Consider the following 114,819-nt stretch of genomic DNA (forward strand, 5'->3'; position numbering starts at 1 on the left):
GGTAAGGCGGATGAGGGGCAGCTGAAAGACGGGTGTGAGAGCGGGAATGCGGGATTTTCTCGCGTGGTTGAGGTTTCCGTCGGAAGGAGCGGGGGGAGGACGGCTTTACACCCCGCGATCACGCTCTGCATGTGCCGTACCACCATGCGGCACGACGTGCTCCCGTTTGTCCAGAGCGGGCGTGGGTGTCCGGCACCGTCGCCGCCCGGCAGGGCAGCGCTGGGCACCCGCAGGAGACGTGATCGCCCCTTCCGAACGGCACACCCCCGTGCCACCGACTCACGACCCAGGACGAGGGGGCGCAGCATGGACGCATTCACCGCAGGACTTCTGCAGCGCATAAGGGCGACCGAGACCGACCTGACGCGGGCTCGCAACGACGGCGACGACTTCCTCGTCGAGGTGGAGCAGGGCGAGCTCGACGACCTGCGCCGCCTCGCCGCCGAACACGGTGTGGAGGTCGGCGCCTAGCGTCTGATCGGCTTCGCGGCACAACAGCTTCGCGGCACGACAGCGGACCCCCGGCGAATCCAGCGCCGGGGGTCCGCTGCGTCCACGGGGAGCCGCGTTCACCTCACGTTCGCCCGGTGCACGTGTGCCCGTACCTGCGCACCTCAGTCGTGCCAGGCGCCGAAGTCCTCCAGGAGCCGCTGGAGGGGCTCGAAGACGCCCGGGGTGCCCGCGACCGTGAGGTCCCGGTTGGGGCGCTCTCCGGGGCGTCCGCCGGTCAGGGCGCCCGCCTCCCGGGCGACGAGGTCGCCCGCTCCGTAGTCCCAGGCGTTCAGGCCGCGCTCGTAGTAGCCGTCGAGGCGTCCGGCGGCCAGGTCGCACAGGTCGACCGCGGCCGACCCCCCGCGCCGGATGTCGCGCAGCAGCGGGATCAGCTTCCCCGCCACCTCGGCCTGGTGGGTGCGGACCTCGCTGACGTAGTTGAAGCCCGTCGACACCAGGGCCTGCTCCAGCGGCGCCGTCGGCCGGCAGGTCAGCCTGCGCTCGCCCGCCCAGGCGCCGGTGGCCCAGGCGCCCCCGCCGCGGACCGCGTGGTAGGTCTCCCCGCGCATCGGCACCGCGACGACCCCGACGACGGTCTCGCCGTCCTCCTCGGCCGCGATGGACACCGACCAGGTCGGCAGTCCGTAGAGGTAGTTGACCGTGCCGTCGAGCGGGTCGATCACCCAGCGGATCCCGCTGGTGCCCTCGGTGGAGGCGCCCTCCTCGCCGAGGAAGCCGTCGTCCGGACGGCGCTCGGAGATCAGGTCGGTGATCAGCTTCTCGGCCGCGATGTCCATCTCGGTCACCACGTCGATGGGGCTGGACTTGGTCCTGGCGACCGCGAGGTCGGCCGGGCGGCCGTCCCGCAGCAGGGTGCCGGCGCTGCGGGCCGCCTCCTGGGCCAGTTCGAGCAGTTCCGCGTGCAGGGGGTCGGTCACGGCGCTCCTCACGCGTAGGGGCTGTCGACGCCCGCGGCGGCGGGCCTGGGGGCACGGGCGGGGCAGCAGCCGACCGGGCAGACGTTGTGGCTCGCCCCGAGGGCGCCGAGGGCGCAGGGGGTGACCTCCTGGCCGCGCTCCACCGTGGCACGCTCCAGGACCAGGTCGCGGATCGCGGCGGCGAACCGCGGATCGGCGCCGACGGTCGCGGAGCGGCGCATCGGCAGGCCCAGTTCCTCGGCCTTCGCCTTGGCCTCGGTGTCGAGGTCGTAGAGGACCTCCATGTGGTCGGAGACGAAGCCGATGGGCGCGATCACCACGGCCGGGGCGCCGGAGTCGTGCCGCTCCTCCAGGTGGTCGCAGATGTCGGGCTCCAGCCACGGGATGTGCGGAGCGCCGGAGCGCGACTGGTAGACGAGCTGCCAGGGGTGGTCGACGCCGGTGCGCTCGCGGACGGCGTCGGCGATCAGCCGGGCGACCTCCAGGTGCTGCGCGACGTACGCGCCGCCCTCGCCGTGGGCCTCGGCCGGACCCGAGGTGTCCGCGGAGGCGGTCGGGATCGAGTGGGTCGAGAAGGCGAGGTGGGCGCCGTCGCGGACCTCCTCGGGGAGCTCGGCGAGGGACTGGATCACCCCGTCGACCATGGGCTCCACGAAGCCGGGGTGGTTGAAGTAGTGCCGCAGCTTGTCGATCCTCGGCAGCTCCAGGCCCTCGGCCTCCAGGGCGGCCAGCGCGTCGGCGAGGTTCTCGCGGTACTGGCGGCAGCCCGAGTACGAGGCGTACGCGCTGGTGGCGAGGACCAGGATGCGGCGGTGGCCGTCGGCGACCATCTCGCGCAGGGTGTCGGTGAGGTAGGGGGCCCAGTTGCGGTTGCCCCAGTAGATCGGCAGGCCCAGGCCGTGGTCGGCGAAGTCCTTGCGGAGGGCGTCCAGCAGGGCGCGGTTCTGGTCGTTGATGGGGCTGACCCCGCCGAACAGGAAGTAGTGCTGTCCGACTTCCTTCAGGCGTTCCTTGGGGATGCCGCGCCCACGCGTCACGTTCTCGAGGAACGGGACCACGTCGTCCGGGCCCTCGGGGCCTCCGAACGAGAGCAGGAGCAGGGCGTCGTAGGGGGTGGCGTCGAGCGCGTCTCGCATGGGTCGATCCTGTCATCCGGTACTGACAGCCGGGAAACGGCGGGGTGACCGGCCGGGTTCCCGGGCCGTTCGGACGGGTGCGTTCAACGGGTGCGTTAGGGTCACCTCACTCGTAAGCTGTATGAGCTGCTTTGACGCCTTACTCCGTGGCCGCCCTCCAGCTGCCCCTCTCCCGACCGGAGACCGCCGTGCCCAGCCCCTATCGCGCCCTGTTCGCCGCCCCCGGCTCCAAGGGTTTCTCCGCCGCGGGCCTCGTCGGCCGGATGCCGCTGTCGATGATGGGCATCGGCGTGGTCACGATGGTCTCCCAGCTCACCGGCCGGTACGGCCTGGCGGGCAGCCTGTCGGCCACCATCGCGCTGGCCGCCGCCGTGATCGGACCGCAGATCTCGCGCCTGGTGGACCAGCACGGCCAGCGGAAGGTGCTGCGCCCCGCGACGCTCGTCGCGCTCACGGCGGCCGCCGGACTGCTGCTCGCCGCCCACTTCGGCTGGCCCGACTGGACACTGTTCGTCTGCGCCGTCGGTATCGGGGCGGTGCCGAGCCTCGGCGCGATGATCCGCGCGCGCTGGGCGGCCCTGTACCGCGACACCCCGCAGCTGCACACCGCCTACTCCTTCGAGTCGGTGGTCGACGAGGTGTGCTTCATCTTCGGGCCGATCATCTCCATCGGTCTGTCGACGGCCTGGTTCCCCGAGGCCGGACCGCTGCTCGCGGCCTGCTTCCTGGCGATCGGCGTCTTCTGGCTGACCGCGCAGCGGGCCACCGAACCGGCGCCGCATCCGCGCACGGGGCAGGGGGGCGGTTCGGCGCTGCGCTCCCCCGGCCTTCAGGTCCTGGTGGCCACCTTCGTGGCGACCGGCACGATCTTCGGGGCGGTGGACGTGGTCACCGTGGCCTTCGCCGACGAGCAGGGCCACAAGGGCGCCGCGAGCGTGGTGCTGGCGCTCTACGCGGCGGGTTCGTGCGTGGCGGGGCTCGTCTTCGGGCTGCTGCGCCTGCCGGGAGCACCGGAACGTCGCTGGCTGCTGGGCATATGCGCCATGGCCGTGAGTATGATCCCCCTCCTACTGGTCGGAAACTTGCCGTTTCTGGCCGTGGCGCTGTTCGTAGCGGGCCTGTCCATCGCTCCCACGATGATTACGACGATGTCCCTGATCGAGCAGCACGTACCACGCGCGCACCTGACCGAGGGCATGACCTGGATCAGCACCGGGCTCGCGGTGGGGGTCGCGCTCGGCTCCTCGGTGGCCGGCTGGGTGATCGACGTGGCCGGTGCGCGGAGCGGGTACGGGGTTCCGGCGGTAGCCGGGGCCGTCGCGGTCGCGGTCGGTTTCCTGGGGTACCGCCGGCTCAGCAGGCCGGCTCCACGTCGGGGAGGCACCGTTGAGCACGGCAGCGAGCGCGAAGAACGGCACGTGGCGTAACTGGGGCGGCAATGTCGTCGCGCGTCCCGCGCGGGAGGTCACACCCGCCTCGGTCGACGAGCTGGCGGCTGCCGTGCGGAAGGCCGCGGAGGACGGTCTGAAGGTGAAGGCGGTCGGCACCGGGCACTCCTTCACGTCGATCGCGGCGACCGACGGTGTGTTGATCCGCCCTCAACTGTTGACCGGCATCCGCAGCATCGACCGGGACGCCATGACCGTCACGGTGGAGGCGGGCACTCCGCTCAAGAGGCTCAACGTGGCTCTCGCGCGCGAGGGGCTGTCGCTCACCAACATGGGCGACATCATGGAGCAGACGGTCTCCGGGGCCACCAGCACCGGGACCCACGGCACGGGTCGCGAGTCGGGCTCGATAGCCGCCCAGATCAAGGGACTTGAGCTGGTCACGGCCGACGGGTCGGTGCTCAGCTGCTCGGAGAAGGAGAACCCCGAGGTCTTCGCGGCCGCGAGGATCGGCCTGGGCGCCCTCGGCATCGTCACCGCGATCACCTTCGCCGTGGAGCCGATCTTCCTGCTCACCGCCCGCGAGGAGCCGATGAGCTTCGACCAGGTCGCCGGCGCCTTCGACGAACTCTGGGCCGAGAACGAGCACTTCGAGTTCTACTGGTTCCCGCACACCGGTTCCACCACCACCAAGCGCAACAACCGCAGCGCGGGCCCCGAGCAGCCGGTGCCGCAGCTGAAGGGCTGGATCGAGGACGAGTTCCTGTCCAACGGGGTCTTCCAGGTGGCGCAGTGGGTGGGCCGCGCGGCGCCGGGCACCATCCCCTCGATCGCCCGGATCTCCAGCAAGGCGCTGTCCGCGCGGACCTACACCGACATCCCGTACAAGGTCTTCACCTCGCCGCGCCGGGTGCGGTTCGTGGAGATGGAGTACGCCGTCCCGCGCGAGGCCGTGATCGAGACGCTGCGGGAACTGAAGGCGATGGTCGAGCGCTCGGCGCTGCGGGTCAGCTTCCCCGTGGAGGTGCGCACCGCGCCGGCCGACGACATCACGCTGTCCACCGCGTCCGGCCGGGACAGCGCGTACATCGCCGTCCACATGGTCAAGGGCACGCCGTACCAGGCGTACTTCACGGCCGCGGAGCGGATCTTCACGGCGCACGAGGGGCGCCCGCACTGGGGCAAGGTGCACACGCGCGACGCCGAGTACTTCGACGGCGTCTATCCGCGCTTCGGCGAGTTCACCGCGCTCCGGGACCGCCTCGACCCGGACCGCCGCTTCCAGAACGACTACCTGCGCCGGGTGTTGGGGACGTAGCCGGGCGTCGGGGCCGTAGCCGGTGTGTGGCCTTAGGGGCCGCACCGGCCGTTCCGTTTCTGGACATTGCGTGAAGTGCGCCGCATAGCGCGTGAAGTGCGCCACGTTCAAGATCGCCGATCCGCTCAACGACGGGCCGGACATCACCTCTTGAACGAAGTTGAGTGGCGTGCCAATCCACGCACGTGGCCCAAATGGAGTACTGTTGCGAGCCCTGGGTTCGATCTCCCGCCAGGGCGTCCGAAGCCATCAAGGGCGGCCGGGAGGGGGCTAGTTGCACAGGGTGACGGAGTTGGTCACTTAGCGTTGCGAATAGGTAACCGTGCCATAACGGCGATCCAGGGCCCGTGCCCGACACGCCGGGCAACTCGGCAAGGTTGTGGCAGGCTGCACCCGGGCAGGCCACACTCGACTAGCGGAAGCAGCGACGCACGTGACGTCGGCAGGCACCACCCGGGAGGTCCCCATGCCCGAACTGCGTGTCGTGGCCGTCTCCAATGACGGCACACGGCTGGTGCTGAAGGCTGCCGACTCAACGGAGTACACGCTTCCGATCGACGAGCGGCTGCGCGCAGCGGTGCGCGGCGACCGTCCACGCCTCGGTCAGATCGAGATCGAGGTCGAAAGCCATCTCCGTCCCCGCGACATCCAGGCGCGTATACGTGCCGGAGCCACCGCGGAAGAGGTAGCCCAGCTCGCAGGCATCCCCGTAGACCGTGTGCGGCGCTTCGAGGGCCCCGTGCTCGCCGAGCGCGCCTTCATGGCCGAACGGGCCCGCAAGACCCCGGTCCGCCGGCCCGGCGAGAACGCCGGACCGCAGCTCGGCGAGGCCGTGCAGGAGCGGCTGTTGCTGCGCGGCGCCGAGAAGGACACCGTCCAGTGGGACTCCTGGCGCCGCGACGACGGCACCTGGGAAGTGCTGCTGGTCTACTGCGTCGCGGGCGAACCGCACTCGGCGAGCTGGACCTACGACCCGCCCCGGCGGCTCGTCCAGGCCGTCGACGACGAGGCCCGCTCGCTGATCGGGGAGTCCGACGACCTCGCGGCGCCGGAGCCCAGCTTCCCGTTCGTGCCGCGGATCGCCCGGCTGCCGCGCGACCGTCCGCTGGACCGCGCCCTGGACCGGCCGAGCCTGCCCCCGGCCGAGCCCGTCGAGGAGACGGTCGCCGAACGGGACTCGCTGACCAGCCTGTTGGAGGCGGTGCCGAGCTTCCGGGGCGACATGGTCGTACCGGAGCGGCCGTCCGAAACGGCGACCGTCGACGAGCCCGACCCGGAGCCCGAGGCGGAGGAGCCCCCGGCTCCAGCGGCCTCGGCCGGCTCCGCCTACGCGGACGTCCTCATGCCGCGTTCGGTGGCCAGCCACCGTGACCGCCTCATCGGCGCGACCGACCGCCAGGCCGAGGCCGACGGCGTCCGTCCGGGCCGTAGAGCGGCGGTCCCGAGCTGGGACGAGATCGTGTTCGGCACCCGGCGCAAGAAGCAGGAGTAGCCGGCGCTAAGGCTGGGAGCAGCCGGTCCTGCGGCTGGGAGCAACCGGTCCTACGGCTGGTTGAGAGCAGCCGGTTCTACGGCCGTGAGGGCCCGCCTCGGGTGGAGGCGGGCCCTTTCGCTGTCCGCGTGCTCGGGACGTTCCGTGGGCCTACTGGGGGTCCGGGCCCACCGCGACCGGGCGCTCCGGGTCCGAGGACCACTCCGACCACGAACCGACGTACAGGGCGGCCGGGATGCCGGCGACCGCCAGGGCCAGCACCTCGTGGGCGCCGGAGACGCCGGAGCCGCAGTAGACGCCGACCTCGGTGTCGTCGCCGGCGCCGAGGGACTTGAAGCGGGCGTGCAGCTCCTCAGCGGGCAGGAAGCGGCCGTCGGAACCGACGTTGTCCGTGGTGGGCGCCGAGCGGGCGCCCGGGATGTGGCCGCCGACCCGGTCGATCGGTTCCACGTCCCCGCGGTACCGCTCCCCCGCGCGCGCGTCCAGCAGCACTCCCCTGCGGGCGAGAGTCGCGGCCTCGTCGGCGTCCAGGAGGCCTGTCGCGGCCGGCACCGGCTCGAAGTCGCCCTCGGCGAGCGCGGGGCCCGGCACGGAGGACTGGAGCGGGCCCTCCCAGGACGTCAACCCGCCGTCGAGCACTCGCACGTCCGGGTGACCCGTCCAACGCAGCAGCCACCATGCGCGGGCGGCCGCCCAGCCCTGTCCGCCGTCGTACACGACCACCGGCCGGTCCGCGAAGACACCCGCGCGGCGCATCGCGGCCCCGAACACGGCGAGGTCCGGCAGCGGGTGCCGCCCACCGCCACCGGCCGGTCCTGCCAGCTCCCGGTCCAGGTCGACGTAGACGGCGCCCGGGATGTGGCCGGCCGCGTACGCGGCACGGCCGTCGAACGGCGGCTCCCCGGCCGCCTTGGCCACGCTCAACTGCCAGCGGACGTCGAGCAGGACGGGCGGCTTCGGGCCCGCCAGATCGCTCGCGAGTTCGGATGCGGAGATGATGGCGTTCATGGCCCCCATCCTCGCGCACGGGGTGGCCGCGCCGTCCATGTCCGGCTACTCTGCTCCGCCGAGCAGGCCCGATCACCAGGCGTACGGGAACGGGCACATGCTGTACAGCCGATCGCCATCCGTCGGCCATCGCGCGCCATGGGACGGGCAACCGCCCGCCGGGCACGCCCGGGCACGGGAGTGCCGTGCGGCGGCGCGCCCGGAACGCGCGGCACCGCGGGTGGTGCGAGCATCGGCACGGAGGTCCGGACCGCGGACACGACACGGCCACCGCGAGGGGCCGAGGAGAGAGTGACGATGACCGAGGCAAGGGAGCCGGCCGCCAGGCCCGCTCGGTACACGCCCGGTACCCCCTGCTGGGTGAGTCTGATGGTGCACGGGATGGCCGCCACCCAGGAGTTCTACGGCTCCCTGTTCGGCTGGGAGTTCGTGCCCGGGCCGCAGCAGCTCGGGCCCTACGTCCGGGCCCAGCTCGGCGGCCAGGAGGTCGCCGGGATCGGCCAGCTGCCGCCCGACCGGCATCTTCCGGTCGCCTGGACGCCGTACCTCGCCTCGGAGGACGTGGACCTGACGGCCGAGACGGTACGGCTGTGCGGCGGCACGGTCGGGGTGGGACCGCTGGACGCCGGGGACGCGGGGCGGCTGGTGATCGGCTCGGATCCCTCCGGTGCCGTTTTCGGCGTGTGGCAGGCGGCCGCGCTCCTCGGCACGTCCGTCGCGGGGGTCCCGGGCACGCCGGCCTGGCACGAACTGCTGACCGTCGAGACGGAGGGCGTCGCCAAGTTCTACGAGACGGTGTTCGGCTTCGAGGAGGAGCCGGTGGTCTCCGCCGACCTCGACTACGTCACCCTCCACGCCGGCGGCCGCCCGGTCGCCGGCCTCCACGGCGTCGGCCACGACCTCCCCCGCGACCGGGGCCCGCACTGGATGACGTACTTCGAGGTGGCCTCCGCCGACGCGGCGACCCGGCTCCTGGTGGACCTCGGCGGCCATGTGCTGCGCCCGCCCCACGACAGTCCGCACGGACGCGTGGCCACAGTGGCGGATCCGGAGGGGGCGCGGTTCTCGCTGATCGAGAACCCTCGCTGAGGACTCGTCGAGAACCGGCGGCTGAGGGCTCATCGGGAACCGGCGCCGAGAGAAACGAGAACCCGCGCGAGCCCTCGGTCAACGGCACGCCCCGCCTCGATGGCCTCGGTCAACGGCACGCCCCGCGACGATGCCCTCGGTCAGACGTGCGCCCCGGTCTGCTCGACCGGCAGCACGTCCGGGGACAGGGCGGCCGCCCGGGCCGTACCCGAGGTCATGCGGCGGCGGTGGTGGCGGCGGCACAGGACCTCGTAGCCGATGTCGTCGGACTGGTTGACGTCACCGACGACCACCTGGGCGCCCTCGACGACCATCTCCCCGCCCACCGTACGGGCGTTGTGCGTGGCCCGGGCGCCGCACCAGCACAGGGCCTCGACCTGGAGGACCTCGACCCGGTCGGCCAGTTCGACCAGGCGCTGGGAGCCGGGGAACAGCTTGGAGCGGAAGTCGGTGGTGATGCCGAAGGCGTACACGTCGAGGTCCAGGTCGTCGACCACGCGGGCGAGTTGGTCGATCTGCTCCGGCGCGAGGAACTGCGCCTCGTCCGCGATCACGTAGTCCGCGCGGCCGCCGCGCGAGAGGTGGTCGACGAGGTAGGCGTACAGGTCCTGGCCGTCCTCGACCTCCACCGCGTCGGTGACCAGGCCGAGCCGGGAGGAGAGCTTGCCCTCGCCGGCCCGGTCGTCCCGGGTGAAGATCATGCCCGTCAGGCCGCGCGCCGAGCGGTTGTGCTCGATCTGGAGAGCCAGCGTGGACTTCCCGCAGTCCATCGTTCCGGAGAAGAACACCAGCTCGGGCATGGCGAGTCGAGCACCTTTCGGTTTCTGCGGCGGACAGGGCCGGATCGGCTTCAGGAGCGTACTTCGAGCAGGGGGACCAGTTGCTCGGCGGGGGTCATGGAACCGTGGTTGCCGACCATCGCCGACTCCTTCGGCTCCCGCTCGGAAGCGATGAGCAGGACGTCGTCGCGGGCGGCGGCCACCACGTCGCCGATCCGGTCGTACACCCGCTCGTCGATACGGTCCGGCGGCCCGAACCAGCCCGCCGCGACGGCCTCGTCCCGCGAAGCGACCCAGAACTGCTCGCCGAGGACCTCGCGCCAACAGGTCAGCACGTCGCCCGCGGCGCCCGGCACGGCGTACACATGGCGGGCCCGGCCCTCGCCGCCCAGCAGGGCGACCCCGGCGCGCAGTTCCCAGTCCTCGTCGAAGTCGATGCGGTGCTGCTCGTCGAAGGGGATGTCGAGCATGCCGTGGTCGGCGGTGACGTACAGCGCGCTGTTCGCGGGCAGTTGCTCGGCGAGACGCTGGACCAGGCGGTCGACGTACATCAACTGGCCGCGCCAGGTGTCGGAGTCGACGCCGAAGCGGTGGCCCGCGCCGTCCACCTCGGCGTAGTACGTGTACACCAACGAGCGGTCGCCGGCGGCCAGTTGCTCGGCCGCGAGGTCCACCCGGTCCTCGCCGGCCAGCCGCCCGTGGAAGGTCCCGCCGCTGAGCGCGACCTTGGTGAGCGGGGTGTTCTGGAAGGTGGGCGAGGTGACCTGGGCCGCGTGCACCCCCGCCTGGTGGGCGAGTTGGAAGACCGTGGGGTACGGCTGCCAGGCGGCCGGCTTGGTCCACGGCTGCCAGCGCAGCTGGTTCATCAGCTCGCCCGTGGCCGGGTTGCGCACGGTGTAGCCGGGCAGGCCGTGTTCGCCCGGCGGCCGGCCGGTGCCGACGGAGGCGAGGGAGGTCGCGGTGGTCGCCGGGTAGCCGGTGGTCAGGGGGCGGCCGGTGCCGCCGCGCGAGGTGCCGAGCAGCGAGGTCATGAAGGGCGCCTCGTCCGGGTGTGCCTTCAGCTGCTCCCAGCCCAGGCCGTCGATCAGGAACACGCAGTTCCGGTCGGCGGGGGTGAGCTCGGTGATCGCGGCGGTCATGTCCGGTACGGCCATGCCGGCGGCGAGGGTCGGCAGCAGGTCGGCGAGGGAGCCGGTGCCGTACTCGGGGACGGGCGCGGTGTCGAGGGCGAGGGGTTCGGGGTGGTCCCAGGCGGCCGGCTGTGCCATCAGCGGGTGACGTCCGCGGTCGCCTCGGAGATGGCCTGCGCGAAGGCGAGGGCCTGGCGCACGGTGTCCGGGCCGTCCCCCGCCTCACTGACGCGCAGGCTGAGGTCGTCGGCCGTGGAGCTGCCGGTGTAGCCGTGGTCCGCCTCGCAGTTGGGGTCGCCGCAGGCGGCGGGCTCCAGGTCGATACGGGAGACGGCACCCCAGCCGATGGTCAGCACGACCTCGCGGGGCAGGGTGCCCGGCTGGTACTGCTCGGGGTTGGCGACGACCCGGCTCACCACGACCGACGAGATCCGGCCGAGCTTCACGGACTCCGTGGAGGTGGTGGCGTACGGCGTCGGGGAGGTGCTGTCCGCGGCCTGCTCGTCGGTGTGGCTGACGATGAAGCGGTTGCCGGTGAGGACGAGCACGGTCACGTGCCGCCGCACCTCGTTCTGGTCGAACGTCGTCTCCTGGTGGACCAGGTACGACCGGATCGGCTCGCCGCCGACGGCGGCCTCCACCGCCTCGGCCACGAGGGCCGGGTAGTAGCCGCTGCGCTCGATCGCCGCTCGCAGCCCCTGGGTCGTCGTACTGGTCTTGGCCATGACGTCCATCCTACGGGGGCGCACTGACTGCGAGGCACCGCTCGCCGCAGCTCAGTACGTGGGGAGTGTCCGCGGGCCGAGGTCGTCGCGGGCGGGCGGCGGCGCGAGCCGTACGGAGGCGCCGAGGACGCTCAGACCGCGCGGGGCGACGACGACCGGTTCCAGGGTGACCGCCACGACCTCGGGATGGTCGTCGACCAGCCGGGACACCCGCAGCAACAGCTCTTCCAGGGCGGGTGTGTCGACGGGCGTGGAGCCGCGCCAGCCGAAGAGGAGCGGCGCCGTCCGGATCGATCGGACGAGGCTCGCCGCCTCCCGGTCGGTGACCGGGATCAGCCGGTGCGCGGTGTCGCCGAGCAACTGCGAGGCGGCCCCGGCGAGCCCGAAGGACAGCACGGCACCGGCGGCGGGGTCGATGACGGCCCGGATGACGGTGTCCACCCCGCGCGGGGCCATCCCCTGCACCACGGGCCGCAGTTCGTCGGGCGTGCCGAACAGCTCGGTCAGCTCGGTGTACGCCCGTCGCAGCTGCTCCTCGTCCGCGAGGTCGAGGCGTACGCCGCCGAGGTCGGCGCGGTGGCGCAGGTGCGGGGCGGTGGCCTTGAGGGCGACCGGGTAGCCGAGGGTGCGGGCGGCCTCCGCGGCGGCGTCGGAGGTGGGGGCGGGCAGCGCGCGGTGGACCTCTATGCCGTACGTGCCGAGCAGCTCGCAGGTCTCGTCGCCGCCGAGGCTGAGGCCCTGCCCGCGCGTGAGCAGGCCGTCGATGAGGGCGGCGGCGCCCTTCTCGTCGACGTTGTCGTACTCGGGCACCTTGCCGGGTTCGGCGGCGTCCCGGCGCCACTGGGCGTACTCCACCACGTCGGACAGGGCCCGCACCGCGCGCTCGGCCGCGGGGTAGGCGGGGATGAGGCGCTCGGAGGTCTCGGGGGCGGGCGGCTCGGCGGGGGCCGGGGTGGCGCGCAGCCGGTCCAGGGCGCGGAAGGGGTGGTCGGCGCGGATCACCGGCGGGACGGCGGCGGCCTGGGGTGCGGTGCTGGTCGCTGCGGACAGCGCCTCCGCGAGGCCGCCGAGTTCGACGTGGACCACGAGGACCGGCTTGCCGGGGACCTGCTCCGCCGCGGACCTGAGGGCCTCGGCGAGCGCGGCGTCGCCCGCCGATCCCCCGCCGACCGCCGGGATGGCCGTGACGATCACCGCGTCACTGGAGTCGTCGGCCAACGCGCGCGCGAGGGCCACGTGGAAGTCCTCCGGCGTGGCCGCGGTGGTCAGGTCCAGCGGGGGCGTCGGCTTCAGGCCCTCGGCCACGCACGCGTCGTAGGTGAGCAGGCCGAGCGATTCGGAGTTGCCGAGGATCGCTACCTTGGGCCCGGTGGGCAGCGGCTGGCGGGCCAGCAGCAGGCCGGTGTCGACGAGTTCGGTGATGGTGTCCACGCGGATCACGCCGGCCTGCCGCAGCAGCGCGGACACCGTGGTGTGCGGCAGGCGCGTGGCGCGCACGGCGTGGCCCTGCGGGGCGGATCCGGCCCCCTGCACGACGACCAGGGGCTTGGCCGCCGCCGTACGCCGGGCGAGGCGGGTGAACTTGCGGGGGTTGCCGATGGACTCCAGGTACATGAGGACGACGTCGGTGTCCGGGTCGTCGTACCAGTACTGGAGGACGTCGTTGCCGGAGACGTCCGCGCGGTTGCCGGAGGAGACGAAGGTGGAGACGCCGGTGACGCCGGTGACCCCGCCGCCGCGGCGGTGCAGCCGGGAGAGCAGGGCGATGCCGATGGCGCCCGACTGGGCGAACAGGCCGATCCGGCCGGGGCGGGGGGTCTCGGGGGCCAGGGACGCGTTGAGCCGGACGTCCGGGTGGGTGTTGATGATGCCGAAGGCGTTCGGGCCGATGATCCGCATGCCGTACGCGCGTGCGTGCCGGACCAGTTCGCGCTGGCGCTCGCGGCCTTCGGGGCCGCTCTCGGCGTACCCGGCGGACAGCACGACGAGTCCCTGCACGCCGTGCGCCCCGCACTCGGCGACCACGTCGGGGACGTGGTCGGCCGGTACGGCGACGACCGCGAGGTCGACGGGGCCGTCGATGTCGCTCACCGAGCGGTGCGCGGGGATCCCGTCGAGGTCCTTCTGCTCCTCGGGGAAGGCCTTGTTCACGGCGTACAGGCGGCCCTCGAAGCCGTAGTCCCGGATGTTGGCGAGGACGCTGCGGCCCACACCGCCGGGAGTGCGGCCGACGCCGACGACGGCGACGGAGCCGGGGGCGAGCAGCCGCTGCACGGACCGCGCCTCGGCGCGCTGCTCGCGCGCGTACTGCACGGCGAGGGAGCGGTCGGTGGGCTCCAGGTCGAACTCCAGGCGGACGACGCCGTCCTCGAAGCTGCGCTTCTGGGTGTACCCGGCGTCGGTGAACACCTTGATCATCTTGACGTTGGCCGGCAGCACCTCGGCGGCGAAGCGCCGGATGCCGCGCTCGCGTGCGACGGCCCCGATGTGTTCCAGGAGGGCGGAGGCGACACCGCGCCCCTGGTGGGCGTCCTGGACGAGGAAGGCGACCTCGGCCTCGTCGGCGGGGGCGGAGGCGGGCATGCCGTCCTCGCCGATGCGGTCGTAGCGTACGGTGGCGATGAACTCGCCGCCGATGGTGACGGCGAGTCCCACCCGGTCCACGAAGTCGTGGTGCGTGAAGCGGTGGACGTCCTTGGCGGACAGGCGTGGGTAGGGCGCGAAGAAGCGGTAGTACTTCGACTCGTCCGAGACCTGCTCGTAGAAGCTGACCAGGCGATCGGCGTCGTCGACGGTGATGGGCCTGATGCGCGCGGTGCCGCCGTCGCGCAGCACTACGTCGGCCTCCCAGTGGGCGGGGTACTCGTGCCGGTCCGACGCGCTCTGCATGGGCCCCAGAGTACGGCTCGCGTACGACAACGGCGCGAGGCAGTCTGTGGAGAACGAGCGAGCGCACGAGGACTCGCCAGGACGGACGTCGGACCGAGGCCGCGGTCCGACTGCTCACCCCGGGAGGGACATCGGGTCCCCTCCGGAGACGCTTCACGTGTGGGAAACTGGTCTAGACAACCCTGAACACCGAAGGGCAGCATCACATGGCTGAGCGCCGCGTCAACGTCGGCTGGGCCGAGGGCCTCCACGCCCGACCCGCTTCCATCTTCGTCCGGGCCGCCACGGCCGCAGGTATCCCGGTGACGATCGCCAAGGCCGACGGCAACCCCGTCAACGCGGCCTCCATGCTGGCCGTCCTCGGCCTCGGCGCCCAGGGCGGCGAGGAGGTCGTCCTCGCCTCCGACGCCGAGGGCGCGGACGCGGCCCTCGACCGGCTCGCGAAGCTGGTCGCCGAGGGACTCGAGGAGCTTCCCGAGACCGTCTGAGCTTCGGGACACAGCGCGGTAAAACAAGTCGAAGGGCTCGTCCGGATTATCGGGCGGGCCCTTCGCATTTCCCTTTCGCGGGCAGCAGAAATACTGCCCCACGAATTCCCTCCTCTTTGTATACGGCGCCTGTGTTAATGCCGCAGGCCTGTCACGTTTACAGGATGTTGCGAGGTCCTCACACGGTCCGGGCGATCCGCTCCCGAGGTGAGCCGCAGCCGGTGCGCCGCACCCGAGCGCTCGGTGTGCAGCGCCGTGATCGCCCGCGCGCGTTCGCCGTCCCCGCGCGCCACCGCGTCCACGATCGCGCCGTGCTCCGCCCACGACTCCACCGGGTCGGCCGGCGCGTCCACGACGTACATCCAGGCGATCTTGTGACGGAGCTGGGTCAGCACCGAGGTCATCGCCGGGCTGCCGGCGGCCTGGGCGAGCGTCTCGTGGAACCAGCCCCCCAGGGAGCGCAGATCCTCGCTGTTGCCCCGCCTGGCACGCTCCTGACCCAGCCGGACCAGGCCGCGCAGCACCTTCAGATGGGCCTCGGTGCGCCGCTGGGCGGCCCGGGCGGCGCCGAGCGGTTCGAGGAGCAGGCGCATCTCCAGGAGGTCCGCGCCCTCCTGCTCGGTCGGTTCGGCGACGCACGCGCCCGCGTGCCGCCGCGTCACCACGAAGCCCTCGGCCTCCAGGGTGCGCAGGGCCTCCCGGACCGGGACACGGGAGACGCCGTAGCGGCGGGCAAGCAGTTCCTCGGTGAGCCGGCTGCCGCGCTCGTGGACACCGGCGACGATGTCGTCCCGGATCGCCGTGCATACCGAGTGCGCCGGAATACGCATGTCCGACCTCCGTCTTAATCCCCGCGAAACGTCGCCGATTGACGTGTGTTCAGTGACTCTATTGCAATCAGCGGGAATTTCCGACGGCGGACCGGAATCCGGGGATATTTTTTGGACAAGGGGGCTCCGGAAACGACGAAACCCCGGCTCGGGCAGCCGGGGCTTCGCGGAGATCGCGCGAAGGTCTCGCGCGGAAGCGGTGTCAGACGTTGACGCCGTGCGAACGCAGGTAGGCGACGGGGTCGATGTCCGAGCCGTAGTCGGGGGTGGTGCGCGCCTCGAAGTGCAGGTGCGGTCCGGTGGTGTTGCCGGTCGCGCCGGACAGGCCGATCTGCTGCCCGGGGGTGACCGACTGGCCGACCGAGACGCCGATGGACGACAGGTGGCCGTACTGGGTGTACGTGCCGTCGGCCATCCTGATCACGATGTTGTTGCCGTACGCCCCGCCCCAGCCTGCCTCCACGACGGTACCGCGGCCGACCGCGTGCACGGAGGTGCCGCTGGCGGCGTGGAAGTCGACACCGGTGTGGCTGCCGGACGACCAGATGGAGCCGCCGCTCTTGTAGCCGGTCGAGATGTAGGAGCCGGAGATCGGGGCGACGAAGGCGTTGAGACGCTTGCGCTCGGCCTCGCGGGCGGCGCGCTCCTTGGCCTCGCGTATCTCCTTGGCCCTGGCCTCGGCCTTGCGCTTGGCCTCGGCGGCCGCCTTCTTCTGTGCGGCGGCCTGCTCCTGGGCCACGGCCTGCGCGTCGATCTGCGCGGCGAGCGACTGGCCGGTGCTGACGACGGGCATGAGACCGCTCTGCTCCACGGCGGTGACGGAGTTGTCGGCGGCGAGCGCCGGAGCGGCGACGGCGCCGATGACGCCGGTGGTGGCGAGGGCGGCGACGCCCGCGGCTCGGGCGGTGGTGCGCTTCATGCGGCTGGGACGACGGTGCTTCCCGGTGGCGCAGGTGAACGCCATGTGGTGGCTGATCCTTTCCTTCCTTCTCGCCTACCGGGTTAGCTGACGGGTTCGGAGCAGGAAGGTCTCCTACGAGCCCCGCGCGATGCACGGACGCCCGATTCACCCCAGGGACTTGGTGTGGGTCCCCGGCTCCCCTGGCTCGCGCCGTACGGGGACTCGGCGATGGCTGTCCGGTGCCGCGGGCGCGGCGCACTGCCTGACGAACAGCCCGGATGACGCTAAGCGGGGCGGCTTTCAAGGCCCAAACGGATCACGGTGTTTGTAGCGCATCCCACAGGGCAGACAGGCAACCTCCCACCCAATTCGGACATCTGAGTGAGTTGGATGTCCGAGCGACCTGGGTGTCGAAGGGGCCCTGGTGGCACATGCGTCACCAGGGCCCCTGTGGGTCGCGTCCGTGCGGGTCGCGTCCGCGTGGGTCGCGTCCGCTACTCGGCTGTCACGACCTTGACCTCGCCGATGCCGAGGGCCTCCACGGGCTCCTTGATGGCGGCCGCGTCGCCGACCAGGACCGTCACCAGCCGGTCCACCGGGAAGGCGTTCACGACGGCCGCGGTGGCCTCCACGGTGCCGGTCGCGGCGAGCTGCTGGTACAGCGTCGCCTGGTAGTCGTCCGGCAGGTGCTGCTCGACCTGGTCGGCCAGCGTGCTCGCTACGGCCGCCGCGGTCTCGTACTTGAGCGGCGCCACCCCGACGAGGTTCTGCACGGCGACATCGCGCTCGGCGTCGGTGAGACCGCCCTCGGCGAGCGTGCGCAGTACCTTCCACAGGTCGTCCAGGGCGGGACCGGTGTTCGGGGTGTCCACGGAGCCGCTGATGGCGAGCATCGCGGCCCCCGAGCCGTCCGGGGCGGACCTGAGGACCTGCCCGAACGCGCGCACGCCGTAGGTGTAGCCCTTCTCCTCGCGCAGGACCCGGTCCAGTCGCGAGGTGAGGGTGCCGCCGAGGCAGTACGTGCCGAGCACCTGCGCGGGCCACACGCGTGCGTGCCGGTCGGAACCGGTACGGCCGATCAGGAGCTGCGTCTGGACGGCTCCGGGGCGGTCCACGATGACGACCCGGCCGGTGTCGTCGGCGGTCACCGGCGGCACGGGGCGCGGCTGGGCCGCGGAGCCGGTCCAGGAGCCGAGGGTGTCGGCGAGCAGCGCGTCCAGGTCGATGCCGGTGAGGTCGCCGACGACCACGGCGGTCGCGGTGGCGGGGCGTACGTGCTTCTCGTAGAAGGCGCGTACGGCGGCGGAGTCGATGTTCTCGACGGTCTCCGCGGTGCCCTGGCGCGGACGCGACATGCGCGAGTCCGCCGGGAACAGCTCCCGGGAGAGCTCCTTGGCGGCGCGGCGGGACGGGTTGGCCAGCTCGTGCGGGATCTCGTCCAGGCGGTTGGTGACGAGCCGTTCGACCTCGCTGTCCGCGAACGCGGGCGCCCTGAGGGCGTCGGCCAGCAGACCGAGCGCCTTGGCGAGACGGGAGGCGGGCACCTCGAGGCTGAGACGGACGCCGGGGTGGTCGGCGTGCGCGTCCAGGGTGGCGCCGCAGCGCTCCAGCTCGGCGGCGAAGTCCTCGGCGGAGTGCTTGTCGGTGCCCTCGGAGAACGCGCGCGCCATGATCGTGGCGACGCCGTCCAGGCCGGCCGGCTCGGCGTCCAGGGGCGCGTCCAGAAGCACCTCGACGGCGACGACCTGCTGGCCGGGGCGGTGGCAGCGCAGCAGCGTGAGGCCGTTGTCGAGCGTTCCGCGCTCAGGGGCGGGGAAGGCCCAGACCTTGGGCTCGCCCGCCTGCGGCTGCGGGTGGAATTCCATCGCGGCGAGCTCGGTCACTTGGCCGCCTCCTCGTTGTCGTCGGTGGCTTCTACGGTCGCCGCGGCCTGCGGGTCCTCGGAGGCGTCCTCGGCACTGTCGGCGATCTCGGCGGGAGCGGTGGGCTCGTAGACCAGCACCGCACGGTTGTCGGGACGCAGCTTGGCCTTGGCGACGGCCTGGACCTCCTCGGCGCTCACGTCCAGGACGCGCTGCACGGCGGTCAGGGCGAGCTGGGGGTCACCGAACAGGACGGCGTAGCGGCACAGTTCGTCGGCGCGGCCCGCGACGGTGCCGAGCCGGTCCAGCCACTCGCGCTCCAACTGGGCCTGGGCGCGCTCCATCTCCTCGGCGGTGGGCCCCTCCGCGGCGAACCGGGCGAGCTCCTCGTCGATGGCGGCCTCGATGACCGGCACCTCGACGTCCCCGGAGGTCTTCACGTCCAGCCAGCCCAGGGAGGGCGCTCCGGCCAGGCGCAGCAGGCCGAAGCCGGCCGCGACGGCCGTACGGTCGCGCCGTACGAGCCGGTTGTAGAGGCGGGACGACTCGCCGCCGCCGAGGACGGTCAGGGCGAGGTCGGCCGCGTCCGCCTCGCGGGTGCCGTCGTGGGGCAGCCGGTAGGCGGCCATCAACGCGCGCGCGGGAACCTCCTCCTCGACGACCTCGCGCAACTGCTCGCCGATGATCTCGGGGAGCGAGCCGTCGCGGGGCGCGGGCTTGCCGTCGTGCGAGGGGATGGAGCCGAAGTACTTCTCGATCCAGGCGAGCGTCTGCTCCGGGTCGATGTCGCCGACGACCGACAGGACGGCGTTGTTGGGCGCGTAGTAGGTGCGGAAGAACGCGCGGGCGTCCTCCAGGGTGGCCGCGTCCAGGTCGGCCATCGAACCGATCGGGGTGTGGTGGTAAGGGTGGCCCTCGGGGTACGCGAGCGCGGTGAGCTTCTCGAACGCGGTGCCGTAGGGGACGTTGTCGTAGCGCTGCCTGCGCTCGTTCTTGACGACGTCGCGCTGGTTCTCCATCGACTCGTCGTCGAGGGCGGCCAACAGGGAGCCCATGCGGTCGGCCTCCAGCCAGAGGGCGAGCTCCAGCTGGTGGGTGGGCATGGTCTCGAAGTAGTTGGTGCGCTCGAAGCTGGTGGTGCCGTTGAGCGAGCCGCCCGCGCCCTGGACCAGCTCGAAGTGCCCGTTGCCGTGCACCTGCTTCGAGCCCTGGAACATCAGGTGCTCGAAGAGGTGAGCCAGGCCGGTACGGCCCTTGACCTCGTGGCGCGAACCGACGTCGTACCAGAGGCACACCGCCGCGACCGGGGTCAGGTGGTCCTCGGAGAGCACCACGCGAAGGCCGTTGGCCAGGCGGTGCTCGGTCGCTGTCAGGCCCCCGGTGCCTGCCTGGTCTGTGGCCGTGTGACCCATGGGCATGTACGTCCCTTCGATCGCGGTCGCGGTCGTGGAAACCGCGGTGTGCAGAGCTGTTTTCCTGCCGGTCCTGCCACTTTATGCAAGCGTGCGGACCCTGGGTGAAGTTCCCGGGGCGCGTACGCCCACAGCGGATCGCGTAGCCTGCGGGCAACCGTGAGCGGGGCACTGCGCGAGCGCCGGGCCGGGTGGTTCGGTGGTCGCCGGGCGGACGGCCTGTGGTCGCCGGGCCTGGTGGCCTGGTGGTCGCCTGCCGGGCGGCTCAGCCGGGTCCTGGCCCGGACTGTCAGTGCCGCGGTCCACAATGGTCCGCGTCAGATCCTGTTCACGCTTCAGCAAGAGTGAGCCAAAGGGCCGATGTGAGCGACCCGTAGGCGAGCGACCAGAAAAGAGGAGCCGGCAGCGATGGCCCGCCGCAGCACGAAGACCCCGCCGCCCGACGACTCGTACGAGGAGCGGATCCTCGACATCGACGTCGTGGACGAGATGAAGGGCTCGTACCTCGAGTACGCGTACTCGGTCATCTACTCCCGCGCGCTCCCCGACGCCCGCGACGGCCTCAAGCCGGTGCACCGGCGCATCGTCTACCAGATGAACGAGATGGGCCTGCGCCCCGACCGCGGCTACGTGAAGTGCGCGCGCGTGGTCGGCGAGGTCATGGGCAAGCTGCACCCGCACGGAGACACGTCGATCTACGACGCCCTCGTGCGCATGGCACAGCCCTTCTCGATGAGCGTCCCGCTGGTCGACGGCCACGGGAACTTCGGCTCGCTGGGCAACGACGACCCGCCGGCCGCCATGCGGTACACCGAGTGCCGCGCCGCCGAGGCCGCGAGCCTGATGACGGAGTCCATCGACGAGGACACCGTCGACTTCGCGCCCAACTACGACGGCCAGGAGCAGGAGCCGGGCGCGCTGCCCGCCGCCTTCCCGAACCTGCTGGTGAACGGCGCCTCCGGCATCGCGGTCGGCATGGCCACCAACATGGCGCCGCACAACCTCACCGAGGTCATCGCGGCCGCCCGCCACCTGATCCGCTACCCCAACGCGGATCTGGACGCCCTGATGAAGCACATCCCGGGCCCCGACCTGCCCACCGGCGGCCGGATCGTCGGCCTCTCGGGCATCCGGGACGCGTACGAGACGGGCCGCGGCACCTTCAAGATCCGCGCCACGGTCGCCGTCGAGACGGTCACGGCCCGCCGCAAGGGCCTCGTCGTCACCGAGTTGCCCTTCTCGGTCGGCCCGGAGAAGGTGATCGCCAAGATCAAGGACCTGGTCGGTGCGAAGAAGCTCCAGGGCATCGCCGACGTCAAGGACCTCACCGACCGCGCCCACGGCCTGCGCCTGGTCATCGAGATCAAGAACGGCTTCGTGCCGGAGGCGGTCCTGGAGCAGCTCTACAAGCTGACGCCGATGGAGGAGTCCTTCGGCGTCAACAACGTGGCGCTGGTGGACGGGCAGCCCCTCACGCTCGGCCTCAAGGAGCTCCTGGAGGTCTACCTCGACCACCGCTTCGAAGTGGTGCGCCGCCGCAGCGAGTTCCGGCGCACCAAGCGCCGCGACCGGCTGCACCTGGTCGAGGGCCTGCTCACCGCCCTGGTCGACATCGACGAGGTCATCCGGATCATCCGCTCCAGCGACAACTCCGCGCAGGCGAAGGAGCGCCTGATGGAGCGCTTCTCGCTGAGCGAGATCCAGACGCAGTACATCCTGGACACGCCCCTGCGGCGGCTGACCCGGTTCGACCGCATCGAGCTGGAGTCCGAGAAGGACCGGCTCAACGCGGAGATCGCGGAGCTGACCCGGATCCTGGAGTCGGACTCCGAGCTGCGCAAGCTGGTCTCCGCCGAGCTGGCCGCGGTCGCCAAGAAGTACGGCACCGAGCGGCGCACGGTCCTGCTGGAGGCCGGGGCCACGGCGCCGGTGGCGGCCGTACCGCTCCAGGTGGCGGACGACCCGTGCCGGGTGCTGCTGTCCTCGACGGGGCTGCTGGCCCGTACGGCGAACGGTGAGCCGTTCCCGGAGGAGGCCGGCGGAAAGCGCGCCAAGCACGACGTGATCGTCTCGGCGGTGCCGGCCACCGCGCGGGGCGAGATCGGCGCGGTGACGTCGTCCGGCCGTCTGCTCCGCCTGAATGTGATCGACCTGCCGCAGCTGCCGGAGGCGGCCTCGAACCTCTCGGGCGGTGCCCCGCTGGCCGAGTTCCTCTCCCTGGAGGACGGCGAGACGCTGATCTGCCTCACCACGCTGGACGAGTCCTCACCCGGTCTGGCGCTCGGCACCGAACAGGGTGTCGTCAAGCGCGTGGTCCCCGACTATCCGTCCAACAAGGACGAGTTGGAGGTCATCACGCTCAAGGAGGGCGACCGGATCGTCGGCGCGGTCGAACTGCGCACGGGCGAGGAGGACCTGGTCTTCATCACCGACGACGCACAACTCCTGCGCTACCAGGCCTCGCAGGTGCGCCCGCAGGGGCGTCCGGCGGGCGGTATGGCGGGCATCAAGCTCACCGAGGGCGCAAAGGTGATCTCCTTCACCGCGGTGGACCCGGCCGCCGACGCGGTCGTGTTCACGGTGGCGGGCTCGCGCGGCACGCTCGACGACTCGGTCCAGACGACGGCCAAGGTGACCCCGTTCGACCAGTACCCGCGCAAGGGCCGCGCCACGGGCGGTGTGCGCTGCCAGCGGTTCCTGAAGGGCGAGGACTGCCTGTCCCTGGCCTGGGCGGGCCCCGTCCCGGCCCGCGCCGCACAGAAGAACGGCACCCCGGCGGACCTGCCGGAGATCGACCCGCGCCGCGACGGATCGGGTGTGTCGCTGCCGAAGACGGTTTCGGTGGTGGCGGGGCCGGTGTAGGACTTGGGGAGTCTGGGTCTGGGAGGCCGGTCTGGGTCTGGCGGTCCGATCCAGGGTCTGGCAGGCCCGTCTAGGCCCGTAGAGCTGATCCGGCCGGTCTAGGCCGGTTCCTCGGGATCCTCTTCCGTTCCCTGGACAAAGCGCAGGACGCCCCACATGCCGGCCTCGTCGGCGGCGTGCGGGGCGTCTGTCATGTCCGCCCGGCACGCCTCCACTTCCTTGCCGAGGGCCTGGGTGTCGATGCCCGAGCCGATGAGGACGAGCTGGGTGAGGCGTTCGTCCCCGGCTCCCCAGGGCTCGGGATAGAACCGCAGGAAGCTGCCGACGGCGTGCACGGCGTACCGGTTGCGGACGTCGTAGGGCCCGAAGTCGGCGTACCCCTTGATCCGGTACAGCCCGTCCGGCCGGCTGTCGAGGAAGGCCATGAGCCGACGGGGGTCCATGGGGACGTCGGAACGGAACGACAGGCTGTCGTAGCCGGAGTGCAGGTGGTTGTCGTGACCGTGATCGCCATCGTCCCCGTGGTGATCGAGGTCGTCGAGGTCGTCGAAGGAGAGCTGTCCGATGCGCTCCTCGCTGGGACGGCAGTCGAAGAGGAACTCGGGGTCGATACGGCCGTAGGTGGCGGGGACGACGGCAGCGTGCTCGACAAGGGTGCGCACGGTGGCCAGGACCCGCTCGGCGTCCTGGGGCTCCGCCCGGTCCAGCTTGTTGACCACCACCAGGTCGGCGAGAGCGAGGTGACGGTCGAGCTCGGGGTGCTTGGCGCGGGTGTCCTGGAACTCCGCGGCGTCGACGACCTCGACGAGACCGCCGTAGACGATGCCGGGCTCCTCGCTGGCGAGGACCATGCGGACGAGTTCCTGCGGCTCGGCGAGCCCGCTGGCCTCGATGACGATGACGTCGATGCCGGCGTCGGGGTGGGCGAGCTTGGCGAGGTATCCGTCGAGCTCACTGACGTCGACGGCACAGCACAGGCAGCCGTTCCCGAGGGAGACGGTGGAGTCGCCGAGCGCGCCGGCGACGGCCATGGCGTCGATCTCGATGGCGCCGAAGTCGTTGACGACGGCGCCGATTCGGCTGCCGCCGCTGCGGTGGAGGAGATGATTGAGGAGGGTGGTCTTGCCGGAACCGAGGAATCCGGCGAGGACGACGACCGGGATCTGCCGGGGGCTCCCGCTCGGCTGACTCAACGTACGACCTCTTTCGCGCTGCTGCGTGCACCGGATCGCGGTCCCGGCGCACTGACGAGCTCTGAATGCCGGACCAGGATACGAGCCGGAACAAACCCGCCGAAGTGAACGATTGTTAGCAGCACTTGCGGGGCAGACGTTGGGGAAGGCGCCGGTTCGTGCGACCCTCACTTCCCTCCGTGCGCCTCCTCTCCGCCTCCCCCGCCGATCAGAGCCGCTCGGCACCCTGGGAGACGGCAAGCGCCGCCCACCGCTCGCCGGTCCCCATCAGTCGACCCGCACCCCGACGACCGGCGGACGGCCGCCTGAACCGGGGGTTGACATGGCCACACAGAAGGCTTGGACGCGAGGACTTGGCACAGCGGCCGCAATCGGTGTCGGCGCGTTGGCGGGCATGGCCGTCTCGCTCGCCGCACAGCACCATGCGATGCGGTCCCTCCACACCCGCCTGGACGAGCTGGAATCGGCCGCCCGGTCCCACCAGCACGACGATCTGGCGAGCCAGCAGCGCCAGCACTGGGAGCTGCTCAGCAAAGCCCTGGACGATCCCGAACTGGCCGAGGTCCTGGACCTCTACGAAGCGTCCGTCTCCCCCAAGCAGCGACGCCAGTACCTGTTCGCCAACGCCTTGTACACAAACCTCCTCTTCTACTACCGCATCGGTAACCTCACCAAAGAGGAGTTCTTCAAGCACGTTCGCGGCATCTTCCAGAACCCGATCGTCAGGGACTACTGGTATGCCACACGGCAGCAGCGCGCCAGTCTCGCGGACACCGACGAGGCGGAACTGGGGCAGTTGGTCGACGATCTGTTGCGACAGCTGGAAGAAGCAGACACGGAGGAGTGGTGGGTCGTCGGCGACCCACCGAGCGCGTAGCAGAACGCGAACGCCTCCACCCAGGTAAATCACACCCTCGGGCCATAACGAAGGGGTCAAGTATCCCGTTGTCCCAGGCGCCGCTGAGGTTGACTCAGCCGCCGGGGTCGAGTCACACGCCATCGCGTACGGCAGCCCCGCTCCGCCATCGCTCACGTCGCCAGATGACGCGTGCACCCCACAGGGCCGCTTCGCCTCGTAACCGTCGTGCGCGTGCTCGTCGTTCGTGAGACCAGAGGGAAACCAACAGTGAGTCAGATCATTCGCCGCCTCGGAGCATCGCCACGCGAAAGAGGCAGCACGTCCGGTGCGACATGCCCGGACATTTTCGAGTTGGCCGACGGGAACTTCGCCGTGATCGGGACGGATGCGACCGGCTCCCTGGACTCCCAGCTTCCCGCGGACGCGGCACGGGCCGACTACGAGCGCATCGTGGTCATCACGCGCGAGACCCTGGTACGAGCCAAGGCCGATATTCCGGACGCCTAGGCGAAGTAATGACTCTCATCGAAGAGATGGCTGCACTCATCAGCTCGTCCGCCGCCTCGCCGGCGCTGCTCGCGAAGAACCCCCAGCACCTCGACGTCTGAGACTGCCAACCCCCGACAGTAGGGCTCATCGGCAGAACCGGCAGCTCACACGGCCCGTTGGCCGCCAAGGTCCGGCACCGCCCTGGTGCCGGACCTTCCGTGCTCAGGCCACGTGAGGCACCGCCACCGGCGCCTCCACCCCCACATACCGAGCCACCGGCCGAATGATCTTCGAGTCCGCCGCCTGTTCCAGGATGTTCGCGCTCCACCCCACCACCCGCCCCGCGGCAAAGGTGGGCGTGAACATCTCGCGCGGCAGTCCGCACAGCTCCATGACCACGCCCGCGTAGAACTCGACGTTGGTGTGCAGTTCCCTCCCCGGCTTCAACTCGGCCAGGATCGTCTCCACCCGACGTTCCACCTCGACGGCGAAGTCCACGCGCGGGCCGCCGAACCGCTGCGCGACCTCCCGGAGCATCCGGGACCGAGGGTCCTCCGTCCGGTAGATCGCGTGACCGAAGCCCATGATGCGGTCGCCGGCCAGTACACGTTCCCGGATCCAGGGGTCGATCCGGTCCGGCGTGCCGATCGCGTCCAGCGTGTCCAGTGCCCTGCTCGGCGCACCCCCGTGCAGCGGTCCGGACAGCGCACCCACCGCCCCGACGAGGCACGCCGCCACGTCCGCACCCGTCGACGCCACCACCCGCGCCGTGAAGGTTGATGCATTGAATCCGTGATCAATGGTTGAGATCAAGTACTGCTCGATCGCCCGAGCCCGCGCCTGCTCCGGCTCCGAACCCGTCAACATGTAGAGGTAGTTCGCCGCGTACGAGAGGTCCTCACGCGGCTCCACGGGGTCCAGCCCCGCACCCAGCCGGTACAGCGCCGTGAGCAGCGTGGGTACGGCCGCGGCCGCCACCAGCGTGTCCTGTCGCCGCCCCTCGGGGTCGATGTCGTAGACAGGACGGAACCCCTTCGCCGCCCCGAGCAGCGACAGCGCGCTCCGCATCCCCGCGAGCGGCCCCGACACCCCGCTCGCCGCCGCGACCGCGGGCAGCGCCGCCCGCACCTCGTCCGGCAACCGCCGCAACGCCGCCGTCTCGGCACGGAAGGCCGCACCCCGTACCGCGTCCGGCAGTTCACCGTGGACGAGGAGATGCCACACGTCCTCGAAGCTGCGGGTCTGCGCGAGCTCGACGGCCGAGTACTGGCGGTAGTGATAGAAGCCTTCCCGCCCCCGCACATCCCCGACCTCGGTGTCTGTGACGACGACGCCGGCGAGCCCTCTCGGCACGTCGATGAGAGTGGTTGCAGACCTGTTGACCGACATGATTCCTCCCTGGACTTGATTCGACTGTCCATGGTTGACTCACTAGCTGTCAATATTGATTGAATCAATATGAGATCAATGCACACCATCAACCACCTCGGCTGCGGATACGGTGACCTCTTATGCGCGATCAAGACGCCCACCCCGGCCCCGCCGAACACCGGCTCAGCACCAAGGAAGCCGCCGAACTGCTCGGCGTGAAACCCGAGACCGTGTACGCGTACGTCAGCCGCGGTCAGCTCAGCAGCCGACGCGTCCCCGGCGGCCGGGGCAGCACCTTCGACGCCAAGGAGGTGGAGACCCTCGCCCGACGCAACCGCCGGGAGAGCGGCGGGAGTCCGGGCAGTGGCGGCGAACTGTCGGTGCGGACCCGCATCACGTTCATCGACCGGGACCGCTACTACTTCCGTGGCGTCGATGCCACGGAACTGGCCGCACGCCACTCCTACGAAGAGATCGCGGAGTGGCTCTGGACCGGACAGCTGCACCCCGGCGTCACCTTCACGGCACCCGACTCCTCCGTGCAGGCGGCTCGGCGTGCGGTGGACGCGCTGCCCGAACACACCAGCCCCACCGACCGGTTGCGCGTCGCGGCGATCGCCGCGGCCGCCGCCGACCCGTTGCGTTTCGACCTGTCCGAAGAGTCCGTGCTCGGCACCGCCCGCACCCTCATCCCCACGCTCGTCGCCGGCCTGCCACCCGTCGCGCGCGACCGGCGCCGCGACGACGGCCCCCTGGCCCACCGGCTCTGGACCCGCCTGAGCGGCCGCAAGCCCGACGAGGCGTCCCTTCGCGCCCTGGACACCGCTCTCGGCCTGCTCGTCGACCACGACCTCGCCGCCTCGACCCTCGCGGTACGGGTCGCCGCGTCGGCCCGTGCGCACGCGTACGCGGCCGTCTCCGCCGGGCTCGGCGTCCTGGAAGGCCCCCTGCACGGCGCGGCCAGCGGGCTGGCCCACAAGTTGCTGCTCGACGTGCTCGATCGGGGCGACGCGGCCCCCGTGATCGCGGAGGAGCTGCGGGCCGGCCGGCGCGTCCCCGGCCTCGGTCACCGGCTCTACGCGGGCGAGGACCCACGCGCGCGGGCCCTGTTCGCGCTTCTGGAGGAGATCCCGCGCGCGGAGCCCGCCCTCCTCGCGGCCCGCGACATCGTCGCCACCACGACCCGGCACGCCCCTCTGCACGCCAACGTGGACCTCGCCCTCGCCGTGCTGACCGCCTCCTCCGGCATGCCCTCCACGGCTGGCGAGACGGTCTTCGCCGCCGCCCGGACGGCGGGCTGGATCGCCCACGCCCTGGAGGAGTACGGCGAGCGCCCGCTGCGCATGCGCCCGAGCGGCCTCTATGTGGGCCCCAAGCCACCCCAGCCGCTGCCCCAGCCGATGCCCGAGCAGTGACTCCGCAGGAGGCACGGCCGCACCCGTCGGCTCCCCGGCTCCGGCCGGACCGAAAGTCGCCGTGCGCCAAGTCAGGTTAGGCTCACCTCTGTGAGTACCTGTACAACGGTCTCGCACGACCTCGACGAGCCCGTTTCCGGAACCGCGGCCACCGCGCGGACCTGGCTGCTCCTGGAGCAGCCCGGCCCCTGGGGCGCCAAGGCTCTCACCTCGAGCCACCTGGACCCCGCGCTCGGCCGCGCCCTGGAGGCAGCGGCGAAGGACACGGGCGTACGCGTCGCCCTGATCCGCCGCCCAGGGCGGCACGCCGACAGCGGCACCCCCACCGTCCGGCAGGTGTACGCGGCCCACACCGCGCCCGGCAAGGTGTGGCTCCGCAGTGCGACGACCCGTGACCCGCGGGACCTGCTCGACCTGGATCTCGCAGCGCTCGGCAGGGGCGACCACACCTCCTTCGACGCCGCCCTCCACGGGCGGGCCCACACCGGCGATCCGCTCGCACTCGTCTGCACCAACGGCAAGCGGGACCGCTGCTGCGCCCTCCTAGGCCGCCCGCTCGCCGCGGAACTGGCCGCCTCGGCAGTGGAGGGCGCCTGGGAGGTCACCCATCTGGGTGGTCACCGTTTCTCGCCGACGGTGCTCGTCCTGCCGTACGGCTACGCCTACGGCCGTGCCGAGGCCCACACCGTCAAGCAGGTCCTCCACAGCGTCCAGGAGGGCCGGATCGTGGTCGAGGGGTGCCGCGGGAGCTCCGCCTGGGAGCGGCCGGGCCAGGCGGCCGAGCTGGCCGTGCGCAGGGCCGTGGGCGAATACGCGGCGGAGGCGCTGACAGTCGTACGGACCGGCGGCGCGGCTCCGCACTGGGAGGTGACCGTCGCGCACGTCGACGGCCGCCACTGGCGGGTCCTCGTGGCCCAGACGGCCTCACTGCCGCCCCGCCCGGAGAGCTGCGGAGCGTCCGTGCTCGGCTCGCCCGCGCGGATGGACGTGGTGACGGTCCGGGAGTTGGCCACCTCGACAGTCCTGGCGAGCTGACCGCCCCAACAACCCCGTCCACACATTGATCAAGAGATCCATGCCACACCTCCGGCGATGGATCCGGCGCCCCCACGTACCTTCATGGGTATGAGCCGCACTGCCCCTGCCCGACGCCTGCGCCTGGGCCTGCCCCGCCGCGTGTTCTCTCAGGTGCTCCTGATGCAGCTGGCGATCGCCGCGGGAGTCGCGGTGCTCGCGACCGGACTCTTCCTGGCCCCGCTGAGCAACCAGCTGGACGACCAGGCGATGCGCCGGGCGCTCGCCATCGCCCAGACCACCGCCGCCGAGCCGCAGATCGCCGAGCAGGTCAAGGACACGCCCCCGCTGCCCAGTGGCCCCGTGCAGAGGGAGGCGGAGCGGATCCGCCGGGCGACGGGGGCCGAGTACGTCGTCGTGATGGACTGGCGGGGCGTGCGCTGGTCGCATCCGACCCGCAGCGAGGTCGGCAGGACCGTCTCCACCGACCCCGGCCAGGCTCTGGCCGGCAAGGAGATCATGCAGATCGACAGCGGCACCCTGGGCCGCACCGCCCGCGGCAAGGTCCCGCTGTACGACACTCACGGCAAAATCGTCGGGGCGGTCTCGGTCGGTATCGCCTACGACAGCGTGCGCGCCCGGCTGATCCACGCGATCCCCGGGCTCTTCGCCTACGCCGGCGGGGCCCTCGCCGTCGGTGCGCTCGCGGCCTGGCTCATCTCACGCCGCGTCCAGCGCCAGACCCGCGATCTGGCCTTCTCCGACATCTCCGGTCTCCTCGCCGAGCGCGAGGCCATGCTGCACGGCATCAGGGAGGGTGTCGTCGCCCTCGACCGCGCCGGGCGCATCCGCCTGCTCAACGACGAGGCACGGCGGCTGCTGGGCATCGGCGACGAGGCCGTCGGCCGCTCCCCCGACGAGGCGCTCGGGGACGGCCGTACGGCCGACGTCCTGGCCGGACGCGTCACCGGCACCGATCTGGTCACCGTCCGCGGCCAGCGGGTGCTGGTCGCCAACCGCATGCCCACCGACGACGGCGGCGCGGTGGCCACTCTGCGCGATCGCACCGAACTGGAGCAGCTGGGCCGGGAACTCGACTCGACCCACGGCCTGATCGACGCGCTACGGGCGCAGGACCACGAGCACGCGAACCGGATGCACACCCTCCTGGGGCTGCTCGAGCTGGAGATGTACGAGGACGCGGTGGAGTTCGTGGGAGAGGTCGTCGGCGACCACCGGGCCACCGCGGAACAGGTCACCGAGAAGATCGAGGACCCGCGGCTCGCCGCCCTGCTGGTGGGCAAGGCCACCGTCGCGGCCGAACGCGGAGTAGCCCTCTGGGTCTCCGACCGGACCCGGCTGCCGGACCGGCTCGTCGATCCGAGCGGACTGGTCACCATCGTCGGCAACCTCGTGGACAACGCCCTGGACGCCGCCGCCGGAGCACCGCACGCGCGCGTGGAGGTCGAACTGCGCACAGAGGGCCGTACGGCCGTCCTCAGAGTGCGGGACACCGGCCCCGGGATCCCGGTGGAGCAGCGGGAGCTGGTCTTCACCGAGGGGTGGTCGACCAAGGAGCCCCCGGCTCACCGGGGACGTGGCCTCGGGCTCTCCCTGGTGCGCAAGCTCGCCGAACGCCAGGGCGGCAGCGCGACCGTCGGGGACGCCGGCGGCGGGGGCGCCGAGTTCACCGTCGTACTGCCCGACGCACTGGCCGAGCCGCAACCCGCTCTCACCGCACCGACGTCCCAGCAGGCCGCCGAGGAGGAGTCGTGATGATCGAGGTCCTGGTCGTGGACGACGACACCCGCGTGGCGCGCGTCAACGCCGCGTACGTCGAGAAGGTGCCCGGCTTCCATGTGGCCGGTGAGGCGCACAACGCGGCGGAGGCGCTACGGCAGCTGGAGGCGCTGCCGCACGTCGACCTGGTCCTCATGGACCATTATCTGCCCGACGAGACCGGCCTGGCGGTGGTCCAGGAGATGCGGCGGCGCGGCCACCAGACCGACGTGATCATGGTGACGGCTGCGCGGGACGTGACGACTGTGCAGGCGGCGATGCGGCACGGCGCGCTCCAGTACCTGGTCAAGCCCTTCGCCTTCGCCGGCCTCAGAGCCAGGCTGGAGGCGTACGCCGAGCTGCGCCGCACCCTGGACGGAGGTGGCGAGGCGGAACAGGCCGAGGTCGACCGCATCTTCGGCGCCCTGTCCTCGTCGGCGGAGCCCGACCTGCCCAAGGGACACTCCCCCACCACGGCGGAACTCGTCCGCAGGTCCCTGATGAACGCCGAAGGGCCCCTGTCGGCTCAGGAGATCGCCGACCGGACCGGGGTGAGCCGTCAGACCGCCCAGCGTTATCTGAAGCTCCTGGAGCGCACGGGACGGGCCAGGCTGACCCTCAAGTACGGCGACGCGGGCCGCCCGGAACACCGTTACGTGTGGGCGACCCGCGCGTGAGCAGGTCTCTCGTGCACAGCGCCGCGCTCAGCCCGCGTTCTGTGCGGCCTTCTCGACGAACTCCGTCGTGTACGTCTTGTCGAGGTCGACGTCGGCGTTCTGGATGGCCGGGTTGAACGCCTTGAGGACCTTCTCGACGGTCTCGGGACCGTTCTTGGGCATCACACCGTCCTTGGTGAACATGGGCAGCGTGTTCTTGATGGCCACCGCGTAGAGCAGCTTGTTGCCCTGGGAGTAGTCGGCGGGCATCTTGTCGGCGATCTGGGTCGCGCTGTGGGTGGACATCCACTTGAGCGTCTTGACGAATGCATTGGCCAACTTCTGCACGGTGTCCTTGTGACCGTTGACCCATTCAGTCTGCATGTACAGGCTTGACGAGGGATACGGTCCGCCGAGCGCCTCGTCGGAACCCTGGGGCGTGCGCATGTCCAGAAGGACCTTGCCGGCCTTCTTGTCGAGAATCGTCGCGACGGTCGGGTCGGTCGTCATACCGCCGTCGATCGAGCCCTGTTGCAGTGCCGAGATGAAGGTCGGCCCCGCTCCGACGGCGACCGGGGTGAAGTCGCTGACCTTCACGCCGTTCTTGACCGCGAGGTACTTGGTGAGGAAGTCGGTCGAGGAGCCGAGGCCCGTGACGCCGAGCTTCTTGCCCTTGAAGTCCTTGGGCGAGGTGATGTCACCGGCCGCATTGTTGGAGACGATCTCCACCTCGCCGGGCGCGTGCGAGAACTGCACGACCGACTCCACGTCCTTGCCCTTCACCTGAAGGTCCAGCGTGTGGTCGTAGAAGCCGACGGCACCCTGGACCTGGCCGGAGACCAGCGCGGTCTCGGCCTGGACTCCGGCGGGCTCGCTCAGCAGCTCCACGTCGAGCCCCTCGGAGTCGAAGTACCCGAGCCGCTGGGTGAGCATCGCGGGCAGGTAGATGACCTTGTCCAGGCCGCCGACCATGATCTTGACCTTGGTTCCCTTGCCGTCGCCCTTGCTGCCGGAGCCGGTCGAGGCGGTGCTCGAGGCGTCGTTGGCGCAGGCGGTGAGGGAGGAGAGGGCGAGCAGGCCGGCTCCGGCCAGGGAGGCGTATCGGGCGGACTTGCGCATGGGGTTCACGTCCTTGTGAGAGAAAGGGGCGCCGCGTTGGTTGCTCACGGGCGAGGAGATGCGGGAGCGGTCGGCGACAGGCGAGCAGGGGACCGAAGTGGCAGTCGGCTCCAAGAGAGGGCTTGCCGCAGCATTCGTCAGCTGTCGGACCCCGACGGCTTCCAGCGGAAGATGCGGCGCTCGGCGAAGGTGAGCAGCCCTTCGGCGAGGAGTGCGACCACGGCGAGGATGACCATCGCGGCGTACACACCGGCCGCGTTGAAGGTGCCCTGGGACTGAGCGACGAGCAGGCCGATGCCCTTGGTCGCACCGATGTACTCGCCGACGATGGCCCCGATGAGGGCGAAGCCGAAGCTGACGTGCAGGCTGGTGAAGATCCAGGAGGTGGCGGACGGGATGACGACCTGAAGCGTCACCCTGCGATCGCTCGCGCCGAGGATGCGGGCGTTGGCGACCAGGTTGCGGTCGACCTCGCGGGCGCCCTGGAAGGCGTTGAAGAAGACCGGGAAGAAGACCAGGACGACGGCAGAGGCCACCTTGGAGGCCGGTCCGAGACCGAACCAGATCACGAAGATGGGTGCAAGGACAATCCTGGGTATCGAGTTGAGCACCTTGATGTATGGACCAAGTACGTCGGCGAGCAAGGTGATCCGCCCCAGCGCAATACCGAAGACCACACCGGCGACCACACCGAAGACCCAGCCCAGCAGCGCCTCGTGCAGCGTGTACCAGATCTGTTCGCCCAGCGATCCGAGTGCCGTCCCGTGCGTGATCCAGGTCCAGATCTGGTCCCAGATCTTCGAGGGCATGGAGAAGTTGAAGGGATCGATGACCTCGGTCCGGGCGAGCACTTCCCACAGGCCGAGGACGGCCACCAGGAGCAGTACCCGGGACACGGTGACGACGATCCTGCGCCTGCGGGCGGCACGCGCGCGTGAGTGCGCACGGTCGGGCGGGGTCTTGGCCGTGTCCACGACCGGTGTGCTGAGGACCTCAGGCGACATGAGCGGCACCCCTCTCCCGGGTGATGCGGACCTCTTCGCCGAGGGACTCCCAGATCTCGCGGTAGATCTCGATGAACCGCGGCTCCAGGCGCACCGACTCGACCTTGCGCGGCCGCGGCAGGTCGATGTCGAACACCTGCTTGACGGTGGCCGGCCCGGCCGTCATCACGACGACCTTGTCGGCCAGCGCGATGGACTCCTCCAGATCGTGGGTGACGAAGACGACGGAGGCGCCCGTGCCCTCCCACAGTTCGAGGAGTTCGTCGGACATCAGGGCCCGGGTCTGCACGTCGAGCGCCGAGAACGGCTCGTCCATGAGCAGGATCTCGGGGTCGTTGACGAAGGTGGCGGCGAGCGCGACACGCTTGCGCTGGCCACCGGAGAGCTGGTGGGGGTAGCGGTCCTCGAAGGCCGCGAGCCCGACCCGGGCCAGCCACTCCCGGGCCTTCTGCTTCGCCTCGGCCTTGGGCACGCCGCGGAACCGCGGACCCGCCATCACGTTCGAGAGCACCGTGCGCCAGGGGAAGGTGGCGTCCTGCTGGAAGACGAAACCGACCTTGTCCCCGACTCCGCGGACCGGTTCCCCGACCACCAGAACCTCGCCCTCGGAGGGCTCCTCCAACCCGCTGACCAGCGTCAACGTGGTCGATTTGCCGCAGCCCGTGGGGCCGACGACCGCCACGAACTCCCCACGCCCCACCGTGAGATCGAGTCCCCTGACCGCCGTGTGCAGACCCCCCGACGGGGTCCGGAATGTCTTGCTCGCGCCCCGCAGCTCGATGGCGGGGCTGATGTCTGCGCTCATGGCCGGGGACGGTAGATGCGGCCCACACCACGGCATCAGTCTTCTGGGCGCATGCCGTTCTTTTGCTTGCAACAGCCTGTTGTGCTCATTTTGCGCGCGCTACAACAGCGGAGCCGAAACACGGGCGTTACGCCCGCCAGGCCTTGAGGGAAAGAGGCCCGATGATTGACGTCCTGGTCGTGGACGACGACTTCCGTGTCGCCGAGATCAATGCCAAGTACGTGGGGAAGGTTCCCGGCTTCCGGGTGGCCGCCCGCGCGCACAGCGCCGCCCAGGCGCTGTCCAACGTGCAGCGCGGGACCATCGACCTGGTCCTGCTCGACCACTACCTGCCCGACCAGACCGGCCTCGAACTCGTCCACCGCATGCGGGAACAGGGCCACGGCACCGACGTCATCATGATCACCGCGGCCGGTGACGTGACGACCATCCAGGCGGCCATGCGCCTGGGCGCCCTCCACTACCTGGTCAAACCGTTCACCTTCGCGGCCCTGCGCACCCGTCTGGACTCCTACGCCGCCCTGCGTCGCACCGTCGACCGCGTCGGGGGCCGCGGCATCGCAGGCCAGGAACAGGTCGACCGGATCTTCAGCGCGCTGCGCATGACGTCGGCCCCGGCCTCCCCCGGCCTGCCCAGCGGCCACTCGGAACCCACGACGGACCTCATCTGCCGCGTCCTCCACCACGCCGACCATCCCCTGTCCGCCCACGAGGTCGCCGCCGAAACCGGACTGAGCCGCTCCACCGCCCAGCGCTATCTCCGCCACCTCGAACAGGCCGGCCGCCTCCGCCTGTCGCTCAGATACGGCGACACCGGGCGCCCGGAGCACCGGTACGCGTGGGTAGCGCCCTAGCCGTCCTTGCCGCCGTGAAGGAGCGGGGAGAGCGCCTGCGCACGGGATGGTGCCGTACGCCTGGAGGAACCCGGCGCGGGATGTCGTACGACGTAGACGCATGCCGTACGACGACTCCGGCACCGCCCGCTCACCGTCGCCGTCGCTACACGGCTCCCGCCCCCGTCAGTGACCGCACCTCGGTCTCCGCGTGTCTGGCCTCGTCGGCGACCTCCGCCGAGGTGATCGTGCCGAGCCAGCCCGCGACGAAGCCCAGGGGGATGGAGATCAGGCCGGGGTTCTGGAGCGGGAAGTACTGGAAGTCGAGACCGGGGAAGAGCGATTCGGGGCTGCCGGACACCACGGGCGACAGCAGCACCAGGGCCAGGGCCGGGACCAGCCCGCCGTAGACGGACCAGACGGCGCCCCGGGTGGTGAACCCTCGCCAGAACAGCGAATAGAGCAGGACCGGCAGGTTTGCGGAGGCGGCGACGGCAAAGGCGAGGCCGACCAGGAAGGCCACGTTGAGGTCCCTCGCGAACAGACCGAGGGCGATCGCTACCACCCCGATCCCCACGGCGGCGGTCCTGGCCACGGCCACCTCGCTGCGCGGCTTGGCACGTCCACGCCGTAGCGAGGCGTAAAGGTCATGGGCGACGGAGGCCGAGGAGGCGAGCGTGATGCCGGCGACCACGGCAAGGATCGTGGCGAAGGCGACGGCGGCGACGATCGCGAACAGAACCGTTCCGCCCGTGGAGTCGGCACCACCGCCCAAGTCCAGGGCCAGCAACGGGACGGCGGTGTTCCCCGCGGCGTTCGAACCCCTTACGGCTCCGGGTCCGACGATCGCCGCGGCCCCGAAGCCGAGGACGATCGTCATCAGGTAGAAACCGCCGATGAGCCCGATCGACCAGACCACCGAACGCCGTGCCGCGCGTGCGGTGGGCACGGTGTAGAAGCGGGACAGGATGTGCGGCAGCCCCGCTGTGCCGAGCACGAGCGCGAGTCCCAGGCTGATGAAGTCGAAGCGCGCGGTCCAGTCCCCGCCGTACTTCAGGCCCGGCGCCAGGAACGACCGGCCGTGGCCACTGCGTTCCGCCGCCGTGAGCAGCAACTGATCGAAATCGCCGTGGAACCGCACCAGCACCAGCACGGTCAGCGCCACGGTCCCGCCGAGCAGCAGCACCGCCTTGACGATCTGGATCCAGGTGGTGGCCCGCATCCCTCCCAGGGACACATAGATCACCATGAGCGCGCCGACTCCGATGACGGTCCAGGACTGTGCCGCCTCACTGGTGCCGCCGAGCAGCAGCGCGACGAGACTGCCCGCGCCTACCATCTGCGCGACCAGGTACAGCACGGACACAGTGACCGAAGAGGTGCCCGCCGCGATCCGCACCGGTCGCTCGCTCATCCGCGCCGCGACCACGTCGGCGAGGGTGAACCGCCCGCAGTTGCGCACCAGTTCGGCGACCAGGAACAGCACCACCAGCCAGGCCACGAGGAAGCCGACCGAGTAGAGCATCCCGTCGTACCCGAAGAGCGCGATGAGACCGGAGATCCCGAGGAAGGACGCCGCCGACATGTAGTCACCCGCGATGGCAAAACCATTCTCCATCGGCGAGAACAGTCGGCCCCCCGCGTAGAACTCCTCCGCCGAGCCGTGCCGGTGCCGGCTCACCCATGTCGTGATCCCCAGTGTGACCGCGACGAACGCGCTGAACAGCAGCAGCGCCAGAGTCTGGTGGTTCCCCGTCACGATGCAGCACCGCCCCGAGCCGTACGCGTCAGTTCCTGGGTGTCCCAGCGCAGTTCGAGCGCGGCCCGGTCCCGGCGCAGCCGCGCATGCCGGGCGTAGGCCCAGGTCAGCAGGAACGTGGTCAGGAACTGTCCGAGTCCTGCGAGCATGGCCACATTCACCGCGCCCGCCACGGGTCGCGCCATCAGCCCGGGCGCGCTCGTCGCCGTCACGACGTAGGCCACGTACCAGACGAAGAACCCGATGCCCGCCGGGACCACGAATCTCCGGTACCGGCTGCGCACCTCCTGGAAGGCCGCGCTGCGCTGCACTTCGAGGTAGACATCGGCCGCGGCCGCCGCCCTGTCCGCGCGCTCCGCGCGTGCCGCGTCAACCGGGGCCACGGGAGTGCCGTCACCGCTCGTCTCGCCCCAGCCGGAGGCGAGCGCGTCGTACCAGGGATCGTCGTACCGCACCCCGGTCGCCTCGACGTGGGCCTGATCGTGCCCGTCGTGGGTCTCGGCCGTACTCTCGGCGTCACCCCCGCTTCCGCGGGGACGAGCGTTGCTTGACTGCATGCTCAAGGATGGACAGAACGGGACGACCCCCGACTCTCCTTCCCCGCGCACTTCACCCCATCAGGTGACTCCTCCCGTCGGTGGCCGCACAAGTCCCTTCGCATAGGCGTAACGCACCGCCTGTGCACGGTCCTTGAGTCCCGCCTTGGCGAACAGGTTGTTGATGTGGGTCTTCACCGTGGCGGTGGAGACGTGCAGTGCGCGGGCGATCTCCTGGTTGCTGAGCCCTTCGGCGATCAGCGCCAGCACCTCGACCTCCCGGGCGGTGAGCCCGTCGGGCGGTTCCACGGAGCTGGCCGTCGGTTGAGGCGGCTCGGGTTGCGACAGCCGCTCAAGGAGCCGTCGCTGGATGCTCGGCGAGAGTCCCGCGTCCCCGGAGAGCACGCTGTGCACGGCCCGTACGATCTCGTCGCCTCCCGCGTCCTTGGTGAGATAGCCCCGGGCTCCCGCCTTGAGCGCGGGGAACAGCGAGTCGTCGTCCGCGAACGTCGTCAGCACCACGACCTGTGTGCCGGGGTGCTCGGCCCGGATCCGCCGGGTCGCCTCCACCCCGTCGCAGCGGGGCATGCGCAGGTCCATCAGCACCACGTCCGGGGCGAGTTCCGCGACCAGCTGCACCGCCTGCTCGCCGTCCCCCGCGGCACCAACAACCTCGATCCCGGGCAGCAGGCCGAGCAACATCACGATGCCTTCGCGGACCACGGTCTGGTCGTCCGCCACGACCACCCGCGCGGGCTTCGTCTGCGCCCCCTCCGTCATACCGGCACCCTCAACGTCACCATGAACCCCTCGTCGTCCGGCCCCGCGTCCAGCGAACCGCCCAGCAGTTCGGCGCGCTCCCGCATCCCCAGCAGACCGTACCCGCCTCCGGTGGTGGTGAGTTCACCCGGCGAACCACCGGAGTCCCGGACCACCAGCGTCACCTGGTGCTCGCCGTACTCGAGCCGCATCCGGACCTTGGCTCCCGGCGCGTGCTTGCGGACGTTGGTCAGGGCCTCCTGGGCGACCCTGCGCACCGCTTGCGACGCCTCGGCCGGCAAGGGCCTGCGCTCACCCGAAATGGTGGCTTCGGCCCCGTCGTCCGTGCCCACGAGCTGACTCAGGAAGTCCTCCAGCGGGGTCATGTCCCCGCGCAGGGCCGACAGTGCCTGCCGCGTCTCGGCGAGACCGTCGCGCGCCATGCCCCGGGCCGCGACCACTCGTTCGAGGATCTGGTCCCGGTCGGCCCCACCCTCTATCAGCAGCCGTGCCGCCTCCAGATGCACCAGTTGAGCCGAGAGGCTGTGTGCCAGCACGTCGTGGATCTCCCGGGCGATGCGGGCCCGCTCCCCGAGTGCCGCGGACTCCGCCTCGGCCGCTCGGGCCGCCCGCTCCTGGGTGAGCAGCCGCTGGGCGCTGCCGCGTGCCTCGGCGTCCAGCCGCAGGACGTAGCCGGCCAGGGCGAGTCCCGCGGTGGTGGCCAGGGTGGTCAGCCATGCGTCGTCGTTGACCGCGGCGTACAGGGCGAGGGCGACCACGGTCACCGGCAGGGCGGCCGCGATGGGCAGCCGCTCCAGCGCGGTGATGGCGCAGCCGCACCACAGGACCAGGGCGATCACTCCGAAGTCGGCGGCCTGGGCCACGACCGCGATCACCATAAGGAGGCTGTAGAGCGCCAGGGAGGGCCAGAGCCGGTGCGCCAGGGTGGTGCGGAAGAGTGCCCAGCCGGCGACCGCGGCCGAAAGGATCGCAGCCACCGCCACGAGCACACCCCAGCCACGGACATGGGTGCCGTTGAAGGCCCCCCACAGCAGCATGGCGAGCACCAGCGCCCGTGTGACCCAGCCGAGCACCCGCCGGGGGCGCGTGGCCGCCTCACGGGTGAGCGCCTCCCGGGAGGGCCAGCGGGTCCAGCTGTTCTCCGTCACCCGCGCACCTTCCCCGTGGACTCGAACATGCGCTCACCGTACGCCGGTGCCGGGGCGACGGCCGGGCGCAGCGACTGCGCACGCCAGACCAGGATCGCGGAGCGCACCAGGAGGGTGGCGGCCAGAGCGAGCAGCAGCGCGGAGGAGTCCTGGTGGACACCTATCGCCGCACCGAGCGCGAAGAGGCCGACGCGCAGCCCGATGCCGACGCACCAGACGGCTCCGCTCGCTTTGGTGCTCCTGCTCCACACCGTCCCGTCCGGCTCGGTCCAGATGCGGCTGGTCCACGCCCATCCGGCTCCGATGGCGAGGCCGGTGAGCAGCTCGGCGACGAGCAGGGTGAGCGATGCCGTGTGATGCCGGGGGTCCACCAGCCCCGCCTCCCGGAGCGCCACGACGGCCAGGATCACGGGGAGCAGCCACCAGCGCCGCCCGGTGTCGATCCGGCTTGCGCGGAACTGCCGGGCGATCACCACGATCACCGCGACCACGATCAGCAACGCATCGACGAGCCCGGACATCACAGCCTCCGTGAGCGAGGAAGGGACCGCCGGCAGCGGATGCCGCCGACACCTTCGAAGCTACGGAAATCCGCAGGTCGGGAGATCGGAGCGGGGGTGGATCACGGGTGGATTCCGCGGGGGCCGCGCCCTCCACCCTCGGGTGGAGACGCCCTGGTCGACGGCGGCTGGACCTGCGCGTGACGTGAGAAATGACCGCCGAGTCGAAGGCCGTTCCGCCGGCCGTAGGAACCGCCGCGTGGACGCTGCCCCGGAAGCCCCGCCAGGCAACGCAGTCGACGAACCTACTTCATCCGTCACCGCAGCCCAGTCGGCAGGCATCGACCGCCGGCCACCACCGACAGAGTCGGACGCCGGGCCCTGATCCCGTTGCACCCGCGGCCATCACCCGTCCCCAAGGTGAAGAGGCCGCGCCGACCACCCACCCCGACCACACCCGCGCAAGCCACCCGACCCGGCCACACCCGCGCAAGCCACCCGACCCGGCCACAAAAACCGAAGCCACGATGCGCGTGACCGCCAAACCAGCCCGAAGCCCGGACGAGACCCGAAGCCCGGACGAGGCCGATCGCAGCCCCGCCCGAGCCCAGCGCAGCGACTACGCGTCGATGCGCGACCGGTCCAGTGTCGCGGCCGACCCGGAGATGAACTCCTTCCGGGGCGCCACGTCATTGCCCATCAGCAGATCGAAGACCTGCTCGGCGGCCTCGAGATCGGCGAGGTTGATCCGGCGCAGAGTCCGGTGCCGGGGGTCCATCGTCGTCTCGGCCAACTGGTCGGCGTCCATCTCGCCGAGGCCCTTGTACCGCTGGATGGCGTCCTTGTAGCGGACCCCCTTGCTCTGGAACTCCAGCAGCTTCTCGCGCAGCTCGCGGTCCGAGTACGTGTAGACGTACTTGTCCTGCCCCTTCTTCGGCTGGACGAGCTCGATCCGGTGCAGCGGCGGCACCGCCGCGAACACCCGGCCCGCCTCCACCATGGGCCGCATGTAGCGCTGGAACAGCGTCAGCAGCAGGCAGCGGATGTGCGATCCGTCGACGTCGGCGTCGGTCATCATGATGATCTTGCCGTAGCGGGCGGCGTCGATGTCGAACGTCCGGCCCGAGCCCGCCCCTATGACCTGGATGATGGCGCCGCACTCGACGTTCTTGAGCATGTCGGTGACGGACGACTTCTGCACGTTGAGGATCTTGCCGCGGATCGGCAGCAGCGCCTGGAACTCGGAGTTCCGGGCGAGCTTCGCGGTACCGAGCGCGGAGTCTCCCTCGACGATGAACAGCTCACTGCGGTCGACGTCGTCGCTGCGGCAGTCGGCGAGCTTGGCCGGCAGCGTGGAGGACTCCAGGGCCGTCTTCCGGCGCTGGGCGTCCTTGTGCTGGCGGGCCGCGATGCGCGTGCGCGCCGCGGCGACGGCCTTCTCCATCACGACCCGGGCCTGGGCCGCGGCGTCCCGCTTCGTGGACGTCAGGAAGGCCTTGAGCTCCCTGGAGATGACGGTGTTCACGATGCGGCGGGCCGCCGAGGTGCCGAGGACCTCCTTGGTCTGGCCCTCGAACTGGGGCTCGGCCAGGCGGACGGTGACGACCGCGGTGAGGCCCTCGAGAGCGTCGTCCTTGACGATGTCGTCCTCGGCGACGCGCAGCAGCTTCTTGGCACGCAGCACTTCGTTCATCGTGCTGGTGACGGCCGTCTCGAAGCCGGCCACGTGGGTGCCGCCCTTGGGGGTGGCGATGATGTTCACGAACGACTTCAAGGTCGTGTCGTATCCCGTGCCCCAGCGCATCGCGACATCGACGTCGAGCTCACGGGTGACCTGGGTCGGGGTCATCTGGCCGTGTTCGTCCAGGACCGGGACGGTCTCCCTGAAGGTGCCCTGGCCGGAGAAGCGGAGGACGTCGTTGACCGGCTTGTCGGTGGCCAGGTACTCGCAGAACTCGCTGATGCCGCCGTCGAAGCGGAAGGACTCCTCGCCCTTGCTGCCGCCCTCGCCGAGACCGAACTCGTCGCGGACGACGATGGTCAGGCCGGGCACCAGGAACGCCGTCTGGCGGGCGCGCTGGTGGAGGTTCTCCAGGGAGAGCTTGGCGTCCTTGAGGAAGATCTGGCGGTCGGCCCAGTACCGCACACGCGTGCCGGTCCGGGTCTTGGGGATCTTCTTGGTCTTGCGCAGGCCGCTCGTGGCGTCGAACTTGGCGTCGGGCCCGGTCGCCGCGAAGGCACCCGGCACGCCGCGTCGGAAGCTGATCGCGTGGGTGTGACCGCCGCGGTCGACCTCGACGTCCAGTCGCGCGGACAGGGCGTTGACCACGGAGGCGCCCACACCGTGCAGACCGCCGGAGGCCGCGTACGAGCCGCCTCCGAACTTGCCGCCGGCGTGCAGCTTGGTCATGACGACCTCGACACCGGACAGGCCGGTCTTGGGCTCGACGTCGACCGGGATGCCCCGGCCGTTGTCCCGGACCTCCACGGAGGCGTCGTCGTGGAGGATCACCTCGATGTGGTCGCAGTACCCGCCCAGGGCCTCATCGACGGAGTTGTCGATGATCTCCCACAGGCAGTGCATGAGACCACGGCTGTCGGTCGAGCCGATGTACATACCCGGGCGCTTGCGTACGGCCTCGAGCCCCTCGAGGACGAGCAGGTGCCGCGCGGTGTAGTTGGAACCGTCCCGGTCTGCTCCTGCCAGCAGAGCTGTGGACGGCACGGACGTCTCGGCGGTCACGCGGTTCGCTCCTCGCTGAATTTCAGGTGGGGCCCTTCTGGGTAAGGGCGCGGCATCGGTAGCCGCCATGAGGGTACCGAGGCCTGGTAGAGCCGTTGTAACGCCACCCTCGTGCGGAAGACAGACTAATCCAGAGTCGCATACCTGTTCGATCCCTCGATGGGGTGAAGTACATATCACGTTCCCTCGGGGGCATGAACCATTTAGGCTCCGGGCACGTCCTCATGAACAACCGGCAACCCAGCCGGCGGGACCGACCTTGACCGACCAGCGCGAAACCGTAAGACACACAGACACGCAATACGGCACATTCGCCGCCAAACCGGCAGCAGCCAGCCGTCCGGAAAATTTCTCTCTGGGAGAAGCCCCGAGCGGGAACGTTTTGGGGCTGGTTGGATGTTGACCCTGGTACGACAGCTCGTCGAGCTAGAGAAGAGGCGACGTGACTACTGTTCTGACCCCCGCGAGCCCGTTGACGGCCGCAGACCGCTGCGACCGCTGCGGCGCCCAGGCGTACGTACGCGTCGTCCTGATCAGCGGCGGAGAACTGCTCTTCTGCGCCCACCACGGTCGCAAGTTCGAGCCGGAACTCAAGAAGATCGCCGCTGAGATACAGGACGAGACGGAGCGGCTCACGGCCGTTCCCGCTACCGCCTCCGAAGAAGAGCGCTGACACTCGCGTCCACGACGAGCCGGCGCCGACACAGGTCGGCATAAGGGCGGCTGCCCCTGCACCCAGGGGCAGCCGCCCTTGCTCATGGCTCGTACGAGACCGCTCAGCGCCTCTGAGGCGCTCCTGCACCGGTCCGCGGTGCCGAGACGGCCCCTGGGGGCCCCTGCTGGTCCAGAGTCCGCATGACGTCGGACACGCGCGTGTAGACGCCGGGCCAGCCCGCGCGCCCGCAGCCGTTCCCCCAGGACACGAGTCCGACCAGCTTCCCCTGTGCGACCAGCGGACCCCCGCTGTCCCCCTGGCAGGAGTCGCGGCCGCCACGCTCCTCCCCGGCGCACAGCATGCTGTCGGCGAGGTAGGTGCCCTCGGCCGTACCCGGATAGGCCTCACGGCATCGCGTGTCCGACATCACATGCACCTGTGCGGCCCGCAGGCTTCGGGCGTAGTCACCCCCGCCCGTGATGTCGCCCCAGCCGTACACCGTGGCGGGCGTACCGGCCGCATATGCGCGATCACCGGCGGCCGCCATGCCGATCACAGCGCTCTGCGGGACGGGCTGGGCGAGCGTGATGACCGCGAAGTCCCCCGCGTTGGTCTGCGGGTCATAACCGGGATTCACCCAGACCTGGCGTACGGCGATCTCCGCTCCCTGGTCCGAGAGCAGGTCCGTACGCCCCGCGATGACCCGGAGGTCGCGCACCCGCTCCGGTGGCGCCCCCAGCACGTTCTCGCCCATGCAGTGGGCCGCGGTGAGCACCGTGGTCGGGTCGACGGCGACACCGCCGCAGAACTGCCCGGCGCGCGTACCCCCGAACCGGTCACGGCTGGACAGGGCCACCGTCCAGGGTGCCGTGGACACATCGACCGGGAATCCCCCGACGACAATGCTGTCGGCCGCCGCAGGGGCGGCCGCCACCAGCGGTATGGCCGCGGCCACGGCCGCCAGAACCAGCGGCCCGGTCAGCGTCCGGGCAATGGGACGACGCATGCATGCTCCTCACTCCGTGTGGTGATCGGAAACCCAGAGTCATGCAGGGCGCCTGTGCGCGCAGCACGAAGGCCCGGCCCCTGGGCAGGGACCGGGCCTTCGGTGTCGTACGACTACGACCTAGTCGAGGTAGTCGCGCAGCACCTGCGAACGCGACGGGTGTCGCAGCTTCGACATGGTCTTCGACTCGATCTGGCGGATGCGCTCGCGCGTGACGCCGTACACCTTGCCGATCTCGTCGAGGGTCTTCGGCTGACCGTCGGTGAGACCGAAGCGCATCGAGACGACGCCCGCCTCGCGCTCGGACAGGGTGTCGAGCACGGAGTGCAACTGCTCCTGAAGGAGCGTGAAGCTGACCGCGTCGGCCGGGACGACGGCCTCGGAGTCCTCGATGAGGTCACCGAACTCGCTGTCGCCGTCCTCGCCCAGCGGGGTGTGCAGGGAGATGGGCTCGCGGCCGTACTTCTGGACCTCGATGACCTTCTCCGGGGTCATGTCGAGTTCCTTGGCCAGCTCCTCCGGGGTGGGCTCGCGGCCCAGGTCCTGGAGCATCTGGCGCTGCACGCGCGCGAGCTTGTTGATGACCTCGACCATGTGCACCGGGATACGGATGGTGCGGGCCTGGTCGGCCATCGCGCGGGTGATCGCCTGACGGATCCACCAGGTGGCGTACGTGGAGAACTTGTAGCCCTTGGTGTAGTCGAACTTCTCGACCGCGCGGATCAGACCGAGGTTGCCCTCCTGGATGAGGTCCAGGAAGAGCATGCCGCGGCCGGTGTAGCGCTTGGCCAGGGAGACCACCAGACGGAGGTTGGCCTCCAGGAGGTGGTTCTTGGCGCGGCGGCCGTCCTCGGCGATGATCTCCAGCTCGCGCTTGAGCTTGGGAGCGAGCTTGTCGGCGTTGGCCAGCTTGTCCTCGGCGAACAGACCGGCCTCGATGCGCTTGGCGAGCTCGACCTCCTGCTCGGCGTTGAGCAGGGGGACCTTGCCGATCTGCTTGAGGTAGTCCTTGACGGGGTCGGCGGTGGCGCCGGCGACGGCGACCTGCTGGGCCGGAGCGTCGTCCTCGTCGTCGTCGGAGAGGACGAAGCCCTTGTTCTCGGCCCCCTCCTCTTCCTCTTCGCCGGGCTTGATCTCCTCGAGGACCTCTTCCTCGATGGCCTCGGCGTCGTCCTTCTTGGCGGTCGTCTTCTTGGCCGCCGCGGTCTTCTTGGTGGCGACGGTCTTCTTCACGGCCGCCTTCTTGGTGGCGACCGCCTTCTTCACGGCGGGCTTCGTGGGCTCCTCGCCCTCGACAGCGGGCTCGGCGGCGGGAGCCGCAGGGGTGGCGGTGGCGGTGGCCTTCTTCGTGGTCACCGTCTTCGCCGCGACCGTCTTGGTGGCGGTGCGCTTGGCCGGACTCTTCGCTGCGACGCTCTTTCGGGTGCGCTTGGGCTCCGCGGCACTGACCATCAGCGTCACACCCTCTTCCTCGAGGATCTGGTTGAGGCTGCGCAGTACGTTCTTCCACTGAGTGGCCGGAATCTGGTCAGCTTCGAAGGCCCGACGCACGTCGTCGCCGGCGATCTGCCCCTCAGCCTTTCCCCGCTCAATGAGAGCCATGACAGAGACGGACTCGGCGATCTCCGGCGGGAGCGTACGGGATGTGCTGGCCGACACGAACAACCTCTCGGAACGTTGGAAAACGGCTTCCGGCCCCGTCCATGACGGACTGGAGCCGACCACCGACCTGGGAAGGGCCGACGGCGCGGGCGGGGGCCGGGGAAGATGCACAGCGCCTTGAACGGCGTCCGTATTCCCTCCGCGGCTGTCACCTCTTAGGTCATCGCGCTGTTTCCACGAGCGTTACGCCCAATCTGCGTGGCCCGAGTCACACCCCGTAAGTAACCAAAAACGGTCAGACACGGGCAGACATGGTCAGCCGGTGGCTCCGGTCGGCGATGCCCGGAAATGCTCTCACCCCTGCGCGCCGTCGGACCCCGCAGGGTCCCTGTAGACCCTGCGGGGTCCGACGGCGGCGGTTCGACGGCCGAACGATGCTGCGGGAAGGGGAAGGCATCCCCGGCCGCGCCGCCCGCTACGCGCGGTCAGTGCTCGCGCGGGGCGGGCACCACGCGCTCCACCTCGGGGTGGACGGTCAGAAGTTGCCGCATGGCCGCTTCCGCTGCCATGCCGTCGCCGGTGGCGAGCGCGTCGACGATCCGGCCGTGGTGCGCCAACGACGACTCGTTCGGCCGGTCGCATCCGGTGACCGGGCCGCCGGAGACCTGGAGGGCGGCCGAGACGATCCCGGAGAGGTGCTCCAGCATGCGGTTGCCCGCGACCTGGATGAGCAGGGAGTGGAACTCGGCGTCGGCGCGGGAGAAGGTGAGCGCGTCGCCCTGGTTCATGGCGTGTCCCATGATCTCGACCATGTCGCCGAGGCGCTGCTGGACGTCGTCACGGCCGTGTCCGGCGGCCAGGCGCGCGGCGAGCGGCTCGATCGTCCAGCGCAGCTCGCTCAGCTCGCGGCGCTGATCGTCGCGCTGCGGTCCGAAGGCCCGCCATTCGATGATGTCCGGGTCCAGGAGGTTCCAGTCGCTGACGGGACGCACGCGCGTGCCGACGTTCGGGCGGGCACTGACCAGGCCCTTGGCCTCGAGGACGCGGAGCGACTCACGGACGACAGTGCGGGAGACCTCGAAGCGCTGTCCGATCTCCTCGGGGACGAGCGGGCGGTCGGCGCCCAGATCACCGGAGACGATCATCTGTCCGAGCTGCTGGACGAGTTGGCCGTGCAGTCCGCGCCCGCGGCTGCCGGCGGCTCGTCGGCCCACGCGGCCCAGCTCCGGGTCCGAGCCGTCCCACATGGAGGCTCCGACCCGGCCGACAGCCGGGGCCTCGGCGTAGGGGTAGCGGTCGAGTTCGCCCGGGCCGGCCAGACCGGAGTCGGCGGAGCGGGCGGCGGTCATCATGGTGTGCGCAAGGGTACTCACGGATCCTTTGTCGGCGTCGCCTCCAACTCCCTTGAGGTCTTTGGTGAAAAGCACACGAAAGGGTGATCGCTCACCCCGTCGCAATTGACGCCTTATCGGAAAGAAATGCGCTTTCACCGGGGAGTTGTGCGCACGTCGGGACCGGAACGGCACGGACGGTCGTCATCGAACCCTGCCGCGCAGGCTCGTGAGCAGATATGCACACAGCAGAGCGGTCAGCGACAACGTCAGTGCGCCACCCACAGGTTGAACGATCACGCGTACCGCTCCGGCCAGATAGCGCCCTCCACCAAAGGGCCACTGGACCAGGAAGACCTCACGCAGCCGCGCGGGCAGTCCGGCCGCGGTTCGCACGGACGCCCCCTCCAGGACCCTCTGTACGAGGGGTACGCCGAGGACGGGCACCGATACCACCGCGGCGAGCCCGGCCGTGGTCGACCGGAAGATGCCGGCGGCCAGGACGCCTGCCCAGGCGCACCCGATCACGAGTCCGATCCAACTCGCGCTCAACACCAACCAGTCGCCGGGAACTTCCGTGAGCTCCCGTCCGTAGACGAGGTACAGCACTTCGGCGTCGCAGCCCACCGCGAGAAGAGCCAGCAGCAGTGCGGTGACCGCGGCGACGACGAGTTTCGCGGTGAGCAGCCCCAGTCGGCGGGGTACGGTGCCGCGGTCCGCGGCCAGGGCGGGGTGGCGGAACTCGTCGCCGAAGGCGAGCGCGCCGAGCAGTCCCGCTCCGAGAGCCGCAGGGGGCAGCGGCAGTTCTCTGGGCCATGCGGCCAGCAGGCGGGCTTGCGGGGTGTGACCGACCCGCGCCAGGAGTACGGCGGTGAGGGCGGACGTCACGAGTACGGCCGCGGCGGTGAGGAAGCCGGTGCCGATCCCTGTCGCGCGCCGGATTTCGTAGCGGAGAGGGCGCAGGGGGCCGGCGGCGGTCCTGACGGAGATGGGGGGCGGGAGGGGGGAGGGGAGGGCGGGGGACGCCGAGGCTTTGCCGGGAGCCGAGCCGCTGTGCACGCTCTCTTCCGGCGAGTCGCTGCGGGCCTCCTGACCGGTGTGCCGCAGGCGTTCGCTGTCAGCCTCCAGGCTGCTGCCGTGCCGCGACCGGCCACCGTGCGCGTCCTCGCCGGCCTCAGCGCCTCCCCCGGCCTCGGTCTCCGGGGCGCCCACACCCGAGTCCGGGCTTCCTGGACGGCGGCGCCCTCCAGGGGTCTCCTCCCCTGGCAAGAACCCCGCGCCCGGACCCATGTCCCCGGTCTCATCCGCGAGTTGGTGCACGAGAATGCCGTGACGGAACGCGATCTCGCCGACTTCGGCACACGTACCGCCGTACACGGACAGCCGGTTGCCGCCCTCCCGGACGACCTCGACGGAACGGTGCGCCGCCCGCGCCTCCTTGGCCAGCAGGGCAGCGAGGCGGACGGCGTGAGGACTCCGTACGGCGACACGGGGGCGCAGCCTGGTGCGCGCGAACTCCGGGGCCTCCTGGTCGGCGGCGAGTCTGCCCTGTTCGAGCGTGACGACCCGATCCGCCACGCGCGCGGCCTCCTTGGGCTCGGCCGTGGTGAACAGGACCGTGCCGCCTCGGACGGCGTGCGCTCGCAGCATGCCGTGCAGCCAGCGACTCTCCCCGCTGGAGAGACCTTCGGCCGGCTCGTCCAGTACGAGGCTGTGCGGGTTGGGCAGCAGGGCACAGGCCAGACCCAGGCGGCGGTCCATGCCGCGCGACAGCGTGCCGAGACGCTCGTCGCGCAGACTGACCAGCCCCACCGCTTCGAGCACCTCGTCGGCGCGCCTGACCGGCACACCGGCCGCCGCGCACAGCATCCGCAGATGCCCGCGGACCGTGCGCGCGGGATGGCCTGGCACATCGCCCAGGAGCACGCCGACCTCGCGCGAGGGATGTGCGATGCGGTGCAGCGGACGCCCTCTGAACTGGGTGATGCCACGGCCCTGTTGGAGTTCGAGCATGAGTCTGAGCGCCGAGGTCTTGCCCGCGCCCGTCGCTCCGAGAAGCGCGGTGACGCGGCCCGGACGGGCTTCGAAGGACACGTCGTCGACCGCGAGCGGGAGGTCCTTGCGGGAGGTGCTGGTCAGTCCGAAGGCCTGGATCACCCGTAGCAAGATAGCGCGTTATGTCCGGTTTTCGATGGCGTCACACTTCGGGGCGCAGCATCGGGGGGTTGAGCAGAGTGGCGCCGCCGGCGCGGAAGAGCTGAGCGGGGCGCCCGCCTTGCCGCGTGGTCGTACCACCGGTGGGGACCAGGAAGCCCGGCGTACCCGTCACCTTGCGGTGGAAGTTGCGCGGGTCGAGTGCAACGCCCCACACCGCCTCGTAGACGCGACGCAGCTCACCGACGGTGAACTCGGGCGGGCAGAACGCGGTGGCCAGCGACGAGTACTCGATCTTCGAGCGGGCTCGCTCCACACCGTCCGACAGAATCTGCGCGTGGTCGAAGGCCAGCGGCGCGACCGGTTCCCCGTCGCGACCGTAACCGCCCTGCTGCAACAGCTCCTCGACAGGCGCCCAGCGTGCGTTGCTGGCATCGCCACCTGCCCGGGGAGCGGGCAGATCAGGGGCCAGAGCCAAATGGGCGACGCTCACCACGCGCATCCGAGGATCACGCTTGGGGTCACCGTAGGTCGCCAGCTGTTCCAGGTGCGCGCCGTTGTCCTGGACGGGGACAGCCGGGTCGTGTGCGCGCAGTCCGGTCTCCTCGGCCAGTTCCCGGGCTGCTGCCTGCGCCAGATCCTCGTCGGCCCGTACGAAGCCGCCTGGCAGTGCCCAGCGCCCCTGGAACGGCGGCTCGCCCCTGCGCACCGCGAGCGCGCACAGGGCGTGGCGACGCACGGTCAGTACGACCAGATCCACGGTGACGGCGAAGGGCGGAAAGGCTGACGGGTCGTAGGGCATGCGGCGATCATAGTCGTCTGCCTGACGATAAACACTCCCTTCGCCTGTCGCGGCAACGGTTGATCCACTGCTCCCCAGGGCAGATTCCACCTCTTGTTCGCGGCTACTGCCCGAGGCGATGTCGTACGAGGTCACGACCCCAGTTGTAGTCCTTCGGCAGCCTCCTCGACCATGGCGAGCCCGAGTCTGCTGACCCGTACCGAGAACGGGGCGCCCGCGATCCTCAGCCCGGTCAGTCCGATCTCGCCGAGAGGCACGCTGCGCATGGGACGCAGGGTGACGGTTCCCGCCGGGGCGTCCGGGCGGACTCCCGCCAGGGCACTCAGCAACAGCACTCCCGCAGCCGCTGCGGTCGCGGCGGGACGACAGGCCGCCGGATGAGGCAGCGGAGCGCTCCCCTCCGAGCGCTGTTCTCCGGCGAACATCTCTGGGAGCCGGTGGCCGAAGGTCTCGGAGGCCGCGAGCAGACCTCGCAGGAGGGAGCCGGCCTCCTTCTCGTACCCGGCGGCGGCCAGCCCCGCGACAGCGACAGCCGTCTCGTGGACGCGAACGGCCCCCGTGCGATGACCGAAGGGGTTGTATCCCGCTTCCCTGGCACCCAGGCCACGCAGCCCCCATCCCGAATCCATGGCCGGGCCACCGAGCAGCCGGGCGAGTTGCTCGGTGTGCACACTGTCGAGGAGTCCGGGCGCCAGTTCGCCGCCGCCGAGCAAACCGGTGTCCAGGAGATGGACGGCCGTGGCTCCGAGGTACGGCAGGAGGCGGCCGTCCGGAGCACGTGCCGCCGCCGGGCGGCCGCCACCACGGTCCTCGATCCAGAATTCCCGCCGGAAGGCCGTTCGCAGGTCGCGAGCCCATTGCCGCAGCGCCGTCGCACCGGGTCTATCGAAAGCGTCGAGCAGATCCGCACCGAGGACGGCCGCGCGATGCGCGTGGGCCTGCGTCTCACAGCGGGCCGGACCACCTGGTTGCGGGTCATGGAGATAGGTCCCCTCCCCCACGGTCGCTCGCATCCAGCCCAGGCAGCGCTCGGCCGTCGGGAGCAGGTCTTCCGTCTCCTGTCGCGAGAGCCCCCACCGGAAGGCCTCCGCGAGCAGCACGGGGAAGAGCAGGGTGGCTTCGGTGCCGGTACAGCCGGGCGGCAAATGTGCCCCCGCGTCCCGGCGTGGTCCTGGGATCATTCCGGACAGTGCCTCGAGGGTTCCCGTCTTTCCTCGTCGCTGGGTGCGGGCGAGGGTTCGGAGTGTCCCGGCGGCGAGCCCGGTACCGAGCGGCAGGGCCATGCGGGCCGCGGCGAGTGCGTCGGCCGGGGCCAGTCCGCAGCGCCAGGGGACTCCGGCCGCGAGATGGGTGTCGGTGGGGTGTGCCGGGTCGCGCAGCAGCAAGGACCGGAGATCGTCGATGCTCGTGTGCAGGAGAGGCTGGAGCGCTGGGTGGTCTCCCGTCGCGCGGGCGGAAGCGAGGGGACTGGTCGACGCACGCCCGGCGGCCCGGACGGGAGCTGCGCCGTCGAGACGTACGCGCAGCTCCAGACCAGCCGTGCCACCGGGCGGCAGCTCGAACTCCCAGCGCAGCAGGCCTGCCGACGCCAGCGCGTCACTCGGGGGCGGGTCTGCTGTCACCGAGGCCCCACCGGAGGCGCCGGACCAGCGCAGACCGGAGTCGTGAACGCTCGCGGACAGTTCAGGTCCCGCTCGGCCCGACGCGATGGCGCCCAGGTCCGCCAGATCCGAGCCGAGTGCCACCTCCACGGGCAGCCGCAGGGGGCGGGGGGCGGCGCTGCGCAGCGTGATGCGTTCCGTCCCGTCGGCGTGGCGGCTTCGTTCGACGACGACGTCGGGGTCCGGGCTCGGGCCAGGGGAGACCCGGACGACGGCGACGAAGCGTGCACGATCGGCCGCGGTCGCCCGTGCCTGGACAGGGAGCGGTTCGCGGCCGGCGACCCGGACCTGGCACCGGGAGAGCACCCGCCGGCCCGCGCGGTAGAAGCCCTCCAGCCCCTGGCCGGTCAACTGCCCCTGGGCTGTGGAGATGGCGAGGCCCGGGAGTGCCACACAGATGATGGTCGAGTGCGCAGGGGGGAGGTCGGCCGGTCCTCCGCGGCCCGAGGAGCCGCCCTGAGGCAGCGGTGGCCCGGACGGTACCGGTCCCGGAAACCGGGCGGAGCGGCTCCCGGCCGAAGCCGTAGTCCGACTCGGCTCCACCGGCGTCGACGGACGTCGCGCGGGCCCTGCCGGGGGAGACGACTCGCGCTCCCACGACGCCGAAGGCGTACTCCCCCATCGATCGGACGCCCGGTGCTCTGCGGTCACCGATGTGTGGTGTGTGCCGGTCGGGAACCGCGGCTCGGGTGTGCCGGTCGGGAACTGCGGCTCGGGTGTGCCAGTCGGGAACTGCGGCTCGGGTGTGCCGGTGTCGGTGACCACCCGCTGCGGCGGTCCGACGCTCCCGGTCCAAGCCGCCTTCGGCGCACCACGGGCCGACGGAGCGTCGTCGGTGGAGGGCGGAGTCGGCTGATGCAAGGGTCGCTTCCTCTGCGCTCTGCGCGGCACGGATGGGTGCGGCGCCCGGTGCGGGGCTTCTGCCAGCTGCGGGGCTACTGAAGGACAAGTGCTGGGCGACGGCACAGCCCGGTCGGGCTTTCCGCCACTCAGGTGAACGGGGCTGAGCTGTTCCGAGTCACGCCCGAGACCGGGGAAGCCGACCGAATGGCGGCGAGCCGGAGGTGCCGTCCGGCGACACAAACGGGCCAGCCCACGCGCGACACGTTCCCAGCGGTCGCTCACCCCTCCCCCTCGGCGGCACCGTCAGTGGCACCACGTCCAGGCCGAGTGCCCTCGGGTGGGCATGTGGCGTCTTTCCCCGTGGCACGTCGGCGCACGGCACCGGGACGTGTACGGCCGACCTCGCGGGACGGTGGGCGCGAGTCCTCCACGCCGGACGGTCGCCCCTCACCTTGCCCAGGGTGCGTCAGGGCATCGCCGCGAGTGCCACTACGAGTCCGCTTGCGTCGACGGGCGGCCGTGGGAGGCATGGACGCCGGGACGGGCTCGAACAGGCGCGAGGGAAGACTCCCCTCGGAACCGAGAGCCCGACTGCCGTCGGAGTCAGCCGTGTTTGGCAGCCCCGAATCCTCGACCGTCTGTTCCTCATCGGACGGGCAGACCTCCGACCGGGCCCCCGTCTCACGCGCCTGGCGTTCCGCGCGCAGGCACCGACGGATCGACTCCGGGTCCAGTCCCTCGTTGCAGGCCTGGTGCAGAAGCCGGGCGAAGAGGTAGCTCGGATCCGCTCCGAGGGCCATGGCCAGTGCCTCCCTGGCCTCGATCTCGTCGCCCGCGGACCACGCGACCCACCCGGCGAGCGTGAGCGGCGCCGCGGCGTGTTCGCCGTACGGCCCCACGCACCGACGGGCCAGTGCCCGCCACAGCCGGAGGGCAGGCCCCGTCTCCTCGGCCTCCATCCACTCGGCTGCCCGGTCCCGGGTCGTGCGGTCCTGAAGACCGAGGATGAGTTCCGCCGCCTCCTCGTGCCCCAGCAGTTCGTCGTCCCGCAGGTCCGCCTGGAGGGTGCCGGACACGGGTGGCGCTTCGGCGAAACGAGTCATGACGCGCCTTGCCAGCCGCACTGTCTCCTCCGCCACTTCCCTGCGGCTCGGCAGGTCGAGCATCCTGGGGATCAAGGCCATACCGGCGGTGTCCAGGGCGACCTCCTGCTCCAGGGCGGCAGCGGTCTCCCAGGGCTGCAACCTGCCGCGCAACTCACGCAGAGTGCCTCGCACCTGCAGACCGGCGTACGTCGCCGCGGCCGCGAGCACGGAGGTGCCGGGCAGACCCATCGGAAGTCCCTCCACGGGGCAGCATTCCTCGCTCGGACAGCAGTACGACCAGTAGCGTCCGCCGGAGATGCACAGGGCCTCGATCACGGGCACATCGAGCCGGCCGCATTCCGTGCGCAGCAGGGTGGCGAGCGGTGCCAGCCGCTCCGTGATCTCCTTTCCCGTCTCACCGGCTCCGGGTTCCTGGCAGAGGTAGGCGACCATCTGCTCGGGCCGGGCACCCCTGCGCTCGCTGCCGGTGATCAGCCCATGGGCCAACTGCCGGGCCACGGCCGCCCAGTCGTCCTTGTTGGCCGGAATGCCGAGCCGGGCTCGCCCACCGAACCGGCCACGGCCGTCCCGGTCGTGCAGGGCGACCAGCACGATGCTGTCCTCGGGCCGGTAGCCGAGGAGGTACGGCAGGGCATCGGCCAGTTCGCCCGGCGTCCGCAGAGTGACCTGGTGCTCGGCCCCGTGCGCGTCGAATCCGACCCGCTCACCGATGCCCAAGCCGTCCCCGACCCGCTCACCGATACCCAAGCTGTCCCCGCCCCGCTCACCGATACCCAAGCCGTCCCCGCCCCGCTCACCGATACCCAAGCCGCCCCCGACCGGTTCGCCGATGCCCGAACCGTCCCCGAACCGCTCACCGGTGCCCGTGCGGTCCCCGTCCGGCCCACCGCCCTCGCGGCCGCCGCCATCGTGCCCCCTGCTGTTCCGGCCGCTACCGTCGCGGCCACCTCCTCCCCGCTCATCCCCATCGCGCCCATCGCCGTCCCACCCGCTACCGCTTCGTCCGCGCCCGTCCCGTCCGTCGTTATTGCCGCTTGCAGCCGATCCGGTCGTTTCGCTGTGATTCGTCATGCGCAGACGATCTCGCGGATCGCGATCCTCCGCTTGCCCCTGTGGATAACTCCGATCAGGACCACGACAACCACCCGACTCGCCGTCCACAGATCGGCAGCGCACAGGCGTCCCCGCAGGTCCTTCGTCCACAGGCCGCCCGCCGCGGCGCCCGACTGTCCGAGCCGTCCTGTTGTATGGGAGGCATGACGCACACGAGCAAGGACGAACTGCGCGAGGCCGCTGACGGTATCCTCGCCCGGCTCGTCGGGGACAGCACCGGATCGGCGCGGTTGCGCGAGGACCAGTGGCGGGCCATCGAGGCACTCGTCGCCGACAAGCGCCGCGCCCTGGTCGTGCAGCGGACAGGGTGGGGCAAGTCCGCGGTCTACTTCGTGGCGACGGCCCTGCTGCGGGAGCGCGGCGCCGGACCTACCGTGATCGTCTCCCCGCTCCTGGCTCTCATGCGCAACCAGGTCGACGCGGCCGCACGAGCCGGCATCCGGGCCCGGACCATCAACTCCTCCAACTCGGAGGAGTGGGAGACCATTCGCGCGGAGGTCGCCGCGGGCACCGTGGACGTGCTGCTGGTGAGCCCCGAGCGGCTCAACAACCCGGACTTCCGCGACAACGTCCTGCCCGAACTGTCCGCCGCCACCGGCCTTCTGGTCGTCGACGAGGCGCACTGCATCTCCGACTGGGGACACGACTTCCGCCCCGACTACCGCAGACTGCGGACCATGCTCACGGAGCTGCCGTCCGGCGTGCCGGTGCTCGCCACCACCGCCACCGCCAACGCCCGTGTCACCGCGGACGTGGCCGAGCAACTCGGTACGGGCAATGGCTCGGACGCGCTGGTGCTGCGGGGCCCCCTCGACCGCGAGAGCCTCAGCCTGTCCGTGCTCCAACTCCCCGACGCGGCTCACCGGCTGGCCTGGCTGGCCGACCACCTGGGCGATCTGCCGGGCTCCGGAATCATCTACACGCTCACGGTGGCCGCCGCCGAGGAGATCACCGCCTTCCTGCGTGAGTGCGGGCACACCGTCGCCTCGTACACGGGAAAGACGGAGAACGCCGAACGCCAGCAGGCCGAGGAAGCTCTGCTCGCGAACAAGGTCAAGGCGCTGGTCGCCACGTCCGCACTCGGCATGGGCTTCGACAAGCCGGACCTCGGCTTCGTCGTCCACGTCGGTTCGCCTTCGTCGCCCATCGCCTACTACCAGCAGGTGGGACGCGCCGGACGTGGTGTCGAGCACGCCGAGGTGCTGCTCCTGCCCGGCCGTGAGGACGAGGCGATCTGGTCCTATTTCGCCTCGGTCGCGTTCCCGCCCGAGGAAGCCGTACGGCGCACCCTCGACGCCCTGGCCGGAGCGGACCGGCCGTTGTCGCTGCCCGCGCTCGAACCGCTGGTCGAACTGAACCGGACCCGCCTGGAGATCATGCTCAAGGTGCTCGACGTGGACGGCGCCGTCCACCGGGTCAAGGGCGGCTGGATCGCCACCGGAACGCCCTGGTCGTACGACAGCGAGCGCTACGCGTGGGTCGCCAAGCAGCGTGCCGCCGAACAGCAGGCCATGCGCGACTACGCCACCACCGCGGGCTGCCGTATGGAGTTCCTACGACGGCAGCTGGACGACGAGGAAGCGGCTCCCTGTGGCCGCTGCGACAACTGCGCAGGGCCCCGTTTCACCGCCGACATCTCTCCGGCCGCACTGGACACGGCAGGCGGTTCGCTCGCGCGGGCCGGGGTCGTGGTGGAGCCGCGCCGGATGTGGCCCACCGGCCTGCCTGCCATCGGCGTCGACCTCAAGGGCCGTATTCCGCCCGGGGAACAGGCCTCCCCGGGCCGGGCCCTCGGACGGTTGTCGGACATCGGCTGGGGCAACCGGCTGCGTCCGCTGCTCGCGCCCCAGACCCCGGACGCCCCCGTTCCCGACGACGTGGCCCACGCCGTCGTGACCGTGCTGGCCGACTGGGCCAAGGGGCCCGACGGCTGGGCCTCCGGCTCCGCGGACTCCCCCGCCCGCCCCGTAGGTGTGGTCACGCTGCCCTCGCGCACCCGGCCTCAGCTGGTCCAGTCGCTCGGGAGCCGGATCTCCGCGGTCGGCCGGATCCCGTTCCTGGGCTCCCTGGGCTACACGGACCACTCCGACGAGCTCTCGCTGCCGCGCTCCAACAGCGCTCAGCGCCTTCGTGCCCTGCACGGTGCGCTCATCGTGCCTCCGGCCCTGCGGGAGGCACTTGAGGCCGCCGGCGGTCCCGTGCTGCTCGTCGACGACATGACCGAGACCGGTTGGACCCTCGCCGTCGCCGCCCGGCTGCTGTTGCGGTCGGGTGCCCAGGGGGTGTTGCCGCTGGTGCTGGCGGTACGTGGCTGAGAGGCGTGGGAGTCGGCGAAGGTCTCTGCGCGCTTGCCGGTCGAGGCCTCGAAGAGCCGGGGCCGACGACTCCGAGCGTCGCCCGGCAAAACACGGGGTAGGGATATATGCCACCAACCATCCGATTCGGGTCGGTGGGCCCAATTGCTCGTTGCCGCAACCAAGTTCGACAGGAAGAATTGAAGTCCGCTCCCCGCACGGCTCGTCCGTGGACCGGTAGGGCTCTGCTGCGGTGCGCGCTCCCCCAATCCGACCCCGCCCCCGCATGGGCGCGTAGCCGAAGGGAGGACCGTGACCTTCGGATTCGCTCCGTCCTCCGCGGCGTCCACGTCGTCAACCGACCTGTCCGCCGCATCCGCCAACCCTCTGGCCCGTCTGCTCGAACCCGCCGAGTGGGCCGAGGCCGGTATCCCGCTGCTGCGCAGTCCGCGCGAGGTGGTCAGCGGGCTGCATTCCCGGCACCAGCCCAAGCCGGCGACCGCGATCGTGGCGGTTCTCGATCCGGACGAACGGCTGCTGGCGAGCGCCTCGTTCACGCGCCGCCCGGCACCGGCCGACGGCTGGATGTTCAGGAACACGCTGCTCTCGCAGCTGCGCCGGGTGATCCCGCACGACCTGCGGCGCCGCACCCCTGTGCGCACCGCCGTGCTGCTCTACTGCCGTGAGGGCGACGCGCGTTGGACGGAGGAGGACGGCGCCTGGATGTGGGGACTGCGTGACGCCTGCACCCTGCACGGACTGCGCTGTGGTGCGTACATCACTCTGACGCGGGACGGCTGGCAGGTCCTCGGTGAGGGACGCGGCGGCCGGCGCCCGAACGCGGCCTCCGCGCCGGAGCCCTTCGCCACGTCCGAGTCGCCGCCCCTGCTGCCACGCACCGGCGGCGCCGCCTCGGAGGTGCTGCGGCGCGCCGCAGCCCGCTGAGGACCACTGCTCCAGGAGGGGTGCGCCCCGCCCGACACGGTTTTCCGGCCGTACGTCACCGACGTACGGCCGGGGCGGGTTCACCACTGGTTCCCTACGCCCCGGTCACCGCCGCTGCTGCCACATCCCGGCGGACGCTCCCCTTAGACCCGCACTCCCCCGCCGGCATTCCGCACGGACGCGAGCATGCCAAATGCGCCGCCGTGCAGGTGCCGCACAAGCGGCACCATCGGTGACCTCAGGCGCCCCGAGTCTCCGGGAACGGGCTCAGACGCCTGCGCCCAGTACCGAGTTGATCTGCTGCGGGTCACCGCAGACGATCAGCAGGGCGCCGGCACGCGCATGAGCCAGAGGCAGGGCCTCGGCAGCAGCGGTGGCAGAGCCGCCGTTCACGGCGACGACGACCACGGGACGCGACGCGGCACGCGAGACCGCGGAGGCGTCCGCGTAGAACACGTCGTCGCCGGCGTCGTGCTGCGCCCAGTAGGCGGCTTCACCGAAGGACAGTTCGTGGGCGGCCCACGGATGCTGTTCACCGGTGGTGATCACCAGCACTTCACCGGGGGCACGGCCCGATTCCAGCAGCAGATCGACGGCCTCCTCGGCAGCGTCGAGCGCACCCGTGGCCGAGGCCGGGATGAGCTGTATCTGGGGAGTCCTCGAAGCCGGGGCCGGCGCCGAGACGGAGGGGGCAGCGGGGCCCGGGAGACCGGGCTTGGCCACGGCCACGTCGTGCGGCGTCCGCTGCACCGGCGGCGTCGGCCGCAGAGGGCCGGGACGACCGGGACGCGGCGGAGCCACGGGACGGGGGCCGGGTACGGGACGGGGGGTCGGCGCGGTGCGGCCGCTGGCCGCCGTGGCGCGGGGACCCTGGGCACTCTCGTGAATCTGAGGCTCCTCGGGAATGAGAGGCATGGGCTGATGTTTATCAAACGTCGGTGCGGCTCGCGTCAGCGGGTGGCACATCCGTGCGAGCGAAATCGTCAGAAATCGAAGCCGAGCTGGCCCTCGATCCCAGGAGTGCTTCCACTCGCCCAGCTGCGGGCCTTCTTGAGGTGCTGCCACTGAGGCAGCGCATCAAGATACGCCCACGACAACCGGTGGTACGGGGTGGGGCCCCGGACCTCCAGTGCGGCCTTGTGCACGGGTGACGGATACCCGGCGTTGGCCGCGAAGTCGAAGTCTGCATGGTCGATACCCAGTTCGGCCATCATTTTGTCGCGCTGGACCTTGGCGATCACCGAGGCCGCCGCGACCGCCACACAGGACTGGTCGCCCTTGATGACGGTCCGGACCTTCCAGGGCGTGCCGAGGTAGTCGTGCTTCCCGTCGAGAATCACCGCGTCCGGCCGCACCGGAAGGGCTTCCAGAGCGCGTACGGCGGCGATCCGCAGGGCGGCCGTCATCCCCAGGTCGTCGATCTCCTCGTGACTCGCGTGACCCAGGGCGTACGACGTCACCCAGGTCCGCAGTTCCTCGGCGAGTTCGGTCCGGCGCTTGACGCTGAGCAGCTTGGAATCGGTGAGGCCCTGGGGCGGTCGGCGCAGTCCGGTGACGGCGGCGCAGACGGTGACAGGGCCGGCCCAGGCGCCTCGCCCGACCTCGTCGACACCGGCAATGATCTTCGCTCCGGTCGTGGCGCGGAGGGAGCGCTCGACGGTGTGAGTAGGCGGTTCGTACGGCATGGCGCCCTTAGCCTACGCCGCCCGGATCACCCTGCGACACCCCGGTTTCCCTGACGGCCGGCGAGAAACTCGCGAGCACCGGTCAGGAACCCGTCGGCCGCAGAAGGGGCAGGACCAACTGGTCGATCATCTCTTCCATCTCCAGGTCATCCCATTCGCTTCCGCGCATCTTGGAGCGGTACATCATCATGGCCGGAATCGCATCGAAGACGTAGTCGTTCGCGGCGTCAGGGCGCACCTCTCCTCGCTCAATTCCGCGAGTGACAATCTGGTGCAGCAGCTTGACGCTCGGCTCCACCACCCCGTTGAAGATGACCGCATGGAAGCGCTCCGCCTGCACCTGGTCGCACTCGTGAATGACCGCGCGCAGCGCGAAGCCGGGGCGGGAGAACATCGCCTCGCGTGCCTGGCGGCAGAGTTCGAGCAGGTCCTCGCGCACGCCACCGAGGTCGGGCACCTCCTCGAAACGCGGCAGCCCGGCCCTGAGGGCGTCCGCGACGAGATCCTCCTTGGACGGCCAGCGACGATAGACCGCGGCCTTGCCCGTCTGGGCCACGGCCGCGACACCTTCCATCGTGAGGCCGTTCCAGCCGACCGTGCTGAGCTGCTCCAGGGCGGCGTCGAGGATCGCCCGTTCCAGCACGGGGCCGCGCCGACGGGGTGAGGCCGTCTGAGCGGGGGCGGCCGTCCAGCGCGAGGTAACCATCTGAGTGTCTCCAGCGAACAGGGAAGCGGGAATTCCGGGGAGGGCGGGTGGGTCGCGCGGCGACATAGGGGGATACGCCACGCACCGACAAACTTAAGTGAACGCTTGCGTTCACTACTGGGGACTCACTACCGTAAGCGCGACAGTGAACGCCACCGTTCACTAAAGCGCTTGTGGGGGACTCATCGTGACAACCTCTCAGTTGATCAACAGTCAGAAGCCAGGCGCGGCCCGCCGGGAAGGGCGTCCCGGCATCGCGCTCGCCGTCATCGCGGCCTGCCAACTCATGGTGGTGCTCGACGCGACGATTGTGAACATCGCCCTGCCGCACATTCAAGACGCGCTCAAGTTCAGCACCACCGACCTCACCTGGGTCGTCAGCGCCTACACCCTCACCTTCGGCGGTCTGCTCCTTCTGGGCGGCCGGGCAGGTGACATCCTCGGGCGCCGCCGGGTCTTCCTGACCGGCATCCTGTTGTTCACCTTCGCCTCGCTGCTCGGCGGACTCGCCCAGGAACCCTGGCAGCTGCTGGCCGCACGCGTCCTGCAGGGCATGGGAGGCGCCATCGCGTCGCCCACCTCGCTGGCGCTGATCACCACCACCTTCCCCGAAGGGCCCGAGCGGAACCGGGCGTTCGGCGTCTTCGCCGCGGTCTCCGCGGGCGGCGGCGCGATAGGTCTGCTGGCGGGAGGCATGCTCACGGAGTGGCTCGACTGGCGGTGGGTGCTCTTCGTCAACGTGCCCATCGGCGTGCTGATCGCGGTCCTGACCCCGCTCTACATCAGCGAGTCCGAACGGCACACCGGCCGCTTCGACATCGCGGGCGCTCTGACCTCCACGGGAGGCATGGCCCTGCTGGTCTACGGCTTCATCCGCGCCGCCGACGAGGGCTGGCGGGACAGCCTGACCATCGGGTCCTTCGGCGTCGCCGTGGTTCTTCTTTTGGCCTTCGCGTACATCGAGTCGCGAGCCAAGGAACCCATCACGCCGCTGCGGATGTTCGCCGACCGCAACCGCGCGGGCACCTACGTGATCATGCTGAGCCTGGCCGCGGCGATGTTCGGCATGTTCTTCTACATCGTGCTCTTCGTCCAGAACGTACTGGACTACACCCCGATCGAGGCCGGTCTCGCCTTCCTGCCGGTGACCGTCGTGATCGCGCTGGGCGCGGGTCTGTCGCAGCGGTTCCTGCCGGTGTTCGGCCCCAAGCCGTTCATGCTCACGGGGTCGGCGCTGGCCGTGGCCGGACTCGCCTGGCAGGCGCTCATCAGCTCCGACAGCTCCTACGCGGGCGGGGTACTGGGTCCGATGCTGGTCTTCGGCTTCGGCATGGGGCTGAACTTCGTGACGCTGACGATCACAGCGGTCTCCGGTGTCGCCCAGCACGAGGCCGGCGCGGCTTCCGGACTCCTCAACGCCATGCAACAGGTGGGTGGTTCGCTCGGCCTGTCCATCCTGACGACGGTGTTCGGATCGGCCAGCAAGGACGAGGCGGAGAAGCAGCTGCCGAACTTCATGGCTGACGGTTCCGCGGAGCAGAAGGCGGAGTTCGCCAAGACGCACCAACTGCCCGCCCCGTGGGGGCACGAGGTGCTCGCCCAGGGCATCTCCACGGGCTTCGTCGCGGCAGCCGCGATGGCCGTACTCGCCCTGGTCAGCGCCTGGTTGGTGATCAAGGTCCGCAAGAGCGACCTGGAGGCGCTCGCCGGCACGGCGGGTCCGGGCCTCGGCTGATCGCGCCGGGCTCACGCCCAGAACCGGATGGCCGGGCAAGGACCCTTGGGTCCACGACAGCCCGGCCGTCCGCGCACGCGGCACCCACGACAGCACAGGGGGCACCCACCACAACGCGGCGAGCGCCGCCCCCGACAACGGCAGCCATACCGGCAACCACCACCCCACCGAAACCACCCCCCGCGCCTGGTCTCCCTCGCGCCAACCGGCCTACCCGTCGCACAGCAACTGCCACGACAACGAGCGGATGGTCACGCAGAGTTCCCGACGCACACGGAGAGTTTCCGAACTCGGTGAACATCAGAGCGCGGCGCCCCTAAGATCGCGGTGCCCCCCCAGAGCGCGGCACCTCCAAGATCGCGGCGAGCTTCAGAGCACGGCGCCACCAAGATCGCGGCGAGCCTCAGAGCACGGCGGTTCACCAGACGAAGACGGGCGCCCCAAGGCCTCTCAACCCGCGCCCACCCGCATCGCCCCTCAGCCCTCCACCCGCATCCACTCCGGAAAGTCCTCGGTCCGCGCCACCCACTCGGCGGGCGGTGCCCCGGCCTTCCCGCCGGCGATCACCCCGCCCACGATGGCGCAGGTCGTGTCCACGTCGCCGCCGACCTGTGCGGTCGTCCAGAACGCCGATTCATAGTCGCCGAGAGACCTGGCGGCCGACCAGAGCGCGAACGGCACGGTGTCATGGGCCGTCGTACGGCGCCCGCACCCCAGCACCGCGGCGACGGTCGAGGCGTCGCCGTAGTCGAGCATGTCCCGGGCCCTGCGCAGGCCCGCGCCGACGGCACTCCTGGGGACGAGAGCGATGACCCCGTCGAGGAGTGCACCAGGGCTCGGCGGCCCCTTGGGGTCCGCCGCCAGGGCGGCTGCCGCGGCGACGGCCATGGCGCCGGCCACGGCCTCCCGGTGCTGGTGTGTGGGATACGCCGAGATTTCGGCCTGGTGGGTCGCCTGTTCCGGGTCGTCCGCGTAGTAGGCACCGAGGGGCGCGATGCGCATCGCGGCACCGTTGCCCCAGGAGCCCTGCCCGTTGAAGAGGGCCGCGGCCAGCTCACGCCAGTCGCCGCCCTCGCGGACCAGCCGCAGCAGACGGTTGACGGCGGGGCCGTAACCGCGGTCGAAGTCGTGGTGATGGGCGAAGGAGTGGGCCAGTGCGTCCTGGTCGATGCGGTGGTGGGCGCTCAGGACGGCCACCACGGAGCAGGCCATCTCGGTGTCGTCCGTCCACTGCCAGTGGCCGGACGGCAGCTCACGGTTCTGGAGGAGCGGGTAGTTCACAGGCACGAAGAACTGCGAGCCCAGCGCGTCTCCCACGGCCAGACCACGCAGACTGGCCAGGGCGCGCTCGAGGCGCCCGTCGGTTGAGGAGTCAGCGGTCATCGGTCCGCCACTCTAGTCGGTGATCCCGTACGGTTCCGGATCCCGCCAACGATCGAATGGTCTGTCCATCAGGTACTTGCCGTCGTCCCCGAGGACGAGCATCCGCATCTCCGCGTTCCCCGGGTTCGACAGCGACTCGAATTCCGCGACCGTCCAGTGGAACCAGCGCATGCAGAACAGCCGCATGGCCAGGCCGTGCGTCACGATCAGGACGTTGGGCGGGTGGTCGGGCGCCTCGAAGCTGCGGAACAGGCTCTCCAGGAAGCCGCCGACCCGGTCGTACACGTCGGCCCCGGACTCTCCCTGGGCGAACCGGTAGAAGAAGTGCCCGTAGGCATCCCGATAGGCCTTCTGAAGGCGTACGTCGTCGCGGTCCTGCCAGTTCCCCCAGTCCTGCTCCCGCAGCCGGGGCTCCTCACGCACCCGTATGAGCTCGGGGTCCAGATGGAAGGCGCGCAGCGTCTCGTGGGTACGGCGGTAGGGGGAGACGTACACACTGACGCGTTCCCGGCCGAAGACCTCGCGCAGCCGTTTCCCCGTCTCCTCTGCCTGCCGCCAGCCCTGCTCCGTGAGGGCCAGGGCGTGGTCGGGCTCGCGTTCATACACGGTGTCATCAACATTGCCCGTTGACTCCCCGTGCCGGACAAGGACGATGCGCCGTGGTCGTGCCATGCCAAAACCCTAGATCGAGTCGGCCCGTATCGAGGACTCGTACGGGCTCCATACGGCGTAGGTCACATGGTTTCCGCACCAGGAGTCACTTATGAACCCACACGTACCGAGTTCGGATCTCAAACTATCCAGGCCGGCTCGAGGTCCACGATGTCACCCGTGAGGGCGGCGACGTCGGCCTCGGTCTGGGCACGCAGAGCGAGGCGCTCCACCCTTTCGGTGCGGTATTTGCCGTGTTCGGCGGCCGACCGCCACATGGAGAGCACCAGGAACTCGTGCCCCGGAGCCTCGCCGAACAGTCCCCGGATCATGCCGGGCGAGCCGGCCATCGCCGGGTTCCAGACCTTCTCCTGCATTAGGGTGAAATGCTCCGCGCGCTCCTCGTGGACGCGGCAGTGGGCGAACCGCACCAGGTCGGCGTCGGTGAAGCGGGGCTCGAAGCCCGTCTTCACGTCGAAGCGGTAGTCGAACAGCTTGACCTGGATGTCCTTGAACGTGCCTGACTGGGCCGCCGCGAGCCGGTCGTGGGAACGCGCCATGAAGGAGTCGTAGAAGGAACGGCTCTCCCAGAAGGAGAAGATGTGCGCCACACCCTGCCGCCCCCGGCTCCAGCCTCCGCCCTGTCCCCGAAACCCCGGCTCTCCCAGAAGCCCCGCCCACTTTCGCTGCCCCCGCTCGAAGCCGCGGCGGTCCACCACGGTGCAGCGAATCCACTTGACCAGCACCGCGCCATCGTAAGGCCACCGAGCGTGGCGTCGGTCACGCTCGGCGGGAGAGCGCACCCCCAACTGTCGGACCCTCGTGGCAGGATGGACAACAGGTCTTGCCTGACCGGCAGTTCGGACCGTGGACGCAGGGGGAAGGGGACGTCTGGTGAGCGCTGTCAACAAGGGGATCCGCAAGGTCGAGGTCGCGCTCAAGTGGGATCCGAGTCCGGCCGGGCAGCCGGACACCGATCTGGACATCGTTGCCGCGACGTACGTGGCGGACGCCCCGTACGGAGATCCCGCCTATGTGGTCCACTTCGACAGCCGCTCCCCCGACGGCACCATCTACCTCAACCGGGACAGCAAGGACGGCAAGGGCTTCGGCTGGGACGAGGTCATGACGCTGGAGCTCGACCGGCTCGACGCGCGGTACACGCGTGTGGTGGTCGGCGCCGTCATCCAGCAGCGCTCCGTGCACCGCACCTTCGTCGGCGTGGCGAATCCCGCCCTGCGCATAAGGGAGGGCTACACAGTCCTCGCCGAGGACGACTTCGGCAGCGTCCTCGGCGCGACGGCCGCGACCATCGCCGAGTTCGTCCGCCAGGAAACCGGTTCCTGGGACTTCCACCCGGGGATCAGCGGCTTCGAGGACGACCCCGCCACCTTCACCCGGACGATGGGTCGCCGGTGACCCGTCTGCGGGCCACGGTTCGCAGGGGACGCGTCAGCCGGAGACCCACCCGGGGACCGTCGGCAGCACCGTCTCGGCCACGCGGAGCAGGGCGAAGTCGTCGGGGACGACGTCGTCCTGGCGCCATATGGTGACCTCGTAGAAGCCACCGCCGTCCTCGGCGTTCTTGGCGACCACCAGACTGCGGGCGATGCCGCCGGGACCGCTGTCGACCTTGCCACCGCCGAAGTTGAACTGCAGGGCGATGGTCCGGTCCGAGTAGAGGACCGCCGGGTGCCCGCCTATCACCGTGTTCTGCGCCGATTTCCCCAGGAAGCCCGTCATCTCGGCCACCGGAGTGTCGTCCTCGGACGTGGAGAGCTTGACGGAGTACGTGGCGAGCTGGATCTCCGCCTCGGGCGTGACGGTCTTGGTGCCGTCGGCCCAGTTGCTCGAGGTCTCCTTGCCGCTGGCGTTCATGGCGTACTCGTCCGGGGTGCCGAGCAGCATGGGCAGGTCCGCGCGGTTCAGAGCCGTGCACAGCTGCATCCCGGAGACGGGCTTCGAGGGCCGGGTGCCGTCCGATGCGTCACACGCGGCTGGTTCGGGTTCACTGGCCTTCTGCTGAAAGGTCCCTGACAACAGAAGAAAGGCGAGGCCCCCGACCGTCACCAGGGCCAACAAGGCCTGGCCCCACTCGTTCATGCCCTTCTCGGGTCTCTCGACGCTCTGCGCGGCATCGGTGATCTGCTGCTCGCTCATGTCCCCCGTGTCCCCACCCTGATCTTCGCGCCGGTCGTGCGCGGAGGGAGCCTAGCGCGTGATCGACTCGTGGAGAAACGGAAAAGAACGAGGGCGGTGCGGCCGGTTTCCCGACCGCACCGCCCTACGCGGCTAGTTCGACGTCAGCTGCAACCGCTGGTCGAGCCACAGCCCTCGCAGATGTAGCAGGAACCGGCCCGCTGCATCTTCGTACCGCAGGAGAAGCAGAGCGGGGCGTCGGCCTGGATGCCCAGCTGCATCTCCACCAGCTCGGCGCTGGTGTGGGCCTGCTTCGGGGCGGGCTTGGCCGCCTCGACCTCGGCCTTCGGCGTGGCGACCGCCTTCAGCTCCTGGGTGCGGGGAGCCGACTGGGCCAGTCCCTCGACGTCGACCTCGTCCTCGGTCGGCTCGTAGGAGCCGGTCTCCAGGTGGCGCTGACGCTCCTCGGCGGAGTGGATGCCGAGCGCGGAGCGCGTCTCGAAGGGCAGGAAGTCCAGCGCCAGGCGGCGGAAGATGTAGTCGACGATCGACTGCGCCATCCGCACGTCCGGGTCGTCCGTCATACCGGCCGGCTCGAAGCGCATGTTGGTGAACTTCGAGACGTACGTCTCCAGCGGCACGCCGTACTGGAGGCCGACGGAGACCGCGATGGAGAAGGCGTCCATCATGCCCGCGAGGGTCGAGCCCTGCTTCGACATCTTCAGGAAGACCTCGCCGAGACCGTCGTCCGGGTAGGAGTTGGCGGTCATGTAGCCCTCGGCGCCGCCGACCGTGAAGGACGTGGTGATGCCGGGACGGCCCTTCGGGAGGCGCTTGCGGACCGGGCGGTACTCGATGACCTTCTCGACCGTCTCGCGGATGGTCGCCTCGGCCTTCTCGGTGACCTCGGCCTTCTCCTTGGTCTTCGCGGAGAGGGGCTGGCCGACCTTGCAGTTGTCGCGGTAGATGGCGAGCGCCTTGACGCCCATCTTCCAGGCCTCGAAGTAGATCTCCTCGACCTCCTCGACGGTCGCCGACTCCGGCATGTTGACCGTCTTGGACAGGGCGCCGGAGATCCACGGCTGGATCGCGGCCATCATGCGGACGTGGCCCATCGCGGAGATGGAGCGCTCGCCCATGGCGCAGTCGAAGACCTCGTAGTGCTCGTGCTTGAGGCCGGGAGCGTCGACGACATTGCCGTTCTCGGCGATGTGGGCGACGATCGCCTCGATCTGCTCCTCCTGGTAGCCCAGGCGGCGCAGGGCCTGCGGGACCGTGCCGTTGACGATCTGCATCGAGCCGCCGCCGACCAGCTTCTTGAACTTGACCAGCGCGAGGTCGGGCTCAAGACCGGTGGTGTCGCAGGACATCGCGAGACCGATGGTGCCGGTGGGGGCGATGACGGACGCCTGGGAGTTACGGAAACCGTTCTTCTCACCGAGACGCAGCACGTCCTGCCAGGCCTCCGTGGCGGCGGCCCAGATCGGCGTGTCCAGGTCGTCCATGCGGACGGCCTTGGTGTTCTCGTCGGCGTGCTGCTTCATGACCCGCAGGTGCGGCTGCGCGTTGCGGGCGTAGCCGTCGTACGGGCCGACGACCGCGGCGAGTTCGGCGGAGCGCCGGTACGAGGTGCCGGTCATCAGGGAGGTGATGGAGCCGGCGAGGGCACGGCCGCCGTCGGAGTCGTAGGCGTGGCCGGTCGCCATCAGCAGGGCGCCGAGGTTGGCGTAGCCGATGCCGAGCTGGCGGAACGCGCGCGTGTTCTCGCCGATCTTCTGGGTCGGGAAGTCGGCGAAGCAGATGGAGATGTCCATCGCCGTGATGACGAGCTCGACGACCTTCGCGAAGCGCTCGACGTCGAAGGACTGGTGGCCCTTGCCGTCGTCCTTCAGGAACTTCATGAGGTTCAGCGAAGCGAGGTTGCAGGACGTGTTGTCCAGGTGCATGTACTCGCTGCACGGGTTCGAGCCGTTGATACGGCCGGACTCCGGGCACGTGTGCCAGTGGTTGATGGTGTCGTCGTACTGGATGCCCGGGTCGGCACAGGCCCACGCGGCCTCGGCCATCTTGCGGAACAGCGCCTTGGCGTCGACCTCTTCGATGACCTCACCGGTCATGCGGGACGTCAGACCGAACTTGCCGCCCGTCTCGACCGCCTTCATGAAGGTGTCGTTCACGCGGACCGAGTTGTTGGCGTTCTGGTACTGGACCGACGTGATGTCGTCGCCGCCCAGGTCCATGTCGAAGCCCGCGTCGCGCAGGGCGCGGATCTTCTCCTCTTCCTTCACCTTGGTCTCGATGAAGTCCTCGATGTCGGGGTGGTCGACGTCGAGGATGACCATCTTGGCGGCGCGGCGCGTGGCGCCACCCGACTTGATCGTTCCTGCGGAGGCGTCGGCACCGCGCATGAAGGAGACAGGACCCGAGGCGTTGCCGCCGGAGGACAGCAGCTCCTTGGAGGAGCGGATGCGGGAGAGGTTCAGGCCGGCACCGGAACCGCCCTTGAAGATCATGCCCTCTTCCTTGTACCAGTCGAGGATCGACTCCATGGAGTCGTCGACGGCCAGGATGAAGCAGGCGGAGACCTGCTGCGGCTGGGGCGTACCGACGTTGAACCACACAGGGCTGTTGAAGCTGAAGATCTGGTGCAGGAGGGCGTACGCCAGCTCGTGCTCGAAGATCTCCGCATCGGCGGGCGAGGCGAAGTACTTGTAGTCCTCACCGGCCTTCCGGTACGTCTTCACGATGCGGTCGATCAGCTGCTTGAGGCCGGTCTCGCGCTGCGGGGTGCCGACGGCACCGCGGAAGTACTTGCTGGTGACGATGTTGACCGCATTCACCGACCAGAAGTCGGGGAACTCGACGCCGCGCTGCTCGAAGTTGACCGAGCCGTCGCGCCAGTTGGTCATGACGACGTCACGGCGCTCCCAGGCCACCTCGTCGTACGGGTGCACGCCGGGGGTGGTGTGGATGCGCTCGATGCGCAGGCCCTTGTTCGCAGCCGCCTTGGTGCCCTTGGCGCGGGAACTCCGTGCCGGACCGCTCGCCGTCTCTGTCATGCCGCCTCCCTGTACGGGCTAAAACGCCCTGAAGTGCCACGATGTTCCCGTGACACGGTGTTTTGTCTGGTGCTGCGGGCACCCACCTACCGCCCGCAACAGGTCTCGTTTGCCGCCGTCCGGCCGGCCCGGGGGTCCTGGCCCGGTCCGGCCCGCCGATCAGTCGGCGGCGCGGGCGGGCTCGGGGACCTGAGCGGTCCCGCCGGGCCCGCGATCGTCTTCCTGGCTCCCCACGACGGCCTCATTGCCGCCCTCAGCCTCTCCGCGGTCCTCGTCGTCCGCGGCGGGGGGTCCCGTGTCTTCCCTCAGTTCCGCGATCGCGGCCTCGAAGTCCTCGAGCGAGTCGAATGCCCGGTAGACGGAGGCGAAACGCAGATACGCGACGAGATCGAGCTCCTGCAACGGGCCGAGTATGGCCAGCCCCACGTCGTGGGTGGTCAGCTCGGCGCTTCCGGTGGCCCGCACCGCCTCCTCGACCCGTTGGCCGAGCTGAGCGAGCGCGTCCTCGGTGACAGGCCGTCCCTGGCATGCCTTGCGCACACCGTTGATGACCTTGGTACGGCTGAAAGGCTCGGTGACTCCGGACCGCTTGACCACCATCAGCGAGCACGTCTCCACGGTCGTGAAACGACGGGAGCAGTCCGGACACTGGCGGCGTCTGCGGATCGACGTGCCGTCGTCGGTCGTACGACTGTCGACGACGCGGCTGTCGGGGTGCCTGCAGAAGGGGCAGTGCATGAACTCCCAACCCTCCTCACAGCAGACTCAATAGCCTCGCTGGGCCCCATGAGCCCCTCGAAGCAGCCCCAAGCATAGGCGATGACAGCGGGCACGGAGACCCGGGGGACCACAACTTCTGGGCTGCTGTAGCAATCCAAGCACTACATGTAGGGATTGGCGCGACATACACGCCGTACGCGCGTGTCGCACGTGTATAGGCATGTGCCGTACGACCGCCCCGGCCCGCGCCGAACACGACGCACAGCCGTATCGCTGCGCAGCATGCGGAGATACCGTGGGCGCCACAAGGAGGGGACGTGGGATTCCCGCAGAGATGGAAGCCGGTGCCCGGCTGACGGGCCACCTGGTGGCAGACTGGGCCAGCGGACCGCGAGGTCGCCACCGGCGGTGAAGAGTACAGCAATGGCCCCTTCAGTTCGGCGGTCGGCGCGTTAGCCATACACCCAGACACTTGATCGCGGCAGGCGATCCGCGATTTTTCACTCGAACGTGTGTTTGGCGCAACCTTTCGAAAGCAACTACCGTTGTCCAGCAGGGAGACCATCGAGAGGGGCCGACGTGACCACGACCGCAGACAGTGCCACCATCACTGCCCAGGACCGTTCCCAGGGCCGACTCGAGCCGGTGCATGCGATGAACGAAGCCGTGAATCCAGAGGGACACAAGCGCTCCCTGCCGGGCCGGCCTCCAGGCATCAGGGCCGACAGCTCGGGACTCACGGACCGGCAGCGCCGAGTGATCGAGGTCATCAGGGACTCGGTCCAGCGGCGCGGCTACCCGCCGTCCATGCGGGAGATCGGCCAGGCGGTGGGCCTGTCGAGCACCTCGTCCGTCGCGCATCAGCTGATGGCGCTGGAGCGCAAGGGCTTCCTGCGCCGCGACCCGCACCGTCCGCGTGCGTACGAGGTGCGCGGCTCCGACCAGGGCGCCTCGGCGCAGCCGACGGACACCGCGGGCAAGCCCGCCGCGTCGTACGTCCCGCTGGTGGGCCGGATCGCCGCCGGTGGCCCGATCCTCGCCGAGGAATCGGTCGAGGACGTGTTCCCCCTGCCGCGTCAGCTCGTCGGTGACGGTGAGCTGTTCGTCCTCAAGGTCGTCGGTGACTCGATGATCGAGGCCGCGATCTGCGACGGCGACTGGGTCACCGTCCGCCGCCAACCCGTCGCCGAGAACGGTGACATCGTCGCCGCGATGCTCGACGGCGAGGCCACCGTCAAGCGCTTCAAGCGCGAGGACGGCCATGTCTGGCTCCTCCCCCACAACGCCGCGTACGAGCCGATCCCCGGCGACGACGCGACGATCCTCGGCAAGGTGGTGGCCGTACTGCGGCGCGTCTGAGCACCGCGGCAGGCCTCGCCGACACGACCGGGCCCCGGAACCTCTGCGCCGGTTCCGGGGCCCTGCGCTGTCCGGGCCCCGGCCCCTGCGTCGGGGGGATGGATGCCCCCCACGCTCACTCCGCTTCCGCCTGGGCTTTCCCTGCCTCGGCCGCGAGTTCCGCCGCCTCGGTCACCTTCGCGGCGGCGTCGATCGCCGCGAGTGACCTCCGGACCTGGTTACGGTCCGTCGTGTACCAGAAGTCAGGCAGTGACGCCTTCAGATAGCTGCCGTACCGCGCGGTGGCCAGCCTCTGATCCAGTACGGCCACGACGCCACGGTCCCCCGATGCCCGGACGAGACGACCCGCGCCCTGCGCCATGAGAAGTGCCGCGTGCGTGGCGGCGACGGCCATGAAGCCGTTGCCCCCCGCCTCCTCGACGGCCTTCTGCCGGGCGCTCATCAGGGGGTCGTCGGGACGCGGGAAGGGGATCTTGTCCATGACGACGAGCTGACAGCTGGGGCCGGGTACGTCGACGCCCTGCCACAGCGACAGGGTGCCGAAGAGGCAGGTCTTCGGGTCTGCCGCGAAGTTCTTGATCAGTTCACCGAGGGTCTCCTCGCCCTGGAGGAGGATCGGGAACTCCGGGATACGGGAGCGCAGTTCCTCGGCAGCCAGCTGGGCCGCCCTCATGGACGAGAACAGGCCCAGGGTGCGGCCGCCGGCCGCCTGGATGAGCTCGGTCAGCTCGTCGAGCATGTCCACGCGGTCGCCGTCGCGCGCGGGGCGCGAGAGGTGCTTGGCCACGTACAGGATGCCCTGCCTGGGGTAGTCGAAGGGCGAACCCACGTCCACGCCCTTCCACTTCGGCAGGTCATCGCCCTCGGTCCCCTCCGGGGCGAGCCCTAGGGACGCTCCCACGCCGTTGAAGTCGCCGCCCAGTTTCAGGGTCGCCGAGGTCAGGACCACGGAGCGGTCCGCGAACAGTTTCTCCCTCAAGAGGCCCGAAACCGACATGGGCGCTACGCGCAGGGAAGCACCGAAGCGGTCGTGGCGCTCGTACCAGACGACGTCCCACTCCGAGCCGTTCGTGATCCGCTCCGCCACGTCGTGAACCGACTCCACGGAGGCGAGCGCCTGCTTGCGGACCGCGTCCTCGTCCTGGACCGACTTGTCGCGGGTCGCGCCGATCGCGGAGATGACCGTACGCGCGGCGTCCCGCAGGGCCATGAGGGCGTAGCCCAGGTCCTCCGGAATCTCCTCCAGGCGGCCGGGCAGGGCGAGCTCCATCAGCCGCTCGAAGCCCTCGGCGGCGGTCTGGAGCTGGTCGGCCGCCTTTTCGTTGACCAGCTTCGCGGCGCGACGCACCGCTCGGTTCACCTGGCCGGGGGTGAGCTCGCCGGTGGCGACACCGGTGACCCGTGAGACCAGCTCATGAGCCTCGTCGACGATCAGCACCTCGTGCTGCGGGAGGACCGGGGCGCCTTCGATGGCGTCGATCGCGAGCAGCGCGTGGTTGGTGACGACGACCTCGGCGAGTTTGGCGCGCTCACGGGCCATCTCGGCGAAGCACTCCGCTCCATAGGCGCACTTCGTGGCGCCCAGGCACTCCCGGGAGGACACGGAGATCTGCGCCCAGGCCCGGTCCGAGACACCGGGAGTGAGGTCGTCACGGTCCCCGGTCTCGGTGTCCTGGGACCAGTCCCGCAGCCGCAGGAGGTCCTGTCCCAGCTTGCTGGTGGGCGCGGCAGCCTCGAACTGGTCGAAGAGGCCCTCCTCCTCGTCCTGCGGAACTCCTTCGTGTAGCCGGTGCAGACACAGGTAGTTCGACCGGCCCTTGAGCATCGCGAACTCGGGGCGGCGGCGCAGCAGCGGATGCAGCGCGTCGACCGTGCGCGGCAGGTCACGCTCGACGAGCTGTCTCTGGAGGGCCAGGGTGGCCGTCGCGACGACGACCCGCTCCCCGTGCGCCAGCGCGGGCACGAGATAGCCCAGCGACTTTCCGGTGCCGGTGCCGGCCTGCACCAGCAGATGGGAGCTGTCGTCGATCGCATCCCTGACGGATTCGGCCATGGTCACCTGGCCGGGGCGCTCCGTGCCGCCGACGGCAGTGACGGCAGCATGCAGGAGTTCGGGGAGTGAGGGCTTCGTCATAGCGCGACCACCCTACGACCCGGCACTGACATTGGGGTGATCAAGGCGAGGACGAGGGCCGGGAACAGGGCGGGATCAGGACCGGGAGCAGCTCGGAGCAGTCGAGAGCCGGTGTCGAATCGGCTCGACTCGGTTCGCATCGGACCGGGTCTGGCACGAATGGGTCGGGATCCGTCCGTCGAGGGCCGAAAGTGGCCGGAGACCTCTCCGATTGACGCGGCCCGCGGCTCACGACTGGCGCGGTCTGTGACGGGCGAGGCCCGCACAAAAAATTTCGGGGCGAGTGGGAACCGGCCCGCCGCGAGCGGTGTACCAAAAGTGATTGCGCGATGACGCGCGGCTACAGCAGATCGCGCAGGGACCGCTCCCTGACCATGAGGGCCGCCCGCTTGGCGGGCAGCTCGATCTCGGCGGAGAAACGGAAGCCTGCGCTCAGGAAGGCGGTGACGGACGGAATGTTGCGAAGGTCGGGTTCCGCGATGACGCGGGCGCAGGCGGGCCGCTTGTCGAGCACGAGATCGGCCAGGGAGCGGAGGAGTGTGCTGCCAAGACCGCGCCCGCGATGGGGGACTTCTCCGATGAGGAGATGGATACCGGTGTCATGTGGTCTGGCCGGATAGTGGCGGGCTACCGGATCGAGGTCCGCACGGTAGATCTCCCAGTAGCTCATCGGCGTGCCCTCCAGCACTCCGAGGCAGGGCACGCTGCGTCCGTCGCCGGTCAGCTGGGACCGCAGATGCTCCTCCGTCACGCTCTGGGGCCCGGCCAGCTCCCAGAACGCGGTCACGGCGGGGTCGTTCATCCAGCGGCTGACGAGAGGGAGGTCCCGTTCGACCTGCACCGGCACCAGGTGGAACACGCCTGCCGGGGTGGTTACCGGGCCCCAGTCGGCGATGTTGCCGAGCAGGTCCGCAGAGGTAGTGGTGAGTGCGGTGTTCGGCGGTGTGGTGTACGGCGGTGCAGTGTTCTGCGCTGTGGTGCCGTCGTCCCGGCCCGGTTCTCGGTGTCCGTCTCCGTCGGTTCCCTCCGGAGCGAGAAGCGCGAGGAGTTCCTCGGGCAGACGCAGTTCCAGCGTGTCCTCGCTGTCGGTGCCCTGGTGGGGGCCAGGTGTGGCGGCGCCGGTCTCAGCATCGGGATCGGCCTCGGTATCGGCGTTGGCAGCGTCGGCGTCGGCGTCGGCGTCGGCCGAGGGGACGGAAACAGATTTGGTGTGGGCACGGGTGGCTGACACTGCGGGCCTCTCAGGAGGTGGGGTGGGTCATGTTCCTCAGGAGTGAAGGGGGTTGGCGATGGTGACGTAGACGGACTGGGTGTCGACCGGACCGACGAGCTCGTCGAGGCCGTGCACTCGGGTCAGCAGGTTTGCCTTGCAGCGCAGGACGGGTGAGTCGAGCAGGCGGCTGGGCAGGGTGCTGCGCATTCGGTCGGGTCCGGAGGCCACGTCGTCCAGGAAGCGGCGGAAGGCGGCGAGCAACAGCCGTTCGTCGGCCAGGTGCTGGGAGCCGAACGCACCGATGAGCCCGAGGACGTTGTTGATCGCCAGGTAGTAGGCGAAGCGCTCATCGGTGACTTCGTCGGAGACAAAGGTGTCGCTGCGTTGCCCGATGCCCGGCAACCGGGCATCGAGTTCCGCCCGACGGGACTCGCGGAAGTAGTAGCCCTGGTTGTCGCGGTATCGGCCGCCGGCGGGCCAGCCATCGGCATCGAGCAGCACCAGGGTGTTCTGCTGGTGCGCCTCCAGTGCGATACCCGCCTCGCCGTCGAACCACAGCACCGGGCGAACGACCTGCTCGAGATAGCGCAGGAACCACTCGGCGGCAACGGCTCCCTGGGGCCGGCCGGTCCGGAAGGCGAGGCGGGTGACGAGCTCGGCCAGCCGGGATCGCCAGGTCGTTCGGCCTGTGTCGGGGTCGGCGCAGGGACGGGGTGAGACCAGTCCGGCGACGCAGGAGACGTCGTGCGACGGGGTGAACGGGTTGTGACGGAGCACCACGTCAAGGCCGGGGACGGGAGTGCCGTCGGGTGCGTCGACAGCCAGCCAGGCGGGGTCGCGCACGATGTCGAACGCGGGGTGGGCCGCCTGCCACTCCCTCGACAGGCCGGCACGCAGAAGTCGGTGCACCTCGACACCGCGGTGGAGTTCCTTGCGGAGGTTCTCACGGCGGGAGTTGGTGATGCACAGGCCGAGCGAGAGCTTGAGCATGGCGGGAGCGCCGGAGCGATGGACCGTACGTACGGAGGAGGTGGGATGCCAAGGGGAGCCGTGATCACCGAGGTCCCGGAGCATTCCTGATGCGAAGAGCGGGGCGGCTTCGGGGCGGAGCCGGACCTCGCGGAGCTGCCAGGGGTGCATCGGCAGAGCGGTGTGGCCGTCGGGCAGGGGCAGGTCGGGTCCGGCCAAGCGCTGGGTGAGGTGGGCCGCGGGGACGGGACGGCCGCGTTCGGTCCAGGCCGAGTCGGTGGCGAGGAGAGAGGGGTCGACAGCGAGCCAGCGCAGCGGGAAGGAGCCACGCAGTTCGGGTGAGTAGGAGGCGGCTTCGGCTTCGGAGAGGCCCTCGCGGCTCTTCGGGGCCGGGTGAAGTGGGTGGCCGAGGACGAGTGCCTGTTCGGCGGCGAGGAAGAGGTCGGGTCCGTCGTCGGGGTGCTTGCGGCGCTCACGAACGAAGACGGCCGTGCGGCGAACGGAGTCGGCGACGCGGGCGGGGAGTTCGGCACCTGCGGGAGCGGTCAGTTCGGCACCTGCGGGAGCGGTCAGTTCAGCACTTGCGAGAGCAGTGAGTTCGGCACCAGCGAGAGCAGTGAGTTCGGGGCCCACGGATGCCGGGTCCGTCGGCATCGACTCGCGGGAGAGCAGTGCTGCGAGGGTGACCGCGTCCACCGGCGGGGCCTGCACGGGGGCGCCGTCGAGGCAGGGACGGCCGAAGCGGTGCCAGCCCGTCGGGGACCAGTACTGAACGGGGACGAGGAGGGAGGTGCCGCTTGCAGGAAGGGGGATGTGGAGGATTCCGGTGCCAGGTGCGGGCGCCGGGAGGTCGTTCTCTCGGACCCAGCAGCGCAGCAGGTTCTCCACGGCTGCGGCCTCGGCTGCGGTATGCGCGTCGGGGTGGTCCAGGAAGTCCGGGGTGGTGTCCAACACGGCGTCGGGCAGGCGTTCCTGTCGTGGTGGGCCGGCTTGGGCGGGGGTGCGGTGGGGCCGAGGTGAGCTTGGGAGAGGAGGGGCCGTGGGGGGCTGCGTAGACGTGCGGTTGTGAGGAGTGGGGGTGGGGGTGGTGTTCACGTTCGCTGTTCCTCGGGCTGCCTGGGGATCGTTCTGGGACTGCGGGGTGCGTTCTCTGTCCTGGAGTACGGAGGGGCTGGTGGAGCGGAGGGGCTGGTGGTGGTGGATGTTCAGTCGGCTTGTGCGGCTGGTGACCGGGAGGAACTCGGGCCGCATTGCGGCTCTGGCGGGTGCTTTGACCGCTGCGTTGCCGATGCCGTGGGGGCTGCCGCATAAGCGGCCCGGCAATCTCCCTCGGCGCTGGGATGGCGGCGGCCACGGGCTCGGGACAGTCGGTGTCCCACCCGACCAGGCGCCACTGCGGACCTGCGGCGCCCTCGGCTCTCCGTACCGCCTCCCTCACTCCGAAGACGACCCGGGACAACGCATTGACACAGGCACAGGCAGAGGCCCAAGGCCAGCCACAGCAACGAAACCCACTCCGCTCCTCGGCAACTCCCCCACTCACCCCACCCCTCTATCCCCCGCTCCGTCGGCGCCGCTGTTGCTGCATCCCGCTCCCGGGGACGTGATCGCGGGCCACCGCTGCCACGGCATCGGCGAGGCGGTCGAGGACGGCGGTTGCCTGTTCGTCGGTGATCGTCAGGGGTGGGAGCAGGCGGACAACGCTCGAGTGACGGCCGCCGAGTTCGACGATCAGGCCACGTCGGAGGCACTCCCGCTGGACGGCGGCGGCGAGTGCAGGAGAGGCGGGGCGAGGAAGACGAGGGCGAAGGGAACCCACCCCGCCGGCACCCGAAGCACCACTCACCGGCGATCCGGCCCCGCCACCAGCCCGGCTACCGCCAACACCCCCGCCTTCACCGCACTCATCAACTCCGCCGCCCCCAACGCCCCCACCCCGCCCCGGGTCCGCACCAACCCCCCACCCCTCCGAATCCACCATCTCCACCGGCTCCACCGGCTCCACCGGCTCCACCGGCTCCACCATCTCCACGCCGATCATCAGCCCCCGCCCCCGCACATCACCGATCACTGGGAACTCCTCGGCCAGGAGGCGCAGTTGGTCCAGCATGCGCGTCCCGAGGGCGGCCGCTCGTTCGGTGAGGGCGTTTTCGCGGACGTAGGCCATCGTGGCCGTGCCCGCGGCCATGGCGAGTTGGTTGCCGCGGAAGGTGCCGGCGTGGGCGCCGGGTTCCCAGACGTCGAGGTCGTCCCGGTAGACGACGACCGCGAGGGGCAGACTGCCGCCGATGGCCTTGGAGAGCACCATGACGTCCGGGGTGATGCCGCTGTGCTCCACCGCCCAGAAGGCGCCGGTGCGTCCGACGCCCGTCTGGACCTCGTCGGCGATCAGCGGGATCGAGCGGTCGGCCGTGATCTGCCGCATGCGCCGCATCCAGTCGTCCGGAGCGGGGAGGACCCCGCCCTCGCCCTGGACGGGTTCGAGGATCATCCCGGCGGGCAGCGGAACCCCGGACTTGGGGTCGTCGAGGACGGACTCGGTCCAGCGGGCGGCGAGTTCGGCGCCCTGGGGACCGCCTACGCCGAAGGGGCAGCGGTAGTCCTGCGGGTAGGGCAGCCGGGCGACCCGCACCTCGGAGGCATGGCCGGAGGCTTCGAGGGCGCCGGAGGTCATGCCGTGGTAGGCGCCGGCGAAGGCGAGAAGTTCGCTGCGGCCGGTCGCGGCACGTACGAGCTTGAAGGCGGCCTCGACCGCGTCGGTGCCGGCCGGTCCGCAGAACTGCACGCGCGCGTGGCCGGCGAGACCGGGCGGCAGGGTGCGGAACAGCTCGGTGATGAAGGCGTCCTTGACGGGGGTGGCGAGGTCGAGGGCGTGGAGGGGCGCGCCCGAGTCGAGGACCTTGCGGATCGCTTCGAGGACGACGGGGTGGTTGTGGCCAAGGGCCAAGGTACCGGCGCCCGAGAGGCAGTCGAGGTAACGGCGGCCGTCGGCACCCTCGATGGTCAGACCGCGGGCGCGGACGGGCACGATCGGGAGGGCGCGGGCATAGGTGCGGGCCGCCGATTCGCGGGCCGACTGGCGCCGCAGGATCCCCTCGTGCGCGGCCCGGGCCGCCGACGCGTCCTGGACGACAGTCCGCCCCGCCGTGGCCTTCCCCGATGCGGCCTCGGTCACGGCGGTCTCGGTCACGGCGGTCTCGGTCACGGCCATGGTTCTCCCGTCGTCGCGCTGTGCTGGGGCAAGCGGTTCCCTCGCGGACTCGCCCGCCCCGACATACGGAACCCCGTGAGCCTTTGCTCGACATCTCGGCACATCGATGACCCGATGGCTGGAAAGCCTCCGGGAATCGGGGCGCGGGAACCCGGCTGTCCGCAGGCAGGGTCGTGGGCAAGAGCCCCCACCGCTACCAACCCCGGACCGCTCACCGGGTTACGGGCGGTCCGAAGATCTTTGGAGTGACGTAACTGTTGCGATTCCGTCGGAAGTCACCCACAGCGGGCGCATAGTGTGTGGTGCCGTTCCAAGACGTGGTGCCGGAGGGCGAACTCGCGGGACGTTCGCGGGAAGTTGCCGGCCCTGGCATCCGGTTCATGCGTACGCATCCGGTTCGCCCGTACCAGGGGGAGGCAGAGCATGCGATCAGATCCGCTGTCGTTCACCGCTCGCGGCGAAGGCGGGAGGGGCGCGCGCCGCAGAACCTCCTCCGTGCTGACCGCCGTGGCTCTCGTCTCGGTGCTGGCCCTGACCGCGACCGCCTGCGACTCCAAGGGCGCCGACGTGGACGCGCGGGCTTCGGCGTCGGCATCGTCCGGCGAGGGCGACGGCAAGATCACGATCCCCGACGACATCAAGGACCGGCTCAAGGAGCACGGAATCGATGTCGACCAGTGGAAGAACGGGGCCTGGAAGGACTGGGACAGGGACGACTGGCTGCGCGAGGCCCAGGACTACATCAACCCGATCATCGAGGGCCTGTGGAATCCGGACCGGATGCGCCGGGCCGAGGATCCCGACCGGGGTGTCCAGGAGAGCGACCTCTCGGGTGACCAGGGGGTCACCGACCCGGAGCCGGCGCCGGTGGACGCGAAGGCCGTATCGCCTACGTATCACGACAAGGTCCCTGAGGCGGGCAAGGTGTTCTTCGACTCCCCCGAGGGCACGATGGTGTGCTCGGCGACGGTCGTGGCGGATCCGGCCGCTCCGGGCAGGTCCAACCTGGTCTGGACGGCGGGGCATTGTGTGCACGCGGGCCGGAACGGCGGTTGGTACCGCAACATCGCGTTCGCGCCGTCGTACAACGACCAGGCCCTGGCGGGTGAGGAGTTGACGAGTGCGAGCGAGGACGAGCTGGCTCCGTACGGCGTCTGGTGGGCCGACTGGGCGGGAACCTCGGAGCAGTGGATCGCGCAGGGCGGGCCGACCGGCGGGGCCGGGGCGCCGTACGACTTCGCCGTGATCCATGTGACGCCGGAAGACGGAGGGAACGGCAAGTCGCTGGAGGAGACGGTCGGTTCGGCTCTGCCGGTGGACTTCGCCGCTCCGGCGGTGCCGCGGGTGCGGACCATCACGGCCAGCGGGTATCCGGCAGCGGCGCCGTTCGACGGGGAGTCGCTGTACCAGTGTCAGGACAGGCCCGGGCGGCTGTCGCTGAACGCCTCGGATCCGACCATGTACCGCATCGGCTGCACCATGACCGGTGGTTCGTCCGGTGGCGGCTGGGTCGCGGCCGGGGCGGACGGTCGGCCGGCGCTGGTGTCCAACACCTCCATAGGCCCGGTGAGCGCGGGCTGGCTGGCCGGACCCCGGCTGGGTCAGGTGGCCGAGGGGGTGTACGACTCGGTCAGCCGGAAGCGCTCGGGACAGTGATCGCGCCCGGCCCCCACCTCCCCCAACCCGTGTTCGGAACCCCGGAAAAGCCTGAGGCCCGCCCCTCGGGAAAGGGACGGGCCTCCAGCCCACTCACAGCAACCAACCGGGCAACCGGCTACGCGTCTCCTCAGGCCACAACCGGCGTCGGTACGTACGGCGCCAGATCCGCGGCCAGCTCTTCGTGCACCCGCACCTTGAGCAGGGTGCCCTCCGCGGTGTGCTCCTCGGAGATCACCTCGCCCTCGTCATGGGCGCGGGCCACCAGCTTGCCGTGGGTGTACGGCACGAGTGCCTCGATCTCGACGGACGGGCGCGGCAGCTCGTTGTCGATCAGGGCGAGCAGCTCGGCGATGCCCTGGCCGGTGCGGGCCGAGACCGCGATGGCGCGCTTCTCGATCCGCATCAGCCGCTGGAGCGTCAGCGGGTCGGCCGCGTCCGCCTTGTTGATCACGACGACCTCGGGCACGTCGATGGCGCCGACGTCCCGGATCACCTCGCGTACGGCGGCCAGCTGCTCCTCAGGGTTCGGGTGCGAACCGTCCACCACGTGCAGGATCAGGTCGGACTCGCCGACCTCCTCCATGGTGGAGCGGAACGCCTCGACCAGGTGGTGCGGCAGGTGCCGTACAAAACCGACGGTGTCGGCCAGCGTGTACAGGCGGCCGCTCGGGGTCTCCGCGCGGCGGACGGTGGGGTCCAGGGTCGCGAACAGGGCGTTCTCGACCAGGACACCGGCGCCCGTCAGGCGGTTGAGCAGGGACGACTTGCCGGCGTTGGTGTAGCCCGCGATGGCGACGGACGGCACCTTGTGGCGCTTGCGTTCCTGGCGCTTGATCTCGCGGCCGGTCTTCATGTCCGCGATCTCCCGGCGCATTTTCGCCATCTTCTCGCGGATCCGGCGCCGGTCCGTCTCGATCTTGGTCTCACCGGGACCACGGGTGGCGAGACCGCCGCCCTTGCCGCCGCCCATCTGACGGGACAGCGACTGACCCCAGCCGCGCAGTCGCGGCAGCATGTACTGCATCTGCGCGAGCGCGACCTGCGCCTTGCCCTCTCGGGACTTGGCGTGCTGGGCGAAGATGTCGAGGATCAGGGCCGTACGGTCGATGACCTTGACCTTGACGACGTCTTCGAGGGCGATGAGCTGGCCGGGGCTGAGCTCACCGTCGCAGATGACGGTGTCGGCGCCGGATTCGACGACGATGTCCCGCAGCTCCATGGCCTTGCCGGAACCGATGAAGGTGGCCGCGTCGGGCTTGTCGCGGCGCTGGATCACGCCGTCGAGCACGAGGGCGCCGGCGGTCTCCGCGAGGGCGGCGAGCTCCGCGAGGGAGTTGTCGGCGTCCTGCGCGGTCCCCGTGGTCCAGACGCCGACGAGGACGACCCGCTCCAGACGGAGCTGGCGGTACTCGACCTCGGTGACGTCCTCGAGTTCGGTGGAGAGGCCGGCGACGCGACGCAGGGCCGCGCGCTCGGAGCGGTCGAACTGGTCGCCGTCCCGCTCTCCGTCGATCTCGTGGCTCCAGGCGACGTCCTCTTCCATCAGGGCATCGGCCCGAAGACCTTCGGCGTAGGTGTGCGCGAGGCGCTGCGTGTCCTGGGAAGGGGATGAAGAGGAGGTCATTGGGTCCTTACGTCGTTGGGGAGTCCGATACGGCGGCCAGGGGTCCGTGGTGGTCACGACACCACCGCCGGTCATGTTGGTCAACGCACGAGTACCCCGGGAGATTCCCGTGTCCCGTGCCGCGCCGACCTGAAGATGGTCGCACGGCACGGGACGTCTCGTCACCGGCTTATTTCACCGGCACGGCGGCGGGGGCCACGGCCTTCCAGTCCGGGTGTCCGGGCATCGCCGGGGTCTTCTCGGCGTAGAGCCAGTCGTGGAGGAAGCCGCCGAGGTCGCGTCCGGAGACCGCGGAGGCGAGACGGACGAAGTCCGCGGTCGTGGCCGTGCCGTCCCGGTGCTGCTGCACCCAGGCCCGTTCCAGGGTCTCGAAGGCCTTGGGGCCGATCTCCTGGCGCAGGGCGTAGAGGACGAGCGCAGCGCCGTCGTAGACGTTCGGACGGAAGATGCTGATCTTCTGGCCGGGCTTGGGCGGCTTGGGGGCGGCCGGCGGTCCGCCGGCGGCGCGCCAGCGGTCGGAGGCGCCGTACGCGGCCTTCATACGGGCGTCCAGGGTCCGCCCCTCCTTCGCCTCCGCGTAGAGGGCCTCGTACCAGGTGGCGTGGCCTTCGTTGAGCCACAGGTCGGACCAGGTGCGGGGGCTGACGCTGTCGCCGAACCACTGGTGGGAGAGCTCATGCACCATGATCGACTCGACGTACCACTTGGGGTAGGCGGGTTCGGTGAACAGGTCCTTCTCGAAGAGGGACAGAGTTTGAGTTTCCAACTCGAAGCCGGTGTCGGCGGCGGCCATGAGGATGCCGTACGTCTCGAAGGGGTACGGCCCGACCCTGTCCTCCATCCACGCGATCTGCGCGGGGGTCTTCTTGAGCCAGGGTTCCAGGGCGGCGCGGTCCTGGGTGGGCACCACGTCCCGTACGGGCAGTCCGTGCGGCCCGCTGCGACGCAGCACGGTGGAACGGCCGATGGACACCTGTGCGAGCTCGGTGGCCATGGGGTGCTGGGTGCGGTAGGTCCAGGTGGTCGTCCGGCCGGCCCGGTCCACGTCGGTCGGCAGACCGTTGGCGACGGCCGTCCAGCCGTCCGGCGCCGTGACCCGGATGGTGAACATGGCCTTGTCGGAGGGGTGGTCGTTGCAGGGGAAGACCAGGTGGGCGACATCGGCCTGGTTGGCCATGGCGAGCCCGTCCGTGGTCCGCACCCAGCCGCCGTCGCGGTCGTCCGCGGAGACGGGGTCGCTCGTGTGCCGGACGGTGATCCGCATCCAGCTGCCCCTGGGCAGCGACCTGTCCGGAGTGACCACGAGGTCTTCACCGGCGCTGCTGAACGCGGCGGGCCGACCGTCGACCTCCACGGCCTGGACGTCGCCGTGCGCGAAGTCGAGGTTGATGCGGTCGAGCTCCGTCGTCGTCCAGGCGTCGATGGTCGTGACGGCCGCGAGCGGCTTGCTGTTGTCTCCGGCATAGGTGAAGGAGAGGTCGTACGACGCGACGTCGTAGCCGGGATTGCCCAGGTACGGGAAGAGGCGGTCCCCGACACCGAGCGGCTCGGCCGGGGCGCTCGCGGCGAGCAGACAGACGGAAACGGCGGAGGCGAGCAGTGCGACCGCCTTGCGGCGCCGGAATCCCTTGCGCGGGGGGCTTCCTGTGCTCTGGGAGCTTGCCGTGCCCTGAGGGCTTCCCGTACGGCGGCGGAGGGCGTCGGAGTCCGGCGGGGCGGCGGGCGCGGACTGTACGGGGGCGGGGCGGGTGTGGCTGCGGGGGGTGAGCGGCATGCACCACCGCTACCAGCGCGCGCGTGCGCCACGGCGGCGACGCGCGACCACCCCACTCGAACGAGTTCTTCCGGTCTCGCCGAGGCGACGGGACGGCCGAGCCGATGACGAGGAACTCCGGCTTGAGCATCCGCTCCGGGCGAAGAACTCCAGCCGGAGCATCCGCTCCGGACGAGGACCCCCAGCCGGAGCGTCCGCCCCGCAGGGCCCGGCATCCGCCCCGCAGACCCCCGGCATCCTCCCCGCAGACCCCCGGCATCCTCCCCGTCAGGCCCCCGGCGTCTGCGCCCGGCTCACGTCGTAGACGCCCGCCACGTTCCGCATGGCCCGCATCAGGGAGGGCAGCAGGGCCGCGTCCGGCAACTGGACGGTGTAGGTGTGGCGCACGCGCTGCTGGCTCGGGGGTTCGACGGTCGCGGAGACGATCTCGGCGCCCTCGCCGGCCATGGCCTCGGTGAGGTCGGCCAGGAGGTGCGGGCGGCCGAACGATTCGGCGAACAGGGTGACCCGGCACTCGGCGCTGTCACCCCAGCTCACGCCGACCTCCTTGCGCCCCATGCCCTGCATGCGCGCCACCGCGGCGCACTCGACGCGGTGCACGGTGACCACTCCGCCGCGCACGGCGAAGCCGATGATCTCGTCGGGCGGCACGGGTGTGCAGCACCCGGCCAGCCGTACGGTCGCCCCCGGCTGGTCGACGAGGGCGTTGGCGGTGCCGGGCCGGGCCGGGGTCTGCTGGTCGGGAGCGGACGCGGACGCAGGCTCGGCGAGAGCCGCACGCGCGGGGGCAGCTTTGTCATCGGCGGCCGGAAGGGCGGAGCCCCCCGGCGCGGAGCCCGCCACCACGGCCGACGCCTGGCTGGCACCCCGATCGACCACACCGACCGGCTCGGTGGCCCCGGCCTTGGCTACGCCCCCTCCGACACCTTCCGGCGCGGCCGCACCCGGCACGAAGGATCCGCTCTCTCCCCCTGTGCCCCGCTCCGCCGACTCCTGCGTGGGATGCGTCGCGATCCACCGCTGGATCGCGATCCGGGCCGCGGGCGTGTGCGCGTGCTCCAGCCACTCCTTGGAGGGCTCGGCGGCCGGGTCCTGCCCCATGAGGAGCTGGACGGTGTCGCCGTCCTTCAGAACGGTGCTCAGGGTCGCCAGCCGGCCGTTGACACGAGCGCCCAGGCAGGCGTGCGCGTCCTCGCCGTACTGCGCGTAGGCGGCGTCCACACAGGTCGCGCCCTCGGGCAGCCCCAGGGTGCCGCCGTCGGGCCGGAAGACGGTGATCTCGCGGTCCTGGGCGAGGTCCTCACGGAGGGTGGACCAGAAGGTGTCGGCGTCGGGCGCGGCCGCCTGCCAGTCGAGCAGCCGGGAGAGCCAGCCGGGGCGGGTCGGGTCCACCCGCTCCTCGTCGACGGCACCGGGCTCCTCCGGGGAACCCACGTACGGATTGCCCAGCGCGACCACACCGGCCTCGGCGACCTTGTGCATCTGGTGCGTGCGGATGAGGACTTCGACGACCTGGCCGTCGCCGCGGGCCACGGCGGTGTGCAGCGACTGGTACAGGTTGAACTTCGGTACGGCGATGAAGTCCTTGAACTCCGAGACGACCGGCGTCATACAGGTGTGCAGTTCGCCGAGGACGCCGTAGCAGTCCGCGTCCTCGCCGACCAGGACGAGCAGGCGCCCGAAGTCCGCGCCGCGCAGGCGGCGGCCGCGCTTTCGGGCCGTCCGGTGCACGGAGACGAAGTGCCGCGGCCGGATGACGACTTCGGCCTGGATGCCGGCCTCGCGCAGCACCCCGCGCACCTCTTCGGCGATCTCGGCGAGCGGGTCGTCCTCGCGCGAGGCGTTGTCGACGATCAGCTCCCGCGTGTGCTCGTACTCCTCGGGGTGGAGGATCGCGAAGACCAGGTCCTCCAGCTCGGTCTTGAGGGCCTGGACGCCGAGGCGTTCGGCGAGCGGGATGAGGACGTCCCGGGTGACCTTGGCGATGCGGGCCTGCTTCTCGGGGCGCATCACGCCGAGGGTGCGCATGTTGTGCAGCCGGTCGGCGAGTTTGATCGACATCACGCGGACGTCGTTGCCGGTGGCGACCAGCATCTTGCGGAAGGTCTCGGGCTCGGCGGCGGCGCCGTAGTCGACCTTCTCCAGCTTGGTGACGCCGTCGACGAGGAAGCGGACCTCGGCGCCGAACTCCTCGCCGACCTGATCGAGCGTCACCTCGGTGTCCTCGACGGTGTCGTGGAGCAGGGAGGCGGTCAAGGTGGTGGTCTCGGCGCCGAGTTCGGCCAGGATGAGGGTGACGGCGAGCGGGTGCGTGATGTACGGCTCACCGCTCTTGCGCATCTGGCCGCGATGCGAGGACTCGGCCAGGACCCAGGCACGGCGCAGGGGTTCGAGGTCGGCGTCGGGGTGGTGGGCGCGGTGGGCCTCGGCGACATGGCCGATGGCGGCGGGCAGCCGGTCACGGGCGGCGGGGCCGAGCAGGGCGGCGCGTCCCAGGCGGCGCAGGTCGATCCGCGCCCGCCAGCGGGCGGCCGCACCTGTCACCGGACCTGGGGTCGCGGGGTTCGTGGCCTCCGCACTCATGGGCACCTCCGGCTGTGGACCGGCGGACGGGGTGCCCCATGGCGGACACGGCTCAGGGGATGGCATTCCCCCGTCCGGGCCGGTGCTTGATGCTACCGAGCCCATCACGCCCGGCTGACCGCCTCTCGGCGAGCGTGAAACGGATCACCCATTCGAGCGACGATGTGCAGGTTTACGATTTCGCGCCGCCTGAATGGCGGGTGCCCGTGCTTTTCCATCGCACACGGCACCGAAGGCTTCGGTTCCACGCCTCCGGCGCTCCGCGTACCGTCGTTCATATGGTCAACGAACCACGTTTTCCAGCCAGTCGCCGTCGATCTCGCCCTCGGCGACGATCACCGCGGGGCCGGTCATCTCGATCTGGCCGTCCGCCCGCTCGGTGATCACGAGGGTGCCTCCGGGCACGTCCACGGTGTAGGTCACCGGGGTGCCGGTGATCGCCGGGTCGGTGCCGTCCCTGCGCGCGGTGGCGACGGCGACGGCACAGGCGCCGGTGCCGCAGGAGCGGGTCTCGCCGGAGCCGCGCTCGTGCACGCGCATCGCGACGTGCCGGGGGCCGCGGTCGACGACGAACTCGACATTGACCCCGTCCGGGTAGGCGGCGGCCGGGCTGAAGGGCGGCGGCGAGTACAGATCGCCGGCGTGCGCCAGGTCGTCCACGAAGGCGACGGCGTGCGGGTTGCCCATGTTCACGTTGCGCGCGGGCCAGCTGTGCTCGCCGACGCTCACCGTGACGTCTCCTTCAGGGAGCCGCGCCCTGCCCATGCCGACGGTGACGTCGCCGGCCTTGTCGATGTGCACGGTCTTCACCCCGCCGCGGGTCGCCACGGCGAGGTCGCCCTCGGTGACGTGTCCGGCGTGCTGGAGGTAGCGGGCGAAGACGCGTACGCCGTTGCCGCACATCTCGGCGATCGAGCCGTCCCCGTTGCGGTAGTCCATGAACCACTCGGCCTCGGCCGCCAGGTGCGCCGCCTCGGGGTGCGCCGCGGACCGCACGACGTGGAGGAGGCCGTCGCCGCCGATACCGGCCCGGCGGTCGCAGAGGGCGGCCACGGTCTCGCGGGGCAGGTCGAGGTCGTTCTCGGGGTCCGGGATGATCACGAAGTCGTTCTCGGTGCCGTGACCCTTGAGGAAGGGGATCCGCGTGCTCATGTCTCGATCGTACGGCGCGCGCCGGTGCGGGCCGCTCGCGCCCGCGCGGTGGGGCCGTACATCGGCACGGGTGCGCGCCCTGAACGCGCCCCCTGAAGGCGAGAAGCCCTCAGCGCAGCCTTGCCACGCGCCAGACCGCCAACACGATCACCACAGCCACCAGCAGGGCGTAGGCCGCCACCACCCGCCAGTCCGCCCGGCGGTCCTCGCCCCGCCTCGGCAGCCCGGGCCACGTGTAACCAACGCGCCGCGCCGCCGTCATTCCCCAGCCCGCGGCGCACGAGCAGATCAGCAGGCCCAGCATCGCGATCACCGCTCCGCTGTCGCCGAAATCGAAGGCCAGCGGGAAGGCGAACATGAGGGAGCCGACCGCGGCCAGCGCGACGATGGGGGCGAGCTGCCAGATCCGCAGGCGGCGCTGCGGGCGCAGCTCGACCTCGACCTCTTCCCCGGCCGCGAACATCTCCTCGGGCTCGGGGCCGTCGTCGGTCACACCGTCCGGCACCTCGTCGAGCGCCTCGGGGCTCGGACGGGTCCCGTCCTGCTCCGGTTCACCGTTCTCGACGGTGAGGGGCTCGGTGCCTTGTGCGGTGTCGCGAGGGCCGGCCTCCATCGCCACGCGCCCTCCCAACTCGGACTCCACTTGGTCGATCGAAGCTCGATGATGGCACGGCGCCGGAGGCTCGGATGACGGCCGGAGCGTCCCGATGCCAGGACGTGATCAGGCTGTGACCGGTCGTTCGACCAACGCCAGTGCGAGCTGCGGAAGTTCTGTGAGATGCGCCGCAGCCCCACTCAACCAATGCACCCGTGGGTCGCGCCTGAACCACGAATCCTGGCGGCGCGCGAAGCGTTTCGTGGCCCGTACGGTCTCGGCCCGCGCGTCCTCCATGGTGCACTCCCCCGCGAGCGCCGCCAGCACCTGCTGGTACCCGAGCGCGCGCGAGGCCGTGCGCCCCTCGCGCAACCCGCGCGCCTCGAGCTCCCGCACCTCGTCCACGAGTCCCGCGTCCCACATCCGGTCGACCCGGCGCGCGATGCGCTCGTCGAGCTCGGGCCGGGCCACGTCGACACCGATCTGGAGGGTGTCGTAGACGGAGTCATGGCCGGGGAGGTTCGCGGTGAAGGGCTTCCCGGTGATCTCGATCACCTCGAGGGCCCGGACGATACGGCGGCCGTTGCTGGGCAGGATCGCCTGCGCGGCGCCGGGGTCGGCGGCGGCGAGGCGGGCATGCAGCGCGCCGGAGCCGCGCAGGACGAGCTCGTCCTCCAGTCGGGCCCTGACGTCGGGGTCGGTGCCGGGGAACTCCAGGTTGTCGACGGCACCGCGGACGTACAGGCCGGAGCCGCCGACCAGGACGGGCCAGCGACCCTCGGCCAGCAGGGCGTCGATCCTGGCGCGGGCCAGCCGCTGGTACTCGGCGACGGAGGCGGTGACCGTGACGTCCCAGATGTCCAGGAGGTGGTGCGGGACGCCGTCGCGCTCCTCGGGCGTCAGCTTGGCGGTGCCGATGTCCATCCCTCGGTAGAGCTGCATGGAGTCGGCGTTGACGACCTCGCCGCCCAGGCGCTGGGCGAGGAAGACGCCCAGATCGGACTTTCCGGCCGCGGTGGGTCCGACGACGGCGATGACGCGGGGGGCGGGGGGTGCGCTGCTCACGGCACCAGTCTCGCAAACCTCCGAACCCCACCTCGAACGAGTTACGTGACGGCACCGGCCCGACGTCGTTGCCAGTTGCGTGGTTTCCGCCGCCCTGTTCCCGGAGGCGGCGATTCCGGGTGGCGCAGACGGGCGCACCGGACGACGCGGGTTTTCCCCCGCACGAGTAACGTATGGAGTGGATATGGGCGTTTTCGCACGACTTCTCCGGAGGTCGAAGGCTACGGAGGAGGCGTCAACCGCCGAGACGCAGGCCGACACCCGTACGGCCGAGTCCGCGGCGGATGCGGCGGACGCGGCGGATGCGGCGGATGCGACGAAGGCAACGCACGCGACGGACGAGGCGGACGAGGCGGAAGAGGCGTCGGCGGCGAAGGAGCGGACCGGCACCAAGGCTGACGAAGGGGCCGAGGAACGGGCCGCTGAGAAGGCCGAGGTCGGTGAAGCGTCCGGAGCCGTGGGCACTCAGGCGGACGCGGAGGCCGCCGGGGAGGCCGCCGCCGAGGACGTCGAGATCCCGAAGCAGCAGTCCGCCGAGGATGCGGCCGACCGTGAGGCCGGCGAGGGCGCCCGCACGTAACTGCCCCGCGTGGGAAGGCGAACGATGGGTCTCATGGACAGTTTCAGGGCCAAGCTCAGCCCGGCCAAGGACAAGGTCTCCGGCCTCGCGCACCAGCACGGGGACAAGATCCAGCACGGCCTCGACAAGGCGGCGAAGGTCGTGGACGAGAAGACCAAGGGCAAGTACAGCGGCAGGATCCAGAGGGGCACGAGCAAGGCCAAGGACGCCATGGACCGACTCGCCGCGCACAAGGACGGCACGAAGGGACAGGGCGGACCGGGCGGACCGGGCGGCGACACCACGCCTCCGGCCTCACCGCCGCCCACTTCCTGAAGGGCGGGCACGGCACACTGGCGGACGGCCGGGGCGGACGCACCCGGCCGTCCGCCGTTGTCCAGGCGCTCCCGGACTCCCCATGGCCCTTCGGCCCTTCCGGAGTCCCTACGGCCCTTCCGCGCTTCCGGAGTTCCTACGGCCCCTCGGCGCTCCCGGGGTCCCTACGGCCCTCGGCGCTCCCGGACTACCTACGGCCCTCGGCGCTCCCGGGCTCCCTACAGCCCTCGGCCCTACCAGCCCCCTGGCCCTTCTACGCCCCCGTCACGACCACGCCGCGACCACGTACCCCACGCCGTACGGCGCGTCCTCGTACAGCAGCGAGCCGCCCAGGCCGGCCCCCTCGGCCGCGCCCGCCAGGACCTGCCAGGGCGCGCGGCCGGAGGCCTTCAGCTCGTATGCCAGCTCGGCGTCCAGCGCGCGCAGGGCAGCCACGTCGGCCGCGCCCAGTGCCCGCGCGACCTCCGCGTCGAAGGGGGCCGCGCGCTCGTCGAGGTAACCGGGTGCCTTGAGCGTGCGACAGGCGCTGGCGTCGCCCATCACCAGCAGCGCCACCCGCTCGGCCCGGCCGGCGATTCCCCTCCCGGTCTGGATACACCGCTCGGGCTCCAGAGGTTCCCCGACCCCGAGTCCCTCGATCGGGGCGTCCGACCAGCCGGTGCGCTCCAGCAGCCAGGCGGCGACCGCCAGGGAGGTCGGCAGCGGACGCGGCTCCTCGTCGTCGCCATGGTCGGCACCCGGTCCTGCATCGACGCCTACCGCCCCGTCGCCACCCGGTCGTACGCCGACGCCTACTCCCCCGGCGGCACCCGGACCTACGCCGACACCCCCTGCTCCGCCGGCACCCAGTCGTACATCGACGTCCACACCGAAGCCCCGGAACGAGCCGCGCGAGCCCTCCGCGTGCACCCCGCGGCCGCTCTGCTCCGCGGGTCCGACGACCACGAGGAGGTCGGGCCGAGCGGCGGCGAGCACGCCCAGTGCGTCCGCGCACGCGGCCCGCGCGGTGTCCAGCTCGGGCGCGGCGCCCGCGGCGACCTCGGGCACGAGGAGCGGCGGGCAGGGGCAGACAGCGGCGGCGACAAGCATGATCCGCAGCCTACTTCCAGCCCCACGGCCAGGACTCGGGATGGGTGCTCCACGCCAGTTCGGCGAGCCGGTACACCAGGCGGTGCGTGCTGATCGCGCCTTCGACGTTCACGTAGTAGGCGTCCCCGTCACCGATCCGGTAGACCTGTCGGCGCTTCTGGCGCAGGCCGGCGCTCGGACGGTGGGTGCAGGCGAGCTCGTACAGACGGGCCCGGGCCTCGTCCTGGGTGCCCTCGAAGTGCGCCACCTCGTCGACGTCGTTCTGCGTCCCGACAGCGCGGTCGACGACCACCACCCAGCGCCCCATGCCCCGCCCCTCCCCTGAACCCGCTGAATCCGTGCCGTCGCTCAGTGCGCCGCGCAACCCCCGGTGGCCACCGGCAGCGGCGCCGGTACCCCGATCTGCGGCAGCCCCAGCATCACGCCCGCCGGCTTCGCGGCCTCCTGGGCGTTGCGCTTCTCCCAGGCGTCACCCGCGCGCGTGCGGCGCACGTCGAGGACGGCGCCCTCGGCGAGGAGGTGGTGGGGAGCGGCGTAGGTGATCTCGACCGTGACGACGTCGCCGGGGCGGACCTCCTGGTCGGGCTTGGTGAAGTGGACCAGGCGGTTGTCGGGGGCGCGGCCGGAGAGGCGGTGGGTGGCGCCGTCCTTGCGGCCCTCGCCCTCGGCGACCATCAGCTCCAGGGTGCGGCCGACCTGCTTCTTGTTCTCGTCCCAGGAGATCTCCTCCTGGAGGGCGACGAGACGCTCGTAGCGCGACTGCACGACCTCCTTGGGGATCTGCCCGTCCATGGTGGCCGCGGGGGTTCCGGGGCGCTTGGAGTACTGGAAGGTGAAGGCGTTCGTGAAGCGAGCCTCGCGGACCACGTGCATGGTCTGCTCGAAGTCCTCCTCGGTCTCGCCGGGGAAGCCCACGATGATGTCGGTCGAGATCGCGGCGTCCGGCATGGCGGCGCGGACCTTCTCGATGATCCCCAGGTAGCGGTCCTGGCGGTAGGAGCGGCGCATCGCCTTGAGGACGGTGTCCGAGCCGGACTGGAGCGGCATGTGGAGCTGGGGCATGACGTTCGGGGTCTCCGCCATGGCCGCGATCACGTCGTCCGTGAAGTCGCGGGGGTGCGGGGAGGTGAAGCGGACGCGCTCCAGGCCCTCGATGGTGCCGCAGGCCCGGAGCAGCTTGCTGAAGGCCTCACGGTCGCCGATGTCGGAGCCGTACGCGTTGACGTTCTGCCCGAGCAGCGTGATCTCGGAGACGCCCTCGCCGACCAGGGCCTCGATCTCGGCGAGGATGTCGCCGGTACGGCGGTCCTTCTCCTTGCCGCGCAGGGCCGGGACGATGCAGAAGGTGCAGGTGTTGTTGCAGCCGACGGAGATCGACACCCAGGCCGCGTAGGCGCTCTCGCGCCGGGTCGGCAGGGTCGACGGGAACGCCTCCAGCGACTCGGCGATCTCGACCTGCGCCTCCTCCTGCACGCGCGCGCGTTCCAGCAGGACGGGGAGCTTGCCGATGTTGTGCGTGCCGAAGACGACGTCCACCCAGGGCGCCTTCTTGACGATGGTGTCGCGGTCCTTCTGGGCGAGGCAGCCGCCGACGGCGATCTGCATGCCGGGCCGCGATGCCTTCCTGGGCGCGAGCCGGCCGAGGTTGCCGTAGAGCCGGTTGTCGGCGTTCTCCCGCACCGCGCAGGTGTTGAAGACGACGACGTCCGCGTCCCCGTCGGAGCCCTCGGGCGCGGGCACGTACCCGGCCTCCTCGAGCAGTCCGGACAATCGCTCGGAGTCGTGGACGTTCATCTGGCACCCGTAGGTGCGCACTTCGTACGTTTTCGGAGATGAAACGTCCACTGCCGGGCTCCGGTCGCTGCTGCTGGTCATGGGTCAAGGGTAGGCGCTCGGGGAGGACGCGCGGCCCGGCCGTCCCCGGACGGCTCGGCGAGCGCGGTGTCCGGGCCCGCCCCTACGGCGATCAGGCCGGCATGCCCCGCTCGGCCAGGCCGCTCTCGTAGGCGATGATGACCAGCTGCGCGCGGTCCCGGGCGTGCAGCTTGGCCAGGAGGCTGCCCACGTGGGTCTTCACTGTGGGCATGCTGATGACCAGGCGTTCGGAGATCTCCTGGTTGGACAGTCCGTTGGCGATCAGCACGAGGACTTCCTGTTCCCGGTTGGTCAGCCCGATGAGCCGGGGAGCCGGGCGTGCCGTCCCGCTGCGGCGGGAGAAGTCGGAGATGAGGCGCCGGGTGACGGTCGGAGCCAGGACGCCCTCGCCGGTGGCGATGACCCGGATGCCGTTGACCAGGTCGGACGGCGAGGCGTCCTTGAGCATGAAGCCGCTGGCGCCCGCCTGGAGCGCCGGATAGACGTACTCGTCCATGTCGAACATGGTCAGGGCCAGCACCCGGACACCGGAGAGCTTCTCGTCGGCGCAGATCTCCCGGGTGGCCGCGATCCCGTCCATGACGGGCATACGGAGGTCCATGAGGACGACGTCCGGCGCGAGCGCGCGGGTGAGGCGTACGGCGGTGGCGCCGTCCCCCGCCTCGCCGACGACCTCCATGCCGGGCGTGGAGTCGACCAGGACCCGGAAGCTGCCGCGCAGCAGCGCCTGGTCGTCCGCGATCAGGACCCGGACCGCCTCGGCCATTGCGTGATCCTCGATCCTCGTCCGCATGCGGGGTTTGACGGTATGCGCCACTTCAGCGGGGTCGCCTCGCCACTTTAGCGGGGTTGCCTCGCCATTTATGTGGAGTCGCCCAGCCAACTCGACTGCTCCGTATACCGTTTCACGCCACGTCGAGCGCCAGCTCCCCGGTGCCGTCGTCCATGACCTCGACCGCCGTCCCGTACGGCTGGGACAGCTGGGCGACGTCCGTGAGGGTCTTCTCGGCCTCGGCCCGGTCGGCCAGCCGGGGGCGGCCACGGCGGTGGACCGGCCGGCCGAAGCCGAGGTCGACCGGGTGCAGCCGGGCCGCGGTCAGGGTGCCGTCCTCGAAGGTGAGGACCGGGACGAGCGACTGCCAGTAGCGGCGGTGCGGGGCGAACAGCCGGGTGCCGTGTCCGCTGAGCCGGTCGTAGTAGCGGCCGGGGGTGAGCGGCCGTTCCGCGGTCACCTTGGCGTAGTCCTCGGCGGAGACGCGGTCGGTCAGTTCGATCTGGCTGACGATGTTGCCCAGGCTGTAGAAGATCGGCTTGTTCCGGTACAGCTCCACTCCGCGCAGGAAGTGCGGCCCGTGTCCGACCACGGCGTCGGCGCCCTCGTCGATCATCCGGTGGGCGAACACGCGCAGGAACTCGCCCGGTGTCTCGGGCGTCGGGCCGGGCTCGTGGGAGTGCACGCTCACCACGACGAGGTCCGCGCGCAGCCGGGCCTCGCCGACCCAGCGGGCGATCTCGTCCAGGTCGCGCGGATCGCACTCGGTCGTGAAGCCCGGCGCGTCCGCCGTACGGAAGCGGGTGCCGAACAGGGCGAGCCGGTCGGGGCCGAGCAGGGCCGGGTCGACTCCGAGGAGGGCGCGGGCCTCGGCCCGCCGGGCCCGAAGGCCCGTCTCGGCGTCGATCGTGCGCAGCACGTCCATCTGGTCCGCCGTGACCTGCATGGTCGCGGTGTGCCGCAGCGGGTTGAGACCGGGGCGGCCGGGCAGCTCAGGTGACGGGTCGGCCGCTTCCTGCCCGGGCAGGAAGGTCGCGGTGCAGGAGAGCAGTGCCAGGCTGCCGCCCGGCCGGTCGGCGTAGACGGGGCGGCGGGCGCCCGTGAGGTCGGCGCCGATGCCGGCGTACGGGATCCCCCGCGCCCGCAGCAGGTCCACGGTGCCGAGCACGCCCTCCGTTCCCAGGTCCATGGCGTGGTTGTTGGCGCAGCCCAGTACGGAGAATCCGGCCGCCGTGACCTCGTCGAGCACCGCGGAGTCCGCGATCAGGCAGCCCCCGCCGGCCGCGTTGTGGACGGGATGTCCGCGTCCGTCGCTGGGGACGACCTCCAGATTGGTGACGGCGAAGTCGGTGCCGTGCAGCAGATCGCGGAGCCGTTCGGCGGCCGGGTCGGAGGTGATCAGTCCTCCTCGCGTCACCATGCAGTCGCCGGACAGGGCCACCGTCAGCCGGGTCATCGTCGAGCCTCCGTGACCTCACGGGTGAGCGCGGCGCCGGGATCGGGGCCGGTGACGTCGACGCGGCGGCCGTCGACCGTCACGGTCGGTGTCAGCGCCACCTTGCGGGAGGCGGCCACGTCGGACACGTACTGCACCCAGGGCCGGAACCGGGCGTCCTCGACACAGCGCGCGAAGGAGTCCCGGGTGATGCCGGCCTCCTTGCCCGCGGCGATCAGCTGGGCCTCGCTGAGGCCGGGGCCCTGTTCGGCGGGCTGCTTCGCGAACAGGACGGTGGAGTACTGCTCGAACCTGCCCGCGTCGGCCGCGCAGGCCGCTGCGGAGGCGGCGCGCGTCGAGTAGCCCGCGGGCGCGCTGCGGTCGTCGAGGAAGGCGACCGGGTGGTAGACGACACTCACCCCGCCGCGCGAACGCAGGCTCCCGAGTGCCGAGTTCAGGGCCCGTTCGGTACGGCGGCACTCGGGGCAGAGGTAGTCGAGGTAGACGTCGACCCGGACGGCACCGGTGGAGGCAGCCACCCCCGACTTGTCGGCGGCGACCCCGGCCGGCACGCGGCTCGGCGCCTTGTCCGGGGCGGTGTTGGTGGCCCGGACAAGGCCCGCGCCGACCAGGGCGGCGGCCGCGACCACCACCACGGCCACCAGTGAAACCACCGTTGTGCGCCGCCGCCGCTGTCGCCGGTGCACCATCTCGCGGACCATGGCGTCCGTCGTCCCTGTGTCCGTCTTCCCTGCGTCCGTCGTCCCTGTGTCCGTCGTCCCTGTGTCCGTCATGCTTCTCGCTCCTTCGGGTCCAGGACCCAGCTGTCCAGCGCGTACGGGGTGCGCGGGTGGCGGATCAGGAGGGCGGCCGCGCCGAGCAGCACCAGGTCGCGCGCGATGTCGATCGCGTAGCCCCGCTCGGCGCCGTCGCTGAGCGTGCCCCCGCCGCCGAAGCACCCGCAGTCGATGGACATGCCCCGCGCCCACACCGAGGCGATGGCCGCCACGTAGACGACCAGCAGGACGGCCGTGCCCACCGCCGCGACCCTGGTCGCCAGCCCGGCCGCGAGCAGGAGGGCGATCGCCAGCTCGACGAAGGGCAGGACGCCGCCGATGAGTTGCGCCTGGTCGTCGGGGACGATCCGGTAGAGGGCGACCGTGCGGCCGGCCTCCGTGAGGTCCCCCACCTTCACCAGGGCGGCGTAGGCGAGGACCGCTGCCAGCGTCAGCCGCGCCGTCAGCCGCACCAGGCCCGCCCGGGTCCGGGCCGCCGGCGGGGCGAGGGCCGTCTTCGCCGCATCGGCCGTGATCACAGCCGTGCGCTGTCCTTCCCGGCTCATGACGTACGGCTGAATCGGTAGCCCGCGAAGCCGAGCGCGAGCGCGGTGAGGGCGGCCATCATGCCCAGTTCGGCGACCACGGGCGGGTGCCAGCCGCCGAGCATCAGCCGGGTCTGCTCCGAGGTGAGCACGTCCGGGCCGGGCAGGGTCCGGCGGACCGCGTCGACGCCGTACGTCAGGGGGTTGAGCTTGACGACGGTGTCCAGCCAGCCCGGCAGGCCGTTGGGCGGGAACATCGCGCCGGAGAAGAACATCAGCGGCATCAGGCTCAGGTTGACCGCGACCTGGAAGGTGTCCACCTGCCGGATGGTGACGGCGGCGAGCAGTCCGAGCGAGGTGAACATGAGGGAGACCAGCAGGAGTTCGAGCAGCACGGCCAGCAGCATGGGGGTGTAGCGGATGTTCGCGATGCCGCCGACGGACAGCACCATCAGGCCGTAGACCGCACCCGTGGTGGCTCCGCCGAGGGCGAGGCCGAAGACGATGGCGGCGCGCGGGAACGGAGCGACGAGCATCTGGCGCAGCACGCCCAGCCGACGGTCCCACACCAGGGAGATGCCCACGGCGATCGCCGGGGCCTGCACGGACATGACCAGCGTGCCGGGGAACAGATAGGCCCGGTAGTCGTTCAGCTGGGCCTTTCCGAGGCTGGACGAGGCCGCGTCGAGACCGGTGCCGAGGACGACGAGGAACAGTAGGGGCGTCACGAGGCCCATGGCCAGTCGTACGGGATTGTGCCGCAGGCGGATCATCTCGCGCCGCCACAGCAGCAGGACGGGGCGGGCGGGGTGGCGGGACCGCTCGGCCGGCGGTGTCGGGGCCGTGCTGTCGCCGAGTGCGGCCGGTGCGGTGTCGGTCCGGGTCATCGCAGTCCTTCCCCGAGGTCGCCCAGGGTGCGCGGGCCGGCCGCGGCCTCCCGGATGGCGAGACCGGTGTGGTGCAGGAAGACGTCGTCGAGCGTGGGCGGGTCGATGCTCACCTCGCGCACTGTCACGCCGAGTTCGGTGCACAGGCGGGGTACGAGGGCGGATGCGCGCTCGACCCGGAACAGCAGGCCGTCCGGGGTGGGCTCCGCCAGGAGTCCGAACCGCTCGCGCAGGGCTTCGGCGGCGCGCTTGTCGTCCTCGGTGCGCAGGGCGACGAGGTCGGCCCCGATGACGGACTTGAGGTCCGCGGGGGTGCCCTCGGTGACGACCTTGCCCCGGTCGACGATCGCGATCCGGTCGCAGTGCTCGGCCTCGTCCAGCTGGTGGGTGGTGACGAAGACCGTGATGCCCCGCTCCCGTCGCAGCCGCTCGAGATGGTCCCAGACCGCGGCACGGGTCTGGGCGTCCAGACCGGTCGTCGGCTCGTCGAGGAACAGCACGAGGGGCTCGGCGAGCAGGCCGCGGGCGATCTCCAGTCGACGGCGCAGGCCGGTGGAGAACTGCCGTACCGGCACTCTGCGGCGCTCGGACAGGTCCATCAGGTCGAGCAGCGAGTCGATGGCCCGGCTCCCGGCGCGGCGGGACAGTCCGCACAGGTCGGCCTGGAACCGGAGGTTCTCGGCGGCGGAGAGGTCCAGGTCGAGGGTCGACTCCTGGAACACGATGCCGATCCGGCGGCGGACCTCGGCGGGCGCGCCGGCGACGTCGAAGCCCGCGACCTCGGCGCGGCCCGCGGTGGGACGCAGCAGGGTGATCAGCATGTTGATGGTGGTCGTCTTGCCCGCGCCGTTCGGTCCGAGGAAGCCGTACACACTGCCCGTGGGCACGGTCAGGTCGAGGCCGTTCACGGCCGCGGTGGTGCCGTAGTACGCGTAGAGGCCCTCGGCTCGGATCGCCGTCATCAGCGGCTCCCGTCGATGCGGCCCGGGCTCCTGCCGTACGCGCCGGGATTCTCGCCGGGCCCGCCGGGGTTCTCGCCGGACGCGCCGGGGCTGTCGCCGGAGGGACGGGGGTGCTCGCTCGGGCGGCGCACGGCCAGGACCGTGCGGAACGCGCTGAGTTCGCCCGGCTCGTCCACCGGCCGTCCGTCGACCTCCACCCAGGCGTGGGCGCCGAAGGGCTGCGTCCTGAACCCGGTGCACCAGTCGGCCCACCGGCCGCGCGTGCGGCACAGCAGGGCGGTGGCCACGGAGCGCTGGAGGCAGCCGAGTCCCGCGCAGCGCGTGCTGACCGAGACGACCGCCCGGCGGGCCCGCGCCACCTCGGCGTATCCGGCGGGGCGGGACCCCTTGCTGAGCACGCCCAGCACGCGGTGCAGGCGGGCCGGGGGCAGCTGGACGAGCAGGCGGGCCGCACCGGCCGCGCAGCGGGGGGCGAACTGCCGGTGCCACGGCAGTCGCGGGGCCTGTTCGGCCACGGCGGGAGTGGTCATGAGGCCACCTCCACGAGACGGGCCGCGCTGAGCGCGTCGATGAGGGCCTGGACGTCCTGCCGGGCCTGGGCGTCGCTGACCGGGGCCGCGGCGCACAGGCCGGCGGCGGCCGCGTCGGGCGCGTCCCCGTCGAGGAGTCGGCGCAGGACTCCGGCGCCGGAGTGGTTGAGCTGGAAGTAGCGGCCGCGCCGCCCGTCGAGCAGCACGGCGCCCGTGTCGACGGCGGTGAGGGTGACGTCGCGGGCGAGGGTCAGCTTCATCCGAGTTCTCCCGAGTGCGGGTCCTGGGTGGCGGGCAGGGGGTGTGTCCCGGGACGCGTCCGGGGATGCGTCCTGAGCCAGCTCTCGCAGCCCACCGTGGTGTCGATCGGCATGAGGTGATGGGACATCGGGCCCGGATTCAGCACCGCGGCACGGAAGGCCACCGGGTCGATGAGCCCGAGCCGGGCGAGCCGCGAGTCCTCGCAGAGCTCCAGGATCCGGGCCCGGTTGCGGGCCAGGCCCCGGAACGCCTCCGCGCTGAACTCGCCCTTGTCGCGGCGGTCCAGGACGTCGGCGGGGACGAGGCCCCGTACGGCCGTGGTGAGCAGTGGCTTGAACCTGCCGCCGAGCAGTCGCTGGTCGATGCGGGTGGCCAGGGCCGCCTCCACCACCCGGTCGTCGAGGAAGGGCGCGTCCCAGGTGATGCCGGTGCCCGCGAGTGCGGTGTTGACCTGGCGGACGGTGGTTCCCTCGAAGACCAGCGAGGCGAGCGCCTGGTGCCGGGCCCGGTCGGCGTCCAACGGCCCCGGTCCCTGCGTGGCGGCCTCGACCAGCAGGTCACGGACCGCGGCCACGGCGTCCGGAGTGGCCCAGGAGGGCAGGCGGGGCGCGAACACCCAGCCGAAGTCGGGCTCGTCGACGGGCGGGGGCGGGGTGTCGATCCGGGCGGCGACTGCGCCGAGGTTCTGGGTGAACGTCGACCGGTCCAGCAGCGCCCGCAGCGTCGACCGCCACGGCCAGCGGTTGGCGAGCCGGTAGCGGTTGACCAGCCGCAGCCCGTCGACCGGCGTGGCGCGGGCCAGGGACCAGGCGCAGGCCGGCATCCGGCCGAACAGCTCGTCGCCGCCGAAGCCGGTCAGGTGCAGCGTGGCGCCCTCCGCCGTGGCCCGCTTGGCCAGGTCCTGGATGTGGGCGAGTCCGGAGGCCCAGGTCGAGGGTCCTTCCGGGGCCGCTCCCACGAGGTCGGCGGTGTACCCGACGTCGAACAGGTTCTCGGCTCGGTCGGCGGAGAGCATGTGGTGCCGGGCCGCCGGGAGGGACTCCGCGGCCCTGCGGGCCCATACGGTGTCCGCGTTGGCGCTGTCGATCGGCATCACGTGGTACGTGACCAGGTCGGCGCCCGCCGCGTGGGCGAGGAAGCACAGTGAGGTGGAGTCCAGGCCGCCGGACAGGTCGGCGCTGAGGGTGCCGCCGGTCGTGACCCGGGCGGTGATCGCGTCGTCCAGTGCCGAGCGGACGGCGGCCGCTCCCTCGGCGAGGCCGAGGGTCGGCTCCGGCAGTTCCCACCAGCGGATCTGCCGGGCCCGGCCGTCCCTGTCCAGTTCCAGCCAGTGACCTGTGGTCAGGGGCGTGATGCCGCGCCGCACGGGGCGCTGGGCGAGGGGCCAGGGCGGGCCGCCGGGGGCCAGCAGACGGGCGGCGAGGACTCTCTCGTCGAGGTCGGCGCCGGTCAGCCGGAGCAGCGGCTCCAGTCCGCTCGCGGCGATGGTCACGCCGTCGAGGACGGCTGTGAAGATCTGTCGTGTACCGACCACCGAACCCTGCACACGGGTCTTGCCGTCCAGGGAGACCGCCAGGTGGAAGACGCCCGGCAGCCGGGACGCGATCGCGTCGGCGTCGTGCAGCGAGCGCAGCCTGCCGAGCGCGGCCACTGTGGTGGTCTCGTCGAGCCGGGTGTGTCCCAGCACGGCCAGTCGGCGCGGGCCCGCGTGGAGCGTGGTGATCTCGCTCTCGCGCCAGTCGCCGACGATCCAGGGCCGCCCTGACGCGTGGTCTACGCGCCGTTTCGCCCGCAGTCGGCCGGCCACGGCTGCAGCGTCCGGACTGTCCGGAAGAACCACGAATTCCATGTCGCCTCGATCCCCGTCCCCTCGTTGCCCCCGGATGGTGCCGGTGCGCGTGAACGCACCGGCACCGGAGGTGATCACCAGAAGCAGACGATCGCGTAGCCGCAGCCGGCGAAGTCGTTGCAGCTTCCGACGCCGAGGCACTTCGTGAGCTCGTCGAAGTCGCCGACTTCCTGCAGCATGGGCGGCTCGTAAACAGCGGACATGGATGTCCTCCCGTGTCGGATCGTTCGGGCCGACCTGTTCGGCCCGTGATCTGTCAGGGAAGCTACGGGGCTGAATGTCCCATCGGCATGGGGCAGTTGTCCTATGCCGGTCCTGTCAGCTGTCCCACCGCCGCTGCCGCACCCATCCCCATCCGACGGCGGCGACGGTCCAGGCGAGCAGCACCGTGAACCCGAAGGCCGTGTGCGGGGAGTCGACGGTGAGCAGTTCGTTTCCGGCCTGGTCAGGGAAGTAGCGGGCCATCTCCTTGGTCGCTCCGATGAGCGACAGGATGTGCGTTCCGGCGAGCACCATCGGCAGCAGGACGGCCAGCGGTACGACGGCGCTGCGGGCGATGGCCGCGACCCCGGCCGCGAACAGGCACATCAGGGTCAGGTAGACGACGGAGCCGGCCAGGGCACGCGGGACACCGCTGGCGCCGAGCGAGGAGCCGTGGGACCCGAGCGCCGCCTGCGTGACCAGGTAGCCGAGGACGGTGACCGGGACGGAGGCGGTGAGGGCCGCCAGGGCGGTGACGCCCATCTTCGCCGCGTACAGGCGTCCCCGCCGGGGCACCGCGAGCAGGGAGACGCGCATCATCCCGGACGTGTACTCGCTGGTGACGACGAGCACGCCGAACACGATCAGGGCCAGCTGGCCGTAGAGGATGCCGTCGAGGCCGGCCTGCTCGGGGGTGAAGTCGGAGCGCAGGCTCGGGTTGTCGGACTCCAGCGCGTTCTTCGCGGACCAGCCGCCGAGGGCCGCGATGAGGATGCTGACCGCGGCGAACAGCAGCAGCGACACCTGGGTGCCGCGGATGCCGCGCAGCTTGGTCGTCTCGGCGCGTACGGCCGCGAGAGTCTCAGACACGGGAGTTCCTGCCTTCCTCACCGGTGGTGCCGGTGGAGCCGGTGGAGCCGGTGGTGCCGGTGGTGCCGTCGTCGACGCCCGTACCGTGGGCCGCGCCCGCCTGGTCGATGACCCCGAGGAAGGTGTCCTCCAACGAACCGGCGTGGGTGCTGAGTTCGTCGAGCGGGAAGCCGCCCTTCGCCGCGATCCGGCTGACGTCCGCGGCCGGCATCCCGACGACGTCGAGTCCGCCGCCGGGGATACGCGTCACGGTGGCACCGGAGCTTGCCAACTCCCGTGCGAGACGTTCGGGTTCAGGAGTGCGCACGCGGACGGAGGAGCGTCCGTGGCGCGCGAGGAACTCCGACATGCCGGTGTCCGCGAGGAGTCGGCCGCGGCCGATGACGACCAGGTGATCGGCGACCAGGGCCATCTCGGTCATCAGGTGGCTGGAGATCAGGACGGTACGGCCCTCGTCGGCCATCGAGCGCAGCAGGTCGCGCAGCCAGCGAATGCCCTCCGTGTCCAGGCCGTTGACCGGTTCGTCGAGCACCAGCACGGGCGGGTCACCGAGCAACGCCGCGGCGAGGCCCAGCCGTTGTCCCATGCCCAGGGAGAAGGTGCCGATCCTGCGCCGGGCGGCGTCCGACAGCCCGACCGTCTCCAGCACCTGGCCCACCCGGCCCGGATCGATCCGGTTGCTCTGGGCGAGCCAGCGCAGATGGTCCCGGGCGGTCAGGCCGCGGTGCGGGGCCGAGGTCTCCAGCAGGGCGCCGACGTGCCGGAGGGGGTAGGTCAGGTCGACGTAGGCGCGCCCGTCGATCCGGGCGGTCCCGGTGTCCGGGCGGGTCAGGCCCAGCATCATCCGCATCGTGGTCGACTTCCCGGCGCCGTTGGGTCCGAGGAAGCCGGTGACGGCTCCGGGCCGCACCGTGAAGGTCAGGCTGTCCACGACGGTAGCCTGCCCGTACCGTTTCGTCAGGTTCTGGACGTCAATCACACGACGAGTCTGGCCGCGGCGGCCGCCGAGGACATCGGACCGGGGTCGGGACGGCACGGGACGACTTCACGACGGGGACTCATACCAGGGTATGAAATCCTTTTCGGCCACACTTTCGAACCGCGGTCCGGGCCGTCCTCAGTACGGCAGTGTCGCGAGGACGTGGAAGCCGGCCGCACCGGGCCGGGGCCCCGCGGTGAGGGTGCCGCCGTGCGCGGCGACCCGTTCCTTCATCCCGACGAGTCCCATGCCGCCGCCGGGGACGGTCGCGCGGTGCCCGGGTCCCGGTCCCTCGTCGGTGACGTCGATCGTCATCAGTCCGGCCCGCGCGGTGACGCGGACGAGGCAGCGGGTCGGGGCGGCGTGTTTGACGACGTTGGTCAGCGCCTCCTGGACGATGCGGAAGGCGGCCAGCGCGACACCGTCGGGCGGTTCCTCCGCCTGGTCGGTGCGCAGCTCGACGCCGACGCCCGCCGCCTCGGCCGTACGGACCAGCAGGGGCAGGTCCGCCAGGCCGCGGACGGGCTGGAGGTCCCGCTGTTCGTCGCCGTGCTCGCGGCGCAGCACCTTCAGGGTGGCCCGCATGTCACGCAGCGCCCGGCGGCTGACCTCCTCGATGACGGTGAGGGCCTCGCGCGCCTCCTCGGGGTGGGTCGCGACGACGTGGTTGGCCACACCGGCCTTGATCGCGATGAGGCCCACGCTGTGGGTGACGACGTCGTGGATGTCCCGGGCGATCCGCATGCGTTCTTCGACCTTGGCCTGTTCGGCCGCCTGCTCGATGGTCCGCCGCAGACTCTCACGTCGCTCCCGTACGGCCGCCCCCGCGGCCCACGTCGTCCCCAACACCAGCAGCCCGAACAGCAGTTGCACCGCCTGAGTGCCGCCCTGGTAGTTGCTGCCGCCGGTCACCGTCAGCAGGGCAGCGCCCGCCGCGCTCGCCCCGCCGACGAGCACGGCCGACCGCCCGAGCTGTTGCCGCCGTGTCGTGGCGACCATGTAGAGGGCGTAGGCGGCGGCGAGGAAGACGGCCGGACCGAGTCCGGCGGCCAGCGCCGCGCAGGATCCGGTGAGGACGACCGCGAACACCGGGACCGGCCACAGGCGTCGTACGGCGAGCGGAAGCGCGGTGACGAGAGAGAGCAGTGCGACGGTGACCCCGTCGGGTGTGCCGCCGGTACCGGGGCGTACCACCGCCAGCTGAGGGAGCAGGGCGAACCCGAGGGCGGCCGCCCCGTCGAGCATGATCAGACGTCGGCGCGAGACATCTCCCATGCGCCGAACCTATGGGTTCGATCAGACGGACGTCCAACTCGGCCTGAAGGCGACCATACGCCTTTACTCGGCGTTGAACATCCGCTTCGGGCGCCTAGGCTGGCACGGTCTTTGCAGGCGAGTACGTCTATAACACGGGGGTGTCAAGTCGTGCGGATCAACCTGTTCATTCTCAGTGAGGATCCCGTTTTCCTGGCCGGACTGGAAGCGATCGTCGAACAGGACGACAGTGTCAACCTGATCGGCGCCGCGGTGGACGAGTCCCGCGGGCTTCGATGTCTCAAGAGCAATCCGCTCCGGCCCGACGTCGTGATCATCGGTGAACCGTCGTGCAAGCGGGCCATTTGCAGGAACGTCGCCTGGGTCCTGTCCACCTACCGCCAGGAGAAGTCCCGGCCACGGATCGTCGTGGTGTCGCAGAACGAGTACGACGACGTGATCGTCTCCGCCCTCCGCCTGGGGGTGAACGGCTATCTGGCCCGCATCGCGTGCCCGGAGGAACTGCTGCAGTCCCTGCCGATCGTGGCGCGCGGGGGCGCCGCCTTCAGCCCCACGATCGCCGCCCGTTTCAGCAAATATTTCGCCACCATGCAAAGACTTCCGGAGCCCCCCGAATTCTCCCGGCTGACCAGCCGGGAGGGCGAGATACTGAAACTGCTCGCGGACGGCCTGAACAACCGCCAGATCGCCCGGCGACTCTTCCTCGCCGAGAAGACGGTGCGCAATTACGTCTCGCGCATCTTCACCAAGCTGGAGGTGCACGACCGGGCCGCCGCCGCACTGCGCGCCCGCGACGCCGGTTTCGGCGAGCAGGCGGACACCGCCCTCCCGCAACCCGCCTGACGGTCCGGCCCCGGACGGCCGGGCGTGCCGCGGCCTCGGCACGCCCGCCTCCTCCAGAGATGACGCGCATCACGTGAAGGCCCCCACGCGAGGGCTTTGCATGACCATGCGTCGTGATGCATAATCTTCCTATGTCCAAGGTCCTCACGTCCCTCCCCGCCGGCGAGCGCGTCGGCATCGCCTTCTCCGGCGGTCTCGACACCTCCGTCGCGGTCGCGTGGATGCGCGACAAGGGCGCCATCCCCTGCACCTACACCGCGCACATCGGCCAGTACGACGAGCCCGACATCGACTCGGTGCCCGGTCGCGCGCAGACCTACGGGGCCGAGATCGCGCGCCTGGTCGACTGCCGGGCCGCGCTGGTCGAGGAGGGGCTCGCCGCGCTCACCTGCGGGGCGTTCCACATCCGCTCGGGCGGGCGGGCGTACTTCAACACCACCCCGCTGGGCCGTGCCGTCACCGGCACGCTCCTGGTGCGGGCGATGATGGAGGACAACGTCCAGATCTGGGGCGACGGTTCGACCTTCAAGGGCAACGACATCGAGCGGTTCTACCGCTACGGCCTGCTCGCCAACCCGAACCTGCGGATCTACAAGCCGTGGCTGGACGCGGACTTCGTGACCGAGCTCGGCGGCCGCAAGGAGATGTCGGAGTGGCTGGTCGCGCACCAGCTGCCGTACCGGGACTCCACGGAGAAGGCGTACTCCACCGACGCCAACATCTGGGGTGCCACGCACGAGGCCAAGACCCTGGAGCACCTGAACACCGGCATCGAGACCGTCGAGCCGATCATGGGCGTCAGGTTCTGGGACCCGTCGGTCGAGATCGCGCCCGAGGACGTCACGATCGGCTTCGACCAGGGCCGCCCGGTGACCATCAACGGCAAGGAGTTCGGCTCCGCCGTCGACCTGGTCATGGAGGCCAACGCGATCGGCGGCCGGCACGGTCTCGGCATGTCCGACCAGATCGAGAACCGGATCATCGAGGCCAAGAGCCGCGGCATCTACGAGGCGCCCGGCATGGCCCTGCTGCACGCGGCCTACGAGCGGCTCGTCAACGCGATCCACAACGAGGACACCCTCGCCCAGTACCACAACGAGGGCCGGCGCCTGGGCCGTCTCATGTACGAGGGCCGCTGGCTGGACCCGCAGGCCCTGATGATCCGCGAGTCGCTCCAGCGGTGGGTCGGCGCGGCGGTCACGGGTGAGGTCACCCTGCGGCTGCGGCGGGGCGAGGACTACTCGATCCTCGACACCACGGGTCCGGCGTTCTCGTACCACCCGGACAAGCTGTCGATGGAGCGCACCGAGGACTCGGCCTTCGGTCCCGTGGACCGGATCGGCCAGCTCACCATGCGCAACCTCGACATCGCCGACTCCCGCGCCAAGCTGGAGCAGTACGCGGGCCTCGGCCTGATCGGCACCGGCAGCCCCACGATCGGCGCGTCCCAGGCCGCCGCGACGGGCCTCATCGGCACCATGCCGGAGCTCCCCGAGGGCGGCGCCGAGGCGATCGCGTCCCGGGGCGAGGTCTCGGAGGACGAGGCCCTGCTGGACCGGGCGGCGATGGAGTTCGGCACGGACTGACGCGCCGCGGCGTCCGGCCCGGACTGACGCACCGCAGCATTCGGCATTGGCTGACGCGCCGCAACGTCCGGCACGGACTGACGCGCCACAACTGGAGAAGGGCCGGTCCCCACGCCGCCATCGGTGCGGGGACCGGCCCTTCCGCGTGTCCGGGGACCGACGGAGCCCGGCATCGGAAACCGCCCGCCCGACGGCACGGCAACGGCACGGCACACGCCCGGGATTTCAAACAACCTGTCGTGAATGAGCGGCAGTTGGGGTGAGGAAGTGAAGGAGTCGTCCGGGTCGGAACTGTGAAGCAAGGTTTCGAACAGGAACGGGAACGATAAGTTCCCTGCATGAACGCGCGGCTCGCTCTTCTCGGCACGGTCACCCCTGGCGCGACGGAGAGCGAGGTCTTCCGACTCGCGCTCGGGCACGCGGTGGGCGAGCTGAGCGCGCTCGGCGGCACGATGCACCTGCGCGGCCCGATGTCGGCGCTGCGGCTGGTGTCGTCCGTCGGCCTGCCGCCCGCTCTGACCCGCTCCTGGGAGATCGTCGACCAGGAGGGCCCGCTGGCCCCCGCCCGCGCGCTCCAGCAGGGCAAGGGCGTCTGGGTGCCGCTCTCCCCGGGCGGGGAGAAGACCGGCCGGGACACGGGCCGGAACACCACGGGCCGCGACACCGCCGGACGGGACACCACCGGCCGGGACACCGCAGGCCGCGACACCCCCGGCCAGGACACCCCCGACGACGTCCCCTGGCCCGGCACCGGCCTCGCCGCTCTCCCGGTGTTCAGCGGCAGACGCAGCGTCGGCGCGCTGACCGTCCTGGCCGGCGAGGGAGGCGAACCCACCCCGGCGCACTGGGACTTCCTGCGGGACGTGGTCGCCTGGACCGAGGACCGGATGGCCCAGGCGCCGCCGGCCTCCGGCCCCACCCACGCGCAGCGGAGCGGCGAACGGCTGCGGCAGGCCCTCAAGGAGGTCCAGGTCGGTTCCTGGGACTGGGACATCCGCAACGGCGACCTGATCTGGGACGACGCGGCCCTCGCGCTGTACGGCACCCGGCCCGCCGACTTCACCGGCCGGATCGACAACTGGATGCGGATCGTCCACCCCGACGACTTGGCCCCCACGCTCGCGGCGGCCCAGCGGGCCATCCTCGACCACTCCGTCTACGAGGCCGAGTACCGGGTACGGCGCCTGGACGGCACCTGGGGCTGGACCCAGGCCCGCGGCCGGGCGACCTACGACGAGCAGGGCGAGCCCCTCAGGATGATCGGGGTCGGCTGGGAGAGCAACGAGTCGCGCACCGCCCGGGACGCGCTCGGCAGGGCCCTCAGGCACATGAGCGACGGCTTCCTCGCGGTCGACGACGAGTGGCGGATCACCTTCGCCAACCTGGAGGCGGAACGCTTCCTCGGATTCTCCGAGGAGGAGCTGTTCGGGCGGCTGCTGTGGGACCTGTCGGCCACCCGGCAGGTCCCCGGGCTGAAGGAGAGCTGCCTGGCCGCGGCCGCCGAGGAGCGGCCCGCCGGTTTCGACGTGCACCTAGCGCAGTGCGAACGGCGCCTGCACGTCCGGCTGGTGCCGGGGCCGGACGGACGCACCCTGTACTTCCAGGACGTCACCGAGAAGCGCAGGCTGGCGGAGGAGCGACAGGCGGCCGAACGGGCCGCTGCCGAACGGGCGTTGCGGATCGCGGAGCTGACCACGGAACTCGCCAAGGCGACGACCTCCCGGGACGTCGTGGACGCGGTCGCCCGCCGGGTGCTGCCGCCGTTCGCCGCCGCCGGGCTCATGGTCCAGGTCAGCGAGGGCGACCGGCTCCACCACGTGGGCGCGGCCGGCTACCCCGCCGAGTTCGTCGACCTGCTCGACAGCCGCCCCCGGTCGACGACCGGCGACCCGGCCTGGGACACGATCGAGACCGGCGTCCCGCTGTTCATGTCGTCCCCGCACGAGTACGCGGCCCGCTACCCGGAGCTGGCCGACTTCCCCGCCCGCGGCAACAAGCGGTCCTGGGCGTTCCTGCCGCTGACGGCCTCCGGACACACCTTCGGGGTGTGCGTCGTCTCCTTCGACCGGCCCCGGCTCCTCGACGACGAGGACCGCGCCCTGCTCACCACGATCGCCGCCCTCCTCGCCCAGTCCCTGGAGCGGGCCCGGCTCTACGACGCCGAGCACACCCGGTCCCGGGAACTCCAGCGCAGCCTGCTCCCGCAGGACCTGCCCGACCTGCCCGCGTGCACGGCGGCCGCGCGCTATCTGCCGGCGGGGCCCGGCGCGGACGTCGGCGGCGACTGGTACGACATCATCCCGCTGTCCGGCGGACAGGTTGCGCTGGTCGTCGGCGACGTCATGGGCCACGGTCTGCCGGAGGCGGCCACCATGGGCCGGCTGCGCACCGCGGTGCACACCCTGGCCGACCTGGAGCTGCCGCCCGCCGAGATCCTCGGCCACCTCAACGACATCGTCGGCGCCATGGGCGAGGCGTCGTACGCCACCTGTCTGTACGCGCTCTACGACTCCACGACCCGGGTCTGTTCCCTCGCCCGGGCCGGACACCCGCCGCCGGCCCTGGTCCACCCCGACGGCACGGTGCACTTCCCGGAGCCGGACGCCGACCCACCGCTCGGCGCGGCGAAACCGCCTTTCGAGACGGTCGAGTTCGAGGTGCCCGAGGGCAGCCTGCTCGTGCTCTACACCGACGGCCTGGTCGAGTCGGCGAGGCGGGAGATCGACGAGGGCATGGCCGAGTTGGCACGGCTGCTCGCCGCCGCGCACGCCGACGGGACGGCCGTAGACCTCGAGCGTCTGTGCGACACCCTGACGGTGGGGCTGCTGCCGACGGATCAGCAGGCGGCCGACGACGCCGCGTTCCTGGTCGCCCGCCTGCACGCGCTGCCCGCCGACCGGATGGCGTCCTGGCGGCTGCCGGACGACCCGAAGGCCGCGAGCCAGGCACGTCGGCACGTACGCGAACAGCTGGCGTCGTGGGACCTGGACGACCTCGTCCCCACCACGGAACTCCTGGTCAGCGAGCTGGTCGGGAACGTCGTCCGGCACGCCCGCGGCCCGGTCCGGCTCCGGCTCCTGCACAGCGCCGGGCTGATCTGCGAGGTCTACGACGGCAGCCAGACCATGCCCCGCATCCGCCGCGCCACGGAGACCGACGAGGGCGGCCGCGGCCTCCAGCTCATCTCGGCCCTGTCCACCCACTGGGGCGCCCGCTACACCCCCACGGGCAAGTGCATCTGGACGCAGCAGTCGCCGCGCGACCCCGATCAGTCGTCGGACCTGCTGTTCCTGAACGCCGGGGACTTCGACGGGGACTTCGACGGGGACTGGGACTCGCTGCTGTGACACCGCGCGCCCGTTCGGCCCAGCACCACGGGCCGATCCCCGGGCGCGTCCCTAGGGTCGCGGTGACGGCTGTTCAGGCCCCCGCCCGAAAGGCACCCGACCCATGGCAATACGCACCGCAATAACCGGCGCGGCAGTGGTCCTCCTGGCCACCGCCGGCCCCCTGACCGGCGCCGCGCACGCCCAAACCGACCGGGACTGCGCGGACTTCGCCTTCCAGCAGGGCGCACAAGCACAGTTCGACCCGAACCCCGCCGACCCCAACCGCCTCGACGAGGACCAAGGCCGGGGCGAGGGCCAGGGACAGGGGCAAGGCCAAGGCCAGGGGCAGGGCCAAGGCCAGGGTCAGGGACAGGGCCAAGGCCAGGGTCAGGGACAGGGACAGGGCCAAGGCCAGGGGCAGAGCCAAGGCCAGGGGCAGGGACAGAGCCAGAGCCAGAGCCAGGGCCAGGGCCAGGGCCAGGGTCAGGGACAGGGCCAGGCTCATGGCTGGAACGACGGCATCGCCTGCCAGGCGCCGCCACGGCGGGAGCCCCCCGCCGATCTGCTTCCCCAGGACGACATCGCCCCCGACGTGTTCCTCCAGCCGGAGACCGCCCCCGAGGTGTTCCTCCAGCCGGAGACCCTCCCCGAGGTGCTGCTCCAGCCGGAGACCACCGTCGCGAACGTGGCCACGGTCGCCCCCACCCTCGGCGTCCAGGGCGGCTCCGGAGGCAGCGTCGGTCCGGCCGGCTTCGAGCGGGCGATCGGCGTCGCGCTGGCCGTCGTCGGCGCCGGGCTCGCGGGCACCTACGTGGTACGGCGGCGCCGCGAGGCCGGCCGCCGAGGCAGGGATGTGCGCGTCACGGGTCGATGAGCCCGGCTCTTATCGCGTAGCGGGTCAGCTCCAGCCGGTCCTTCATGCCCAGCTTGGCCAGCAGGTTCGCCCGATGCCGCTCGACCGTCTTCGCGCTGATGAACAGCAGCTCACCGATCTCCTTTGTGGTGTGCCCCTCGGCGACGAGCTTGAGGATCTCCTCCTCCCGCTCGGTGACGGCCCGGGCGGGCAGGTCGACACCGCGGTGCAGCCGGTCCAGGTACGACCGGACGAGGGCCCGCTCGGCCCCCGGATAGACGAAGGACTCGTCCCGTACGGCGGCCCGGCACGCCTCGACGAGATCGCGGTCGGCGACGGACTTGAGCACGTACCCGCTGGCGCCGGCCTTGAGCGCCTCGAAGAAGTACTGCTCGTTGTCGTACATCGTCAGGATCAGTATCCGCAGGTCGGGCAGGCGCCGGGACAGTTCGCGGGCGGCCTGGAGCCCGGTCATCCGGGGCATCGCGATGTCCAGCACGGCCAGATCGACCTCACGCGCGCGTGCCAGCTCCACGGCCTCCGCGCCGTCACCCGCCTCGGCCACCACCGTGAGGTCCGGCTCGCCCTCCAGGATGAGCCGGACCCCGCGCCGGACGAGCGTGTGGTCGTCGGCGAGCAGCACCCGCGTCGGCTCCGCCATCACCGCACCTCCGCCGCGACCGGTATCCGCAACCGCACGTCGGTCCCCCGGCCGGGCCCGGGCTCCACCGAGAACGCGGCCCCCACCAGCAGGGCCCGCTCCCGCATGCCCTGTATCCCGGCGCCCTCGGCGGCCGTGCCCAGCCCGCGTCCGTTGTCCCGCACGAGGAGTTCGACACCGCCGTCAACCGGCTGGAGCCGCACTTCGGCGCGGTCGGCGGCGGAGTGCCGCGCGGTGTTCGTCAGCCCCTCCTGGGCCACCCGGTAGACGACCAGTTCCGACTCCTCGGTCAGCGGGGGCAGATCGCCCCCGAGGTGGTGGCGCACGGTCAGTCCGTGCGTGGTGAACTCGGCCGCGAGGGACCGCAGGGCACTCGGCAGCCCCAGCTCCTCCAGCACCCCGGGCCGCAGCCGGCGAGCGATCCGGCGGATCTCGTCGAGCCCGGCCCGGGTGGCCTCCTGCGCCTGCCCGACCTCCTCCCGCAGCTCCTTGGGAGCCCGGTCGGCGACCCTCTTGAGCTGGAGGAGCACGGCGGTCAGGGTCTGCCCGACCTCGTCGTGCAGCTCACGCGCGATCCGGTGCCGCTCCCGCTCCTGCGCGGACAGCGCGTGGGCCGCGCCGGTCGCCCGCTCGGCCTCCAGCCGGTCGAGCATGGTGTTGTACGTCGTGATGAGCGCGGCCGTCTCGGCGGGACCGGAGACGGGGGCACGTACGCCGGGACGCAGCAGGTCGGCGGCGGCCATGGCCTGCCCCAGCCGCTGGAGCGGGGCGAGCCCGACCCGCAGCACCACGGCGTTGGCGACCAGCAGCAGCACGAGCCCGGCGAGGACGACGACGGCCTCCCCCTGCCGCACGGGCGTCGACACGGTGACCGGCCCCAGCAGCAGCGCGGCGGCCACGAGGAGACCCGCGGCGTTGAGCGAGAAGATCCGCCAGAACAACGACACGGCCGGACCTCCGCTCCTCTCCTCGGCTGCGCACGACGTTTCCGCGACCAGCTTCGCCGGTACCCGTCGCCCGCGTATATCCGTCACGTCACCCATATCGCCACGGTACGGGGAGCTGACACCATGCGAACCCGGCACCAGTGATCACTCGTGATCACGTGAACCGCACACCACTCGAAGCACAAGGGGAAGAAACGTGTCTGCTCCACGCCTCAGGGCGACGCCGCTGCCGGGCATCGGGGTCCAGTACGACCTCATCACCCGGGAGGACCGCCATCTGTCCGTGGTGGCCCACCGCGACGGCGCCCGCACGGTGAGCGTGTACCGGGCCGACGACCCCGACTCCTGCGCCCAGTCCCTGCGGCTGACCGGCTCCGAGGCAGGCGCCCTGATCGACGCGCTGAAGCCCTCCCACCACAGCGCGAGCCTCCTCTACACCACCGACCTGGGCCTGGTGGCCGAGCGCATCGAGGTGGCGGCGGGCTCCCGCTGGAACGGCCGGGTCCTCGGCGACACGAAAATGCGCACCGACACGGGAGCCTCCGTGGTGGCGGCCCTGCGCCGCGCGGAGGCGATCCCGTCCCCCGCACCGGACTTCCGCCTGGCGGGCGGCGACATCCTCATCGTCGTGGGCACCCGCGAGGGCGTGGACGCGGCGGCGGCGATCCTGGGTCGGGAGTAGGAAGCATGCACTCCGCGGTCCTTCTGATCGAGTTCGGCTCGATCATCCTCGGCCTGGGCCTGCTGGGCCGTTTCGCCGCCCGTTTCCGCCTCTCCCCCATCCCCCTCTACCTCCTCGCGGGCCTGGCCTTCGGCGAGGGCGGCCTGCTCCCCCTGGGCGCCAGCGAGGAGTTCGTCTCCATCGGGGCGGAGATCGGAGTGATCCTGCTCCTCCTGATGCTCGGCCTGGAGTACTCGGCGGGCGACCTGGTCACCAACCTCAAGGCCCACTACCCCTCCGGCCTGGTCGACGGGGCCCTGAACGCCCTCCCCGGAGCCGCGGCGGCCCTCCTCCTGGGCTGGGGCCCGGTGGCGGCGGTCGTCCTGGCGGGCGTCACCTGGATCTCCTCCTCCGGCGTCATCGCGAAGGTCCTCGGCGACCTGGGCAGGGTCGGCAACCGCGAGACCCCGGTCATCCTGAGCGTCCTGGTCCTGGAGGACCTGGCGATGGCGGTGTACCTCCCCATCGTCACGGCCCTGGTGGCCGGCGCGGGCCTCCTGGCCGGAAGCCTGACCCTCGCGATCGCGCTCGGCGCGGCCGGCCTGGTCCTCTTCGTGGCGGTCCGCTACGGCCGTCTCATCTCCCGCTTCGTCTCCAGCGACGACCCGGAGAAACTGCTCCTGGTGGTCCTGGGCCTGACGATCCTGGTGGCGGGAGTGGCCCAACAACTGCAGGTCTCCGCAGCGGTAGGCGCCTTCCTCGTGGGCATCGCCCTCTCCGGCGAGGTGGCGGAGGGCGCCCACACCCTCCTCAGCCCCCTGCGGGACCTCTTCGCCGCGGTCTTCTTCGTCTTCTTCGGCCTCCACACCGACCCGGCGAGCATCCCGCCCGTCCTCCTCCCCGCCCTCGCCCTCGCCCTGATCACCGCGGCCACGAAGATAGCCACCGGTTACTGGGCCGCCCGCCGCGCCGGCATCTCCCCCAAGGGCCGCTGGCGCACGGGCGGCGCGCTGGTCGCCCGCGGCGAGTTCTCGATCGTCATCGCAGGCCTCGCGGTCTCGGCCGGCA

96 protein-coding genes and 1 riboswitch (1 of these 97 cut by a window edge) are annotated in these 114,819 nt (G+C 71.0%); of the genes, 30 read left to right on the plus strand and 66 right to left on the minus strand.

Features of this window, described 5'->3' with window-relative positions:
• Nucleotides 1–306: 306 nt before the first annotated feature.
• A complete protein-coding gene (locus tag AQJ54_RS46110; protein ID WP_020139201.1) occupies nt 307–471 on the plus strand; it encodes a hypothetical protein in 165 nt (54 codons plus the stop codon).
• Between the two features lie 143 nt (nt 472–614).
• Here AQJ54_RS46110 and AQJ54_RS17945 read toward each other — a convergent pair whose 3' ends face one another.
• Nucleotides 615–1,430 (minus strand): inositol monophosphatase family protein, encoded by an 816-nt coding sequence (locus tag AQJ54_RS17945; protein ID WP_062238456.1) that lies wholly within the window; start codon nt 1,428–1,430, stop codon nt 615–617.
• An 8-nt stretch (nt 1,431–1,438) separates the two neighbouring features.
• Nucleotides 1,439–2,566, minus strand: coding sequence for a ferrochelatase (locus tag AQJ54_RS17950; RefSeq protein ID WP_062238458.1), 1,128 nt, complete (start codon nt 2,564–2,566; stop codon nt 1,439–1,441).
• Between the two features lie 188 nt (nt 2,567–2,754).
• Here AQJ54_RS17950 and AQJ54_RS17955 point away from each other — a divergent pair, with 188 nt between their 5' ends.
• The 3 genes from AQJ54_RS17955 (at nt 2,755) to sepH (ending at nt 6,764) form a co-directional block, all read left to right on the plus strand.
• Nucleotides 2,755–3,993, plus strand: coding sequence for an MFS transporter (locus tag AQJ54_RS17955; protein ID WP_062238709.1), 1,239 nt, complete (start codon nt 2,755–2,757; stop codon nt 3,991–3,993).
• A complete protein-coding gene (locus tag AQJ54_RS17960) occupies nt 3,953–5,272 on the plus strand; it encodes a D-arabinono-1,4-lactone oxidase (RefSeq protein WP_062022494.1) in 1,320 nt (439 codons plus the stop codon). The genes AQJ54_RS17955 and AQJ54_RS17960 overlap by 41 nt, the downstream gene beginning before the upstream one ends.
• A gap of 466 nt (nt 5,273–5,738) precedes the next feature.
• Nucleotides 5,739–6,764 carry a septation protein SepH gene (gene sepH, locus AQJ54_RS17965; RefSeq protein ID WP_020139196.1) on the plus strand — a complete coding sequence of 342 codons (1,026 nt, stop codon included), beginning with the start codon at nt 5,739–5,741 and terminating at the stop codon, nt 6,762–6,764.
• A 150-nt stretch (nt 6,765–6,914) separates the two neighbouring features.
• Here sepH and AQJ54_RS17970 read toward each other — a convergent pair whose 3' ends face one another.
• A complete protein-coding gene (locus AQJ54_RS17970) occupies nt 6,915–7,772 on the minus strand; it encodes a sulfurtransferase (RefSeq protein WP_062022496.1) in 858 nt (285 codons plus the stop codon).
• A 297-nt stretch (nt 7,773–8,069) separates the two neighbouring features.
• Between AQJ54_RS17970 and AQJ54_RS17975 the strand changes: the two genes are divergently transcribed.
• Nucleotides 8,070–8,861: a VOC family protein gene (locus AQJ54_RS17975; RefSeq protein WP_062238461.1), complete on the plus strand. Its 792-nt coding sequence runs from the start codon at nt 8,070–8,072 to the stop codon at nt 8,859–8,861.
• 140 nt (nt 8,862–9,001) lie between these two features.
• On the opposite strand, the gene AQJ54_RS17980 is transcribed toward AQJ54_RS17975, so the two are convergent.
• Genes AQJ54_RS17980 through AQJ54_RS17995 form a run of 4 tightly spaced genes read right to left on the minus strand, consistent with a single transcriptional unit; the run spans nt 9,002 to nt 14,384 of the window.
• Entirely contained in the window at nt 9,002–9,661 is a 660-nt protein-coding gene (locus tag AQJ54_RS17980) for a thymidine kinase (protein ID WP_062022501.1), read from the minus strand.
• Between the two features lie 50 nt (nt 9,662–9,711).
• The gene (locus AQJ54_RS17985; protein WP_062238463.1) at nt 9,712–10,908 is read right to left on the minus strand and encodes an alkaline phosphatase family protein; all 1,197 of its coding nucleotides are present in this window, start codon (nt 10,906–10,908) and stop codon (nt 9,712–9,714) included.
• Nucleotides 10,908–11,504 carry a DUF5998 family protein gene (locus tag AQJ54_RS17990; protein ID WP_079069891.1) on the minus strand — a complete coding sequence of 199 codons (597 nt, stop codon included), beginning with the start codon at nt 11,502–11,504 and terminating at the stop codon, nt 10,908–10,910. Before AQJ54_RS17990 ends, AQJ54_RS17985 begins: the two co-directional genes overlap by 1 nt.
• Nucleotides 11,505–11,546: 42 nt before the next feature.
• Entirely contained in the window at nt 11,547–14,384 is a 2,838-nt protein-coding gene (locus tag AQJ54_RS17995) for a bifunctional acetate--CoA ligase family protein/GNAT family N-acetyltransferase (RefSeq protein WP_062238465.1), read from the minus strand.
• A gap of 206 nt (nt 14,385–14,590) precedes the next feature.
• Between AQJ54_RS17995 and AQJ54_RS18000 the strand changes: the two genes are divergently transcribed.
• Nucleotides 14,591–14,872, plus strand: a complete 282-nt coding sequence (locus AQJ54_RS18000) for an HPr family phosphocarrier protein (protein ID WP_020139189.1) — start codon at nt 14,591–14,593, stop codon at nt 14,870–14,872.
• Nucleotides 14,873–15,006: 134 nt separating this feature from the next.
• On the opposite strand, the gene AQJ54_RS18005 is transcribed toward AQJ54_RS18000, so the two are convergent.
• The 4 genes from AQJ54_RS18005 to AQJ54_RS18020 form a co-directional block, all read right to left on the minus strand.
• A complete protein-coding gene (locus AQJ54_RS18005; protein ID WP_062022513.1) occupies nt 15,007–15,702 on the minus strand; it encodes a GntR family transcriptional regulator in 696 nt (231 codons plus the stop codon).
• Between the two features lie 202 nt (nt 15,703–15,904).
• Nucleotides 15,905–16,666 carry a M23 family metallopeptidase gene (locus AQJ54_RS18010; protein ID WP_062238466.1) on the minus strand — a complete coding sequence of 254 codons (762 nt, stop codon included), beginning with the start codon at nt 16,664–16,666 and terminating at the stop codon, nt 15,905–15,907.
• Nucleotides 16,667–16,679: 13 nt separating this feature from the next.
• Nucleotides 16,680–16,841: riboswitch (cyclic di-AMP (ydaO/yuaA leader) on the minus strand.
• Between the two features lie 256 nt (nt 16,842–17,097).
• The gene (locus tag AQJ54_RS18015; RefSeq protein WP_030314103.1) at nt 17,098–18,486 is read right to left on the minus strand and encodes a M16 family metallopeptidase; all 1,389 of its coding nucleotides are present in this window, start codon (nt 18,484–18,486) and stop codon (nt 17,098–17,100) included.
• Nucleotides 18,483–19,877, minus strand: a complete 1,395-nt coding sequence (locus AQJ54_RS18020; RefSeq protein ID WP_079069892.1) for a M16 family metallopeptidase — start codon at nt 19,875–19,877, stop codon at nt 18,483–18,485. The genes AQJ54_RS18015 and AQJ54_RS18020 overlap by 4 nt, the downstream gene beginning before the upstream one ends.
• 159 nt (nt 19,878–20,036) lie before the next feature.
• On the opposite strand from AQJ54_RS18020, the gene AQJ54_RS45660 reads away from it, so the two are divergent.
• The gene (locus AQJ54_RS45660) at nt 20,037–20,225 is read left to right on the plus strand and encodes a hypothetical protein (RefSeq protein ID WP_159055529.1); all 189 of its coding nucleotides are present in this window, start codon (nt 20,037–20,039) and stop codon (nt 20,223–20,225) included.
• A gap of 60 nt (nt 20,226–20,285) precedes the next feature.
• On the plus strand, nt 20,286–22,739 hold the full coding sequence (locus AQJ54_RS18025) for a DNA gyrase/topoisomerase IV subunit A (RefSeq protein ID WP_062238470.1): 2,454 nt from the start codon (nt 20,286–20,288) through the stop codon (nt 22,737–22,739).
• Nucleotides 22,740–22,837: 98 nt separating this feature from the next.
• Here the strand turns inward: AQJ54_RS18025 and AQJ54_RS18030 are convergent, their stop codons facing one another.
• The gene (locus AQJ54_RS18030) at nt 22,838–23,932 is read right to left on the minus strand and encodes a CobW family GTP-binding protein (RefSeq protein ID WP_062238472.1); all 1,095 of its coding nucleotides are present in this window, start codon (nt 23,930–23,932) and stop codon (nt 22,838–22,840) included.
• 322 nt (nt 23,933–24,254) lie between these two features.
• Between AQJ54_RS18030 and AQJ54_RS18035 the strand changes: the two genes are divergently transcribed.
• Both AQJ54_RS18035 and AQJ54_RS18040 read left to right on the plus strand, forming a co-directional pair.
• Complete coding sequence (locus tag AQJ54_RS18035) at nt 24,255–24,809, plus strand: DUF6082 family protein (RefSeq protein WP_062238474.1); 555 nt, start codon at nt 24,255–24,257, stop codon at nt 24,807–24,809.
• Between the two features lie 249 nt (nt 24,810–25,058).
• On the plus strand, nt 25,059–25,298 hold the full coding sequence (locus tag AQJ54_RS18040; RefSeq protein ID WP_059207217.1) for a hypothetical protein: 240 nt from the start codon (nt 25,059–25,061) through the stop codon (nt 25,296–25,298).
• Between the two features lie 204 nt (nt 25,299–25,502).
• On the opposite strand, the gene AQJ54_RS18045 is transcribed toward AQJ54_RS18040, so the two are convergent.
• A complete protein-coding gene (locus tag AQJ54_RS18045) occupies nt 25,503–26,669 on the minus strand; it encodes a citrate synthase/methylcitrate synthase (RefSeq protein WP_062238476.1) in 1,167 nt (388 codons plus the stop codon).
• 122 nt (nt 26,670–26,791) lie between these two features.
• Here AQJ54_RS18045 and AQJ54_RS18050 point away from each other — a divergent pair, with 122 nt between their 5' ends.
• The 4 genes from AQJ54_RS18050 (at nt 26,792) to AQJ54_RS18065 (ending at nt 31,536) form a co-directional block, all read left to right on the plus strand.
• Entirely contained in the window at nt 26,792–28,066 is a 1,275-nt protein-coding gene (locus AQJ54_RS18050; protein WP_062238478.1) for a citrate synthase, read from the plus strand.
• A 90-nt stretch (nt 28,067–28,156) separates the two neighbouring features.
• Nucleotides 28,157–29,101 (plus strand): ferredoxin family protein, encoded by a 945-nt coding sequence (locus tag AQJ54_RS18055; protein WP_062238480.1) that lies wholly within the window; start codon nt 28,157–28,159, stop codon nt 29,099–29,101.
• Nucleotides 29,102–29,191: 90 nt separating this feature from the next.
• Nucleotides 29,192–30,856: a sensor histidine kinase gene (locus tag AQJ54_RS18060; protein WP_062238482.1), complete on the plus strand. Its 1,665-nt coding sequence runs from the start codon at nt 29,192–29,194 to the stop codon at nt 30,854–30,856.
• A complete protein-coding gene (locus AQJ54_RS18065; protein ID WP_062238485.1) occupies nt 30,856–31,536 on the plus strand; it encodes a response regulator in 681 nt (226 codons plus the stop codon). The genes AQJ54_RS18060 and AQJ54_RS18065 overlap by 1 nt, the downstream gene beginning before the upstream one ends.
• Before the next feature lie 27 nt (nt 31,537–31,563).
• On the opposite strand, the gene AQJ54_RS18070 is transcribed toward AQJ54_RS18065, so the two are convergent.
• From AQJ54_RS18070 to AQJ54_RS18080, 3 genes are all read right to left on the minus strand, one after another.
• Nucleotides 31,564–32,634, minus strand: coding sequence for an ABC transporter substrate-binding protein (locus AQJ54_RS18070; RefSeq protein ID WP_062238487.1), 1,071 nt, complete (start codon nt 32,632–32,634; stop codon nt 31,564–31,566).
• A gap of 137 nt (nt 32,635–32,771) precedes the next feature.
• On the minus strand, nt 32,772–33,638 hold the full coding sequence (locus AQJ54_RS18075; RefSeq protein ID WP_062022913.1) for an ABC transporter permease: 867 nt from the start codon (nt 33,636–33,638) through the stop codon (nt 32,772–32,774).
• Nucleotides 33,628–34,443, minus strand: coding sequence for an ABC transporter ATP-binding protein (locus tag AQJ54_RS18080; protein WP_020139173.1), 816 nt, complete (start codon nt 34,441–34,443; stop codon nt 33,628–33,630). Before AQJ54_RS18080 ends, AQJ54_RS18075 begins: the two co-directional genes overlap by 11 nt.
• A gap of 161 nt (nt 34,444–34,604) precedes the next feature.
• Between AQJ54_RS18080 and AQJ54_RS18085 the strand changes: the two genes are divergently transcribed.
• Nucleotides 34,605–35,297 (plus strand): response regulator, encoded by a 693-nt coding sequence (locus AQJ54_RS18085; RefSeq protein ID WP_030314132.1) that lies wholly within the window; start codon nt 34,605–34,607, stop codon nt 35,295–35,297.
• A gap of 145 nt (nt 35,298–35,442) precedes the next feature.
• On the opposite strand, the gene AQJ54_RS18090 is transcribed toward AQJ54_RS18085, so the two are convergent.
• The 6 genes from AQJ54_RS18090 to AQJ54_RS18115 all read right to left on the minus strand — a co-directional run bounded on the left by AQJ54_RS18090 (nt 35,443) and on the right by AQJ54_RS18115 (nt 42,742).
• Nucleotides 35,443–37,035 (minus strand): solute symporter family protein, encoded by a 1,593-nt coding sequence (locus AQJ54_RS18090; RefSeq protein WP_062238489.1) that lies wholly within the window; start codon nt 37,033–37,035, stop codon nt 35,443–35,445.
• Nucleotides 37,032–37,592 (minus strand): DUF485 domain-containing protein, encoded by a 561-nt coding sequence (locus AQJ54_RS18095; RefSeq protein WP_062238713.1) that lies wholly within the window; start codon nt 37,590–37,592, stop codon nt 37,032–37,034. The genes AQJ54_RS18090 and AQJ54_RS18095 overlap by 4 nt, the downstream gene beginning before the upstream one ends.
• Before the next feature lie 60 nt (nt 37,593–37,652).
• Nucleotides 37,653–38,351 (minus strand): response regulator transcription factor, encoded by a 699-nt coding sequence (locus AQJ54_RS18100; RefSeq protein WP_062238490.1) that lies wholly within the window; start codon nt 38,349–38,351, stop codon nt 37,653–37,655.
• Nucleotides 38,348–39,499, minus strand: coding sequence for a sensor histidine kinase (locus AQJ54_RS18105; protein ID WP_062238492.1), 1,152 nt, complete (start codon nt 39,497–39,499; stop codon nt 38,348–38,350). The genes AQJ54_RS18100 and AQJ54_RS18105 overlap by 4 nt, the downstream gene beginning before the upstream one ends.
• Nucleotides 39,496–40,020, minus strand: a complete 525-nt coding sequence (locus AQJ54_RS18110) for a CcdC protein domain-containing protein (RefSeq protein ID WP_062022552.1) — start codon at nt 40,018–40,020, stop codon at nt 39,496–39,498. Before AQJ54_RS18110 ends, AQJ54_RS18105 begins: the two co-directional genes overlap by 4 nt.
• Nucleotides 40,021–40,618: 598 nt before the next feature.
• Nucleotides 40,619–42,742: a DNA gyrase/topoisomerase IV subunit B gene (locus AQJ54_RS18115; protein WP_062022555.1), complete on the minus strand. Its 2,124-nt coding sequence runs from the start codon at nt 42,740–42,742 to the stop codon at nt 40,619–40,621.
• A 442-nt stretch (nt 42,743–43,184) separates the two neighbouring features.
• Between AQJ54_RS18115 and AQJ54_RS18120 the strand changes: the two genes are divergently transcribed.
• Nucleotides 43,185–43,415, plus strand: coding sequence for a DUF7455 domain-containing protein (locus tag AQJ54_RS18120; RefSeq protein ID WP_062022557.1), 231 nt, complete (start codon nt 43,185–43,187; stop codon nt 43,413–43,415).
• A 103-nt stretch (nt 43,416–43,518) separates the two neighbouring features.
• Here the strand turns inward: AQJ54_RS18120 and AQJ54_RS18125 are convergent, their stop codons facing one another.
• The 7 genes from AQJ54_RS18125 to AQJ54_RS18155 form a co-directional block, all read right to left on the minus strand.
• Entirely contained in the window at nt 43,519–44,403 is an 885-nt protein-coding gene (locus AQJ54_RS18125; protein WP_062238494.1) for a serine protease, read from the minus strand.
• A 120-nt stretch (nt 44,404–44,523) separates the two neighbouring features.
• The gene (locus AQJ54_RS18130) at nt 44,524–46,062 is read right to left on the minus strand and encodes an RNA polymerase sigma factor (RefSeq protein WP_062022919.1); all 1,539 of its coding nucleotides are present in this window, start codon (nt 46,060–46,062) and stop codon (nt 44,524–44,526) included.
• Between the two features lie 428 nt (nt 46,063–46,490).
• Nucleotides 46,491–47,378: a FadR/GntR family transcriptional regulator gene (locus AQJ54_RS18135; protein ID WP_079069894.1), complete on the minus strand. Its 888-nt coding sequence runs from the start codon at nt 47,376–47,378 to the stop codon at nt 46,491–46,493.
• 162 nt (nt 47,379–47,540) lie between these two features.
• Entirely contained in the window at nt 47,541–49,493 is a 1,953-nt protein-coding gene (locus AQJ54_RS18140; protein WP_062238497.1) for an ABC transporter ATP-binding protein, read from the minus strand.
• A gap of 40 nt (nt 49,494–49,533) precedes the next feature.
• Nucleotides 49,534–50,292 (minus strand): NUDIX hydrolase, encoded by a 759-nt coding sequence (locus AQJ54_RS18145; RefSeq protein WP_030326766.1) that lies wholly within the window; start codon nt 50,290–50,292, stop codon nt 49,534–49,536.
• 131 nt (nt 50,293–50,423) lie between these two features.
• The gene (locus AQJ54_RS18150; protein ID WP_248845370.1) at nt 50,424–52,346 is read right to left on the minus strand and encodes a glycogen debranching N-terminal domain-containing protein; all 1,923 of its coding nucleotides are present in this window, start codon (nt 52,344–52,346) and stop codon (nt 50,424–50,426) included.
• A 728-nt stretch (nt 52,347–53,074) separates the two neighbouring features.
• Nucleotides 53,075–54,709 carry a DUF4192 domain-containing protein gene (locus tag AQJ54_RS18155; RefSeq protein ID WP_063806426.1) on the minus strand — a complete coding sequence of 545 codons (1,635 nt, stop codon included), beginning with the start codon at nt 54,707–54,709 and terminating at the stop codon, nt 53,075–53,077.
• Between the two features lie 449 nt (nt 54,710–55,158).
• On the opposite strand from AQJ54_RS18155, the gene AQJ54_RS18160 reads away from it, so the two are divergent.
• Together AQJ54_RS18160 and AQJ54_RS18165 are read left to right on the plus strand one after the other, a co-directional pair.
• A complete protein-coding gene (locus AQJ54_RS18160) occupies nt 55,159–57,330 on the plus strand; it encodes a RecQ family ATP-dependent DNA helicase (protein WP_062238501.1) in 2,172 nt (723 codons plus the stop codon).
• Between the two features lie 291 nt (nt 57,331–57,621).
• Nucleotides 57,622–58,254, plus strand: a complete 633-nt coding sequence (locus AQJ54_RS18165) for a hypothetical protein (RefSeq protein ID WP_062238503.1) — start codon at nt 57,622–57,624, stop codon at nt 58,252–58,254.
• Between the two features lie 267 nt (nt 58,255–58,521).
• Here the strand turns inward: AQJ54_RS18165 and AQJ54_RS18170 are convergent, their stop codons facing one another.
• From AQJ54_RS18170 to AQJ54_RS18180, 3 genes are all read right to left on the minus strand, one after another.
• Nucleotides 58,522–59,169 carry a hypothetical protein gene (locus tag AQJ54_RS18170; RefSeq protein ID WP_079069895.1) on the minus strand — a complete coding sequence of 216 codons (648 nt, stop codon included), beginning with the start codon at nt 59,167–59,169 and terminating at the stop codon, nt 58,522–58,524.
• A 68-nt stretch (nt 59,170–59,237) separates the two neighbouring features.
• Nucleotides 59,238–59,939, minus strand: a complete 702-nt coding sequence (locus AQJ54_RS18175; RefSeq protein WP_030326760.1) for a ribonuclease HII — start codon at nt 59,937–59,939, stop codon at nt 59,238–59,240.
• 82 nt (nt 59,940–60,021) lie between these two features.
• Complete coding sequence (locus tag AQJ54_RS18180) at nt 60,022–60,645, minus strand: TetR/AcrR family transcriptional regulator (RefSeq protein ID WP_062238507.1); 624 nt, start codon at nt 60,643–60,645, stop codon at nt 60,022–60,024.
• A 187-nt stretch (nt 60,646–60,832) separates the two neighbouring features.
• Here AQJ54_RS18180 and AQJ54_RS18185 point away from each other — a divergent pair, with 187 nt between their 5' ends.
• A complete protein-coding gene (locus tag AQJ54_RS18185) occupies nt 60,833–62,380 on the plus strand; it encodes an MFS transporter (RefSeq protein ID WP_062238510.1) in 1,548 nt (515 codons plus the stop codon).
• Nucleotides 62,381–62,857: 477 nt separating this feature from the next.
• On the opposite strand, the gene AQJ54_RS18190 is transcribed toward AQJ54_RS18185, so the two are convergent.
• The 3 genes from AQJ54_RS18190 to AQJ54_RS18200 all read right to left on the minus strand — a co-directional run bounded on the left by AQJ54_RS18190 (nt 62,858) and on the right by AQJ54_RS18200 (nt 65,160).
• Nucleotides 62,858–63,763: an ADP-ribosylglycohydrolase family protein gene (locus AQJ54_RS18190; protein ID WP_062022589.1), complete on the minus strand. Its 906-nt coding sequence runs from the start codon at nt 63,761–63,763 to the stop codon at nt 62,858–62,860.
• Between the two features lie 12 nt (nt 63,764–63,775).
• Nucleotides 63,776–64,435, minus strand: a complete 660-nt coding sequence (locus AQJ54_RS18195; RefSeq protein WP_062022592.1) for a histidine phosphatase family protein — start codon at nt 64,433–64,435, stop codon at nt 63,776–63,778.
• A gap of 119 nt (nt 64,436–64,554) precedes the next feature.
• Nucleotides 64,555–65,160, minus strand: a complete 606-nt coding sequence (locus AQJ54_RS18200; RefSeq protein ID WP_028809894.1) for a YdbC family protein — start codon at nt 65,158–65,160, stop codon at nt 64,555–64,557.
• A gap of 148 nt (nt 65,161–65,308) precedes the next feature.
• Here AQJ54_RS18200 and AQJ54_RS18205 point away from each other — a divergent pair, with 148 nt between their 5' ends.
• Nucleotides 65,309–65,833 carry a TerD family protein gene (locus tag AQJ54_RS18205; protein WP_062238511.1) on the plus strand — a complete coding sequence of 175 codons (525 nt, stop codon included), beginning with the start codon at nt 65,309–65,311 and terminating at the stop codon, nt 65,831–65,833.
• A 33-nt stretch (nt 65,834–65,866) separates the two neighbouring features.
• On the opposite strand, the gene AQJ54_RS18210 is transcribed toward AQJ54_RS18205, so the two are convergent.
• From AQJ54_RS18210 to nrdR, 3 genes are all read right to left on the minus strand, one after another.
• Nucleotides 65,867–66,574: a DUF6215 domain-containing protein gene (locus AQJ54_RS18210; protein WP_062238513.1), complete on the minus strand. Its 708-nt coding sequence runs from the start codon at nt 66,572–66,574 to the stop codon at nt 65,867–65,869.
• A 143-nt stretch (nt 66,575–66,717) separates the two neighbouring features.
• The gene (locus AQJ54_RS18215) at nt 66,718–69,612 is read right to left on the minus strand and encodes a vitamin B12-dependent ribonucleotide reductase (RefSeq protein WP_062238515.1); all 2,895 of its coding nucleotides are present in this window, start codon (nt 69,610–69,612) and stop codon (nt 66,718–66,720) included.
• A gap of 159 nt (nt 69,613–69,771) precedes the next feature.
• Complete coding sequence (nrdR, locus tag AQJ54_RS18220; protein WP_062238517.1) at nt 69,772–70,350, minus strand: transcriptional regulator NrdR; 579 nt, start codon at nt 70,348–70,350, stop codon at nt 69,772–69,774.
• 561 nt (nt 70,351–70,911) lie between these two features.
• Between nrdR and lexA the strand changes: the two genes are divergently transcribed.
• Nucleotides 70,912–71,691, plus strand: coding sequence for a transcriptional repressor LexA (gene lexA, locus AQJ54_RS18225; RefSeq protein ID WP_020139143.1), 780 nt, complete (start codon nt 70,912–70,914; stop codon nt 71,689–71,691).
• A 115-nt stretch (nt 71,692–71,806) separates the two neighbouring features.
• Here lexA and AQJ54_RS18230 read toward each other — a convergent pair whose 3' ends face one another.
• From AQJ54_RS18230 to AQJ54_RS18245, 4 genes are all read right to left on the minus strand, one after another.
• Complete coding sequence (locus tag AQJ54_RS18230; RefSeq protein ID WP_062238519.1) at nt 71,807–73,825, minus strand: ATP-dependent DNA helicase; 2,019 nt, start codon at nt 73,823–73,825, stop codon at nt 71,807–71,809.
• Between the two features lie 340 nt (nt 73,826–74,165).
• Nucleotides 74,166–75,056: a GNAT family N-acetyltransferase gene (locus tag AQJ54_RS18235; RefSeq protein ID WP_062238521.1), complete on the minus strand. Its 891-nt coding sequence runs from the start codon at nt 75,054–75,056 to the stop codon at nt 74,166–74,168.
• A 36-nt stretch (nt 75,057–75,092) separates the two neighbouring features.
• On the minus strand, nt 75,093–77,102 hold the full coding sequence (locus tag AQJ54_RS18240) for an IucA/IucC family protein (protein WP_062238523.1): 2,010 nt from the start codon (nt 77,100–77,102) through the stop codon (nt 75,093–75,095).
• Between the two features lie 457 nt (nt 77,103–77,559).
• Nucleotides 77,560–79,212, minus strand: coding sequence for a diaminobutyrate--2-oxoglutarate transaminase family protein (locus AQJ54_RS18245; protein ID WP_428843793.1), 1,653 nt, complete (start codon nt 79,210–79,212; stop codon nt 77,560–77,562).
• Nucleotides 79,213–79,641: 429 nt separating this feature from the next.
• Between AQJ54_RS18245 and AQJ54_RS18250 the strand changes: the two genes are divergently transcribed.
• Nucleotides 79,642–80,874 (plus strand): trypsin-like serine peptidase, encoded by a 1,233-nt coding sequence (locus AQJ54_RS18250; protein WP_062238525.1) that lies wholly within the window; start codon nt 79,642–79,644, stop codon nt 80,872–80,874.
• A 130-nt stretch (nt 80,875–81,004) separates the two neighbouring features.
• Here the strand turns inward: AQJ54_RS18250 and hflX are convergent, their stop codons facing one another.
• The 6 genes from hflX to miaA all read right to left on the minus strand — a co-directional run bounded on the left by hflX (nt 81,005) and on the right by miaA (nt 89,670).
• On the minus strand, nt 81,005–82,501 hold the full coding sequence (gene hflX, locus AQJ54_RS18255) for a GTPase HflX (protein WP_020139137.1): 1,497 nt from the start codon (nt 82,499–82,501) through the stop codon (nt 81,005–81,007).
• Between the two features lie 169 nt (nt 82,502–82,670).
• A complete protein-coding gene (locus AQJ54_RS18260) occupies nt 82,671–84,275 on the minus strand; it encodes a M1 family metallopeptidase (RefSeq protein WP_062238526.1) in 1,605 nt (534 codons plus the stop codon).
• Between the two features lie 267 nt (nt 84,276–84,542).
• Nucleotides 84,543–86,858 (minus strand): RelA/SpoT family protein, encoded by a 2,316-nt coding sequence (locus tag AQJ54_RS18265; protein WP_062238528.1) that lies wholly within the window; start codon nt 86,856–86,858, stop codon nt 84,543–84,545.
• Between the two features lie 282 nt (nt 86,859–87,140).
• Nucleotides 87,141–88,010: a diaminopimelate epimerase gene (gene dapF / locus AQJ54_RS18270; protein WP_062238530.1), complete on the minus strand. Its 870-nt coding sequence runs from the start codon at nt 88,008–88,010 to the stop codon at nt 87,141–87,143.
• A gap of 109 nt (nt 88,011–88,119) precedes the next feature.
• Nucleotides 88,120–88,623, minus strand: coding sequence for a hypothetical protein (locus AQJ54_RS18275; protein WP_062022633.1), 504 nt, complete (start codon nt 88,621–88,623; stop codon nt 88,120–88,122).
• A gap of 108 nt (nt 88,624–88,731) precedes the next feature.
• Nucleotides 88,732–89,670, minus strand: a complete 939-nt coding sequence (miaA, locus tag AQJ54_RS18280; RefSeq protein WP_062238532.1) for a tRNA (adenosine(37)-N6)-dimethylallyltransferase MiaA — start codon at nt 89,668–89,670, stop codon at nt 88,732–88,734.
• A gap of 184 nt (nt 89,671–89,854) precedes the next feature.
• Between miaA and AQJ54_RS18285 the strand changes: the two genes are divergently transcribed.
• Together AQJ54_RS18285 and AQJ54_RS18290 are read left to right on the plus strand one after the other, a co-directional pair.
• Nucleotides 89,855–90,250 (plus strand): hypothetical protein, encoded by a 396-nt coding sequence (locus tag AQJ54_RS18285; RefSeq protein ID WP_062238534.1) that lies wholly within the window; start codon nt 89,855–89,857, stop codon nt 90,248–90,250.
• Between the two features lie 24 nt (nt 90,251–90,274).
• Nucleotides 90,275–90,565: an antitoxin gene (locus AQJ54_RS18290; protein WP_062238536.1), complete on the plus strand. Its 291-nt coding sequence runs from the start codon at nt 90,275–90,277 to the stop codon at nt 90,563–90,565.
• A 264-nt stretch (nt 90,566–90,829) separates the two neighbouring features.
• Here the strand turns inward: AQJ54_RS18290 and AQJ54_RS18295 are convergent, their stop codons facing one another.
• From AQJ54_RS18295 to AQJ54_RS18365, 16 genes are all read right to left on the minus strand, one after another.
• Nucleotides 90,830–91,654, minus strand: coding sequence for a class III extradiol dioxygenase subunit B-like domain-containing protein (locus tag AQJ54_RS18295; protein ID WP_062238538.1), 825 nt, complete (start codon nt 91,652–91,654; stop codon nt 90,830–90,832).
• A gap of 10 nt (nt 91,655–91,664) precedes the next feature.
• A complete protein-coding gene (locus AQJ54_RS18300; protein ID WP_062238539.1) occupies nt 91,665–91,961 on the minus strand; it encodes a hypothetical protein in 297 nt (98 codons plus the stop codon).
• A gap of 41 nt (nt 91,962–92,002) precedes the next feature.
• The gene (miaB, locus tag AQJ54_RS18305; RefSeq protein WP_079069898.1) at nt 92,003–93,529 is read right to left on the minus strand and encodes a tRNA (N6-isopentenyl adenosine(37)-C2)-methylthiotransferase MiaB; all 1,527 of its coding nucleotides are present in this window, start codon (nt 93,527–93,529) and stop codon (nt 92,003–92,005) included.
• A gap of 91 nt (nt 93,530–93,620) precedes the next feature.
• Nucleotides 93,621–94,295: a response regulator gene (locus AQJ54_RS18310; protein WP_062022651.1), complete on the minus strand. Its 675-nt coding sequence runs from the start codon at nt 94,293–94,295 to the stop codon at nt 93,621–93,623.
• A 139-nt stretch (nt 94,296–94,434) separates the two neighbouring features.
• Nucleotides 94,435–95,757, minus strand: a complete 1,323-nt coding sequence (gene mslH / locus AQJ54_RS18315) for a lasso peptide C-terminal Trp epimerase (protein ID WP_063806427.1) — start codon at nt 95,755–95,757, stop codon at nt 94,435–94,437.
• On the minus strand, nt 95,754–96,530 hold the full coding sequence (locus AQJ54_RS18320; RefSeq protein WP_079069899.1) for a DsbA family protein: 777 nt from the start codon (nt 96,528–96,530) through the stop codon (nt 95,754–95,756). The genes mslH and AQJ54_RS18320 overlap by 4 nt, the downstream gene beginning before the upstream one ends.
• Nucleotides 96,527–97,051, minus strand: a complete 525-nt coding sequence (locus tag AQJ54_RS18325; protein ID WP_211278547.1) for a MauE/DoxX family redox-associated membrane protein — start codon at nt 97,049–97,051, stop codon at nt 96,527–96,529. Before AQJ54_RS18325 ends, AQJ54_RS18320 begins: the two co-directional genes overlap by 4 nt.
• A 23-nt stretch (nt 97,052–97,074) precedes the next feature.
• Nucleotides 97,075–97,944, minus strand: a complete 870-nt coding sequence (locus AQJ54_RS18330) for an ABC transporter permease (protein WP_062238544.1) — start codon at nt 97,942–97,944, stop codon at nt 97,075–97,077.
• Nucleotides 97,941–98,906, minus strand: coding sequence for an ATP-binding cassette domain-containing protein (locus AQJ54_RS18335; RefSeq protein WP_062022661.1), 966 nt, complete (start codon nt 98,904–98,906; stop codon nt 97,941–97,943). Before AQJ54_RS18335 ends, AQJ54_RS18330 begins: the two co-directional genes overlap by 4 nt.
• Nucleotides 98,906–99,436: a lasso peptide biosynthesis B2 protein gene (locus AQJ54_RS18340; RefSeq protein ID WP_063806428.1), complete on the minus strand. Its 531-nt coding sequence runs from the start codon at nt 99,434–99,436 to the stop codon at nt 98,906–98,908. Before AQJ54_RS18340 ends, AQJ54_RS18335 begins: the two co-directional genes overlap by 1 nt.
• Nucleotides 99,433–99,696: a lasso peptide biosynthesis PqqD family chaperone gene (locus AQJ54_RS18345; protein WP_062238546.1), complete on the minus strand. Its 264-nt coding sequence runs from the start codon at nt 99,694–99,696 to the stop codon at nt 99,433–99,435. The genes AQJ54_RS18340 and AQJ54_RS18345 overlap by 4 nt, the downstream gene beginning before the upstream one ends.
• Nucleotides 99,693–101,546, minus strand: a complete 1,854-nt coding sequence (locus AQJ54_RS18350; protein WP_063806429.1) for a lasso peptide isopeptide bond-forming cyclase — start codon at nt 101,544–101,546, stop codon at nt 99,693–99,695. The genes AQJ54_RS18345 and AQJ54_RS18350 overlap by 4 nt, the downstream gene beginning before the upstream one ends.
• A gap of 74 nt (nt 101,547–101,620) precedes the next feature.
• Nucleotides 101,621–101,749 (minus strand): aborycin family tricyclic lasso peptide, encoded by a 129-nt coding sequence (locus AQJ54_RS45005; RefSeq protein ID WP_107121080.1) that lies wholly within the window; start codon nt 101,747–101,749, stop codon nt 101,621–101,623.
• 115 nt (nt 101,750–101,864) lie between these two features.
• Nucleotides 101,865–102,617: an ABC transporter permease gene (locus AQJ54_RS18355; protein WP_062022670.1), complete on the minus strand. Its 753-nt coding sequence runs from the start codon at nt 102,615–102,617 to the stop codon at nt 101,865–101,867.
• The gene (locus AQJ54_RS18360) at nt 102,610–103,596 is read right to left on the minus strand and encodes an ABC transporter ATP-binding protein (protein WP_079069901.1); all 987 of its coding nucleotides are present in this window, start codon (nt 103,594–103,596) and stop codon (nt 102,610–102,612) included. Before AQJ54_RS18360 ends, AQJ54_RS18355 begins: the two co-directional genes overlap by 8 nt.
• A 138-nt stretch (nt 103,597–103,734) precedes the next feature.
• Complete coding sequence (locus tag AQJ54_RS18365) at nt 103,735–104,871, minus strand: sensor histidine kinase (RefSeq protein ID WP_248845373.1); 1,137 nt, start codon at nt 104,869–104,871, stop codon at nt 103,735–103,737.
• Nucleotides 104,872–105,021: 150 nt separating this feature from the next.
• Between AQJ54_RS18365 and AQJ54_RS18370 the strand changes: the two genes are divergently transcribed.
• From AQJ54_RS18370 to AQJ54_RS46380, 4 genes are all read left to right on the plus strand, one after another.
• The gene (locus AQJ54_RS18370; RefSeq protein ID WP_062022678.1) at nt 105,022–105,714 is read left to right on the plus strand and encodes a LuxR C-terminal-related transcriptional regulator; all 693 of its coding nucleotides are present in this window, start codon (nt 105,022–105,024) and stop codon (nt 105,712–105,714) included.
• 131 nt (nt 105,715–105,845) lie between these two features.
• The gene (argG, locus tag AQJ54_RS18375) at nt 105,846–107,300 is read left to right on the plus strand and encodes an argininosuccinate synthase (protein WP_020139126.1); all 1,455 of its coding nucleotides are present in this window, start codon (nt 105,846–105,848) and stop codon (nt 107,298–107,300) included.
• Nucleotides 107,301–107,638: 338 nt separating this feature from the next.
• Nucleotides 107,639–110,647, plus strand: coding sequence for a SpoIIE family protein phosphatase (locus AQJ54_RS18380; RefSeq protein WP_062238552.1), 3,009 nt, complete (start codon nt 107,639–107,641; stop codon nt 110,645–110,647).
• 103 nt (nt 110,648–110,750) lie between these two features.
• Complete coding sequence (locus tag AQJ54_RS46380) at nt 110,751–111,503, plus strand: hypothetical protein (RefSeq protein WP_211278548.1); 753 nt, start codon at nt 110,751–110,753, stop codon at nt 111,501–111,503.
• Here the strand turns inward: AQJ54_RS46380 and AQJ54_RS18395 are convergent.
• The gene (locus AQJ54_RS18395) at nt 111,490–112,143 is read right to left on the minus strand and encodes a response regulator (protein WP_020139123.1); all 654 of its coding nucleotides are present in this window, start codon (nt 112,141–112,143) and stop codon (nt 111,490–111,492) included. The two genes, AQJ54_RS46380 and AQJ54_RS18395, sit on opposite strands and share 14 nt — an antisense overlap.
• Nucleotides 112,143–113,090, minus strand: a complete 948-nt coding sequence (locus AQJ54_RS18400) for a HAMP domain-containing sensor histidine kinase (RefSeq protein WP_063806431.1) — start codon at nt 113,088–113,090, stop codon at nt 112,143–112,145. Before AQJ54_RS18400 ends, AQJ54_RS18395 begins: the two co-directional genes overlap by 1 nt.
• A 196-nt stretch (nt 113,091–113,286) precedes the next feature.
• Here AQJ54_RS18400 and AQJ54_RS18405 point away from each other — a divergent pair, with 196 nt between their 5' ends.
• Complete coding sequence (locus AQJ54_RS18405; RefSeq protein ID WP_020139121.1) at nt 113,287–113,772, plus strand: cation:proton antiporter regulatory subunit; 486 nt, start codon at nt 113,287–113,289, stop codon at nt 113,770–113,772.
• Nucleotides 113,773–113,777: 5 nt separating this feature from the next.
• Nucleotides 113,778–114,819, plus strand: partial view of a cation:proton antiporter gene (locus tag AQJ54_RS18410; RefSeq protein ID WP_062022690.1) — the 5' portion only. Its footprint extends 185 nt past the window's final position; the window shows 1,042 of its 1,227 coding nt (coding positions 1–1,042); its start codon is at nt 113,778–113,780; its stop codon lies beyond the right edge, outside the window.

The organism is Streptomyces griseorubiginosus (assembly GCF_001514195.1).
Taxonomy (GTDB): domain Bacteria; phylum Actinomycetota; class Actinomycetes; order Streptomycetales; family Streptomycetaceae; genus Streptomyces; species Streptomyces griseorubiginosus.

What these genes read in the sequence shown, in the direction of transcription:
- AQJ54_RS46110 (WP_020139201.1), top strand. Translation starts at nt 307, where the DNA reads ATGGACGCATTCACCGCAGGACTTCTGCAGCGCATAAGGGCGACCGAG.
- AQJ54_RS17950 (WP_062238458.1), bottom strand. Translation starts at nt 2,566, where the DNA reads ATGCGAGACGCGCTCGACGCCACCCCCTACGACGCCCTGCTCCTGCTC.
- sepH (WP_020139196.1), top strand. Translation starts at nt 5,739, where the DNA reads ATGCCCGAACTGCGTGTCGTGGCCGTCTCCAATGACGGCACACGGCTG.
- AQJ54_RS17970 (WP_062022496.1), bottom strand. Translation starts at nt 7,772, where the DNA reads ATGAACGCCATCATCTCCGCATCCGAACTCGCGAGCGATCTGGCGGGC.
- AQJ54_RS17975 (WP_062238461.1), top strand. Translation starts at nt 8,070, where the DNA reads ATGACCGAGGCAAGGGAGCCGGCCGCCAGGCCCGCTCGGTACACGCCC.
- AQJ54_RS17980 (WP_062022501.1), bottom strand. Translation starts at nt 9,661, where the DNA reads ATGCCCGAGCTGGTGTTCTTCTCCGGAACGATGGACTGCGGGAAGTCC.
- AQJ54_RS17985 (WP_062238463.1), bottom strand. Translation starts at nt 10,908, where the DNA reads ATGGCACAGCCGGCCGCCTGGGACCACCCCGAACCCCTCGCCCTCGAC.
- AQJ54_RS17990 (WP_079069891.1), bottom strand. Translation starts at nt 11,504, where the DNA reads ATGGACGTCATGGCCAAGACCAGTACGACGACCCAGGGGCTGCGAGCG.
- AQJ54_RS17995 (WP_062238465.1), bottom strand. Translation starts at nt 14,384, where the DNA reads ATGCAGAGCGCGTCGGACCGGCACGAGTACCCCGCCCACTGGGAGGCC.
- AQJ54_RS18000 (WP_020139189.1), top strand. Translation starts at nt 14,591, where the DNA reads ATGGCTGAGCGCCGCGTCAACGTCGGCTGGGCCGAGGGCCTCCACGCC.
- AQJ54_RS18005 (WP_062022513.1), bottom strand. Translation starts at nt 15,702, where the DNA reads ATGCGTATTCCGGCGCACTCGGTATGCACGGCGATCCGGGACGACATC.
- AQJ54_RS18010 (WP_062238466.1), bottom strand. Translation starts at nt 16,666, where the DNA reads ATGGCGTTCACCTGCGCCACCGGGAAGCACCGTCGTCCCAGCCGCATG.
- AQJ54_RS18020 (WP_079069892.1), bottom strand. Translation starts at nt 19,877, where the DNA reads ATGGGTCACACGGCCACAGACCAGGCAGGCACCGGGGGCCTGACAGCG.
- AQJ54_RS18025 (WP_062238470.1), top strand. Translation starts at nt 20,286, where the DNA reads ATGGCCCGCCGCAGCACGAAGACCCCGCCGCCCGACGACTCGTACGAG.
- AQJ54_RS18035 (WP_062238474.1), top strand. Translation starts at nt 24,255, where the DNA reads ATGGCCACACAGAAGGCTTGGACGCGAGGACTTGGCACAGCGGCCGCA.
- AQJ54_RS18045 (WP_062238476.1), bottom strand. Translation starts at nt 26,669, where the DNA reads ATGTCGGTCAACAGGTCTGCAACCACTCTCATCGACGTGCCGAGAGGG.
- AQJ54_RS18050 (WP_062238478.1), top strand. Translation starts at nt 26,792, where the DNA reads ATGCGCGATCAAGACGCCCACCCCGGCCCCGCCGAACACCGGCTCAGC.
- AQJ54_RS18060 (WP_062238482.1), top strand. Translation starts at nt 29,192, where the DNA reads ATGAGCCGCACTGCCCCTGCCCGACGCCTGCGCCTGGGCCTGCCCCGC.
- AQJ54_RS18065 (WP_062238485.1), top strand. Translation starts at nt 30,856, where the DNA reads ATGATCGAGGTCCTGGTCGTGGACGACGACACCCGCGTGGCGCGCGTC.
- AQJ54_RS18070 (WP_062238487.1), bottom strand. Translation starts at nt 32,634, where the DNA reads ATGCGCAAGTCCGCCCGATACGCCTCCCTGGCCGGAGCCGGCCTGCTC.
- AQJ54_RS18075 (WP_062022913.1), bottom strand. Translation starts at nt 33,638, where the DNA reads ATGTCGCCTGAGGTCCTCAGCACACCGGTCGTGGACACGGCCAAGACC.
- AQJ54_RS18080 (WP_020139173.1), bottom strand. Translation starts at nt 34,443, where the DNA reads ATGAGCGCAGACATCAGCCCCGCCATCGAGCTGCGGGGCGCGAGCAAG.
- AQJ54_RS18085 (WP_030314132.1), top strand. Translation starts at nt 34,605, where the DNA reads ATGATTGACGTCCTGGTCGTGGACGACGACTTCCGTGTCGCCGAGATC.
- AQJ54_RS18095 (WP_062238713.1), bottom strand. Translation starts at nt 37,592, where the DNA reads ATGCAGTCAAGCAACGCTCGTCCCCGCGGAAGCGGGGGTGACGCCGAG.
- AQJ54_RS18100 (WP_062238490.1), bottom strand. Translation starts at nt 38,351, where the DNA reads ATGACGGAGGGGGCGCAGACGAAGCCCGCGCGGGTGGTCGTGGCGGAC.
- AQJ54_RS18110 (WP_062022552.1), bottom strand. Translation starts at nt 40,020, where the DNA reads ATGTCCGGGCTCGTCGATGCGTTGCTGATCGTGGTCGCGGTGATCGTG.
- AQJ54_RS18125 (WP_062238494.1), bottom strand. Translation starts at nt 44,403, where the DNA reads ATGCGTCGTCCCATTGCCCGGACGCTGACCGGGCCGCTGGTTCTGGCG.
- AQJ54_RS18145 (WP_030326766.1), bottom strand. Translation starts at nt 50,292, where the DNA reads ATGCCCTACGACCCGTCAGCCTTTCCGCCCTTCGCCGTCACCGTGGAT.
- AQJ54_RS18160 (WP_062238501.1), top strand. Translation starts at nt 55,159, where the DNA reads ATGACGCACACGAGCAAGGACGAACTGCGCGAGGCCGCTGACGGTATC.
- AQJ54_RS18170 (WP_079069895.1), bottom strand. Translation starts at nt 59,169, where the DNA reads ATGCCTCTCATTCCCGAGGAGCCTCAGATTCACGAGAGTGCCCAGGGT.
- AQJ54_RS18175 (WP_030326760.1), bottom strand. Translation starts at nt 59,939, where the DNA reads ATGCCGTACGAACCGCCTACTCACACCGTCGAGCGCTCCCTCCGCGCC.
- AQJ54_RS18180 (WP_062238507.1), bottom strand. Translation starts at nt 60,645, where the DNA reads ATGGTTACCTCGCGCTGGACGGCCGCCCCCGCTCAGACGGCCTCACCC.
- AQJ54_RS18190 (WP_062022589.1), bottom strand. Translation starts at nt 63,763, where the DNA reads ATGACCGCTGACTCCTCAACCGACGGGCGCCTCGAGCGCGCCCTGGCC.
- AQJ54_RS18195 (WP_062022592.1), bottom strand. Translation starts at nt 64,435, where the DNA reads ATGGCACGACCACGGCGCATCGTCCTTGTCCGGCACGGGGAGTCAACG.
- AQJ54_RS18210 (WP_062238513.1), bottom strand. Translation starts at nt 66,574, where the DNA reads ATGAGCGAGCAGCAGATCACCGATGCCGCGCAGAGCGTCGAGAGACCC.
- AQJ54_RS18215 (WP_062238515.1), bottom strand. Translation starts at nt 69,612, where the DNA reads ATGACAGAGACGGCGAGCGGTCCGGCACGGAGTTCCCGCGCCAAGGGC.
- nrdR (WP_062238517.1), bottom strand. Translation starts at nt 70,350, where the DNA reads ATGCACTGCCCCTTCTGCAGGCACCCCGACAGCCGCGTCGTCGACAGT.
- AQJ54_RS18230 (WP_062238519.1), bottom strand. Translation starts at nt 73,825, where the DNA reads ATGACGAAGCCCTCACTCCCCGAACTCCTGCATGCTGCCGTCACTGCC.
- AQJ54_RS18250 (WP_062238525.1), top strand. Translation starts at nt 79,642, where the DNA reads ATGCGATCAGATCCGCTGTCGTTCACCGCTCGCGGCGAAGGCGGGAGG.
- hflX (WP_020139137.1), bottom strand. Translation starts at nt 82,501, where the DNA reads ATGACCTCCTCTTCATCCCCTTCCCAGGACACGCAGCGCCTCGCGCAC.
- AQJ54_RS18260 (WP_062238526.1), bottom strand. Translation starts at nt 84,275, where the DNA reads ATGCCGCTCACCCCCCGCAGCCACACCCGCCCCGCCCCCGTACAGTCC.
- AQJ54_RS18265 (WP_062238528.1), bottom strand. Translation starts at nt 86,858, where the DNA reads ATGAGTGCGGAGGCCACGAACCCCGCGACCCCAGGTCCGGTGACAGGT.
- dapF (WP_062238530.1), bottom strand. Translation starts at nt 88,010, where the DNA reads ATGAGCACGCGGATCCCCTTCCTCAAGGGTCACGGCACCGAGAACGAC.
- AQJ54_RS18275 (WP_062022633.1), bottom strand. Translation starts at nt 88,623, where the DNA reads ATGGAGGCCGGCCCTCGCGACACCGCACAAGGCACCGAGCCCCTCACC.
- AQJ54_RS18285 (WP_062238534.1), top strand. Translation starts at nt 89,855, where the DNA reads ATGGGCGTTTTCGCACGACTTCTCCGGAGGTCGAAGGCTACGGAGGAG.
- AQJ54_RS18290 (WP_062238536.1), top strand. Translation starts at nt 90,275, where the DNA reads ATGGGTCTCATGGACAGTTTCAGGGCCAAGCTCAGCCCGGCCAAGGAC.
- AQJ54_RS18295 (WP_062238538.1), bottom strand. Translation starts at nt 91,654, where the DNA reads ATGCTTGTCGCCGCCGCTGTCTGCCCCTGCCCGCCGCTCCTCGTGCCC.
- AQJ54_RS18300 (WP_062238539.1), bottom strand. Translation starts at nt 91,961, where the DNA reads ATGGGGCGCTGGGTGGTGGTCGTCGACCGCGCTGTCGGGACGCAGAAC.
- miaB (WP_079069898.1), bottom strand. Translation starts at nt 93,529, where the DNA reads ATGACCAGCAGCAGCGACCGGAGCCCGGCAGTGGACGTTTCATCTCCG.
- AQJ54_RS18310 (WP_062022651.1), bottom strand. Translation starts at nt 94,295, where the DNA reads ATGGCCGAGGCGGTCCGGGTCCTGATCGCGGACGACCAGGCGCTGCTG.
- mslH (WP_063806427.1), bottom strand. Translation starts at nt 95,757, where the DNA reads ATGACCCGGCTGACGGTGGCCCTGTCCGGCGACTGCATGGTGACGCGA.
- AQJ54_RS18320 (WP_079069899.1), bottom strand. Translation starts at nt 96,530, where the DNA reads ATGACGGACACAGGGACGACGGACACAGGGACGACGGACGCAGGGAAG.
- AQJ54_RS18330 (WP_062238544.1), bottom strand. Translation starts at nt 97,944, where the DNA reads ATGACCCGGACCGACACCGCACCGGCCGCACTCGGCGACAGCACGGCC.
- AQJ54_RS18335 (WP_062022661.1), bottom strand. Translation starts at nt 98,906, where the DNA reads ATGACGGCGATCCGAGCCGAGGGCCTCTACGCGTACTACGGCACCACC.
- AQJ54_RS18340 (WP_063806428.1), bottom strand. Translation starts at nt 99,436, where the DNA reads ATGACCACTCCCGCCGTGGCCGAACAGGCCCCGCGACTGCCGTGGCAC.
- AQJ54_RS18345 (WP_062238546.1), bottom strand. Translation starts at nt 99,696, where the DNA reads ATGAAGCTGACCCTCGCCCGCGACGTCACCCTCACCGCCGTCGACACG.
- AQJ54_RS18350 (WP_063806429.1), bottom strand. Translation starts at nt 101,546, where the DNA reads ATGGAATTCGTGGTTCTTCCGGACAGTCCGGACGCTGCAGCCGTGGCC.
- AQJ54_RS45005 (WP_107121080.1), bottom strand. Translation starts at nt 101,749, where the DNA reads ATGTCCGCTGTTTACGAGCCGCCCATGCTGCAGGAAGTCGGCGACTTC.
- AQJ54_RS18365 (WP_248845373.1), bottom strand. Translation starts at nt 104,871, where the DNA reads ATGGGAGATGTCTCGCGCCGACGTCTGATCATGCTCGACGGGGCGGCC.
- argG (WP_020139126.1), top strand. Translation starts at nt 105,846, where the DNA reads ATGTCCAAGGTCCTCACGTCCCTCCCCGCCGGCGAGCGCGTCGGCATC.
- AQJ54_RS18380 (WP_062238552.1), top strand. Translation starts at nt 107,639, where the DNA reads ATGAACGCGCGGCTCGCTCTTCTCGGCACGGTCACCCCTGGCGCGACG.
- AQJ54_RS46380 (WP_211278548.1), top strand. Translation starts at nt 110,751, where the DNA reads ATGGCAATACGCACCGCAATAACCGGCGCGGCAGTGGTCCTCCTGGCC.
- AQJ54_RS18395 (WP_020139123.1), bottom strand. Translation starts at nt 112,143, where the DNA reads ATGGCGGAGCCGACGCGGGTGCTGCTCGCCGACGACCACACGCTCGTC.